The following is a 113,134-nucleotide window of genomic DNA, read 5'->3' on the forward strand; positions in this document are numbered from 1 at the left end:
GCGATCGCCCGCAACGTGGTGGTCGACGAGACGCGGCGGTTCGCCGTCCGCCCGTGGCAGGGCCAGCTCAGCGACACCGCCGGTGCCGACGTCCCGGCCGGCGGGGTGCTCGACGAGCAGCTCGTGGACGCCTGGGTGGTCGAGGAGGCGTTGCGCCGACTCGGCCCGGACCACCGGACCGCGATCGTGCAGACCCACCTGCGCGGCCGGCCGCACGGCGAGGTGGCTGCCGAGCTCGGCATCCCGGTGGGCACACTGCGCAGCCGGGTGTTCTACGGACTGAAGGCACTGCGGCTGGCGATGGAGGAGATGGGGGTGGAACCGTGAGCACGCACCGGGAACAGCGCGAGGCGCTCGGGGGGTACGCCCTCGGGCACGGGGACGACGCCGAACGGGCCGCCGTCCGGGCGCACCTGGACGGGTGCGCGGCCTGCCGCGCGGAGCTGGCCGCCCTCACCCCGCTGCGCGCCCGGCTCGCCGGGGTCGACCCCGATCGGCTCGACGACGCCCCCGCTCCCCCGCCCGGGCTCGGTGACGCCGTGCTGGCCCGGATCGCCGCCGAGCAGGCCACCGCGCCCGTCCCGCTGCACCGCCGTCGGTGGGCACCCGCCGTGGCCGCGGTCGGGATCGCCGCGGCCGGGGTGGTCGTGGGCTGGGTCGCCCGCCCGGTGCCCGACCCGCTGCCGCTGGAGGCCGTCGCGGTGCAGGTCGCCGATGCCGACGTCGAGGCCACCGCCGACGTCGTCCCGCACACCTGGGGCATGGAGGTCCAGCTGTCCGGTGAGGGCTTCACCGCCGGGGAGGTGTACCGGGTGCAGGTCACCGAGGTCGACGGAGACTCGGTGCCCGCCGGGGAGTTCCTCGGCATCGGCCCCGGCCAGCTGGACTGCAACCTCAACAGCTCGGTGCTGCGGGAGGACGCGACCGGGTTCGAGGTGCTCGACAGCACCGGCACCGTCGTCCTCGCGTCGGACTTCTGACCCGGCTGGGTGAACGCGGGTGCCCCCGCCCCCGTAGTCCCCGGTGACCGCCACCACCGAGCACCGGGAGTCCTGCCGTGACCCGCACCCGCACCGCCCTGCTCCGCACCTCCGTCGTCGTCGGTGCCGCCGGCGCCCTCGCGCTGACCGCCGTCGGCCCCGCCGCCGCCGAGACCGAGGTGCCCCGCCCGGCCTCCTTCACCAGCGCCTTCACCGCGATGGCCACCCCCGACATGGTGATCAACAACGACGGGGTGGCCACGCCCGGCGAGCCCGGCGCCTCCGGCACGTTCACGTACATGATCAACTCCGACACCGAGGTGATCTGCTACGACATCAGCCTCACCGGGGTGACCCCGCCCTACCAGTCGCCGGCCAAGACCGCGACGCACATCCACCAGGGCGACGCCGGCCAGGCCGGGCCGCCGCGGATCGCGTTCCCGAACCCCGAGGACGACGGCTCCGGCACCCTCACCAGCTCCGGCTGCCTGCAGGGCCCCTTCACCACGGGCGTGGTCGCGAACGGCGCGGACACCGGTGAGGGCTTCACCCTCGACCAGATCGAGGCCGACCCCTCGGCGTTCTTCACCGACACGCACACCGCGGCCTTCGCGGCCGGGGCGGTGCGCGGCCAGCTGACCGCCATCCCGGTCGGCGGGGTCGAGACCGGCGCCGGTGGCACTTCCGTCCTGGCCGACGACGGGTCCACGGGGACCGTCGTCGGCCTGGTCGGCGGCTCCGCGCTCCTCGCCGCCGGCGGGGCGCTCCTGCTCCGTCGCCGCACCGCCCAGCAGTGACCTCCCGCGGGCTCCGCGGCGCCGCGCTCGGACTCGGCGCCGCGCTGGTGCTGACCGGGTGCGCGGGCGCCGTGGAGCCCGCGGCGGCACCGCCCCCCGCGGCACCGGCGACGACACCGGCGACGCCGGCCCCCCCACCGCCCACGTCGTCCCTCGACCCGTCGCAGGTGCCCGAGCCCACCGCGCTGTCCATCCCGGCGCTGGGCGTCACCCGGGACCTGATCGACCTGGGCATCGCCGCCGACGGCACCGCCGAGGTGCCGGCCGACTTCGACGACGCCGGCTGGTTCACCCCCGGCGGTCGCCCCGGGGCGCGTGGTCCGACGGTGCTGATGGGCCACGTGGACTCCACCGCCGGGCCCGCGGTGTTCTACGAGCTGCGCGACCTGCAGCCCGGGGACACCGTCGAGCTCACCGTCGCCGACGGGACGGTCGCCGTCTACGCGGTCACCGGCACCGAGCAGGTCGCCAAGGACACCTTCCCGACCGAGGCGGTCTTCGGCGCGACCGCCCAGGACGTCGTCCGGCTGATCACCTGCACCGGCGACTTCGACGGCGGCGCCCGCAGCTACACCGACAACCTGGTGGTGACCGCCGAACGGGTGGGGTGATCGGCGGTACGGTCCGCGCAGCCGACCCCAGGAGGTCACCGTGCCCGCGTTCCTCGCCGAGCCACCCGACACCCCGGCCGCCCGCGCCCTCTACGCCGAGGACACCGCCGAGCACGGCCACGTGCTGGGTCTGAGCCGGGTGTGGGCGCACCGCCCCGAGCTGCAGACCGCGCTCTTCGACCTGCTCGGCCTCGCCGGAGCGGGCCTGACGCTGCGCCAGCGGGGGCTCCTGGTCACCGCGGCGGCCGCCGCCCGCGAGGACGGGTACTGCGCACTGGCCTGGGGCGACCGGCTGGCGACGGCCGCCGGGGAGGACGTCGCCGTCGCCGCGCTCACCGGCGACGACGGGCCCCTCACCCCGGGCGACCGGGCCCTGGTCCGGTTCGCAGCCCAGGCCGCCCGCGACCCCAACGGCACCACCCGGGACGACGTCGACGCGCTGCGGGCCGTCGGGTTCGACGACGCCACCGTGCTGTCGCTGACGGTCTTCCTCGGCCTGCGGATCGCGTTCGCCACGGTCAACGGGGCGCTCGGGGCGGCACCGGACACCGAGCTCGCCGCCTCCGTCCCACCCGCCGTCCGTGCGGCTGCCGCGTTCGGGCGGCCCGTCGGGAGCTGACCGGCGCGTGTGACAGGGTCACCGGTCGTGGTGAACGTCCTGTCGATCCAGTCCCACGTGGCCTACGGGCACGTCGGCAACTCCTCCGCGGTCTTCCCGCTGCAGCGTCTCGGGCACGAGGTGTGGCCCGTGCACACCGTCCAGTTCTCCAACCACACCGGTTACGGCGCCTGGACCGGCCGGGTCTTCGACGGCCAGGCCGTCGAGGAGGTCGTGGACGGCATCGACGCCCGCGGCGTGCTGGGCAGCTGCGACGCGGTGCTGTCGGGCTACCTGGGCTCGGCCGACATCGGGCACGCCGTCGTCGGCACCGTGGCCCGGGTGCGCGCGGCCAACCCGGCCGCCGTCTACTGCTGCGACCCGGTGATCGGTGACGTCGGCCGCGGGGTGTTCGTCCGGCCGGGCATCGCCGAGTTCATGCGCGACACCGCGGTGCCCGCCGCCGACGTGGTCACCCCCAACCACTACGAGCTGGACCTGCTCACCGGTCGGAGGACGACGACCCTGGACCAGGTGCGCGACGCCGTCGCCGCCCTGCAGGCCACCGGTCCGCGGGTCGTGCTGACCACCAGCCTGGACGTCGAGGACACCCCGGACGACGCGGTCGACCTGCTGGCCAGCGAGGGCGGCCGGCACTGGCGGGTGCGCACCCCGAAGCTGGACGTGTCGGTCAACGGCGCCGGCGACGCGATCGCCGCGCTGTTCCTGGCGCACTGGTTGTCCACCGGCTCGGCCGGCGAGGCGCTGGGCCGGGCCGCGGCCTCGGTGTTCGGCCTGCTGCGGACGACCGCCGAGGCGGGGAGCCGGGAGATCCTCCTGGTCGCCGCGCAGGAGGAGTTCGTCTCCCCCACCCGCACCTTCGCCGTCGACGAGGTCTGAGCGGGCCGGGTCTCAGCCCGCTGCGGCCGCGCAGACACCGCACGCGGCCGCGGTGGCCTGGAACGGCTCGCTGCCGGCGATCACGATCGCCCCGCACACGGCGACCTCGGGCTCACCGGACAACTCGTCGGTCGCCCGGTGCACCTCGACGGCGTGCACCAGCCCGGGGTGCGCACCCCGCAGCCGCGGCGGCCAGCAGGCGGGGCAGGCCGAGGCGACCAGCTCCGGTCGCAGGAAGGCCCTGGTGGCGGGGGCGGACGGGGGGCGGGTCAGTGCGGTGGTCACGCGTCGACCCTGCCCCGGGACGCCTCGCCACGGCGGGCGTCCTGACGGGTCCCTGACGGTGCTGCCGGCCGTCCTGACGGTGCCCTGACGGCCGTCAGTCCGGACTGCGCTGGAAGAGCCGGGACAGCACGATCTCGGTCTGCGTGCCGGTGACGTCGGGCAGCACCCGGATCCGCTGGATGACCTCCTCCAGGTGTCGGACGTCGCGGGCCTGCACGTGCACCACCGCGTCGGCGACGCCGGAGACGGTCCAGGCGCTGACCACCTCGGTGATCGCGGTGTAGTCCGCGGTCAGCCGGTCCGGGGACACCACCCCGGAGTAGGACACCTCCACGTAGGCCTCGGTCGACCAGCCCAGCGCGGCCGGGTCGACGATCGCGGCGAACCCGGAGATCGCCCCCGAGGCGACGAGCCGGTCCACGCGGCGCTTGGTGGCCGGGGCGCTCAACCCGACCTCGGCGCCGATCTCGGCGAAGGTCGCCCGGCCGTCCCGGCGGAGGAAGGCCACGATGCCGCGGTCGATGTCGTCGACGTCCACCGGCAGACCGTTGCACAGAAGGGCCCGCACACGCAACGGATCGCCACCAGGACGCAGGTGTCGCACATCGACTGCGCGAGGCGCAGCCGGGAGCATGGACGTCACCACCCGCACCACCCCAGGAGCCACCCGATGTCCGCACCCACGCTGCAGACCGCCCCCACAGCGACCACGCTGCGCACCGCGCGCACCCGGCACTACGCGATGTGCCCGCCCACCCACTTCGACGTCGTCTACGCGATCAACCCGTGGATGCACCCGGGCACCCCGGTGGACGTGGACCGGGCACTGTCCCAGTGGGCCGGACTGGTCGCGGTGTTCGAGTCCCTGGGGCACCGGGTCGACGTGCTCCCGCCGGCCCCGGGCCTGCCGGACATGGTGTTCGCGGCCAACGGGGCCACCGTGGTCGACGGCCGGGCGCTGGGTGCCTCGTTCGCGCACGCCGAGCGGCGGGCCGAGGCCGACCTGCACGCCGGGTTCCTGACCGGCCTGGGCATCGAGGTGCACCGCCCGCAGCACGTCAACGAGGGCGAGGGCGACTTCGCGGTCGCCGGGGACTGGCTGCTCGCCGGCACCGGCTTCCGCACCTCGACCGCCGCGCACGCCGAGGCCCAGGAGCTCTTCGGCCGGCCGGTGGTCACCCTGCACCTGGTCGACCCGCGCTTCTACCACCTGGACACCTGCCTGACCGTGCTCGACGACCTGCACGGCCAGGCCACGGTCGCCTGGTACCCGCCGGCGTTCTCCGCGGGCAGCCAGGCCGTCGTCCGCACGCTGTTCCCCGACGCGGTCGAGGCCACCGAGGCCGACGCGCTGGCCTTCGGGCTCAACGCGGTCTCCGACGGGCGCCACGTCGTGCTGCCCCAGCAGGCCCGCCAGCTCGCTGCCGACCTGGCCGCCCGCGGCTTCGAGCCGATCGGGGTGGACCTGTCCGAGCTGCTGGCCGCCGGGGGCAGCGTCAAGTGCTGCACCCAGGAGCTGCGGGCCCGCCGGTCGGGCTGAGACGCTGGGCTGCATGAGCGCACCGAGTGGCATCGACCCGACCGTCCCGCCGAGCGGCCCGGGCTGCGTGGAGTGCGAGGCCAGCGGCTCCTGGTGGTTCCACCTGCGCCGCTGCGCGCAGTGCGGGCACGTCGGCTGCTGCGACAGCTCGCTGGGCAAGCACACCACCGCGCACGCCGAGGAGACCGGGCACCCGGTCATGCAGAGCTACGAGCCCGGTGAGGACTGGTTCTTCGACTACCGCACCCAGGACTCCGTCGCCGGGCCCGAGCTCGCCGCACCGACCAGCCACCCCGCCGACCAGCCCACCCCCGGACCGGCCGGCCGGGTGCCCGCGGACTGGGTCCAGCAGCTCGGCGGCTGAGCTCAGTCGGGGACGACGTGCACCGCGGCCTCCTCCGCCGAGGCCCCGGCGCCGTCGATCCCCCCGTCCTGCGCGCTGCCGTCCTCCCCGGCCAGCAGGCGCCCGGCCCGCCGGTCGCCGACCTGGTCGTCGCGCAGCTCGCCGTCGGTGTCGGTGGAGTCGCCCAGCCCGTCGTCCCCGTCGTCCCCCGGGCCGTCGGGCAGCTCGCGGGCCAGGCGTCCGGCCAGCGGTTCCCCGGCCGACTCCTCCTCCCCCGTGGTGCCCCAGTCGGTGCTGGCCCAGGGCCGCTCCGCCGGGGACCAGCCCTCGTCGAGGACGTCGTCCACCCCGCCGTCCGGACCCGTCTCGTACAGGCTGTCGCCGGGTTCCAGGACCCCGGAGTCGTCGGCGGAGTCGGGACTGTCGGGTGAGTCGATGCGGTCCACCCCCCGATCCTGGACGGCGACCTCCCGGCCTGACCAGGGTCCTCAGTCGGGCAGTCGCTCGGCCAGCCGGCGCAGGTCGGCCGCGGTGGCGGGCTCCAGCGGCAGCTGGTCCAGCACGGCGAGCAGCTCCTCGCGCTCGAGCCCCTCGGCCAGCAGCGCGTCCAGCACCCGGATGGTGTCCGCCGGTGGCACCGGCGTGGGCAGCCCGGCGGCATCGAGGGCGGCGTCGGCCAGGAACAGCACCCCGGCCAGCGCGTCCGGAGCAGGAGCGGCCGGCGGCGGGACGGGCGCTGCCGCCCGGGTCAGCTGCTCGGCGGCGCGCACCAGCGACAGCGGCAGCCCCTCGGCCTCCACCAGCGCCAGCGACGTGCCGCCGATCGCGGCCAGCACCAGCAGCTCGGCCTCGGTGCGCAGCGGCGCCTCCCACTCCCCCGCCCGGACGACGGCCGGCACGTCGTCGGCGTCCTCCCCGACCTCGTCGGCCAGCTCGGCCCAGGCGGCGGGACGGGCCCGGCGCAGCCGCTCCCCGGCGCGCACGCAGGTGTCCAGCGCGAAGGGCTCCAGCACCTCGGCGTCGAAGCGGTCGGCGTAGAGCACGCCGTCCCCGTCGGTCATGTTCAGCGCGTCGGCGAAGCTGCCCGGCCGGGCGTCGCCCAGGTCGAGCCGACCGCCCTCCTCGTCGGCCAGCGGCTGGCCGTTCTCGGCGCGGATGCCGACCGTGGTGCCGGTGGCGACCAACCGGCCGCGGCGGCGCAGGTGGTGCGGGCGGTCGCTGGTGCCGACGGCCCAGGCGCAGGCCTCGGCGACCAGGTCCGCGGTCCGTTCGCGGAGCACCTCGCGGGTCAGCAGGGCCATCTCGTGGATCTCGAACACGGGGTCCACTGTCCCCGGCGAGCCCCCGCCTGTCAGCCGACGAGTGCCCGCCGGAGCTCGGCGGCGCCGGTCCGCACCTCCGCCAGCAGCGGCGGCAGGTCGGTCTCGGTCACCCGCCGGCAGGTCAGCCCCTCGATCCGTTCCCGGGAGTGCCCGGGCACGGTCAGCCGGGAGGTGAGCTCCAACGCACCACGGAGCAGTCCGCCGGCCGCCGAGGTGGGGTCGTCGAGCTCGAGCAGCGGGTCGGCCAGGGCGTCGGGGAACCCCCAGCGGTGCATGGCGACCGCGGTCAGCTCCAGGGTGTCCACGCCGTAGCGGGCCACCTCGGCGGGACGGCGGGCCGCCGGGGTCGTGCCACTGGCCCGCACCTCGGCGTACCCGACCGGGTCGTGGTGGCTCAGCAGTGCCACGCCCAGCTGGGCCAGCAGCCCGACGCACAGCGCGTCGGCCGGTCGTCGTCCCATCCGGGGCGCCAGCGCCGAGGCGGCCAGCGCCAGGTGGGTGCTGACGGTCCAGAAGTCCTCCGGCAGCTCGGCGGACTCCTCGGTGCCGGTGAGCGCGACGGTGGCCATCGACCGGACGACGGCGAAGCCCACGACGGTGATCCCGAACTGCAGCGAGGACACCCGCCCGCGCATCCCGTAGTAGGCGGAGTTGGCCAGCTTCAGCACCCGCCCGCTCAGCGCCGGGTCCGCCGACAGCAGCCGGGCCACCTCCTTGGCCCCGGTGTGGTCGGAGTCGGTGAGCGCGACGATCTGGGCTGCGATCGGCCGTTGCGCGGCCATCGTCTCGATGCTGGCCAGCACGTCGTCCACCGAGTGGCTCCCCACCGAGGTCAGCGGGGCCGGGCCCTCCTCCTCGTCGGTGGGCACCTCGTCGGTGACCATCTCGTCGGTGAGCACCTCCTCGCCGCTCACCGGGCACGCTCGGCGAACCAGGCGGTGGTGCTGTCGCCGTCCATGGGCCGGGCGATGCCGTAGCCCTGCAGGTGGGTGGCGCCCAGCTCGGTGAGCATGCGGGCCTGCTCCTCGGTCTCCACGCCCTCGGCGACGGAGTCCAGCCCGAGGCCGGCGGCCAGGGCGACGACGGCCCGGGTGATCTCGGGATGCCCCGCGGACAGCTCGGCGACGAAGGACCGGTCGATCTTCAGGCAGTCCACCGGCAGCTGGCGCAGGTGGCCCAGCGAGGAGTAGCCGGTGCCGAAGTCGTCGACGGCGATGGCCACGCCCAGCGCCCGCAGGTCGGCGAGCACGGAGGCCGCCCGCTCGGGGTGCCGCATCAGCGCGGACTCGGTGAGCTCGATGCAGATCCGCTCCGCCCCGACCTCGTGCCGGGCCAGGGTGGCGGCCACCAGCGGGGGCAGGTGCTCGTCGAGCTGGAGCGCCGAGACGTTGACGTGCACGTAGCGGGGCGCGGCGAGGCCAAGGGCGTCGTCCCACGCCGCAGTCTGCCGGCAGGCCTCGTCGAGGACCAGCAGGCCCAGGGCGTCGACCAGCCCGCTCTCCTCGGCAAGCGGCACGAACACCGCCGGGCCGATCGGGCCCCGGGTGGGGTGGTCCCAGCGCGCGAGGGCCTCCACGCCCACCGGGCGCAGCGACGCGGTCTGCACCACCGGCTGGTAGGCCAGCGTGATCGCCCGGGTGTCGACGGCGGTGCGCAGGTCGGCGACGAGCTGCAGCTTCTCCCGCGCCGCGGCCCGGGAGGCGTGGTCGAGCACCGACACCCGGCCCTTGCCCTCGGCCTTGGCCTGGTACATCGCGATGTCGCAGTCCCGGACCAGCTCGTCGGGCGTCAGGTGCGCCGGGGTCTGCACGGTCACGCCCACGCTGACCCGCACGCCGACGCTCACCCCGCCCAGCTGCACCGGGGCGGCCAGCGCCGTGGAGATGCGGCGGCCCAGGGACACCGCGTCGGCCTCCCCGACGTCCTCGCAGACCACCACGAACTCGTCGCCGCCGAAGCGCACCACCAGGTCGGTGGGCCGGACGACGGCGCGCAGCCGCCGGGCCACCTGCACCAGCAGCTGGTCCCCCGCGGGGTGGCCGAGGGAGTCGTTGACCACCTTGAAGTCGTCGACGTCGAGGAACAGGCAGGCCAGCCCGTCCCGGGTGCCGGGCACGAAGCGCTCGGCGACGTACTCGGCGAGCCGGGTGCGGTTGGGCAGTCCGGTCAGCGGGTCGTGGGTGGCCTGGTGGGCCAGCCGGGCCTCGAAGGCGAGCCGGTCGGTGACGTCCTCGATGGTGGCCACGAAACCGCTGCCCACGCCGGGGGTCTCCAGGTGGGAGAAGCGCAGCAGGCAGGACCGTTCCTCACCGGGGGTGCGGAGCAGCCGCGCCCGGACGTCGCCCGAGCCCCCGTCCAGCACCGCGGCCGCGGTGTCGACCAGGGCCTCGACGTCCTCGGGGTGCACGCTGGCCAGCCAGCCGGTGCCCAGCAGCTCCTCGGCCTGCCGGCCGGTGAGCCGGCAGAAGGCGTCGTTGACGTGCGCGAGCCGCATGCCGTGCTCGGAGAGCAGGGTGGGCACCGGCGACCGTTCGGTGAGGGTGGTGAAGCGCCGCTCGTGGGCGGCGGCGGAGTCGGCGAGGGCACGCTCGGCGTCGCTGCGGGCCGGCCAGGCGCTCAGCGTCCACACCCCGGCGTCCGAGGACGGCGTGCACAGCACGGTGACGTCGACCAGCTCGCCGGTGCGGGTGCGGGCCCGCAGGTCGGTGGTGACCGAGCGCTCCCGGCGGAACAGCGTGGCCAGACCACCGGGCGGGGGCTCGGGCAGCAGCCGGTCGACCGGCGTGCCGAGCAGGTCGCCGGTGGCGTGCCCGAGCAGCCGTTCCACCCCGGCGTTGCCCCAGCGGATCCGGGTGCCGGCGTCGTCCACCGTCACGACGAGCACGGCGACGTCGACCCGCACGGTGGCCGCGTGCACCACGGCGCGGCTGACCCGGGCGGTGTCCAGGGCGACCGCTGTCGGGACGTCCCGCCGGGACACGGGTGCCCCCGGGGCGGGGACGACGACGGACCGGGGCACGGTGACGGTCTCGACCGGGCGTGGCGGAGCTGGAGCCGGGAGGACGCCGACCTCCCCCGTCCGGGTGGGGTGGCCCCCGCACCGGTGCACTCCTAGCGTGGGGCATGCGCTCCTCGCCGAACCGTGTCCTGCTCGCCGGTGTGGCCGCCGGCGCGCTGTTGCTCACCGGCTGCACGTCGGGAGGGGGTGGGGGCACCGAACCCGCTGCGGCCGGCCGGGAGGCCGGCTCCCCGCTGGACTCCCTGGACCTGGACGCGCTCACCATCCCCGACCTGCAGGCGATGATGGACGACGGCGAGCTCACCGCCGTCCAGCTCACCCAGGCGTACCTGGACCGGATCGCCGAGCACGACGACGAGGTCGGGGCCGTGCTCACCCTGAACACGCAGGCGCTGGCCGACGCGCAGGCCAGCGACGACGCCCGGGCCGACGGCGGGGCGCGCAGCGAGCTCGAGGGCATCCCGGTGCTGCTCAAGGACAACGTGGACACCGCCGACCTGCCGACCACCGCGGGCTCGCGGCTGCTGGTGGACAGCGAGCCCGACGACGCCACCGTCACCACCCGGCTGCTGGAGGCCGGGGCGATCGTGATCGGCAAGGCCAACCTGTCCGAGTGGGCCAACTTCCGCGGCGACGGCAGCACCAGTGGCTGGTCCGGGGTGGGCGGACAGACCGCGAACCCGTACGTCCTCGACCGCAACCCGTGCGGCTCGTCCTCCGGCTCCGGCGCCGGGGTCGCCGCCTCGTTCGCCCAGGTGGCGATCGGCACCGAGACCGACGGCTCCATCGTCTGCCCGGCCGGGGCCAACGGCGTCGTGGGGCTCAAGCCGACGCTGGGCCAGGTCAGCCGCACCGGCATCGTGCCGATCAGCGCCGAGCAGGACACCGCCGGGCCGATGGCCCGGCACACCGTGGACGCCGCGATCCTGCTGTCGGTGGTCGCCGGCGCGGACGACGAGGACGCCGCCACCGGGCTCGCCCCCGACGACGTGGACACCGCGTTCACCGACCTGGACCTCGACGCGCTGCAGGGCGCCCGGATCGGGGTGTGGTCCCCGGCCGCGGACTCCGGCGTGGACGCCGCGACCCTGCAGGTGCTCACCGACACCGTGGCCACCCTGGAGGCCGCCGGCGCCACCACGGTGCCCGTCGAGCTGCCCTACACCGAGGAGTTCGGCGCGGGTGAGACCCCGGCGCTGCTGGCCGAGTTCGACCGCGACCTCACCGCCTACCTCGAGGCCACCGACGGCGACGTCCCCGACGACCTGGCCGGCCTGGTCGCGGAGAACGCCGACGACCCGGTGGAGCTGGCCTACTTCGGCCAGGAGCTCCTCGTCGAGGCGATCGACGCCCCGGACGCGACCGCCACCCGGGAGACCATCCGCGACCTCGCGCAGCGGTCGATCGACGAGACGCTCGCCCAGGGCGCTGGCGCCGAGGACGACCTGACCGCGGTCGTCGCGCTGACCAACACCCCGGCCTGGCTCACCCGCTACCTGTCCGTCGACGGCGTCGCCGACGACTTCCTCTACAGCTCCTCGGGCCCGGCCGCGGTGGCCGGCTACCCGTCGGTGTCCGTGCCCGCCGGGTTCGCCGGTCCGCAGGGCGCCCTCCCGGTCGGGGTCAGCTTCACCGGCACCGGCTGGGCCGACGCCGACCTGCTCGACGTCGCCGCCGACTTCGAGGACGCCGCCCAGGCCCGCCGGGCCCCGGGCTTCCTGCCGACGGTGGGTGCCTGATGGACCTGCAGCTGACCGGGAAGCGGGCGCTGGTCACCGGCGCCGGCCGGGGCATCGGCCGGGCGGTCGCGCTGCGGCTGGTCGAGGAGGGCGCGCAGGTCGCCCTGCTGGCCCGGGACCGCGCGGCGCTGGAGGCGGTCGCCGCCGAGATCGGTCCGGGCGCACTCGTCGTCCCGGCCGACACCACCGACGACGCCGCCGTGCGGGCCGCGGTGGACACGGTGGTGGGTGCCTGGAGCGGGGTGGACGTGCTGGTCAACGCCGCCGCCCGGCCGGCCAGCTCCGGGCCCACCCCGTCGCTGGCCGACCTCACCGACGACGCGCTGCGGGTGGAGGTGGAGACCAAGGTGCTGGGCTACCTGCGCTGCGCCCGTGCCGTCGCCCCGCACATGACCGCGCAGGGCTGGGGCCGGATCGTCAACGTGAGCGGGCTCAACGCCCGGCGCACCGGGTCGCTGGTGGGCACCGTGCGCAACGTGGCGGTGGCCGCGATGACCGCGAACCTGGCCGAGGAGCTGGGCCGGTCGGGGGTCAACGTCACGGTGGTGCACCCCGGGACGACGGTCACCGAACGCACCGCGGGCGTGGCGCAGGCCCGCGCCGAGGCCGACGGCACCACCGTCGAGCAGGCGCTCACCGCGATGGCCGCCGACACCCGGATCGGCCGGCTGGTCACCGCCGAGGAGGTCGCCGACGTCGTCGCCTTCCTCTGCTCCCCCCGCAGTGTCGCCGTCACCGGCGACGCGATCGCCGTCGGCGGCGGCGCCCGCGGCGTCGTCCACTACTGACGAGGAGCGCCTTTCTCGTCGGAGTGCGGACTCACCGGTCCACCGGGGTTACTGGCCAGTAGCAACATGTGGGATCGTCGGTCCCGACGCAACCGGCGGCACGGTCGCCGCCGGGGAAGAGAAGAGGGTCGTCCATGCAGTTGCACCTGTCGCCCGAGGACCAGGCGTTCCGGGACGAGATGCGCACGTTCTTCACCACCCAGTTCCCGAAGTCCATCCGGGACGACGTCGCCGCCCACCGCGACGTGTCCAAGGAGCAGTACGTCGAGGCCCAGCGCGTGCTCAACGCCGCCGGTCTCGCCGTCCCGCACTGGCCCGTCGAGTGGGGCGGCCGGGACTGGACCCCGCTGCAGCGCCACATCTGGCGCGAGGAGATGCAGCTGGCCGCCGTCCCCGAGCCGCTGGCGTTCAACGCCTCGATGATCGGCCCGGTCATCGCGGCGTTCGGCAACCAGGAGCAGAAGGAGCGCTTCCTGCCCAAGACCGCCAACCTCGACATCTGGTGGTGCCAGGGCTTCTCCGAGCCCGACGCCGGCTCCGACCTGGCCAGCCTGCGCACCACCGCCGTCCGCGACGGCGAGGACTGGGTGGTCAACGGCCAGAAGACCTGGACGACGCTGGGCCAGTACGCCGACTGGATCTTCTGCCTGTGCCGCACCGACCCGGGTGCGGAGAAGAAGCAGCGCGGCATCTCGCTGCTGGTCTTCCCGATGGACACCCCCGGGGTCACGCTGCGCCCGATCGAGCTGCTCGACGGCGGCTTCGAGGTCAACGAGGTCTTCTTCGAAGACGTCCGGGTGCCTGCGGAGAACCTGATCGGCGAGGAGAACCGCGGCTGGGACTACGCCAAGTTCCTGCTGGGCAACGAGCGCGTGGGCATCGCCCGGGTCGGGGCCACCAAGCGGATGATCGTCGACGCCAAGGCGCACGCCCGCTCGATCACCGTCAACGGCCGGCCGCTGCTGGAGGAGCCGACCATGGCCGCCCGCATCGCCGAGCTGGAGAACGACCTGCTCGCCCTGGAGCTCACCGCGCTGCGCGTGGTGGCCAACTCCACCGACGGCAAGCCGCACCCGGCGTCCTCGGTGCTCAAGCTGCGCGGCTCGGAGCTGCAGCAGGCGGCCACCGAGCTGGTGGTCGACATCGCCGGCCCGCTGTCGCTGGCGTCCTTCGCCGACGACGCGGACACCGACGTCCCCGAGTGGGCCCGGGTGGCCACCCCGGAGTACCTGAACTACCGGAAGGTCTCCATCTACGGGGGCAGCAACGAAGTGCAGCGCACCATCATCGCCGGCTCGATCCTGGGGTTGTGACCTGACGTGGACTTCACCTTCGACAACGAACAGAACGCCCTGCGCGAGGCCGTCGCCGGCCTGCTGATGCGGGCCTACGGCGGGGACCAGCGCCGCTCGGTCACCCGCGAGGAGCCCGGCTTCGACGAGAAGACCTGGGCCCAGCTCGCCGAGATGGGCGTGCTCGGCCTGCCCTTCGCCGAGGAGGACGGCGGCATGGGCGCCGGTCAGGCCGAGGTGGCGATCGTGGCCACCGAGATCGGCCGAGTGCTGGCGCCGGAGCCCTTCGTCGAGTCCGTCGTCCTCGCCGGTGGCCTCGTCGCTGCCGTCGGCACCGCGGAGCAGCGCACGGCCGTGCTCGGCCCGCTGGCCGAGGGCAGCAGCGTGCTGGCCGCGGCCCTCGCCGAGCCCACCGCACGCTGGACACCCTCGGCCGCCGGGGTCACCGCGACCGCCGACGGCGGCTCCTGGACCCTCACCGGGGTCAAGGAGCCCGTGCAGCACGGCGCCCGCGCCGACGTCCTGGTCGTCTCCGCGGCCGTGGACGGCGGCACCCGGCTGTTCCTGGTGCAGGGCGACGCCACCGGGCTGACCCGCACCGGGTACCGCACCCACGACGTGGGCCGGGCCGCCCGGGTGGTCTTCGACGGCACCCCCGCCGAGCTGCTCGGCGACTCCGACGCCGACCGCACCGCCGACGTCGAGCAGGCCCTGGCCCGGGCGACCGTGGCCTACGCCCACGAGGCGGTCGGGGCGATGGACACCGCGCTGACCACCACCGCGGAGTACCTGCGCACCCGCAAGCAGTTCGGGGTCTCGCTGAACAAGTTCCAGGCCCTGACGTTCCGCGCCGCGGACATGTACGTGACCCTGGAGCTGGTCCGCAGCACCGCGCTGTGGGCGACCATGGTGCTCGACGCCGAGGGCTCCACCGCCGACGACGTGGTGGCCGCCGCCGACCGGGCCCGGCTGCAGACCAGCCGCGCCGGCCGGCACATCGGCAAGGAGGCCATCCAGCTGCACGGCGGGATCGGCGTCACCGCCGAGTACAAGGTCGGGCACTACACCTCGCGGCTGACCGCCATCGACCACCTGCTGGGTGACGGCGACTGGGCCCGCGCCCGGCTGGCCGGCCGCGTCGGTTCCTACGACACGGTCGAGGCCGTGCCGTGACGCACTGAGCCGGACCCGACGGCCCCCGACGCAGCCCGCGTCGGGGGCCGTCGGCGTCTCAGGCGCAGGGACGGACGGCGTCGCGCTGCGCCCGGCGCTCGACCACCAGGCCGCGGAGGTCCTGCCGGCGGCGCAACGCGCGGGCCCGGTCGCTGCCGGTCCGCCGCCGGGCGTGCGGGTCGGCCTCCTCCAGCAGCTGCCGGGCAGCCAGCAGGACGGCCGACGGGCGGGTGACCGCCGCCGCCGGGGTGGTGACCACCAGCCGGTCGCCGCCACCGTCGGTCAGCGGCAGGGGGACCTGCGGGACGACCGGGAGTCCGACCTCGGGATCCAGCCCCGGTGAGGGTGGTGGGGTGGGGCGCATGGTGGACCGGCCTGACCGCAGCGGTCCGGCGCGACCGGGGAGCCGACACCCGGGGAGACCGAGACGACCCGACGGTACGCCCCGGGGGCGAGCGGTCAGCCGGCCTTGATGACCGAGACGTCGAACTCGATCTGGATGCGGTCGCTGACCAGCACCCCACCGGTCTCCAGAGCCGCGTTCCACACCAGGCCCCAGTCGCTGCGCTTGACCGCCAGCGCGCCCTCGAAGCCCACCCGGACGTTGCCGAAGGGGTCCTGGGCCGAACCGGTGAGGGTGAACTCCACCGACACCTCGCGGGTGCGCCCCTTGATCGTCAGGTCCCCGGTGACCTCGTACACGTCGGCCTCGAGCTGCTCGACGGCGGTGGAGACGAACGTGACCTCGGGGAACTGCTCGACGTCGAGGAAGTCCGCCGAGCGCAGGTGCGCGTCCCGGTCGGGCTGGCCGGTGTCCAGGCTGCCGGCGTCCATCCGCAGCTCGACCCGGCTCGCCTCGGGTCGCGCGGTGTCCAGGTGCGCGGTGCCCTCGAACTCGCCGAACGTGCCGCGCACGGTGGTGACCATCGCGTGCCGGGCCCGGAAGCCGATCCGGGTGTGCGCGGCGTCGACGGTGTAGTCGCCGGTGACGTCGGTCAGGGCGGTGGTGGCGTCGTCGAAGTCGGTCGCGGCGCCTTGGCTCGCGCGGTGCTTGGCCACGGTCGACCGTCCTCCCAGGAGATGTACAACGGCAGCAGTCTGACGGGTGACTCGCCGCCGTGACCAGGCGGGTAGTCCCACACACGGCGACGGACCCCCACCTGTGGTGGTGGGGGTCCGTCGAGGGGGTGGGGTCAGCTGCCGGCGTAGAGCTCCACGATCGCGGCGTTGAACGCCGGGATGTCGTCGGGGTTGCGGCTGGTCACCAGGTTCCCGTCCCGGGAGACCTCCTCGTCGACGACGGTGGCCCCGCCGCGGCGCAGGTCGCCCCGGATGCTGGGGAACGAGGTGAGCGTGCGGCCCTCGAGCACCCCGGCCTCCAGCAGCGTCCAGGGGGCGTGGCAGATGGCGGCCACGGGCTTGCCGGCGTCGAAGAAGGCCTTCACGAAGGCGAGGGCGTCCTCGTCCTGGCGCAGGGTGTCTGGGTTGACCACGCCGCCAGGGAGCAGCAGGCCGTCGTAGTCGGCGGCGGACACGTCGGCGACCAGGTGGTCGACGGGGTGCGTGCTCGCCGGGTGGATGTCGCCGTCCATGGAGGGGATGGCGCCGTCCTCGACGCCGTCCGGCACGGAGATCAGGTGGGTGGTGGCACCCGCGGCCTGCAGGGCGGCGCGGGGCTCCTCGAGCTCGACGCGCTCGACGCCCTGGGCGGCGAGCACGGCGATGGTCTTGCCGGTCAGTTCAGCCATGCCCCGGTCGTTCCCGGGCCGACCGGGGTCGGAAACGCGGAACGCTCAGTACCAGTTGTTGGCCTGCGAGTGCGCCCACGCCGAGCACGGGGAGCCGTAGACCCGGTCGATGTAGATGAGCCCGGCGTCGATCTGCCGGAACCCGTCGGAGGTCTTGGCGATACCGGTCAGCGCCCAGGTCGAGTTGAGGAACTGGGCGATGCCGTAGGCCGTCGACGACGGGTTCTGCGCGTTCGGGTTCCAGCCCGACTCCTTGCCCCACAGGTTCTCCAGGCAGGAGAACTGCGAGGCGTCCCCGCCGAGGGCGGCGAGCGCGTAGTCGTGGAAGTTGCTGGGGGTCTGCGCTGCGGCGGCCTCGGCCGCCGCGGCGGCCTCCGCAGCAGCCTGCGCCTGCGCAGCGGCCTGCGCCTCGGCCGCGGCCTGGGCGGCGGCAGCGGCTGCCTGGGCGTCCAGCTCGGCCTGGTCGGCCGCGGCCTGCGCCTGGGCGGCGGTGGCCTCGTCGGCCTCGCGCTGCGCCCGGCTGGACTCCAGCTCGCCGAGGTGGGTGCCGAGGTCGGCCGGGGACGCGTCGGCGGCGGTCAGCCCGAGCTGGTCGGCCACGCTCACCGCCTGCGAGGCGGCCGCGGAGGGCTCGGCCTGGGCGGTGCCCGGTCCGGTGCCCAGGGCCACGTTGACCAGCACGGCGCCGACGGCGACCGCGGCCAGGTACAGCGCGGGGCGCCGGGCCGGGGGACGGCGGTGCCGACCGGACGCGACGGCGGCGACGGTGTCGGCGGCCGACTCGGGAGCCGGGGTCTCCGTGGCGGGGGCAGCGGGCAGTGCGGTGTGACGAGCGCTCATGCGGGTGGGACGTGTCCGTTCTTCCGTCTGGCCGCCTACCGGGTCAGCTGACGGGTTCGGGCGGGAAGACGCCCTACTCCCCCGGCCCGCGTGCAGCCAGGGGTGATTCACCCCAGTGGTTCGGTGGGTCCCCGGTTCGCCTGGGTGGATCTGGGTGGTGCTGGCGACTCGGCGGCGTCCGGCGGGGTCTCCCCGGCTGGGGAGCGGTCATCCGCACGGACGGCGCCACGCTAAGCGGACATGTCGACTGCTGACAAGCAGGGGCGTCCGGTTTCACACATCTGGTACCGCTGTCGCCGACGTGGGGTCGTCGGCCGGTCGCTCAGGGCAGTCGCCACACCGTCGTCCGGCGGGCGACGTCCACACCGCTGTCGACGACGTCGTACCCGGCCACCTCGACCAGCCCGCTGGGCAGCTGGCTGCGGCCGGGATCGCCGACCAGCACCGTCGCGCCCCGCACCCAGGCGGTGAACAGCCAGGGCCGCACCCGGTCGGCCATCGTCAGGTCGTAGAAGACGTCCCCGGCCAGCACCACGTCGACCTCGGGCAGGTCGGCGTCCAGCACGTCGCCCACCGGCTCGAGCACGGTCACCCCGTTGGCCGCGGCGTTGAGGTCCATCACCGCGACGGCGTACGGGTCGACGTCGCTGGCCAGCACCCGGGTGGCACCGGCCAGGGCCGCCGCGATGCCCACGAGCCCGCTGCCGGCGCCGAGGTCCAGCACGGTGCGTCCGGCCACCAGCTCCGGGTGGTCGAGCACGTGCCGGGCCAGACCCTGCCCGCCGACCCAGGCGGCGGCCCAGAACGGCGACGCCTGCCCCGGGCCCACGCCCCCGGCGGCGGCCTCGTCCTCCATCGCCTGCCAGAGCACGGCGACGTCGTCGGCCAGGTGCAGGGCGACCTCGGGCACCAGCGGCGGCCGCTCCAGGCGGGTGTGCCGGGTGAAGAAGTCCGGGGCGACGGTCACGACCGACGTCCCACCCGGCTGCGCACCGCGGTGTAGAGCGGGGTGAGCACGACGCCGTCGGAGGCCAGCCGGTCCCGCAGCCGCCGCCGGTGCCGCCACACCCCGGCCAGGCCGATCGCCCAGAACAGGTACTGGACGCCGAACGCTGCCTTGAACGCCCCCAGGTCGTAGGCGGTCGACGCGCCCGGGGTCTGGGCGTCCAGCACGGCACCGACGGCGAGCACGGTCAGCAGCGAGGCCGCGAACCCGCCGATGTTGACCACCCCGCTGGCGCTGCCGAGGCGGTGCACCGGGTTCCAGGTGCGGGCGTAGTCGAAGCCGATCATCGAGCCCGGGCCGTTGGAGGCCAGCACGACGACGAGCACCACCAGCAGCCACAGCGGGGCACGACCGGGCCACAGCAGCACCACCGTCCAGGCGGTGATCGTGGCCCCGGCGATCCCGAAGACCAGCACCGAGCGGCGCAACGGCCACCGCCCGCAGAGCTTGCCCAGCAGCGGTCCCACGCCCATCCCGACCACGACGAGCAGGGTCAGCAGCCCGGCGGCGGTGCCGGTGGACAGGCCCTGCCCCAACACCAGGAACGGGTAGCCCCACAGCAGCGCGAAGACGGTGCCGGAGAACTGGGTGACCAGGTGGGTGTAGAGCCCGATCTGCGTGCCGGACTCCTTCCAGGCGCCGGCCACGTTGGCCCGGATCTCCGACCAGCCCGCGACCGGGGCCACCGGTGTGCCGGGCGGGGAGTCCTTCAGGAAGACCACCACGAGCACGGCCATCAGCACCCCGACCGCCCCGGCGCCCAGGAACGTCGTCGTCCACGAGGTGTGGTGCAGGGCCAGCACCAGCGGGTAGGCCGCCGCGATCTGGCCGACCTGGCCGAGGATGCCGGTGAGCTGGGTGACGACCGGGACGCTGGGCCCGGAGAACCAGAGCGTGACGACCCGCAGCACGCTGATGAAGGTCATCGCGTCCCCGGCGCCGACCAGCACCCGGGCGACGACGGCGGTGGGCACGTCGGTGGCCACGGCGAGCAGCACCTGACCGGCGGCCATGGTGAGCGCGCCGGTGGCGACCAGCGCCCTCGAGCCGAAGCGGTCCAGTGCGATGCCCACCGGCACCTGCAGGCCGGCGTAGACCACGAGCTGCAGGACGAGGAAGAGGCTGACCGCCGAGGCGCCGGCGGAGAACCGCTCCTGGGCGTCGACGGCGGTGACGCCGAGGGACCCGCGGTGGAAGACGGCCACCGCGTACGCGGCCAGGCCTACGACCCAGACGGTGTACGCGCGGCGGGAGTTCACGTGCAGGGTCTACACCCGTGCACCCCCCGGCACCCCGCGCCCGGCGTGTCCCGGCCGGGTCAGGGGCAGCTGCAGCCGGGGTTGGTCTGGTGGCCGGCGGCGACCTGCTCGGCGGTCGCGGCGCAGAACCGCCGGGAGATGCGGTCGTGCTGGGCCATCGGGTGCGGGCAGACCGGGCAGACCTCCTCGACGGCTGCGTCCCCCTCGCGGGAGGTCTTGGTCGAGGGCGCGTGCTGGGCGGCCTGGACGACGGGAGCGGTCTCGTCGGTGCTCGTGGCGGTGGTCTCGGTCAACGCGGACGACCTGACTGCGCCGACGTGCGGCGCGGTGGTGAGCTCTCCCCGACCTGGGGAACCACCCACGCTACGCGAGCCCGGGTGATCTCCGACTGCCTGCGTAAACGACGTTTCAGACGAGGCGCCCGCGGACAGTCCCCCGGCATGACCACTCCGAGCGACACCACCGAGACCCGCACCTTCGCCGACCTGGGCAAGGAGATGTGGTCCTACCTCACCGGCAAGGGCGCCGCCATCAACTACGAGTTCGTCGACATGACCGTCGAGGTGCCCCGCGAGATCGGCGCCGACGCCCCCCGGGCGACCTGGAAGCTCAACGGCACGCTGCGCATCACCACCGCCGAGGGCGTCTCCCAGGGATGACCGTCGGCCCGCTCGTCGTCCGGGCCGACCTCGCCCTCTCCGTCGACGGGCAGTCCGCCCGGCTGACCGGGGACGGCACCGACCTGACGCTGACGTCCTCGGACCCGGTGGGTCTGTGGCGCTCGGCGACGAGCGTGCCCTGGCCGGCCGGGGTCACCGTGAGCAGCGGTCCGCGGGCGGTCGGCGAGCTCGGTGACCTGCTCGCCGCCCACGGCCTGCACCTGGACGTCACCGGGCCGCAGGGCCGGGTCGCCGAACTCGGTCGCGGGGTGTCGTCCCCGGTGGGGCGCACCCTGACCGGTTCGGCGGGGGTCCGACTCGGGTCCCCCCGCGTGCTCGTCGGCACCCTGGCATCCGAGCCGTTCCCGTGGCGACCGGTCCTGGTCGCCGTGGCGGCCCTGCTGGTGGTCCGGGCGATCCGCCGCCGCTGACTCAGCCGGTCCGCTCGAGGTCCTCGTCCCACTCCCGGGCGGCGGTGACCAGCCCCTCGACGTCGACGTCGAGGGGCACGCCGCCGCCCAGCGGGGCTCCCGACACCGGGTCGGTCCACGCCGCTGCCCCGGCCAGGTGCACCCGCAGCAGGCGACGGTCGTCCCGGGCGGCGTCGAGCACGAACGACAGCGACGGCTCGTGGAAGACCAGCCCGTCCCCCAGCAGCGGTCCCGGCGCCTCGGCCACCGTGCGCAGCCAGGACCCGGTGCGCTGGGCGTCCCACGGGGTCAGGCACGGCTCGCGGAAGACCCAGTGCCGTCCCTCCGCGGTGTGCACCTCGCCGCGGACCAGCAGCCAGGTCTCCGACCAGTCGGGCCGGTCCAGCTCGACGGCGCGCAGCTCGAGGGTCTGCCGGCGGAGCACCCGCAGGTCCACCCAGGCGCCGTCCCAGCTGGTGAGCCTCATCGGCCGAGCAGCTCCGTCATCGCCGGGAGGTCGAAGAACTCGGCGGTGGCCCGGGCGCTGGGCCGGCCGTGGTCGGGGTCGGCACCCCCGTCGAGCAGCGCCTGGACGGTGCCGGCGGACTGCTTGAACACCGCGGCGGCCAGCGCCGTCTGGCCCCGGTCGTTGACCCGGGCGTGGTCGGCCCCGTGCGCCAGGAGCATCGCCACGGTGTCGGCCCGGCCCTGGTAGGCGGCCAGGACCAGCAGGGTGTCGCCCTTGGCGTTCGTCAGGTCGGCCGGGACCCCGGCATCGAGGTACTGCGCCAGCTCGTCGGTGGCGCCCTCCCGGGCCAGGTCGAACACCCGGCCGGCGAGCTCGATGACGTCGTCGTCCACCGGTGCGGGGTTCGGCTCGCTCACCCGGTCAGCCTAGGCAGGCCGCACCCAGTGCGCGGGCCGGACGACGTCGGACCCCAGCCGGGTGCCGGCGTCGCCCCGGGCCGCCTCCAGCTGCGCACCGGTGAGGAACAGCGTCCCGCGCAGGTCGGCCCCGGACAGGTCCGCCCCGCGGGTGTCGGCCCCGGTGACGTCGGCCAGGCGGAGGTCGGCCCCGCGCAGGTCCGCGCCCAGCAGCACCGCGCCACGCAACGAGGCCCCACGCAGGTCGGCACCGGCCAACGACGCCCCCGCCAGGTCCGCACCCCGCAGGTCCCGCGGTCGGCGCACCGACCGTCGGGCGTGCGTGCTCGCCCGCGTCAAAAGCGGGTTGACCGCGGCCCGCTCCGCGTCGACGGACAGCCCGCGCAGCTCCTCCGGCGTCCTGCGGGTGAGCGCGGCCACCCGCTCGTCGGCGTCGGCCACCTCGGCCCGCAGGTCCGCGGGCAGGTCGAGCGCCCGGGCCGCGGTGAGCAGCCAGCGCAGCTCGTGCAGCGCCCGGACGACGGGGAAGACCGTGGCGACCTGGCGCAGTTGCCCGGCGTCCCGGCGGTCCAGGCCCGGGAACAGCACCTGGGTGGTGTGCTGGCCGGCGCCGAAGCAGTCGTAGACCACGCAGCCGGGGAACCCCAGCGGACGCAGCCGGTCGTGCACCCCGCAGCGGTCGTCGGCGGCCAGGTTCGGGCACGGGGTCTCGGCGCGCTTGCTGATCGCGAAGTCCGCGCCCCGGGAGAAGGCCGGGACGACGCAGCACAGCGCGGCGCAGCGGGTGCAGTCCGCGCGGAGGTCCGTGCCCTGGTCCGTGCTCAGTGGGCGGCCACCCGGTCGGTGAGGGCCAGCAGGTGCTCCCACGCGTCGGCGCAGGCCGCGGCCCACTCGTCGTAGCCGCGGTCGAAGAACGAGTGCGGCGCGCCGTCGTAGACCACGGCGTCGACCTCGGCGCCGGCCGCGCGCATCCGGTCGGCCAGGGCCTGCTGGTCGGCGACCGGGGTGGCCTGGTCGTCGCCGGCGATGAGCATCACCGTGGGCTTGGCGGCCCGGTCGGCGGCGTCACCGACGCGGCCCGGCTGCCCGTAGAACCCCACGCACCCGGCCAGGTCCAGCGTGCCGCCGGACTGCCGCCAGGACTGGCTGCCGCCGAAGCAGAACCCGACGGTGACCACCGGCAGGTCCGGGCTGGTGCGGGAGCGCAGGTACGCGATGGCGGCTGCGGTGTCGGCGTCGACACCCTCCTCGGTGGTCTGCGGGACGTGGCTCTGCCAGTCGAAGTCGTCCTCCCGGGTGCCCTGGGCAGCGACTCCGGCCGTCCGGCCGAACCAGTCGATGGCGACCGCGGCCAGCCCGGCCTCGGCCAGCCGCTCGGCCAGCGCCACGTAGTAGGGGTGCAGGCCGCGGACGTCGGGCAGCACGACCACCCCCACCCGCGGGGTGGCCGCCGGGGCGGCGTAGGCGGCCGAGAGGTCGGTGCCGTCGGCGGCGGTGAGGGTCAGCGTGCCGCGCTCGGCGACGTCGCCGGTGCGGGGAGGGGACGGCGGACGGCTGTCGTGGTCGTGGCACATGGGTGCTGTCTACCCCGGTGCGTCCGGCCCCGCCCGGGTCAGGTGGCCGAGGAGTCGTCGGAGGACTCGGCGCGACCGCCCAGCGCGGCCGCGGCGACCTCGCGACGGGCGTCGGCCAGCCACCGGTGCTGCCGGTCGGCCTGCCGGATGAGGTCGTCGAGCAGGGCCCGGTCCAGCCGCGGGTCCTCGGCCGCCAGTCCGAGCAGGGTCTCGAAGCCGGCCCGCTTGAGCAGCACCGCGCCGCTGAGGAACTCGAACTCGACCACGGACGACAGCGGGGACCGCCGGAGGAACCGCCCGTTGGGCTTGAGCCGGGACAGCTTCTCGCCCACCCACACCGCGACCGGCTTGAACCGGCGGACCGGGAGCCCCAGCGCGCGCATCATGGCGGTCAGCCCGGTGCGCTCCTCCAGCAGCTCGCCCCGCAGCCGGTGCAGTCGCTGCTCGTACACCGTGCCCGCGTGCACGCCGATCATCCGCTCCACCAGCTCGATGCCCCCGGCCGCGGCGGCGAGGTGGTCGTTGCAGTAGACGCCGAGCAGTTCGACGTCGCGCACGGCTCCGCTGGACTGGGGCACAGGAGCTCCTCGGGGTGGCGGTACGGGATCAGACGGGACACATCATGTCGCGGCTCCGGCGCCACGGCTCCATCTCACCTGTGAGATACCGTCGCGGGCGATGACGCTCACCGAAGAAGCCACCGGTCAGTCCCTGCGCCAGATCGGCACCCTGGTCCGCGACGCCCGCCGCCACCACGGTCTCACCCAGAGCCAGCTCGGCGAGCGCCTGGGCACCAGCCAGAGTGCGATCGCCCGGATCGAGCAGGGCAACCAGAACCTCACCCTGGAGCTGCTCGGCCGCCTGTCGGCCGCCCTGGACAGCGAGCTGATCACCGTCGGCTCCCCCGCCACCACCGGCCCCACCCACCTGCGGGTCTCCGGCGGCCGCCCGCTGGCCGGCTCGGTCACCGTGAAGTCCAGCAAGAACGCCGCGGTCGCGCTGCTGTGCGCATCGCTGCTCAACCGGGGGACGACGACGCTGCGCAACGTCGCCCGGATCGTCGAGGTCGAGCGGATCCTGGACGTGCTGCGTTCCATCGGCGTCGTCGCCACCTGGGACGAGGCCGGCCGCGACCTGACCATCGTCGTCCCGGAGCAGCTGGACCTGGCCGCGATCGACGCCGACGCCGCCCGGCGGACCCGCAGCATCATCATGTTCCTGGGCCCGCTGATCCACCGGGAGCCCGACTTCCGGCTGCCCTACGCCGGTGGCTGCGACCTGGGCACCCGCACGATCGAGCCGCACATGATCGCGCTGCGGCACTTCGGCCTGGAGATCGAGGCGCACGCCGGGGAGTACCAGGCCACCGTCACCGAGCCCGAGGCCCGCGACCGCAGCATCGTGCTCACCGAGCGCGGGGACACCGTGACCGAGAACGCGCTGCTGGCCGCCGCCCGGCACGACGGCCGCACCACCATCCGCAACGCCAGCTCCAACTACATGGTCCAGGACCTCTGCCTGTACCTGGAGCTGCTCGGTGTGCAGATCGACGGCTTCGGCACCACGACCCTGGTGGTGCACGGGCGGCCGGTGCTCGACGCCGACGTCGACTACACCCCCAGCGAGGACCCGGTCGAGGCGATGAGCCTGCTCACCGCGGGCATCGTCACCGGCTCCGAGCTCACCGTCTGCCGCGCGCCGATCGAGTTCCTGGAGATCGAGCTGGCGATCCTCGAGGAGATGGGGCTGCGCTTCGACCTCTCCGCGGAGTACCCGGCCGAGAACGGCCGCACCCGGCTGGTGGACGTCACCATCCACCCCAGCGAGCTCAAGGCACCCATCGACAAGGTGCACCCGATGCCCTTCCCGGGGCTCAACATCGACAACCTGCCGTTCTTCGCCGTCATCGCGGCGACCGCGACCGGCGGGACGCTGATCCACGACTGGGTCTACGACAACCGGGCCATCCACCTCTCCGACCTCACCCGGCTCGGCGCCGACGTCCGGCTGATGGACCCGCACCGCGTCCTGGTCACCGGGCCCACCCGCTGGTCGGGGGCCGAGATCGTCTGCCCGCCCGCGCTGCGCCCGGCGGTCTGCATCCTGCTGGCCATGCTCGCGGCCAAGGGCGACTCGGTGCTGCGCAACGTCGACATCATCGCCCGCGGCTACGAGGGCCTCTACGAGCGGCTGGTGGAGATGGGCGCCCAGATCGAGGTCTTCCATTAAGGACCTCGTCTCCCCCCAGGACACGCTGCGCGCGCCCCGGGACCCTGAGACGAGGCCGTTCCAGCACGTCACCCCCTGAGCAGGACCGCCGTCCCGGCGCAGGCGACGGACCACAGGACGCTGGTCAGGGTGCCGATGATGAAGCGCTCGGCGGCGGCCGAGGCCTTCAGCTCGGCGAAGCGGCCCAAGCCCTTGACGGCCAGCACGACGGGGAGCCCCTCGGGCCAGCCGGCGAGCAGGGTGCCGGCCACGGCCACCCGCTCCAGCACGCCGATCCAGGCCCCGCCGCGGAGCACCTCGGGGTCGCCCACCCCGCCGGCGGCTGCGGCGCGGGTGGGGTCGGCGGCGGTGAGGACGGCGGCGGCCACCGGTCCCCCGCCCAGCCCGGCCGCCAGCACGGCGAGGACCGTGCCCGCCGCGACCACCGGGGCCTCGGCCGGACCGGCGGACCAGGCCAGGACGGCGGCGACCGCCAGCAGGCCCAGCAGTCCCGCCGCACCGGCCCAGGCGCGTCGTCCCCTCGCCGTCCGGGCCGGCGCGCGGGAGCGACCGCCGGGCTGCAGCACCAGCACCCCGCCCAGCAGGGCGGCCAGGCCGAGGAACACCAGGACGAGCAGCGTCACCGCCCCTCCCCCTCGGCGCGGGCCAGCAGGCGGGCCAGGGTCGGGTGCAGGTCCTGCTCGGCGTCCCACAGCCCGGCGGCCAGCCGTTGCCCGACCGCCTGCCGGCTGACCCCGAGCCGGAGCGCGGTCTCGGCCTGGGTGTGCCCGGCGGCGACCAGGTCGATGGCCTCCCAGGCCTGCGGGCTGCGGCGCTGCACCAGCACGGTGAGCGCTGTCGCCACGGCCTGGGCGTCGGCGGCGGCCTCGGTGTCCTGCCCGCGCACCGCGACCCGGGCAGGGCGCTGCTTGGCGGCGTCGATGGCCCGCCGGGCGCAGAGGAACGCCGTCCCGGTGGCCGCCCGGGTGGAGTCCGGCAGCGGCGTCTGCACCGGGCCGGCTCCGATCCCGACGCTCCAGTTGCCGTCGCGGACCAACCGGGCCAGCACGGCCACCACGACGGCGGCGTCGTCCAGCACCCCCTGGAACTCGTCCCCGGCGGTGCGCTCGAAGCCGAGCACCGCCGGGGTGCCGGCGAGGCTGTCGAGCACGTCGGGGACCCGGTCGGGTCCGGTGCGGCTGGACCGTTGGTCCACGGTCAACACGAAGGGCACCCCGCAAGCGTGACAGCTTGCTCAGCCCGGAGCAAGGACTGAGCCTTGGCGCGTCTCGGGCGGGTCAGTCGACGGCCAGCTCGGGCGGGAACCCACCGGTCGCGATCGGACCCCAGCGCACCGGGGTGACCCGGATGAGCGACTTGCCCTGGCGCACCATCGCCGCCCGGTACTCGTCCCAGTCGGGGTGCTCCCCCGAGATCGACCGGAAGTACTCCACCAGCGGCTCGACCGACTCGGGCAGGTCGAGCACCTCGGCGGTGCCGTCCACCTGCACCCACGGACCGTCCCAGTCGTCGGAGATCACCACGACGCTCACCCGCTCGTCGGCCCGGGCGTTCGCGCTCTTGGCCCGCTGCGGGTACGTCGAGACGACGATCCGGCCCTCGGTGTCGACCCCGCAGCTGACCGGGGAGATCTGCGGCTCCCCGTCGCTGCGTCGGCGGGTGGCGAGCAGGGCCTTGTGACGGGGGCGGAGGAAGGCGACGAGGCCCTCGCGGTCGACGCGGTCGGCGGTGGCGGTCTTCGGCATGCCGCGACGCTACGACGGCCCACCGACAGACACCGCACCGACAGTCGGCTGCCCCACACCGGGTGGGGTCCAGCGGGTGGACGGGCCTCTGGTGTGCTCCGATGTCGGCATGGCCGACGCGCAGCAGGACGACGACAGCGTCGACACCCCATCCGACAGCGGGGCCACGGCGGCCACCACGGTCGAACGCACGGGCTCCACGAAGATGCCCCCGGCGGACTTCCACGACGACTCCGGCGAGCCGCCCTCGGAGACCGGCGCCCCGGCCCCGGGCCCCGAGCGCAGCGCCCGGCTCAGCGCCGCCACCCGCGTCCTGGCCACCTTCTCCTGGCGCCTGCTGCTGATCACCGGCGCCGTGGTCGTCATCGGCTACGTCCTCGGCGTGCTGTGGTCCTCCGTGCTGCTGCCCGTCGTCCTCGGTCTGCTGTTCGCCACGGTGATGTGGCCGCTGGCCAAGGTGCTGCGCCGTGCCAAGTTCCCCCCGGCGCTGGCCGCCCTCACCTCCGTGCTGCTCTTCCTGGCCGCGTTCATCGGCATCATCGCCGCCATCGCGCCCCCGGTGGTCGCCCAGGTCAACGACCTGGCTGACGGCGTCAGCTCCGGCCTGCAGAGCGTGCAGGACTGGCTGACCGGGCCGCCGTTCAACCTGGGCACCGAGGAGATCGGCACCTACGTCGACCAGGCCATCAACAGCCTGCAGGCCAGCGCCGGCTCGGTCGCCGAGTACGCCCTGACCGGGGTCGGCGCCGTCGGCACCGGCCTGGTCAACCTGGTCCTGGCCCTGGTGCTGACCTTCTTCTTCCTCAAGGACGGCCCGCGCTTCCTGCCGTGGATGGCCGCCCAGACCGGCCCCAAGGCCGCCCCGCACGTCGCCGAGCTCTCCCACCAGAGCTGGCGCACACTGTCGGAGTTCATCCGGCAGCAGGCCCTGGTCGGGCTGATCGACGCCGCCGGCATCGGCCTGGGGCTGCTCGTCCTCGGCGTCCCGCTGGTGCTGCCGCTGGTGGTCATCACCTTCTTCGCCGCGTTCGTCCCGATCATCGGTGCCTTCGTGGCCGGCGGCTTCGCCGTCCTCATCGCCCTGGTCAGCGACGGCTTCGGCACCGCGCTGTGGGTGCTGGCGATCGTGGTCGTCGTGCAGCAGGTGGAGGGCAACGTCCTCCAGCCGATCCTGCAGGGCCGGGGCCTCAAGCTGCACGCCGGCGTCGTCATCCTCGCCGTGACCGCGGGCACCGGGCTTGCCGGCATCATCGGCGCGTTCCTCTCCGTCCCCGTGGCCGCGCTGATCGCGGTGCTCTACCGCTACGGCCGCGACCAGCTCGACGGCCGGCACCCCGAGCGCGACGAGCAGGGCAGGGTGCCCGAGCTCGTCGGCGACGAGAAGGGTGCCCGCCTCACCATGAGCAAGGACCCGGTCGAGGACCCCGCACCTCGCTGAGGCCGGTCAGTCCGCGCGGGGCCGGCGCACCCGCACCGGCCCGCGCGCGGTCGCCACGTCGACGACCACGCCCTTCTGGGTGACCTCCACCTCCCCGGCGGCGGCGAGCCGACCGGCGGCGGCGCGGGCCGCGGGCATGAGGTCGCGCCAGTCGTCGTCCCCGACGGCACGGGCGGCGTCCGAGGGGCAGATGGACGACGTCGCGGCGCGGGCGTCCAGCAGCTCCCCGATGACCCGCTCCAACCGCGTGTCGACGTCCTCTGCCATGCCCGACAGCGTCGACCTCCGGCGCGCCGCGCGCCAACGGAGGACGATGGCGTCTGGCCGGGAATGGAGCGGGCCCCCGTGGGGCTGCTCCTGGAGACAGGGCCACCCGGCCGCCGTCGACCCCAGGAGGGACCCACCGTGCCGCTGCACCCCGAGGACCTCGTCGAGGTGTTCCCCGAGGCCGACCGCCTCGTCGAGCGCACCGCTGCCGACGAGCTGGTGCTCGTGCACGACCTGGCCGGCGAGTACGACGCCGCGCACGCCAGCGCGCTCGCCGGGTCGCACCTGCTGGCCAGCCTCAGCCACGAGGTGGTCGCCCGCTTCGACGCCGACGCGCTGGTCGACTACCGCGGCCACCGGCCGCGGATCACCTTCTCCGGCGACCGCTACGAGAGCTTCGCCGCCCCGGAGATCACCCTCTACGCGGTCGAGGACGACGGCGGCACCCCCTTCCTGCTGCTCCACGGCACGGAGCCCGACTTCGCCTGGGAGCGGTTCACCCGCTCGGTGCTCGGTCTGGTGGAGCGGCTCGGGGTGACCCGGATGGTGATGCTGCAGGCGATCCCGATGCCGGTGCCGCACACCCGCCCGGTCACCGTCACCGCGCACGCCACGCGGCGCGAGCTGATCGAGAGCTACCCGGTCTACTGGGGCGAGATGCGCATCCCGGGCAGCGCCGGCGCCCTGCTGGAGCTGCGCGCGGGCGAGGCCGGGGTCGACGCCCTGGGCATCGCCGCCCACGTGCCGCACTACCTCTCGCAGGCCACCTTCCCGGCGGCGTCGCTGACCCTGCTGGAGCACCTGGAGACCCTCACCGGCCTGCACGTGCCCACCGAGACCCTCCGCGAGGCCGCCGAGGCCAACCGCACCGAGATCGACGCCCAGATCGGCCGCTCCACCGAGAACACCGCCGTCGTCGCGCAGCTGGAGACCCAGTACGACGACTTCACCGCCGCCCGCGAGGGCACCGGCCTCCTGAGCGCCTCCGGGGAGATGCCCAGCGGCGAGGAGCTCGGCGACCAGATCGAGGCCTTCCTGGCCGAGCAGGACCGCCGCACGGACTGACGGTGCGCCGGTTGCGCCCGAGGCGGCCAGAACACGCTTCCTCCTGGCCGCCTGGGGCTCAACCAGCGACTCCGCGCTCGTGCAGGCGGCGAGCCACGACGGCGGCGATCTCGCGGCGGCAGCCACCGGGGTCCTGCGTCATGCGCTCGTAGCTGTAGCGCAGCACCACCCAGCCGAGGACGGAGAGACCCGCGTCCCGCCGCATGTCCCGCTCGCGGTCCTGACGACTGCTGTGGAAGCGGTGCCCGTCCATCTCGACCACCACCCGCGCAGCCGGCCAGGCGGCGTCGAGGAACACCCGTCGGCCGTCCGGCAGCCTCACCCGGTGCTGGTGCACGCACCCGGGAAGCCCCGGGAGCTGCAGCACGTGCAGGAGACCGAACACCTCGAGCTCGCTCTGACACCCCCGCTCCACGAGGTCCAGCAGCGCCTCCAGGGCCCGGACGCCCGGATGCCGGCCGTGCACCGCGGAGGCGGTCCGTACCTCGTCGGTCGCCACGCGCCGCTCGCGGACCGCCGCGATGACCGCCTGCCGGACGGCGGCCACGTCCCGGACTGCGCGTGGGTTCCAGCCGGGTGCGTGTGCCCAGGCCCAGGCGTCGACCAGGCTCGTGGCCACGGCGGTGACCAGGAGGCCGTGCGCGGCGGCCAGACGGAGCCGGCCCGAGGTGCGGTGGACGACGACCCGGGAGGCGCCCCGGGGTGTCTGCTCGATGTTCACGAGGACGTGCAGCGGGGCCGTGTCCCTGGACAGCAGCCCGTGGGCGATCAGCGCCGAGCCGTGGCTGAGGGCGCCGCCGGTCCAGGTGAGTGCGGCGTGCGCCCGGACGTCCCACTCGGGGGCCCGCTGCGGCCGTACGACGACACCGGGGTGGACCTCCACCAGGTCTCCCGCGCCCAGCCACCGGCGCACGCTGCGCTCGCTGGTGAGCTCGGCGAGGTCCGTGCGGCCCAGGACGCCTCGCGGCAGGAGGAGGTCGAGGTCGTGCACTCGGGCAGCCTGCCGCAGTGGGGCCACCGGTGGAGGCGGGTGTCGCCACCCTGTGGACGGCCGCGCCCGGTTGCGCCCCAGACGGCCAGAATCCGCCGCGCTCTGGCCGCCTCAGGCGCAACCGCGGCGCGCGGGTCAGACGCGGGTGCGGGTGACCGCGAAGGCGAGCGCGCCCAGGGCGCCGACGACGGCGAAGAGGTAGAAGCCCCAGGGGAAGGCGATGCCGGCGGTGACCAGGCCGCCGGTGAGCAGCGGCCCGGAGATCGCCCCCACGCGGCCCACACCGGCCGACCAGCCCAGCGCGGTGGCCCGGACGTGCGGCGGGTGGTTCGACGAGGTGAACGCGTACACCAGCACCTGGGCGCTGAACACGAAGCAGCCGGTCAGGAAGACCATCGCGTAGATGCCCACCAGCGGCAGCCGGATCGACAGCAGCGCGAGGAACACCGCGCCGGCGGCGAACCAGGCGATCCCGGCCTTGCGGGCCCCGACCCGGTCGGCGACCTGTCCGGCGACGAGCAGGCCGACCACGGCGCCCACGTTGAGGGCCAGCAGGAACGCCAGGGCCGCGCCCAGGTCGTAGCCGGCCTCGCGCATAATCGTCGGCAGCCAGCTGTTGAGCCCGTAGACCAGCAGCAGGCCCATGAACGAGGTGACGCCGATGGCGATCGTCGTCCGCAGGTACGTGGGGCTGAAGAGCACCCGGATCGTCGTGGCCGCGGTCGTCGGCTCCGGCGCGGCGTCGGCGGGCTCCAGGGTGAGGCCGTAGGCGGTGGCGATCTGCTCGGCCTCGGCCCGGCGGCCGTGTGCGACCAGGTAGCCCGGGGACTCCGGCAGGTGCTTGAGCATGAGCGGGGACGAGCACCAGCGCGGGCAGGGAACCGATGACGAACATCCACCGCCAGCCCAGCGGCTCGATCACCACGATGGCCAGCGCGGCGGTGGCCACGGCGCCGACGTGGTAGCCGGTCATCACCGTGGTGGTGGCCCGGCCGGCACGCTTGCTGAACTCGTTGACCAGCGCGATGGCCGTGGGCAGGCAGCCGCCCAGCCCGATGCCGGCCAGGAACCGCAGGCCGCCGAACACCCACGCGTTCGGGGCCGCGGCGCAGGCCAGGGTCAGCAGGGAGAAGGCGACGACGGCGCCGATCAGCGCCTTGCGCCGGCCGATCACGTCGGTCAGCGCGCCGATGGTGAGTGCGCCGATCGTCATGCCGACCAGGCCGATGGTGACCACCGCGGTGGCGCCGGACCCGGACAGGGAGAACCCGTCGGGGGTGAGCAGCGTGGGGATCACGGTGCCCACGACGACCAGGTCGAACCCGTCGAGCAGGACCGCGACCCAGCACAGCGGGGCGACCCAGCCCGCGGCCCGGGCCGTGGCGGGAGGTGCGGTGGGGGCGGTGCGGGACACGGGGCCTCCAGGGGTGTCGGCGCTGACGGGGGGACCCTAGGCGAAGACGATGGTCTTGGCGCCGTCCACGATGACCCGGTCCTCGACGTGCCAGGTCACCGCCTGGGCGAGCACCTGGCGCTCCACGTACCGGCCGACCCGGCGCATGTCCTCGACGGTGGCGCGGTGGTCGATCCGGGCGACCTCCTGCTCGATGATCGGCCCGGCGTCGAGCTCGGCGGTGACGTAGTGCGCGGTGGCCCCGATGAGCTTCACCCCCCGGTCGGCGGCGGCCTGGTAGGGGTTGGCGCCCACGAAGGCCGGCAGGAAGCTGTGGTGGATGTTGATCAACCGCTCGGGGAACCGGCTGCAGAAGTCGGCCGAGACGATCTGCATGTAGCGGGCCAGCACCACGAGGTCGCAGTCCCCGACCAGCTCGAGCGCGCGGGCCTCGGCCTGCGCCTTGGTGTCCGGGGTGACCGGCACGTGGTGGAAGGGCACGCCGTGCGCGCGGGCCACCTGCTCGAGGTCGGGGTGGTTGGAGACGACGACGGCGATCTCGGCGGCCAGGTCACCGGCGCTCACCCGGTAGAGCAGCTCCTGCAGCACGTGGTCGGTCTTGGACACGAAGACCGCCAGCCGCGGCCGCTCGGTGGCCAGCACCAGCCGCCAGGTCAGCTGCCACTCCCCCGCCAGCGCGGCCAGCTGGGCCTCGAGCTCGGCCCGGCGGGTCGGCAGGTCGTCGAGCACGAACTCCAGCCGGAGGGTGAAGGTGCCGCCCGAGGGGTCGGAGCTGTGCTGCTGGCTGTCGGTGATGTTGGCGCCGGCGTCGGCCATCAGCCGGGACAGCACGGCGACGATCCCGGGGCGGTCGGGGCAGCGGACGACGAGGCGCCCGGTGTCGGTCAGGCGGTCGGCGGGGCGGGCAGCAGCGGGCACGGTCGGTGATCTTCCCAGAGCGTCAGGGCAGCTCGGCGGGCTCCCCGAGGTCGAACAGGTCCCCGAGCTCTGCCACCCGGTCCAGCACGGCGGCGGTGTCGAACACCAGCGGCCCGTCCAGCTCGTCCCAAGCGACCGGGGTGGACACCGTCGCCCCGGCCCGGGCACGCAGCGAGTAGGGCGCCACGGTGGTCTTGGCGGTGTTGTTCTGGCTCCAGTCGACCAGCACCTTGCCCGGCCGCAGCACCTTCTCCATCCGCCAGACCACCTCGGCCGGGGTCTCCCGGGAGAGGTCCTGGGCGAGGTCCTTGGCGTAGCGGGAGGGGTGCTCGGCGTCGGCGCAGCTGATCGGGGCGTAGACCTGCAGGCCCTTGCTGCCCGAGGTCTTCACCACCGGGTCCAGCCCGTCGGCCAGCAGCCGCTCGCGCAGCCGGCGGGCCACCGCGGCGCACTCCACCACGCCGGTGCCCGGCCCTGGGTCGAGGTCGAGCACCAGCAGGTCGGGCAGCTGCGGGACGCCGTCGTCGTCTACCCGCCACTGGGGCACGTGCAGCTCGAGTGCGGCCAGGTTCGCCGACCAGGCCAGGTCGGGGACGGCGGAGAGCAGCACCATGTCGAGCTCCTCGCGGTCCTTCTTCGTCGACCCCGGGGCGGGCACCGTCACGTGCTGCACCCAGGCGGGGGCGTTGCGGGCGTTGTTCTTCTCGAAGAACGACGCCCCGTCGACCCCGTTCGGCCAGCGGGTGAAGGTGCACGGCCGGCGGGCGACGTGCGGCAGCAGCACCGGGGCGATCCGCACGTAGTAGTCGATCACCTGGGCCTTGCTGAACCCCACCTCGGGGAACAACACCTTGTCCAGGTTGGAGACCTCCAGCTGGCGGCCCTCGATCTCCACCCGCACCCGGGTCACGGCTCGCGCTCCACGGCGCCGGGGTCGACGTCGTCGCGCAGCCCGCGCCAGGCCGGGTGCCGCAGCCGGCCCTCGCGGGTCCACTCGGTGAAGGCGACCTCCCCGACGAGCAGCGGCTCCACCCACTGCGCGTCCCGGGTGGCCGTGGCCGGCAGCACGCCGGTGAACGGCGACGACGCCCGTGCGGTGACGGCCCTGCCGAGGGAGTCCAGCGCCCGGTCGGTGAACCCGGTGCCGACGTGCCCGGCGAACACCAGGTCGCCGGCGTCGTCGTGCACGCCGACCAGCAGCGAGCCGATCCCGCCCTGCCGTCGTCCGGCGCCAGGACGCCAGCCGCCGACGACGACGGTCTGGTGGCGCACGTTCTTGACCTTGACCCACTCCGGCCCGCGCCCCCCGGGCCGGTAGGTCGACGCCGTCTTCTTGGCCACGACGCCCTCCAGCCCGTTGGCCAGGCTGGCCTGCTGGATGCTGGCACCGTCGCCGGGGAACCACGGGGTGGTCACCCAGCGCGCGTTGCCCAGGCCCAGTGCGTCCAGCCGCTCGCGGCGTTCGACGTAGGGCAGCCCGAGCAGCGACTCGCCGTCCCACGCCAGCAGGTCGAAGACGAAGAAGCTCACCGGCGCCGCGGCAGCCAGCCGGGCCACCTCGGGTCCGACCAGGTGCATCCGGCCCTGCAGGGCGCCGAAGTCGGGCCGGCCGTCGCGCAGTGCGACCACCTCGCCGTCCAGCACCGCCTCGTGTCCGACCAGGGCCTCGGGCAGCCGGGCCAGCTCCGGGTACCGCGGGGTGACGTCGGCGCCGCTGCGCGCCCGCAGCCGCAGCCCGTCGTCCCGCCACGTGGGCCAGCACGCGGACGCCGTCCCACTTGAACTCGAACGCCCAGCCGTCGGCGGTCGGCAGCTCGCCGGCAGTGGCGAGCATGGGCAGCGTCGTCTCCGGGACGACGTCGGGCGCCGTCACCGCACGCTCAGGCGCTCTTGGCCGCGGCCTTCGCGGCCGGTGCCTTCTTCGCGGCGGCCTTCTTGGCCGGGGCCTTCTTCGCGGGAGCGGCCTTCTTCTCCGCCGCCTTCTTCGCCGGAGCCGGCGCCTGCTCGGGCTCCTCAGCGGCCTCGGAGGACTCCGCCGGCTTCTTCCCCGCCCGCTCCACGCTGCGCCGCAGCGCGCTCATCAGGTCGACCACCGCGCCGCCGTCGTCGTCGGACTCGGTCTCCTCCGGGGCGACCACGTGACCGCCGGCCTGCTTGGCCTCCAGCAGCGCGGTCATCGCCTCCTTGTAGTCGTCGGTGAAGGCCGAGACGTCGAAGGTGCCGCTCATGGTGGAGATCAGGGACTCGGCCATGGCCAGCTCGGCGGGCTTGGCCTCGACGTCCTCGTCGAGGAACCCGAACTCCGGGGTCCGGATCTCGTCGGGCCAGCGCATGGTGTGCAGCACCAGCACCCCGTCGCGCACCCGCATGGCGGCCAGCGACTCGCGCTGCCGGATGGCGATCTTGGTGATCGCGACCTGGCCGGCCTTCTCCAGCGCGCTGCGCAGCAGCACGTAGGGGCGGGTCGCGGTGCCCTCGGGCTCCAGGTAGTACGTCTTCTCGAAGTGCACCGGGTCGATCTCGGCCTGGTCGACGAACTGCAGCACCTCGATCTCGTGCTTGCTGCCCAGCGGCAGCTCCTCGAGGTCCTCGTCGGTGAGCACCACGAGCTGGCCGTCGGGCAGCTCGTAGCCCTTGGCGATGTCGCGGTACTCGATCTCCTCGCCGTCGACCGAGCAGACCCGGCGGTACTTGACCCGGCCGCCGTCGGTCTTGTGCACCTGGTGGAACTTGACGTCGTGGTCCTCGGTCGCGGAGTACAGCTTGACCCCGATCGAGACCAGCCCGAAGGACACCGCGCCACGCCAGATCGACCGCATGGCCACTCCCGTCGAAGGTCCACCACGGCCCACCCTGGGCCAAGATCACAGGGTAGGGCCGCAGCAGGGGGCCCGGCAGCCCGGAACGCCCCGCCGGGTGTAGCGCACGCCCCGTCGGGGGTAGGTCGGACCGGACGCACCACAGACCCAGACGGAGGACACCCCATGACGCAGCCCGAGGGCCAGACCGCCCGCGACGTGTTCCCCGAGGACGACGGCATCCCCGAGATCGCCGACGACAGCCCCGAGGCCGCCGCGGCCGAGGACCCCCAGTTCGCCCCCAGCGTGGCCGGTGAGGAGGCCAACGCCAGCGTCGACTTCGGCACCACCGCGGCCGAGCAGGCCGAGGGCGAGGACCTCGACGGCCGGTTGGCCCGCGAGGTGCCCGACGTGGACGTCGACCCCGGCACCCGCCCGGCCGAGGACCCCAGCGCGCCGCTGGCCCAGCTGGACCAGGACGCCGACGCCGACCCGCTGGACAGCTCGGGCAGCGACGCAGTCGGGGACGACGTCCTCGCCAGCGGCACGGAGGCCATCGGCGGCCAGGGCCCCGAGGAAGGCGCGATGCACGTCGTCGAGGACTGACCCCTCCCGGGGCCGCCCCGGTGAGTTGTGCACGACCGCGCGGGGTCACTACTCTCCCGAGAGCGGTTGAGCAGCCAGCCGCCGTGTGGTGGTCCCGGCCTCGGCCGCGCCACGAACCGAACGAGTGACCTGCGTGCCGGGGCACCGGAGCCGGACCTGCCGTACGCGGTAAGTTGTCCGCGCTGACGTGTGCCCGTCGGGCATCGCTGCTGAGAGGAGCTGCAGTCCGTGACCTCATCTGACCTGCCCGCCGGGGGGCAGCGCGACGCGTCGGCTCCTGCCGACACCGCCGACGCTCCCTTCGACGACGTGATCACCCTGTCGACGTCCACGGACGCCGACGGGTCGGTCACGGTGACGGTCGTCGGCGAGGTGGACACCTTCACCGCTCCGGTGCTGCGCGCCTCGCTGGACACCCAGCTGGAGCAGCAGCCGAGCGAGCTCGTCATCGACCTGTGCGGTGTCCAGTTCCTGGGCTCCGCCGGGCTCGCCGTGCTGGTGGAGACCCAGAAGTCCGCGCGTTCCCGCGACGTGGGCCTCAAGCTGGTCGCCTCGACCCGGGCGGTCACCCGCCCGCTGGAGGTCACCGGCCTGATCGACCTGTTCACCATCGTGGACGGCAACGGCTCGAACTGAGACCCACCCCTCCTGCGGGAGGGCAGCACGTCCGGGCGCTCCACCTCAGGGTGGGGCGCCCGTCGTCGTCCCGGGCCCGCTCAGGCCAGGGACGCGACCGCGCCGACGCCGGCCAGGTCCAGCACGTGCCGGGCCACCGAGCCCGCCGGGGCCGCTACCGCGAGCTCCCAGCCCTCGGTGCGGGCCATCCGCGCGACCTGCAGCACGACCGTGACCGCGGCCGAGGAGAGCTCGGTGACCGCCCGCAGGTCCAGCCGGGCCGGCACGGCACCGCCCCGGCAGGCCTCCAGCAGCCGGATGCGCAGCTGGGGCGCCGCGGTGGGGTCCAGCACGCCCGTGCCGGTGACGACGGGCAGGTCGCCGGTGCGGTCCACCTCACCGACGGCGCCGTCGGTCTCGTCGTCGTCGAACGCGGGCTCGGGGACGTCGGGCACGCCGCAGAGCCGGGCCCGCAGCCGCACCGTCGTGCCGCCCTCGGCGCGGGTCTCCACCGCCACCTCGTCGGTCAGCTGCCGCATGATGAGCAGCCCGCGGCCGCGGTCACCGGGGTCGCGGTCGGGGGTCCGCCACCGGCCGGCGTCGGTCACCGTGACGGTCAGCCCGCCGTCGTCGTCGGCGTGGGCGGTGACCCAGAGCCGCCCGTCCACGCCGTCGGGGTAGGCGTGCTCGACGGCGTTCGCGCAGGCCTCGCCGACGGCCACCTGCACGGCGGCCCGCTCGGTCTCCCCCATGCCGGAGGCGGTCAGCCATCGCTCCAGCGAGCGACGGACGGCGGGCAGCGACGCCGGCCGGGCGTCGAGGGCCAGCGCGAGGTCCTGCTCCGGGTGCACCCGGAGCACCACCAGGGCGGCCACGTCGTCGCTCCCCCCGGCAGGGAGCAGCGACCCGGTGACCGTCTCGGCGAGCCGACCGTCGGCCACGGCGTCCCGGTCGGCGTTCGCGACCCGCCCGGCCGCGTCGAGCAGCGCTGCCCAGGCCTGGTCGGGCGTCCGGTCGTCCACGGTGAGAGCCCCGTCGGAGACCAGGACCAGCACCGCACCCTCCGCCAGGGTCGCGGTGTACACCGGGACGACCGCCTCGGGGACGCTGCCCAGCGGGGGCGGGCGCTGCCGGGCGCCCGGTGCGCGGACTCCCCCGCCGCCGCCAGCACGGGGGCCGGGGCGCCGGCGGCCGACCAGCGGACCTCACCGGTGGTGGTGTCCAGCAGGACGGTGCACAACGCCGAGCCGCGGACGTCGTCCATCCCCGCGGCCAACCGGTCCAGGGCCGCCAGCACGACGTCGGGCCGGGGGTCCCGGTGCACCTCGGCCAGCCAGGCCCCCCGCAGCCTGCTCATCGCCGCGGCCGCGCCGAGGCCGGCCCCGGTGCCGTCGCCCACGGCGAGGGCCAGCCGGCCCTCGCCCACCGCCACCGCGTCGTACCAGTCGCCCCCGGCGGCCCCCGCGCGCGACGCCGGCCGGTAGGCGCCGCTGACCCGGGCGCGGGCCAGCAGCGGGAGGGTGGCGGGCAACAGCACCTGCTGGGCCGCGGACTCCGCCGGCCCCGTCGTCGGGGCCGGTGCCGAGCCCTCGTCGACCACGACCAGCACGCCGGCCACCCGGCCGTCGTGCACGGTGTGCAGCGTCACCCGGCCCGGCGGGACGACCGGCGTCCCCCCGGCGAGTGCGGTGGCGACCAGCTCGGCCACCGGCCGGCCGTCGACCGTGGGCGGTGCGCCCAGCGCGGTGGCGGCGTGGTTGCTCCACGCGGGGGCCGGCCCGTCGGCGGTGAACCACCAGAGCGCCAGGCTCGCCGTGTCCAGCGCGGTCAGGAGCGGGGGCAACGGGGAGGTGTCGGCGCGGCCCGGGTCGCTGCTCACCGGCGCCATCCCACCCCAGCGACACCCACCCGGCAACCGCAGCGCAGCACCACCCTCCCGGGGTGGGCCGACCCGGCAGGACCGACCGGGCGGGGCGGCCGGGCACGGAGGGGCCGGGTGCGGGAGGATGTGGGACGGCCGCCCAGCAGGACGCGGCCGGCAACTCGACGCGAGGAGAACAGAGCGCATGGTCGACAGCACGGGCACCGCCCCCGCGGGTGAGCGGCGCACCGAACGCCTGGAGCTCCGGGTGCCGACCTCCCGGACCCAGCTCCCCGCCGTCCGCGCCATGACCGGCGACCTGGCCATGCGGATGGACTTCGACCTCGACGCCGTCGAGGACCTGCGGCTCGCCGTGGACGAGGCCAGCGCCACCCTCGCTGCGATCGCCAGCCCCGGCGCACCCCTCGTGGTCGTGTTCGAGGTCGGCGCGGCCGGTCTGGGCATCCACGCCTGGGTGCCCACCGCCTCCGGCACCGACGTCCCCCGCGACGGGTTCGGCTGGGCCGTGCTGCACACCCTGGTCGACTCCGTCGACGCCGGTCCCAGCACGCAGGCCGACGTGCCCGGTGGCGACGGCGGCGAGGGTGCCGTGGCGCTGATCGCCCTGGAGAAGAACCTGCCCGCCCCGCTCCGCCGCCCCGTCGGGGGCGCCGACGCCGACCTCTCGGTCGCTCGGTGACCGGGACGACGACGACCGACACCTCGACCGAGACCGCCGTGGCCAGCCCCGAGGACGCCGTGACCGGACCGGACAGCGACATCCCCCGCCAGGCCGACTCCCCCGAGGCGGCCACCACCCCGGACGCCGTCGAGGAACCCCCGGCGCCCGCCGAGGCCACTCCTGCGACGCCGGCGCCGCCGATGTCGGACAACCGGCGTCGGGCCGAGCGCACCGCGCCGCTCTTCGTCGAGCTCGCCGGCCTCGAGGCCGGCGACCCGCGACGGGACCGGCTGCGGACCATCCTGGTCGAGGAACACCTGCCCCTGGTCCGGCACTTCGCCCGTCGGTTCTCCAACCGGGGCGAGCCCTTCGACGACCTGCTGCAGGTCGGCACCCTGGGGCTTATCGCCGCGATCGACCGGTTCGACCCCACCCGCGGGGTGGAGTTCCTCTCCTTCGCCGTCCCCACCATCACCGGGGAGATCAAGCGGCACTTCCGCGACCAGGGCTGGTCGGTGCGGGTGCCGCGCCGGTTGCAGGAGCTGCACCTGGCGCTCAACGCCGCGGTCGGTGAGCTGGCCCAGAAGAACGGCCGGGCGCCGAACCCCTCCGAGCTCGCCGAGCACCTGGGCATCCCGCGCGCCGAGGTGCTCGAGGGCCTGGCGGTGGCCAACGCCTACCGCAGCAGCTCCCTGGACGAGCGGCTGTCCGGGGAGGAGGACTCCCCCACCCTGGCCGCCACCCTGGGCCAGGAGGACGCCGCGCTGGAGGGCGTGGAGTACCGGGAGTCGCTGCAGCCGCTGCTGGCCACCATCCCGGCCCGTGAGCGCCGCATCCTCATCCTGCGGTTCTTCGGCAACATGACGCAGTCGCAGATCGCCGCCGACATCGGCATCTCCCAGATGCACGTGTCCCGGCTGCTGTCCCAGACGCTGGCCAAGCTCCGCGAGGGCATGCTCAAGGATTGAGGACCCCCGTGCCCCCCGGTCCACGCTCCGCGCGGACCGGGACCCTGCACGGGGGCCGAGAGCCCCGGTTCCCCTCGTGGGGAGCCGGGGCTCTGTCGTCGCTGCTACTGCTGGCCGTAGCCCTGCGGCGGGCCCTGCTGCCAGTTCGGCGGGGGGCCCCTGCTGCTGCCGGCTGCGGTTGTCCTGCTCGGGGTAGGGCTGGCCGTACTCCGCGGCCGGGCCGCCCTGGCCGTAGGGCGGCGGCGGCGCGGGCCGGTCGTCGTCCTCGGGCCGGTTGCGGGGGTCCGCGGCGGCGCCGGACTCCTGGACGTCGGCCTTGAGCTCCGACAGCGAGGGCGCCTGCGGCACCTCGGGGTGCGGCACGGAGGGCTCGGAGTCCGCCAGGGTGCTCATCTCCACCTTCGCCTCGGGCTGGTCGGCCGCCCGCGGCACGCGCGACTCGAACCAGTCGGTGGTGTCGAGCTGCGCGCGTGGTTGCGCCGGCGCGGCGTCCTCGGCCGGGGCGTCGACGTCGAGCCAGGAGCGCTTGTTCTGCCCCTCGGGGGTGTTCCCGCGGCCGGCACCGCCGAGGTTGGCCAGCCCCTCCAGCGCCTGGGAGAACTCGCTGGGGACGATCCACATCTTGTTGGCGTCGCCCTTGGCGATCTGCGGGAGCGTCTGCAGGTACTGGTAGGCCAGCAGGCCCTGGTCGGGCTTCCCGTCGTGGATGGCCTGGAATACCGTCTCGATCGACTTGGCCTGACCCTGCGCCTGCAGGAACAACGCAGCACGCTCACCCTCGGCGCGCAGGATCCGGGACTGCCGCTCGGCCTCGGCCTCGAGGATCGCCGCCGTCTTGTGCCCCTCGGCCGCCAGGATCTGGCTGGCCTTCTGGCCCTCGGCGGTCATGACCGCCGACTGCCGCTGACCCTCGGCGGTCAGGATCGTGGCGCGCTTGTCGCGGTCGGCGCGCATCTGCTTCTCCATCGAGTCCTGGATGGACAGCGGCGGGTCGATCGCCTTGATCTCCACCCGGGCCACGCGCAGGCCCCACGGGCCGGTGGTGCCGTCGAGCACCGAGCGCAGCTGGGAGTTGATGCCGTCGCGGCCGGTGAGCGCGCCCTCGAGGTTCAGCCCACCGACGACGTTGCGCAGCGTCGTCGTGGTCAGCTGCTCCATGCCGGTGATGTAGTTGGCGATGCCGTACACGGCCAGCCGCGGGTCGGTGACCTGGAAGTACACGACGGTGTCGATGCCCACCTGCAGGTTGTCTGCGGTGATCACCGGCTGCGGCGGGAAGCTGATGACCTGCTCGCGCAGGTCGATGGTCGCCCGGATGCGGTCCACGAAGGGGACCAGCAGGGCGAGGCCGGGTGAGAGGGTGCGGCTGTAGCGGCCGAGGCGTTCGACCACCTTGGCCTGGGCCTGCGGGACGATCGTGACGCTCTTGGCGAGCACGACCACCACCAGCACGGCGATCACGAGCAGGACGATCAATGCAGCTGACACGGGCTGGGTGCTCCTGACGTCGAGGGACGATCACCCACGATCCTGCCCGCTCGCGTTCCGCCGGGCCACACTGCCCAGGTCAGCGGCCCCTCAGGCGCGGGAGACGTAGGCGATCGGGCCCTCGATCTGCACGATCCGCACGACCGCTCCGACCTCATAGCTCTCGCCGTCGAGCTGGGTGCGGGCCGACCACTCGTCGTGGCCCATCTTGACCTGCCCGGACTCGCCGTCCACCCGCTCGCTGACCTCCGCCGTGCGGCCCACGTAGACCTCGACGCCGTCGACCTGCTCGGCGGTGCGGGAGGTGAGGTGGCGCTTGGCCACCGGCCGGACGACGACCAGCAGCGCCAGGGACACCACGACGAACCCGGCGACCTGCAACGCCACGTTGTCAGTGGCCAGCGCGACGCCCATGCCACCGAGCGCGCCACCGGCCAGCATGATCAGCACGAGGTCGAGGCTGGCCATCTCACCGGCGGTGAGCAGCCCGGCCGCGATGAGCCAGAGCAACCAGGACATGGCCCGAGTCTGGCACGGACCGGCCGGTGGACGGTGGCGCGAGCGGACCCGCCGCGTCGTAACCTGGTTCCCCGTGCACGACTTCCCCGCCGGCCGGCTCGCCGTCTGGTCCACCGCCTGGCTGACCGGACGCACCTCCTACGACGAGGCCCTCGAGGCCGTCACCGGGGAGCAGTCCCACCGCGTCGTCGGGCTGCCCGACACCACCGGCGCCGTCCCGCTCGGCTGGGCCCTGACCGCGCTGCGCGGGCTCGGCGAGACCCGGTTGCGGCTCGTCCTCCCGGTGCCCGGTGACCTGCGCGGGATGCCGGCGGTGCCCGCGCTGACCGCGGCGGCTCTGGAGTCCGGGCAGGCCGCCGTCGGCACCCGGGTGGCGTTCGTGCCCGAGCCGGTCGCCACCGACGTGCTGAGCTGGACGGCGGTGGACCTCTCCGCCGCTCCCCCACCCGCCCCGCCGGTGGAGGGCACGCTGCGCGCGGTGTCCGGCGCCCTGGACCTGGCGGTCGGGGACTCCGCGCGCACGCTGGCCGGGCTCGACCTGGCCCGGTGGAACCCCGAAGTGCCCGCACTGCTGGCCGGGCTGGCCCGGACCACGCACGCCCCCGGCCTGCCCGACGACCACGACCAGCTGGCCGCCTCGGTGCTCGGCCGCGCGCAGCGGCTGGCCCGGGTGCTCGACCTGGCGCTGGCCGACGCCCCGGGCGCCGCGGTGAACCACGCGCAGGCCGCCCGCCGCGACGCCGCCCTCCGCCCCCTGGGACAGGCGGTGCGGGAGGCGACGGCCGCGGCCTACAACTGGGTGCCGCGCTAGGACTCAGCTGGACGGGCGCCTCGCCGGGCGCGCGACGTAGCAGCAGGACGCCGGGCAGTTGGTGCCCAGCCGGGGCTGCCCCCCGGCCTGCCGCTCGGTGACCAGCTGGCGCACCATCCCGACGTAGCCGGGGTGGGTGCCCGCGGTCCCGGCCCGGGCGAAGCCCAGCCCCAGCCGCTCGGCGGTCTCCTTCGCCTCGTTGTCCAGGTCCCAGATCACCTCGATGTGGTCGGAGACAAAGCCGACCGGGAACAGCACGACCGCCGTCGTCCCGTCGGCGGCGAGGGCCTCGAGGTGGTCGTTGACGTCGGGCTCCAGCCACGGCACCGACGGCGGGCCGCTGCGGGACTGCCAGACCAGGTCGAACTCCCGGCCCGGGACGACGGCGTCGACGACCAGGCGGGCCGAGGCCAGCAGCTCGCGCTGGTACTGCCCACCCTCGGGACCGGCGACCGCAGCCATCACGTCGGGGATGGAGTGCGCGGTCGCGACCAGTCGGGCGGTGTCACGGACGTCGGCGGGCAGGGACTCCAGCGCCGCCCGCAGCGCGTCGGCATTGGCCTGCACGAAGCCGGGGTGGTCGCCGTAGTGCGGCATCTTCTCCGCCGTGGGGGCGGCGTTGCGGTGCAGCGCGCGGGCCCGGGCGACGTCCTCGTGGTACTGCCGGCAGCCCGAGGCGCTGGCGAACGCCGAGGTCGGGAACACGTAGACGTGCTCGATGCCGTCGGCGGCCATCTGCGCCCAGGCGTCCTCGACGTAGGGGCCCCAGTTGCGGTTGCCCCAGTAGACCGGCAGCTCGATCCCGTTCGCGGCGAAGTCGGCCTCGATGGCCGCGATCAGCGCGCGGTTCTGCTCGTTGATCGGGCTGACCCCGCCGAAGTGCAGGTAGTGCTCCTGGACGTCGAGCAGGCGCTCGGGCGGGATGCCGCGGCCGCGGGTGACGTTCTCCAGGAACGGCATCACGTCGTCAGGACCCTCGGGACCACCGAAGGACAGCAGGAGCACCGCCTCCTTGCGGCCGGCCGGGGCGGGCGCGGACGACGGCTCGGCGCCGCCGTTGTTGCGGACGGCGAGCGAGGGGTCCTCGTCCGGGGACTGCCCGGGCGGGGTGATCGCGACGTCGAGGGCCTGGGGCATCAGACCCCGACCGCGTGGAAGCCACCGTCGACGTGCACGATCTCGCCGGTGGTCGCGGGGAACCAGTCGCTGAGCAGCGCCACGACGGACTTGCCGGCGGGCTCGGTGTCGGTGACCGACCAGCCCAGCGGCGCACGGCCCTCCCAGGCCTCCTCGAACTGCTTGCTGCCCGGGATCGACTTCATCGCCATGGTGCGCAGCGGCCCGGCGGCGACCAGGTTGACCCGGACGCCCTCGGGGCCCAGCTCACGGGCCAGGTAGCGGGAGGTGGACTCCAGAGCGGCCTTGGCCGCCCCCATCCAGCCGTAGACCGGCCACGCGACGGTGGCGTCGAAGGTCAGCCCGACCACCGAGGCGGTGTCGCCGAAGAGCGGGCGGCAGGCCTGGGTGAGCGAGGCCAGCGACCAGGTGGAGACCTGGAAGGCGGTGGCGGCGTGCTCCCACGCGACCTCGGTGAACCCGTCGCCCATGGCCTCCTGCGGCGCGAAGCCGATGGAGTGCACGACGCCGTCGAGCTGCGCGCCCTCGGGCAGCACGGCCTTCAGCCGGTCGGCCAGCGTGGCCAGGTGCTCGGTGTCGGTGACGTCCAGCTCGACCACGGCCGCCTCCTGCGGCAGCCGCTTGGCGATCCGCTGGCAGAGCGACAGCGCCCGGCCGAAGTTCGACAGGACGACGGTGGCGCCCTGCTCCTGGGCGATCCGCGCGACCGAGAAGGCGATCGACGCCTCGGTCAGCACGCCCGCCACGAGGATCGTCTTGCCCTCGAGAATGCCCATCAGTGCCCCATCCCCAGTCCTCCGTCCACCGGGACGACCGCCCCGGTGATGTAACCCGCCTGCTCGCTGGCCAGGAACCGCACCACGTGGGCGATCTCCTCGGCCTCGGCGTAGCGCCCCAGCGGGACCTGCCCCAGGATCTCCTGCTGCCGCTTCTCCGGCAGCTCCGCGGTCATGTCGGTGCGCACGAAGCCGGGCGCCACGACGTTCGCGGTGATGTTGCGGCCGCCCAGCTCGCGGCTGATCGACCGGGCCAGCCCGACCAGGCCGGACTTGCTGGCCGCGTAGTTGACCTGACCCGCCGAGCCGGTGAGCCCGACGACCGAGGACACGAACACCATCCGCCCGGTGCGGGCGCGGACCATCTTCGCCGCGGCCCGCTTGGCGACCCGGTAGGCCGCGGTCAGGTTGGCGTCGATGACGTCGGTGAAGGCGTCCTCTCCCATCCGCATGAGCAGCCCGTCGCGGGTGATCCCGGCATTGCTGACCAGCACCTCGACCGGGCCTTGGTGCTCCTCGACGGCGGTGAACGCGGCGTCGACGTCCGCGCTGGAGGTGACGTCGCACTGCACCCCGAACAGCCCCTCCGGAGCACCGCTGCCGCGGTGCGTGACCGCCACCGAGTCGCCCTGTTCGGCGAACGAGCGGGCGATCGCCAACCCGATCCCCCGGTTGCCACCGGTCACCAGCACCGACCTGCCCACGCCACCACTCCCACTGCTCAGCCCGTGTCCTACCGGGGTGAACCTAGTCGGGGGTGGCCGCCGGAGCCCCTCCGGGACCGGGCAGCCGGGCGAGGTCACGCACCGCGTACCGCCGGTGCTCGACGTGCTCGGCCGCCAACACCCGGAAGCAGGCCTGGACGGTGTGCGACTCCGTCCCCCACTCCGGGATCGGGGCGACGGTGCGGACGTCGTCCAGCCGGTCGTCGGTGAGCTCGGCCAGGGCGGCCCGGACGTCGGCGAGCCGACCGGCGTGCACCGCGACGACCTCCGCCCAGGACGGGGTGGCCGCAGGGTCCAGCCCGAGGTCCCGGACCGTCCGCGGTGAGGTGTCCCCCGTCGGCAGGCCCAGCGGGTGGACCGGTCGCGGCTCGTCGGCGAGCACGCGACCCAGCCACACGTCGACGGCGAAGACCAGGTGCCGGACGGTGTCGGTCAGCGACCACTCACCGTCCACCCGGGCGGTGCGGACAGCGTCCGGGAGCGCCTCGGCCGACGCCAGCGTCCCGGACCAGAGCCGCTCGACGGTCGTCCACATCGCCCGGTGGTCGTCCGCGGTCCGCACCGCCCGCAGCTGGCGCCGCTCGGGGTGCCGCGCGTCGAGGGTGTCGCGGACGAAGCCGCCGACCTCCACGTCGTCCACCACCACCGAGCCGAGGTCGCCGGCGAAGGAGTCCACCCGCAGCCCGTCGACCACGCAGCCGATGAGCCGGGCGCCGCGCAGGTCGGCCTCGACCACCACCGCGCCGCGCAGGTCCGTGCCCCGGGGGATGTCCACCGCCCCACCCTGGCCGACGGGCGGGGTGCGCACCAGACTGGGCCGATGAACGACGTCCGCGGCGTGGTCCGGCTCCTCAACACCTCAGACGGGGGCGTGCTGTGCCTGGCCGGCGTGGTGTCGGCCGAGGTCGTGGCGGACTTCCACGGCCGGCACGGCCGCGAACCGGTCCCGGTGGCGGCGATCGACGCCGGCTCGGTCACCGCCCTCTCGGCGGAGGGCCTGGACCTGGTGCTCGACCACCTGGACGCGGCGTCCCTGCGCGGCCGTGACCTCCCCGTCCGCCGCTCCCAGGTCGTCGCCCGCAGCCTCCGCCAGGACTGACGCCCACCCCGACGACAAACGCCTCTGTCGTCAGGACCGGTGACGACGAGGGCGCTCGTCCTCAGGTCGTGCGGCGGCCGGGCAGGGGCGTTGACCGGGACGCGGTGGTCTGCTCGGGTCGGCCCATGACACCGAACGCCGTCGCCGTGCTGATCTCCCACCGCACCCGACCCGGGGAGCGGGATGCCGTGCGGGCGATCTGGGAGGAGCGGATGGCCCCCGCTGTCGCGGACAACCCCGGTCACCTCGCCTACGTCTACTGCCTGGACGACGGCGACCCCGACCGCATCACCGCGTTCCAGGTCTACGCCGACGCCGAGGCCGCCGCCGGGTTCCTGCGCACCGAGGTGTACCTCGCCTACGAGCGCGACGTCGCCCCGCTGCTGCTGGGCCCTCCCGAAGTGCGCCGGCTCACCCCCACCTGGTCCGCGTTCCCCGGCTGAGCGCTCAGCCGGCGCGGCGGGCGCGGGAGGCGGCGGCGAGGTCGGCCAGGAGGGCCTCGGTGGTCGGCAGGTCGACGCAGGCGTCGGTGACCGACTGGCCGTAGACCAGGCCGGCGGGGGCGGTGCGGTCGAGGTCCTGGCGGCCGGCGACCAGGTTGCTCTCGATCATGACGCCGCGGATCGCGGTCTCCCCGCCGGCGACCTGCCCGGCCAGGTCGCGGACGACGTCGGCCTGGCGGCGGTGGTCCTTCTGGCTGTTGCCGTGCGAGGCGTCCACCACGAGCACCTCGGGCAGGCCGCGGGCGGCGAGCCGACGCCGGGTGTCCGCGACGTGGGTGGCTGAGTAGTTCGGGCCGTCCTTGTCGCCGCGCAGGATCACGTGCCCCGTGTCGTTGCCGGTGGTGGACAGCTGGGCGCTGACCCCGTGCCGGTCGACGCCGAGGAACTCGTGCGCGGCGCGGGCCGAGATCACCGCGGAGACGGCGACGTCGATGCTGCCCTCGGGCGAGTTCTTGAACCCGACCACGGAGGAGAACCCGGAGACGCGTTCGCGGGCGGTCTGGTCGGTGACGTTGCGGGCGCCCACGCCGGCGTAGGTGACCAGCCCGTCGACGTACTGCGGGGTCAGGGCGTTGAGCGGCTCGGCGGCGACCGGGACGCCGAGAGCGGTGATCTCGGCCATGAGCATCCGGGTGGCGACCAGGCCGACGCTGATCCGGCTGGAGCCGTCCAGGAACGGGTCGTAGGCGAAGCCCTTCCAGTCGACCTCCGTGCGCGGCTTCTCGGTGTAGGTGCGCATCAGGATCTCGAGGTCGCCACCGTGGCGCTCGCGCATCGCCACCAGGAACGCGGCGTACTCCAGCGCGGCGACCGGGTCGTGGATCGAGCAGGGCCCGGCGATGACAACGAGCCGGTCGTCCTCGCCCCGGACGACGGCGGCAGTGGCCTGTCGTCCGGCCCGGGTGGTGGCCGCCGAGGCCGCGGTCAGCGGGACGACGGCTGCGACCGCCGCCGGGGTGACGACGACGCTCGCGCCGGTGATCCGGGCGTCGACGAGGTCGCCGGGGTCGACCGCGGTGCCGTCGTCGACGCCCATGGCGGCCTGGACGGCGGGGAGCAGCTCGGCGTGGGCGGCGTCGATCTGCGCGTTCACCCGCGTCTGGACCTCCAGCAGGGCGTCGGCGATGCGGGTCGCCGTCGGCAGGAGCTGGTCAGCGTGGATGGGGTGCCTCCTGGAACGGGGTGTCGGTCAGCGCACAGCATCCCGTGCCCCGGTCGCGGGCAGCCGGGCGGCCAGCAGCTCGGCGAGGTGCTCGCCGCGGACGCCGCCGACCTGGTCGAGCTGGGTGCGGCAGCTGAAGCCGTCGGCCAGGAAGGTCGCACCCGGGGCGGCGGCGCGGACGGCGGGCAGCAGCGCGGTCTCGGCGACGGCGACGGACACCGCGTGGTGCCCGGCCTCGGCGCCGAAGTTGCCGGCCTGGCCGCAGCAGCCCCCCACCGCCGTGACGTCGGCCCCGGCGGCGGCGAGCAGTGCCCGGTCGGCCTCCCAGCCCAGGACGGCGTGCTGGTGGCAGTGCGGCTGGGCGACCCCGTGCACCCCGGTCAGGTCCGGCGGCGACCACCCGGGCCGGGTGGCCAGCAGCTCGGCCAGGGTGTGCGTGGCGGCGGCGACCCGGGCCGCGGCCTCGCCGGGCACCAGCTCCTCGGCGTCCCCGTGCAGGACCGCGGTGCACGAGGGCTCCAGCCCGACCACCGGCAGCCCGACGTCGAGGGCGGCCACGGTGCGGGCGAGCTGACTGCGGGCGGTGTCGAGCTGGCCGGTGGAGATCCAGGTCAGCCCGCAGCAGACCGGCTCGGTGACCCGGACGGCGAACCCGGCGTCCTCCAGCACGGCCACGGCGGCCTGCCCGACCGCGGGGGTGAAGTGGTCGGTGAAGGTGTCCACGAACAGCACGACCGGGTCGCCGCCCGTGCGCACCGGGCGGTCGGCGAACCAGGCGCGGAAGGTCTGCTCGGCGAACCGTGGCAGCGGCCGGGCGGGGTCGATGCCGCCGGCGGCCCGGGCCAGCGCGGCGACGGCCGTCGTCCCCAGCAGGGCGTTGACCAGCCGGGGCGCGCGGGCGACGAGCCGCGCGGTGACCGGCAGCCAGCCCAGCGACCAGTGCGACCGCGGCCGCCACCAGCGGCGGTACCGGGCGTGCAGCGCCTCGGACTTGTAGGTCGCCATGTCCACACCGGCCGGGCAGTCCGAGGCGCAGCCCTTGCAGGACAGGCAGAGGTCCAGCGACTCGAGCACCTCGGGGGCGGCGAGCCCGCCGACCAGGGTGCCGTTGGCGGCCTCCTGCAGCACCCGGGCGCGGCCGCGGGTGGAGTCCTTCTCGTCCCGGGTGGCCAGGAACGACGGGCACATCACGCCGCCGGTGGCCGTCGCGTCGGCCCGGCACTTGCCGACGCCCACGCACCGGTGCGCGGCCACCGACAGGTCGCCGCCGTCGTGCGGCAGGGTGAACACCCGCGACGGCAGCGCCCGGGCCGCGGGCACCCGGAGGGTGGCGTCCAGCGGTTCGGGGTCGGTGATCACCCCGGGGTTGAGCAGCCCGGTCGGGTCGAAGGCGTGCTTGACCGCAGCGAAGGCGGCGATCAGCTCGGGTGCGTACATCCGGGGCAGCAGCTCGCTGCGGGCCCGGCCGTCGCCGTGCTCGCCGGACACCGAGCCGCCGTACCCGGCGACCACGTCGGCCGCCGCGGTGACGAACTCCCGGTACACCCGGGGCCGGTCAGCGAACGGGAAGTCGATCCGGGCGTGCACGCAGCCGTCCCCGAAGTGCCCGTAGACCAGCGCGTCGAGCCCGTGGGCGTCCAGCAGGCCGCGGAAGTCCCGCAGGTAGGCGCCCAGGTGCTCGGGCGGGACGGCGGCGTCCTCCCAGCCGGGCCAGGCCGGGGCGCCGGCGGGGGTGCGCCCGCCCAGGCCTGCGCCGTCCTCCCGGATCCGCCACAGCCGGAGCGCGTCCGCGCCGGTCACGACGAGGGAGTCCAGCGCCCCGGCGTCGGCGGCGAGCCGGCGCGCGGCGTCCGCGGCGTCGGCAGGCGAGGTGCCCCCGACCTCGACGAACAGCCAGCCGTCCCCCCGCGGCAGGTCCGGGACGGCGTCCTGGCCCTTGCGGCCGCGGACGACCTCGACCAGCCGGGCGTCCAGGCCCTCGACCGCGCGCGGGGCGTGCGGCAGCAGGCCGGGGACGGCGTCCGCGGCCGCCGGCATGTCGGGGAAGCCCAGCACGACCAGGGCGGTGGCCGCCGGCACCCGCGCGAGGGAGACGGTCGCCCCCAGCAGGACGGCCAGGGTGCCCTCGCTGCCGGCCAGGAACCGGCCCACGTGCCGGCCCCGCTCGGGCAGCAGGTGCTCCAGCGAGTAGCCCGACACCTGCCGGTGGAAGCGCCCGGACCCGGTGCGGATCGCGGCCAGCGCCCCGTCGACCACCGGCCAGAGGTCGACCGGGCCGGCCGAGCCCGGTCCGGCGGTGAACCGGTCACCCGCGGCGGTGACGACGTCCAGGGCGACCACGGTGTCCGCGGCCCGCCCGGCGCTCATCGCGTGCGCCCCGCAGGCGTTGTTGCCGATCGTGCCGCCGAAGGTGGCCCGGGAGTGGGTCGAGGGGTCCGGCCCGTAGGCCAGCCCGTGCGGGGCACCGGCGCGGGTCACGTCGTCGAGCACCACGCCGGGCTGCACGGTTGCCGTGGCGGCCTCGGGGTCCAGGGCGAGGATGCGGGTCAGGTGCCGGGAGGTGTCCAGCACCAGGCCGGGGCCGATGGCGTTGCCGGCGATCGAGGTGCCCCCGCCGCGCATCGTCAGCGGCGCGCCCAGCTCGCGGCAGACCGCCAGCGCGGCGAGCACCTCGTCGGTGTGCCGGGGGTACGCGACCGCGGTGGGGACGACGCGGTGGTTGGAGGCGTCCGAGCTGTACTCGGCCCGCCGGCGCGTCCCGTCCTCCACCTCGGTCAGCCCCGCGGCCCGCAGGGCCTCGACGAGGCTCATGCCGGCAGCGCCGGGACCTCGACCCGACGACCGGTGGCCAGCGCCTGGAGTCCGGCCGCGCAGACCACCGCGGCGGCCAGTCCGTCCCGCGCACCGGGTCCGGCCACCCCGCGTCCGGCGGCGACGGCGTCCAGCCAGGCCCGCAGCTGCAGGTCGTACGCCGCAGCGAACCGGGTCCGGTAGTCCGCCGGCACCGCGGTCCCCCGGTGCCCGGGGGTCTGCCGGACCGGGCCGGTGGGCAGCCCGACCAGCACGCTGCCGTCCTCGGCGACCAGCTCGGTGCGCACCTCGTAGCCGACCCCGGTGCGCACGAAGCACTCGACGTCGACCAGCCGGCCGCCGCTGGTCTCCAGCAGCACCAGGAGCGGGTCGGACTCCCCCGCCGGGGCGTGCCGGGTGGCCCGCGGCCGGTGCACGGTGACCGCGGTGACCTCCTCGCCCAGCAGCCAGCGGACGGTGTCCACCTCGTGCACGACCGAGCCGGTGATCATCAGGTCGGTCGTGGCCCGCGGCGGGCTGCTCGCGTTGCGGTGCACGCAGTGCAGCAGCAGCGGCTCCCCCAGCTCCCGGTCGGCGATCGTCGTCCGCAGCGCGCGGAAGTCGGGGTCGAAGCGGCGCATGAACCCGACCTGCACCAGCGACCGGCCGGTGCGGGCGGCCACCGCGGCGTCGGCGGCGGCCACCTCCGCGGCGGCCTCGACCGTGTCGGCCAGCGGCTTCTCGCAGAGCACCGGCCGGTCGGCGGCCAGGCAGGCCAGCGCGTACCCGGCGTGGGTGTCGTCGGGGCCGGCCACGACGACGGCGTCGACGTCCTCGGCGGTGATCGCGGCGTACGGGTCGGCCTCGACCCGGCAGCCCGGGAGGGTGGCGGCCAGCGCCGCCGCACCCGACCCGCCGGCGACGACGGTGACCCGGGCCCCGGCGACGTGCCCGGCGAGCCGGGCCGCGTGGTGGGCCCCCATCACGCCGGCGCCGATGACGGCCACCCGCACCGGGCCCGGGAGCGGACGGGGGTCGGTCGTGGTCGGCACAGCAGCACGCTACGACCCCGCGCCCGGTGACGTGCCAGGCTCACACCCCGTGACCAGCGCCCCCCAGGAGCCCGCCCGCCCGCACACGATCGGGGTCGCCGTCGTCGGCGCCGGCTGGATGGGCCACCTGCACGCCCGGGCCCACCTCCGGCTGGCCCACCACTGGCCCGAGCTGCCGGTGCGCCCGCGGCTGGTCGTCGTGGCCGACCCGGTGGCCACTGCCCGGGAGGACGCCGTGGCCCGGTACGGGTTCGCCCGCTCCACCGCCGACTGGCGCGACGTGCTCACCGACCCCGAGGTCGACGTGGTGAGCGTGACCGCGCCCAACGCACTGCACCGGGAGATCGGCGTGGCGGTCGCCGAGGCGGGCAAGCACCTGTGGATCGAGAAGCCGGTCGGGCTGACCGTGGCCGACGCCCGGGCGGTGGCCGACGCCGTCGCCGCGGCCGGGGTCTGCGCCACGGTGGGGTTCAACTACCGGCAGGTGCCGGCGGTCGCGCGGGCCCGGCAGCTGATCGCCGACGGCGCGCTCGGCGCCGTCCGGCACACCCGGGTGCGGCTGCTCACCGACTACGCCGCCTCCCCCGCCGGCTCGCTGACCTGGCGGTTCCAGACCGCGCAGGGCGGCACCGGGGTGCTCGGCGACCTCGCGGTGCACGGGGTCGACCTGGTCCGCTTCCTGCTCGGGGAGGTCGGCGAGGTGGTCGCGGACACCGAGCGGTTCATCCGGCAGCGCCCGCTGGCCGCCGAGGGCGCCAGCCAGTTCGACACCGTGGTGGGCGGCCCGACCGGCGAGGTGGAGAACGACGACCACGTCTCCTTCCTGGCCCGCACCGTCGCCGGGTCGATGGTGTTCCTGGAGGCCAGCCGGGTCGCGGTCGGCAAGCAGAACGACTACGGGTTCGAGGTGCACGGCGACCGCGGGTTCCTGGCCTGGGACTTCCGCCGTCCCGCCGAGCTGGTGGTCTGCGCCGGCGAGGGGCACACCGACCGGTTCGCCACCACGACCACCTCGGTGCCCGGGGACGGCGTCTTCGCCCGCTTCCAGCCCGGCGCCGGGAACGGGCTGGGCTTCGACGACACCAAGGTCGCCGAGTGCGCGGCGTTCCTGACCGGTGTGCTGGCCGGGCGCAGCGGGGGCGCCACCCCGGCCGACGCGGTCGCCGCCGCCGAGGTCCTCGCCGCCGTCGGCACCTCCGTGGCCACCCGTGCGTGGAGCCCCGTCCGGGGGTGAGCAAGCCCACCGACCAGATCGGTCGGTGAGCCGACCAGATCGGTCGGCAGCGGTTACCGTCGTCCCCGTGACACGACCGTTCCGCCACCAGATCGACGCGGGCATCCTCGACCGCGCCGCGGCGATCTTCGCCCGCCGGGGGTTCGCCAAGACCTCCGTCCAGGACGTCGCGGACGCCGTGGGGCTGTCCAAGGCCGGCCTGCTGCACCACTTCCCCAGCAAGGAGCAGCTGCACGACGCCGTCCTCGCGCAGTCCGACGCACTCGGCGGGCGGCTGCTGGACGCCGTCGAGGGCCTGCCGCCCGGGCCCGACCGGGACCGGCGCGCCGTCGAGGTCGTGGTGGACATCGCCCTGGCCCACCCCGGCGTCGTCTCCCTCCTGCTCACCCCGATCACCGCCGACCCCGGCCAGCACGACCCCACCGACGCCGCCGCGGCCGCGATGCGTGCCTTCGGGGTCGACCCCGAGGCCGTCGCCGACACCGACCCGGAGCGGGTCGTCCGGGTGATCGGCGCGCTCGCCGGCCTGGCCGTCCTCGCCCTGGCCGCGGTCCAGGAGGACCTCACCACCGCATGGCGCCCGCTCATGGTCGCCACCGCGCTCGACACCCTCGGACACCGCTCCACCCGCACCCCCGCCCACCCCTCGATGGAGGCCTGACCCCATGGCTGCCCTGCTGTCCCGCCTCGGCGCGTTCTCCTACCGCCGCCGACTCCCCGTGGTCCTGACCTGGGTGCTGGTGCTGCTGCTCAGCGGCGTCGGCGCGGTCACCCTGGCCGGCACCACCACCAACTCCTTCTCCATCCCGGGTCAGGAGTCCACCCGGGCACTGGAGCGGATCGGCGAGGAGTTCGGCGGCACCGGTGACGGGGCCACCGCCCGCGTCGTCCTGCAGGCCCCGGACGGGCAGACGCTGACCACCCCGGAGAACGCCGCCGTGGTCACCGCGCTCGTCGCCGACCTGGCCGAGCAGCCCGGCGTGGTGTCGGCCAGCAACCCGCTGGACCCGGCCCAGCCCACGGTCAACGCCGAGCAGACCACCGCGTACAGCACGGTCACCTACGACGTCGGCCCCGGTGAGGTCACCGTCGAGGAGCAGGACGCCCTCGCCGCCGCCCTGGACACCGCCCGCGACGCCGGCCTGACCGCCGAGGTCGGCGGGGACGCCGCACAGCCCCCGTTCCACATCGGGGGCATCGCCGAGGTGCTCGGCGTCGTCGTCGCCCTCGTCGTCCTCGCCGTCACCTACGGCTCGCTGGTCACCGCGGGGATGAACCTGCTGACCGCCATCGTCGGGGTCGGCGTCGGCGTCCTGGGCATCACCATCGTCACCGGCTTCGTCGAGCTGTCCTCGACCACCACGATCCTGGCGGCGATGCTGGGCCTGGCGGTCGGGATCGACTACGCGCTGTTCATCGTCAGCCGGTACCGGCAGGAACTCGCCCGGGGCTCGAGCGTGGGGGATGCGATCGCCACCGCGGTCGGCACGGCCGGGTCCGCCGTGGTCACCGCCGGGCTCACCGTCGTCATCGCGCTGACCGGGCTGTCGATCGTCGGCATCCCGTTCCTGACCCAGATGGGCCTGGCCGCCGCGGCCACCATCCTGGTCGCGGTGCTGGTCGCGCTGACCCTGGTGCCCGCCGTCCTGGGTCTGCTCGGCCGCCGGGTGCTGCCGCGCAAGCACCGGGGCGCCGCCGAGGGTGCCGAGCTGGTGCCCGCCCGGGAGGGTCGCGCGCTGGCCGGCTGGATCGGCACCGTCACCAAGCACCGGGTGCTCTCGCTGCTGACCGCGGTCCTCGCCCTGGGCGTCGTCTCGATCCCGTTCTTCTCGATGCAGACCACGCTGGTGCAGACCCCGGCCGAGGGCACCTCCCAGGCCCGCGCCGACGCCCTGCTGTCCGACGGCTTCGGCGAGGGCCTGCTCGGCCCGATCACGGTGTTCTTCGACGGCGCCGGTGCCGCCGAGCAGGCCACCGCGCTGGCCCCGGCCATCACCGGGCTCACCGACGTCGCCACCGTCACCCCGGCGATCCCGAACGCCGACGACACCGCGGCGCTGCTCACCGTCATCCCGCAGTCCGGGCCCACCTCGGAGGCCACCGAGACCCTGGTGGCCGACCTGCGCGGGCTGCTCGCCGACACCGACGGGGTGGACGCCGCCGTCACCGGTGCCACCGCGGTGAGCGTGGACGTCGCCCAGAGCCTGGACGCCGCCCTGCCGGTCTACCTGGTGCTCGTCGTCGGGCTGGCCCTGGTGCTGCTGATCCTGGTGTTCCGCTCGATCCTGGTGCCGCTGATCGGCGTGCTGGGCTTCCTGCTCACCATCGGCGCCTCGCTCGGGGCCACCGTCGCGGTCTTCCAGTGGGGCTGGCTGTCCGGCCTGGTCAACCTGGACTCCACCGGTCCGCTGATCAGCCTGACCCCGATCCTGGTGATCGGGATCCTCTTCGGGCTGGCGATGGACTACCAGATCTTCCTGGTGTCGCGGATGCACGAGGCGCACACCCAGGGCGCCAAGGCCGTCGACGCGGTGCGGCTGGGCTTCACCCGCGCCGCCCCGGTGGTGGTCGCCGCCGCGCTGATCATGTTCTCGGTGTTCGCCGGGTTCGTGCCGGCCGGTGACGCGACGATCAAGTCGATCGCGTTCGCGCTGGCCGCCGGCATCCTCTTCGACGCCTTCGTCGTCCGGATGGTGCTGGTGCCCGCCGCGCTCGCCCTGCTGGGCGAGCGGGCCTGGTGGCTGCCGCGCTGGCTGGGCTGGCTGCCGCACCTGGACGTCGAGGGCAGCGCGCTGGAGACCTCGCGGCCGGCGGCCGCCGAGCACGGTCGGCACGAGGCGCCGGAGCCTGCCGGCCGGGCCTGACCGACAGCACGGACAGCAGGGCCCGGTGGTCGACCCGACCGCCGGGCCCTCCTGCTGCCAGGATCGGCCCGTGCCTGCACCGGTGGTCCTGGAAGTCGCGGTCAACGGCTCGACGCCGCCGTCGGTCAACCCGCACGTGCCCCGCACACCGCTCGAGGTCGGCCGGGACCTGCTGGCCTGCATCGAGCTCGGGGCGACGATCGGGCACCACCACACCGACGACACCATGTTCACCGAGACCGGGGTGCACGCCGTCGAGCCCTACGTCCAGGCCTGGACACCGGTGCTCGCAGCCCACCCCGACGTGCTGCTCTACCCCACGATGGCCGCCGGGGCCCGGGGCATCGCGGTCGAGGACCGATGGGGACACGTCGAGGAGCTCGCCCGTCGGCGGCTGGGCGGCATGACGCTGGTCGACCCGGGCTCGGTGGACCTCGGGCTGCTGTCGGACGGGACGTGCCCACCCGCGGCGGCCGCCGGGCCCTACCAGAACAGCACCGCCGACACCGAGCACATGTGCGCCCGGACGGCGGCGCTCGGGGCCGCCCCCAGCATCTCGGTCTTCGAGCCCGGCTTCCTGCGCACCGCGCTCACCCTGCAGCGGCACGGCCGACTGCCCGCCGGGGCGATCGTCAAGCTGTACTTCGGCGGCGAGCTGGAGTTCGGGCTGCCGCCCACGCCCACCGCACTGGAGGCCTACCTCGAGCTGCTGGAGCCCAGCGGGCTCCCGTGGTCGGTGGCCGTGCTCGGTGGGGACGTCGTCGCCTGCGGGCTGGCCGAGCACGCGGTGCGCCGGGGCGGCCACCTGCGGGTCGGGCTGGAGGACTTCGCCGGCCCCGGGACGCCGCCCAACGTCGAACTGGTGCGCGGCGCGGTCGAGCTGCTCGCCGACCTCGGCACCCGGCCCACCACCATCGCCGAGACGCGGGCGGTGCTGGGCCTGGCCCCGCACGCCCGGCCGCCGCGGGACTAGCGGGTCAGCAGCTCGCTGAGCGCCGCCGGCGCGTCGGCCGGACCCTGCATCGGCGCCCAGCGGGCGCCTACCCGGGCAGCCAGCTCGGCGGCCTGGTCGCAGTCGTCGGCCGGGGCCAGCACCACCAGCTCGTCCAGCCGGGCCGCCGCGGGCACCGGGTCGACGTCGTCGCTGGCCCGGCAGTCCGAGAGCAGCACGGTCACCCGCCGGGCCGCCCGCGACCGGCCCAGCTGCTCCCCCGCCGCGCTCAGCGCCGCCGACAAGGCCGTGACGCCGTCCCCGCGCAGCCGGAGCACCCGGTCGACTACGTCGGTGGGCGGGCTCGCCGAGCCGATGGTGCGCAGCTCGGTGACCCCGCGGGCGAAGGACAGCACCGCCCAGTCCCCCGGCGCGCGCCAGGCGCAGGCCGCAGCGGTGAGCGCAGCCGCGGCCAGCCGGGCGCCGCCCATCGAGCCCGAGGCGTCCACCAGCAGGCACACGGCGAGCTCCGGACGGGCCCAGGCGCGGGCGGTCAGCTCGTCCAGCGCCGGCGCCCGGCCCAGTGCCCGGGCGTCGGCGATCGCCGGCATCGAGGCGTCCAGGTCCAGGTCGCCCCCACGGTCGGCGGGCACCGCGCGCAGCTTGCCGATCCCCCGGTCGCGGGGCGGGCCCTGGCGGGCCCGGTCGAGCACGATCCGGCCGGCCAGCCGCCGGGCGGCCGCGCGCAGCGACTCGTCGGTGGCCCCGGCCATCTCGGCCAGCAGCGCCAGGGCGTCGTCGGGGTCGGCGGCCAGCGCGTCGTCGAAGGCGTCGGCGTCGAGCACCCCGACCTCCGGGGAGATCTCCGCGAACGAGGACCGCCGCGCCAGCTCGCTGCGCGGCGTCGTCCGGTCACCGGGCCGCGAGCGTGGCCGGGCCGGCCGGTCGGCGCCGGGTGCGGGGCCCGCCGGTGGCGGGCTCACGCTCCCCCCGGCGCACCACCGCCCTCGTCGTCGCTCGTGTCGTCGTCGGTGTCGGGAGTGGGCTCGGCGCCGAACTGGGCCTCGTACAGCTCCCGGACGACGGCCTCCGGCGAGCGGGTGCACGACTCGGTGAGCCGGATGCGGCCCGAGAGGGCGACCAGGGCGGCGTCCAGCCCGACGTGCCAGTCGGTCGTCGGCACACCGCGGCGGCCCGCCAGGGACACCGCCAACCGGGTGAGGTCGATGGCCCCACGCACCGAGGAGCCGACCCGGACGTCGGCGTGCTCGCGGGTGCCGCGCACCAGCGCGACCACCCGCGTGCGCCACTCCTCGTCCAGCGCCGGTGCCTTGAGGTCGACGATCGCGGCCTCGTCGTCGGCACCCTGGTAGCCCATGGTGATCCGGCAGACCCGGTCGTAGACCGCCGAGGAGATCCGCGCGGTGCCCACCGCGTCGAAGGGGTTCATGGCCGCGACCAGCCGGAACTCCCGGGCGGCGGCGACCCGACCCAGGCGCGGCACGTGCAGCTCGCCCTCGCTCATCACCGTGATGAGCACGTTGAGGGTCTCCTCGGGGATCCGGTTGACCTCCTCGACGTAGAGCAGCGCGCCCAGCCGCAGCGCCTCGACCAGCGGGCCGTCGACGAAGGTCTCGGGGCCGTAGCCGTGCTCCAGCACCTGGGCGGGGTCGAAGTGCCCGATCAGCCGGGCCGGGGTGAGCTCGGCGTTGCCCTCGACGAAGACGAACGCGCTGTGCGCCTCCTCGGCGACCGCCCGCAGCAGGGTCGTCTTGCCGGTGCCGGGCGGGCCCTCGAGCACCACGTGCGCCCCGGAGTCCAGGGCGGCCACGAGCAGCTCGACCTCGCGGGCCCGGCCGACGACCGGGGTGACCGGATCACCCGGCCCGGACGCGGTGGCGTCCGGGCCGGGGAGCGTGGAGAGCTGGCTCACGAGTGGTCGTGCACCAGCACACCGCGGACGTTCTTGCCGTTGAGCAGGTCCTCGTAGCCCTCGTTGACCTGCTCCAGCGTGTACGTGCGGGTGATGATCTCGTCGAGCTTGATGTCCCCGCTCTGGTAGAGCCCCAGGATCTTCGGGATGTCCACCGTGGGGTTGCAGTCGCCGAACAGCGAGCCCTTCACCGTCTTCTTGAACAGCGTCATGATCGACCCCGGCAGGTTGACGTTCTGGGTCGACAGCTTGTTCAGCCCGGTCAGGACGACGGTGCCGCCCTTGCCGGTGGCGTCGAACGCGCCGGTGACGATCTCCTCGGTGACCAGGCCGGCGGTGACGATGGTCTTGTCCGCGCCGTTGCCGTTGGTCATCTGGCGGGCGAGCTCACCGGCCTCCTCCGACGTCGCGACGGCGTGGGTGGCGCCGAGCTCCATGGCCTTCTCCCGCTTGTTCTCCAGCGGGTCGATGGCGATGAGGTTCTTGGCCCCGGCGTAGCGGGCGCCCTGCACGGCGTTGATCCCGATGCCGCCGATGCCCGAGACGATGACGGTCTCCCCGGGCTGCACGTCGGCGGCGTTGACCGCCGAGCCCCAGCCGGTGGGCACACCGCAGCCGACCAGGACGGCCTTGTCCAGCGGCAGGTCGTTCTCCACCTTGACCACGCTGTTCTGGTGGATGGTGGCGTACTGGCTGAACGTGCCGAGCATGCACATCGCGCCGTAGTCCTTGACCGGACCGGGGCCGGTGAACGGGAAGCGCTCGCCGGGCAGGTAGCCCTCCAGGATCGTCGCGCCCATGTCGCAGATGGCCTGCTGGCCGGTGGCACACCAGCGACAGACCCCGCAGTTGGGGATGAAGGAGCAGACCACGTGGTCGCCGACGGCCACCCGGGTCACGCCGGGGCCGACCTCCTCGATGATCCCGGCGCCCTCGTGGCCCAGGACCATCGGCAGCCGCGCCTCGAGGTCGCCGTGGGAGATGTGCACGTCGGAGTGGCAGAGCCCCGCGTGGGTGTAGCGGATGAGCACCTCACCGGCCTGCGGGCCGTCCAGGTCCAGCTCGACGATCTCGATGGGCTTGCCGGTCTCGTAGACCACCGCGGCCTTGGTCTTCACAGGGGAGCTCCTTCGCGCGTCGTTGCACAGGGTCCGGCCGGGGCCGGCTCACCCACCCTCGTCGGGTGCGCATGTGGCCACCACCCCCGAAAGTGAGTAACGCCACTCAGCGGACCCCCGTGGTGCTGCGGTCCCCCGGCGTCCCGGCCGCGGGCACGGTGGACCCCAGCGGGCGCACAGGGCGCCCACCGGTGGACGGAGCGGACCATGAGCGGCAGCAACCCGATGAAGAACAAGAACACCTCGGCCTTCTTCGCCCAGGCCGCGCTGGCGTTCGGGATCAGCACGGTGGGCCTGATGGTCGGCATCCTCTACCTGCCCATCGACGCCTGGGCCCGGGCCTTCCTGGCGATGACCGGGCTGTTCGTCGTCACCTCGGCCTTCACCCTGGCCAAGGTGATCCGCGACGCCCAGGAGGGCTCCACGGTGATGTCCCGCCTCGACGAGGCCCGCCTGGAGCGCCTGCTGGCCGAGCACGACCCGTACCGCCAGCCCCAGCTCTAACCCGCCGTCCCCCTCGGCGTTGATCAGCTCAGACGACCAATGTGCGTCCTCCTCCACCGACCCCGGTGGAGGAGGACGCACGTGTGTCGTCGGAGCTGATCGAAGCCGGGGTCAGGCCTTGGCGGCGGCGGTCTTCGCCAGGTGCAGCCAGGTGTCGACGACGGTGTCGGGGTTCAGCGACATCGAGCCGATGCCCTGCTCGAGTAGCCAGTCGGCGAGGTCGGGGTGGTCGCTGGGGCCCTGGCCGCAGATGCCGACGTACTTGTCGCGGGCCAGGCAGGCCGCGATCGCCATCTCCAGCACCTTGAGCACCGCCGGGTTGCGCTCGTCGAAGCTGACGGCGACCAGGGAGGAGTCGCGGTCCAGGCCGAGCACCAGCTGGGTCATGTCGTTGGAGCCGATGGAGAACCCGTCGACGTGGTCGAGGAAGGCGTCGGCGAGCAGCGCGTTGGAGGGCAGCTCGCACATCATCACCACCGAGAGGTCGTTCTCCCCGCGGCGCAGCCCGTGCGAGGCCAGCAGCTCGATGACGCCCTCGATCTCGGCCACGGTCCGCACGAACGGGATCATGATCTTGACGTTGGTCAGGCCCATCTCGTCGCGCACGTACCGCAGGGCCTCGCACTCCATCGCGAAGCACTCGGCGAAGTCCGCCGACAGGTACCGCGAGGCGCCGCGGTAGCCCAGCATCGGGTTCTCCTCGCGCGGCTCGTAGGCCTCCCCGCCGAGCAGGTTGGCGTACTCGTTGCTCTTGAAGTCGCTCATCCGCACGATCACCGGCTCCGGGGCGAACGCCGCGGCGATCATCGAGACGCCCTCGGCGACCCGCTGGACGAAGAAGTCCCGGGCCGAGGGGTAGGCGACGATCTTCTCCTCGATCTCGGCCTTGAGCGGCGCGTCGAGGGTGTCCAGCTCCAGCAGGGCCCTGGGGTGGATGCCGATCTGCCGGTTGATGATGAACTCCAGCCGGGCCAGCCCCACCCCCGAGTGCGGCAGCCGGGAGAACGCGAACGCCTGCTCCGGCGTCCCCACGTTCATCATGATCTTGGTGGGGATGTCGGGCATCTCGTCGAGCTTGGTCTCGGTGACGTCGAAGTCGACCAGGCCCTCGTAGACCAGCCCGGTGTCGCCCTCGGCGCAGGAGACGGTGACCTCCTGGCCGTCGGACAGCGCCCGGGTGGCGTTGCCGGTGCCGACGACGGCGGGGATGCCCAGCTCGCGGGCGATGATCGCGGCGTGGCAGGTGCGGCCACCCCGGTTGGTGACGATCGCCGAGGCGCGCTTCATGATCGGCTCCCAGTCGGGGTCGGTCATGTCGGCCACCAGCACGTCGCCGGCGGTGAACCCGTCCATCTGCTCGATGTCGGACAGCACCCGTACGGCGCCGGCGCCGATCTTCTGACCGATCGCCCGGCCCTCCACGACCGCCGTCCCGCTGCCGGTCATCCGGTAGCGCTCGGTGGTGGACCCCGTGCGGGACTGCACCGTCTCCGGGCGGGCCTGCAGGATCAGGATCTCCCCGGTGACGCCGTCCTTGCCCCACTCGATGTCCATCGGGCGGCCGTAGTGCTCCTCGATCTTCACCGCCTGGCGGGCGAGGGTGAGCACCTCGTCGTCGGTGAGCGACAGCAGTCGCCGGTCGGCGGGGGCGACCTCGACGAACTCCGTCGTCCGGCCCACCTCGGCGTGCTCGGTGTAGACCATCTTGGTCGCCTTGTCCCCGACCCCGCGCTTGAGGATCGCCGGGCGGCCGGCGGCCAGCGCGGGCTTGTAGACGTAGAACTCGTCGGGGTTCACCGCGCCCTGCACGACGCCCTCGCCCAGCCCGTAGGCCGAGGTGACGAACACCGCGTCCCGGAAGCCGGACTCGGTGTCCATGGTGAACAACACGCCCGAGGCACCGACGTCCGAGCGGACCATCCGCTGCACGCCGGCCGACAGCGACACGTCGGCGTGGGCGAAGCCGTGGTGCACGCGGTAGGCGATGGCCCGGTCGTTGTAGAGGGAGGCGTAGACCTCCCGGACGGCCTGGAGCACGGCGTCGATGCCGCGCACGTTGAGGAAGGTCTCCTGCTGGCCGGCGAAGGAGGCGTCGGGCAGGTCCTCGGCGGTCGCGCTGGAGCGGACGGCGAAGGAGGCCTCGGCGTCGTCGCCGACGAGCTCCTCGTAGGCGGTGCGGATGTCGGCCTCCAGGGCCGGCGGGAACGGCTGGTCGACCACGGCCTGCCGGATCTGCTTGCCCGCCGCCGACAGCGCCCGGACGTCGTCGGTGTCCAGCTCGCGGAGCTGGGCGTTGATCCGGTCGGCCAGCCCGGTGTCGCCCAGGAAGCGCTGGTAGGCCGCGGCGGTGGTGGCGAAGCCGTCGGGCACGCTCACCCCGGCGTCGGCCAGGTTGCTGATCATCTCCCCCAGGGAGGCGTTCTTGCCGCCGACGACCTCGAGGTCGGCCAGGCCCAGGTCGGCGAACCAGCGCACGTTGTCGGCGTCGTCGGGCACGGCCGGGACGGTCTCGCCGGTGGTGGTGTCGGTGCTCATGGGCTGGTGGTCCTTCCACGACGGGGGGCGGTCCCGGCGCGACGTCGCTGCCGGGCGAGGGTCTGGATGACGACGGCGGCGATCTCCTCGACCGAGGCCGCGGAGGTGTCGACGGTGGGCAGGTGGTGGGTGTCGTACATGTCCACGGCGCGGCGGAGCTCCCAGCGGCACTGGTCCTCGCTGGCGTACGTCGAGTCCGGACGACGTTCCTGCCGGACCCGGGACAACCGGGAGACCGTGGTGGTCAGCCCGAAGCAGCGCTCGGCGAGGTCCTTGACCGGGCGGGGCAGGTCGGTGGTCTCCAGGTCCTCGTCGACCAGCGGGTAGTTGGCCACGAAGAGCCCGTGCTGCAGGGCCAGGTACATGGCGGTGGGGGTCTTGCCGCAGCGTGAGGGCGCCAGCAGCACGACGTCGGCCCGCTCCAGTCCGCGCGAGCCCAGCCCGTCGTCGTGCTCGATGGCGAACTCGATGGCCGCCATCCGGTCGTTGTAGCGCCGGACGTCGCCCACCCCGTGCAGCCGGCGGGCCTCGCGCAGCCCGCGGGAGCCCAGCTGCTCCTCGACCCGGGCCATGTGGATGCCGAAGAAGTCGATGATCGGGGCCGTGGTGCGCAGCAGCTCCTCGCGCACCTCGTCGACCGCGGCGGTGGTGAACACCAGCGGCTTCACCGGGCCCTCCATCGCGGCGTCGAGCTGGGCGACGACGTCGCGGGCCTGCTCGACGGTGGAGATGAACGGGATGAGGGTGCGCTCGAAGTGCACGTCGGGGAACTGGATGAGCAGCGCGTTGCCCATCGTCTCGGCGCTGATCCCGGTGCTGTCGGACAGGAAGAACACCGGTACCGGTTCGTCGTCGGTCATCAGGTGTTCCTCCGGTGGTCACGCGACGCTGCACGACAGGGACTACTGGGGGTGAGCATCACACGGCTCAGAACGCGTCGCCGCTCCGCCAGGGCATCTCCTGCAGGAGGAAGCCGTTCCCGTCGGGGTCGGCGAACGAGGCCATCAGCACCCCGCCGCCGACGTCGGTGACGTCGGTGACGTCCACCCCGCGGCCGACCAGTTCGGCCCGGGCGGCGTGCGCGTCGGCGACGACGAGGTGCACGCCCCGCACCGGGGTGCCCTGGTAGAGGTCCAGGCCGGTGCCGAAGCCGATCGAGCACCCCGACCCCGGCGGGGTCACCTGCACGATCCGCACACCGCCGTCCATCGCGTGGTCGACGTCGACGTGCCACCCGAGGCCGTCCCGGTAGAACACCAGCGCCCGGTCGACGTCGGACACCGGGACCGGCACGAGCTCCAGCTTCACGTCCATCGCGTGATCATGGACCACGCGGGGGGCGCAGCGGCACCCGGCAGACTGCAGCGATGACCGCTCCCACCACCCTCCTGGACCAGCTGCGCGAGCAGGAGCACCGCCTGGTGTTCGACGGCTTCGACGAGTCGACCGCCTGGACGGTGGGCTCGACGCTGCGGGCCACGGCGCTGGGCCTGGAGCTGCCGGTGGCGATCTCCGTGCGCCGCAACGGCCAGCGCCTGTTCCACACCGCGCTGCCCGGCGCGTCGGCGGACAACGACGCCTGGCTGGAGCGCAAGTGCGCCGTCGTCGACCGGTTCGGGCACTCCTCGCTGCTGATCGGCGAGCAGTTCCGCCAGGGCGGGACCAGCTTCGAGGCCGGGTCCCGGCTGGACCCCGACCGGTTCGCCGCGCACGGCGGGGCGTTCCCCGTGCTGGTGCGCGGCACCGGGTGCGTGGGCACGATCGCGGTGTCCGGGCTGCCGCAGCGGGCCGACCACGACCTCGTCGTCCGGGTGCTGGCCGACCACCTGGGCGTCGACCTGACCTGAGCCGCTCGGCCGGGTGGCTGGGCCACCCGGCCGGCGGGACTCAGCGGACCGGGTCGGAGGCGGTGACGCCCAGGTCGGCGCCCCGGGTCTCCTTGATCATCGAGACGGCGGCGAAGCTGATCGCGGCCAGCACCATCATGTAGACGCCCACCGAGATGCCGGTGCCGGTCTCCTGCACCAGCAGCTCGCTGATCGCCGGGGCGAACGCACCGCCCAGGATCGCGCCCAGGGCGTAGCCGATCGAGACTCCGGAGTAGCGGACGGCGACCGGGAACATCTCGGCGTACATCGCCGACATGGGCCCGTAGGACAGCCCCAGCCCGACGGTGAGCACCAGCACCCCGATGCCGAAGAGCCAGATGTTCGCGGTGTCGACGAGCAGGAACATCGGGATCATCCAGACGAAGACCAGCGCGTAGCCGATCTGGAAGGTGCGCACCCGGCCGATCCGGTCGCTCAGCGAGCCGCCGTAGAGGGTGAACACCAGCCAGCCGACCGAGGCCACCACGATGCAGGTGAGCACCGGGCCGCGGGCCAGGCCCAGGGTCTGGGTGCCGTAGCCGATGAAGTAGGCGATCACCAGGTAGCCGGCGGCGTTGTTGGCGACGAAGACCAGCGCGGTGAGCACGACCTGCTTGGTGTTGTGCGCGAAGAGGTCGCGCAGCGGAGCCGAGGACTCCCGCTTGCGCTGCTGCATCTCCTGGAAGACCGGGCTCTCCTCGACCGAGCGGCGGATCACGTAGCCGACCCCGATGAGCACCACCGACAGCAGGAACGGCACCCGCCAGCCCCAGGCGAGGAACTGCTCGGGGGTGGTGAGGGTCGTCATGAGCAGCAGCACGCCGGTGGCCAGGATCAGCCCGAGCGGGACGCCGATGCCCGGGTAGGCGCCGAACAGCCCGCGGCGGCCGCGGGGAGCGTGCTCGACGGCCATCAGCGCGGCACCGCCCCACTCACCGCCGGCGGAGAAGCCCTGCAGCACCCGCAGCACGATCAGCAGCACGGGCGCGGCGATCCCGATGCTGGCGTAGGTGGGCAGCAGGCCGATCAGCGCGGTCGAGGCGCCCATCAGCAGCAGGGTGAACACCAGCATCTTCTTGCGGCCCAGCCGGTCCCCGTAGCGGCCGGCGACGATTGCGCCCAGCGGCCGGAACAGGAAGCTGATCCCGATGGTGGCCAGCGAGATGACGGTGGCCAGGCCCTCGTTGTCCTCGCTGACCGGGGCCAGGAACAGCGGGGCGAGGACGAGGGTCGCCGCCTGGGCGTAGATGAAGAAGTCGTACCACTCGATGGTGGTCCCGGCGAGCGTGCCGGCGAGGACCTTGCGCTCCTCGCGGGTGGTCTGGTGGCGGCCGGTGGGCCGGTCGGTCGTGGTGGTCATGCGGGACTCCGTCGTCCGTGGGTGTGGTGCGGGGCGTTCAGCGAGCGGGCTGGACCGTGCCGGTGACCTCCCCGAAGGAGATGCGGGTGCCGCCGGGGCCGGGGGCGGTCGCGGTGATGGTCACGGTGTCGCCGTCCTCGAGGAAGGAGCGGGTCGAGCCGTCGGCCAGCGTCAGCGGTTCGGCGCCGCCCCAGGAGAGCTCGATGAACGAGCCGCGCTGGTCGCGCTCGGGGCCCGAGACCGTGCCGGAGGCGAACAGGTCGCCGGTGCGCAGGCTGGCCCCGTTGACCGTGAGGTGGGCCAGCTGCTGGGCCGGGGTCCAGTACATCTGGGCGAACGGCGGGCGGCTGACCTCCTGACCGTTCAGCTCGACGACCAGCTCGAGGTCCAGGCCCCAGGGGTGCTCGGCGTCGTCCAGGTAGGGCAGCACCGGGGTCTCCCGGGGCGGCGCGGGCACCCGGGCGTCGGCGAGCGCGGCCAGCGGGACGACCCAGGGCGAGATGCTGGTCAGGAAGGACTTGCCGAGGAACGGGCCCAACGGCACGTACTCCCAGGCCTGCAGGTCGCGGCTGGACCAGTCGTTGACCAGGCAGACGCCGAACACGTGCTCGGCGAGGTCGCCCAGCGGCACCGGGGCGCCCAGGGCCGACGGGGTGCCGACGACGAAGCCGACCTCGGCCTCGATGTCCAGCCGCCTCGACGGCCCGAACGTGGGGACGTCGTCCGTGGGCGCCTTGCGCTGCCCCGAGGGCCGGACGACGGGCGTGCCCGACACGGCGACCGTCCCCGCCCGGCCGTGGTACCCGATCGGCAGGTGGGTCCAGTTGGGGGTCAGCGGCGGGGAGTCCGGCCGGAACATGGCGCCGATGTTCTCCGCGTGGTGCCGCGAGCTGTAGAAGTCGACGTAGTCGGCGACCTCGACCGGCAGGTGCAGGGTCAGCCCGGCCAGCGGCAGCAGGTGGTCGGTGCCCTGGGCCAGGAGCTCCTGCACCCGGGCCCGGACGTCGTCCCAGTGCGCGCGGCCCCGGGCCAGGAACGCGTTGAGGGACGCCGTGGCGAAGTCCGCGGCGTGCGGGAGGTCGAGCGCGCCCACGTCGAGGACCAGGTCGTCGACCCGGACGCCGACCCTCCGGGGCCCGTCCGGGGTCTCGGAGAAGACGCCGAAGGGCAGGGTGTGGGTGTCCCGGCTCATGCGGCGGGGCCCCGTCCCGACCAGGACCAGGCGTACTTCCCGTCGTCGGCGGCCCGGCCGGCCTCGCCCAGGCCCAGCGGCCGGAAGGTGTCGACCATGACCGCGAGCTCGTCGAAGGACTCGGCGCCCAGCGAGCCCTCGACGGCGCCGGGCTGCGGGCCGTGACTGTGCCCACCCGGGTGCAGCGACACCGAGCCCTTACCGATGCCGGAGCCCTTGCGGGCCTCGTAGTCGCCGTCGACGTAGAACATGACCTCGTCGCTGTCGACGTTGGAGTGGTAGTAGGGCACCGGGACGGCGAGCGGGTGGTAGTCGACCTTGCGCGGCACGAAGTTGCAGATCACGAAGTTCCCGGCCTCGAACACCTGGTGCACCGGCGGGGGCTGGTGCACCCGGCCGGTGATCGGCTCGAAGTCGCTGATGTTGAACGCGTAGGGGTAGAGGCAGCCGTCCCAGCCGACCACGTCGAAGGGGTGCTCGGGGGTGACGTGCACCGTGCCGGCCAGCCCGCCCGGGCCGTCGCCGCGGTGCTTGACGTACACCTCGACGTCGGTGCCCTCCTCGACCAGCACCTCGGTGGGACCGCGCAGGTCGCGCTCGCAGTAGGGCGCGTGCTCCAGCAGCTGCCCGTACTTCGACAGGTAGCGCTTCGGCGGGCCGATGTGGCTGTTCGCCTCGACGGCGTAGGTGCGCAGTTCGCCGTCGGGCACCCAGCGGTGGGTGGTCGCCCGCGGGATGACCACGTAGTCGCCCGGGCCGACCTCCAGCGCGCCGAACACGGTCTCCACCCGCGCCCTCCCCCGCTCGACGTAGACGCACTCGTCGCCCACGGCGTTGCGGTAGTAGGGGCTGGTCTGCGAGGACACCGCGTAGGAGATCCGCACGTCGGCGTTGCCCAGCACCAGCCGGCGGCCGAGCACCGGGTCGCGGCCGGCGTCGGTGAACAGGTCGTGCAGCTTGAGGTGCCGCGGCACCAGCGGGGTGTTGGCGACCAGCGACTGGTCGGGCAGCTCCCACGGCCGGGCGTCGACCAGCGAGCTGGGGATGCCCCGGTGGTAGAGCAGCGAGGAGTCCGACGAGAAGCCCTCCTCCCCCATCAGCTCCTCGCTGTACAGCCCGCCGTCGGGACGGCGGTGCTGGGTGTGCCGCTTGGGCGGGACGCTGCCCACCTGCCGGTAGAAGGCCATGTCAGATCGTCTCCAGGGTGCGGGCGGTGGCGCGGGCAGTGGCCCGGGCGAGGGCGGCGGGGACGGCGGCGACGTCGGTGAGCACCGCGGCGACGTGGGCGTCCGGGCGCAGCACCCACACCTCGTCGGGGCAGGCGCCGAGCGCCCCGGCGAGCAGACCGGTGGGGTCCAGGTCGTCGATCCGGTGCACCTGGGTGCCGTCGTCGGTGACGTCGACCGGTTCGACGTCCCGGCCCAGGAGCACGGTCACCCCCTCGCGGGCGAGCTGGCGCAGCCGGGTCAGGTCGGGGCGGTCGGCCACGGTGACCGGGCAGTCCGGGGCGAGGACGCCGGGCGCGGGCTCGGGTGCCTCCCCGCGGGGCGGCCGGCCGGCGAAGGGACGGCGGGGGTCCGGCGTGGTCAGCGGGGAGTCGACGTACCAGAACGGCTCGGCCAACCGGCCGGAGTCGACCTGGGCCCGGGCCGCGGGGTCGGTGGTGGCCCGCTCGAGGACGTCGACCCGGTGCGCGGCCTCCTCCGGGGTGGCCGGCACCAGGAAGCGCATGGTGGCGCCGGTGACGTCGAGGTTCTCCACCGCCGCGGCGTGCCGCTCGGCGGAGTAGCTGTCCAGCAACTCGTCGCCGGCCCAGCCGCGCCGCACCCAGGCCAGCTTCCAGGCGGCGTTCTCGGCGTCCAGCACCCCGGAGTTGAGCCCCCGGGCACCGAACGGCGAGACCAGGTGCGCGGCGTCGCCGGCGACCAGCACCCGGCCCACCCGCATCCGGTCGACCACCCGGGAGTGGAAGCGGTAGACCGACTTCCAGACCACCTCGTAGGGCCGGTCGCCGACCACCTGGCGGATCTTGGCGTCCAGCCCGCCGGAGGCCTCCTCGGCGGCCAGGTCGAAGTCCGGCGGCACCTGCCAGTCGATCCGGAAGGTGGAGTCCGGGCAGGGGTGGATGAGCACCTGGCGGCCGGGGTTCCACTCCGGGTCGAAGTAGAAGCGCCGTTCGGTGTCCCAGCCGGGCAGGTCGGTGCGGATGTCGCAGATCAGGAACTGGTCGCCGAAGGTGCGCCCGTCGAAGGTCAGCCCGAGCTCCCGGCGCAGCACGTCGGCCCGCGAGCCGGCACAGACCACCGCGTGGCTCCCCCGGTGCTCCCCGCCGTCCGCGCAGCGCAGGGTGACGCCGTCGTCGTCCTGGTCGACGCCCTCGACCGCACACCCCCAGCGCACCTCGATCAGCGGCTGCCCGGCGATCGCCTCGTCCAGCAGCTCCTCGGTGAGGCACTGGCTGACGTTGACGAAGGGCGGGAACGGGGACTGCCCGCGGTCGACGAAGTCGAAGCTGAACACCTCGTGGTCGCGGTGGAAGGTGCGCGCGGTGGTCCAGGTGACCCCGCGGCGGGCGACCTCGGCGCCGACACCGACGGACTCCCAGACGTCCAGCACGTCGCGCTGCTGGCAGATCGCCTTGGAGCCGACCAGGTCACGCGCCGGCCGGGCGTCCAGGACGACGACCGGCAGCCCCCAGCGGGCCAGCAGCAGGGCGGTGGTCTGGCCGACCGGACCAGCACCCACCACGAGGACGGGGGCGGTGCTCATGACTGCAGCTGGTCCCACACCTGGCGGTCCCGCTCCGCCGTCCAGATCACCGGGCGCTCGATGCCGGAGAACTCGTCCCAGAGGCGGGAGACGTCGAAGGGCAGGCAGTGCTCGAAGATCGGCCAGTGCCCGAACTTGGGGGCCAACGCGGCGTGGGTGGCGTCGAAGGCCTCCTTGAGGGTGCCGCCGGCCCGGTGCGCGGTGCCCACGGTGTCGTGCATCGTGGTGAGGAAGGCGCGGGTCTGCTCGACGGCGGCGTCGACCTCGTCGCGGCCGCGGGCGATGGCGCCGCGGCCACCGATCAGCTGCTGGGCGCCGAAGGCCTTGACCCGGTCCAGGGTGCCGGCCGCCCAGTCGAAGTGGAACGCGTCGCCGGTGTAGAGCGCGGCCTGGGACTCCACCAGGTCGCCGGCGAAGAGGATCTCGTGCTTGGGCAGCCAGGCCACGATGTCGCCCTCGGTGTGCCCGCGGCCCACGTGCTCGAGCACCAGCTCGCCGCGGTCCCCGCCGAGCTCGATCGTGAGCTCGTCGCGGAAGGTCATCGTGGGCCAGGTCAGGCCCGGGATGGACTCGGGCTCCTCGAACAGCCGCGGCATCCGGCCGAACTCGGACTCCCAGTCCTGCTGGCCGCGCTCACTGATGAGGCCCTTGGTCTGCTCGCTGCTGACGACCACCTCGGCGTCGAAGGCGCTCGCGCCCAGCACCCGGACGGCGTGGTAGTGGCTCAGCACCAGGTAGCGCACCGGCTTGTCGGTGTGCTCGCGCAGCCGGGACAGCCAGCGCCGGGCGGCGACCGGGGTGGCCAGCGCCTCGAAGCAGACGAGGAAGTCCTCCCCCTCGATGGCGCCCAGGTTGGGGTCGCCCTCGGCAGTGAGGGCGTAGACGCCGTCGGCGAGCACCTCGAGGGTCTGCTCCTTGACCCCGAGGTCCGCCGAGGACGCGAAGGACTTGCCTGCCATGCCGACTCCCTTGTCCGCAATGCGAGCAGCGTGCTCGCTCAACGGCTCAGAAGCTACCGGTCAGGTAAGCGGGGCCACAACCCCCGCCCCGGCTCGGCGGGTCAGGTCAGGAGGCGGAGAACGACACCGGCGTCGAGACGACGGGCCGGGCCTCCAGTGCCGCGGTGAGCAGCGCGACCAGGGCCTCGAGCTGGACGTCGACCGAGGAGCCGACCTCCTCGTCCGAGCCGTCCAGGGCGCGGGCGGCGAGCCCGGCCTTGCCGTCGATCAGCTCGGCGATCCGCGCGTCCAGGGTCTGCGCGGCGATGATCCGCCACGCCGTCACCGGCTCGGTCTGCCCGATCCGGTGGCTGCGGTCGATGGCCTGGGTCTGCTCGGCGTCGGTCCAGGACAGCTCGGCCAGCACGATGTTGGACGCGACCTGCAGGTTGATGCCCACCCCGGCGGCGGTCAGCGAGCAGACCGCGATCGTGACCTCGGGGTCGTTGACGAAGGCGTCGATCTGCTTCTGCCGGGTGGTCGAGGTCTGCTCGCCCCGGATGGAGGAGTACTTTAGCCCCAGCTCGGCGAACGTCTGCTCGGCGGCGTCCATCACCGCGACGTGCTTGGCGAAGAAGACGACCTTGCCGGCGCTGCGGGCCAGCTGGGCGGCGTAGTCGGCGGCCAGGCCGGCCTTGGCCTCACCGATCCGGCGCATCATGGAGAACACGTTCTCCCCGGACTCGCCGGTGCTGGTGTCCTTCTGCTCCCAGCCGGCCACCTTGCGCACCAGCTCGTGGTCGATGCCCTCGACCTCGGTGGCCCCGCCCCGGGCGGCCAGCGCCGACTCGTAGCGGTTGACCATCCGGCGGGCCAGCACCTTCTCCGCGGCCCGGATGGAGCGCCCGGCCGCGCCGTCGAGCTCGACGGGCAGGTCGGCGATCCGGCGGGCCGGGATGTCGGCGGCGACGTCGACCTTGCGGCGCCGGACGATGCCCAGGTCGATCACGCAGCGCCGCGCCTCGGGGTAGAAGCCCGGGTCGGCGGGGGTGAGCCCGATGTCGTCGAGTGCGTCCATCAGCTCACCGAGCGGCTTGGACTCGTCGATCCAGCCGAGGAACTGCCAGATGGCCCGGAAGTCCTCGATGTCGTTGATCAGCGGGGTGCCGGTGAGCGCCATGAGCAGAGGCTTGGGCCCCCGCGACTGGATCTTCGCGGACAGGCTCAGCACGTTCTGCGAGCGCTGGGAGGTCTTGTTCTTGATGAAGTGCGCCTCGTCGACGACCATCCCGCGGAACCCGAAGTCGGAGATCCAGCCGACGTGCCGGTCCAGCACCTCGTAGTTGACGATCACCACGTCGGCGAACCCGTCGATGGTCTCGCCGTCCCCGTGGATGACCGTGGTCGCCCGCTGGGGCACCCACTGCTGGGCCTCGCGGGCCCAGTTGGTCTTGACCACGTTGGGGACGACGACCAACAGCGGGTACGCGTTGGCGGCCTCGGCGGCCATCAGCGCCTGGGCGGTCTTGCCCAGGCCGGGCTCGTCGGCGAGCAGGTAGGTGCGGTGCCCGGCGGCGGCCGAGGCGACCAGCTGGACCTGGTGCGGCATGAGCTCCAGGCCCGCGGGCGGGCGGATCCAGGTGGCGTCGGGCAGCTCCATGACGGCCGGGCCACCGCCGCCGGCGCGCTCGAAGGAGCGCAGCAGCGGGCCGATGAGCTCCCAGCCGCCGAGCCGGCGGGGCGCGGTCTGGGCGGGCCGGACGGCGGAGAAGTCCGGCGCCAGGAACGGGTTGGCCAGCTGGCGGGAGACCACCGACTGGGGGACGACGCGGCGCTCGCTGCCGAGCGTGGGCGCGGCGGCGACCGGGGCCGCGACGGGGGCCTCCTCCTCCAGCGGCTCGATGCCACCGACCCGCAGCATGTCCCGGGCCAGCGCGCGGGCCGCGCCGGAGACGACGGCCTCGTCGGCGAGCAGGGCCAGCAGCGAGGGGTCGCGGACGGCGGTCTTGGCCAGGATCGTGCCGATGCCGTCGAGGCGCTTGAGCTGCTCGGCGCGGTGCGCGGCGCTGCCCTCGGTCTCGGCCTTCACCTTCGCGTGCTGCTCACGGACCAGCAGCGCGACGGCCTGGAACTTGGTGCGCACGGCCGGGGTGACCCGGCCCTTCTGCGCGGCTCCCTCGACGTCGCGCACGGCGCGGGCGAGCACCGCGATGACGTCCTCGGGGCCCCGGGTGCGTCGCTGCTCCTTCGTGGAGCCGCGGCCCCCGTGGGAACGCTGTCCTGCTCGAGCCACTCACTCCTCCTCAGGGGATTGCCCCGGCCCGGTGCTGCCGTGCGTCGAGACGCACCGCCCCGCGGCCGGACGACGGGCACCCGCGGCACACGCTGCGTCCGGCTCCCCCGACGTCTGGGGGCGACCACCACGACGGAACGGCCACCCGTGGGCGGAGCGGACCACCGACGATGCGCTGGGGCCCGGACTCCCGAGGTGCACGGGGAGGGGGGTCGTGGGACGAGCGGCGCCGGCCCGGGGCCTGACGTCGCCACCGATCCTACCGGGTGGACACCGCCGGCGGACCGGTGCGCCTCACTCGGTCCGGGTGGCCCGCCGCCGCACACGCCGCTCGAACCGGTCGCCCCGCCCGCCCAGCGGTCGGCCGAGGTACCGACCGAGCACGACCCCGGCGGCCAGCGCCAGCCCGACCGCGGCGGCCCCGATCAACTGGGCGGTGCCACCGGGCACGTCGCCCTCGACCACGACGGCGAACAACCCGCGGTAGATCGCCAGCCCGGGCAGCAGCGGGACGATGCCGCACACGGCGACCAGCAGGGCCGGCACGTGCATCCGGTCGCCCAGGGCCTCACCGCCCAGACCGACGACGACGGCGGCCACCCCGGCGGACACGGCCGGACCCGCGCCCAGGGCCGTCGCCCCGGCCGACGCCGACCAGGCCAGCGCCCCGGCGCCGGTGGCGATCGCGACGGCGTAGGGCCGGGCGTAGGACGCCGCCGCCCACGAGGCACCCATCACCGCAGCCGCCACCACGGTGACCACGAACGGGACGGTGACCGTCGCCGGGTCGACCACCCGCAGCGGCACCTGCCAGCGCTGGGCCACGTCGAGGACGCCGGCGATGCCCACGACGATCCCGGTGGTCAGGGTGAGCACCTCGAACGCCCGGGCCGCCGCCGTCACCGGGAACCCGCTGATCGCGTCCTCCGCCGCGCCCACCAGCGACAGGCCGGCCAGCAGCACGACGATGCCGGCCGCGACCACCAGCGACGCGCGGATCTGGACGTCGAAGACGACGAGCAGGACCGCCGTCCCGGTCGCGACCGCGGCACCGGCGGCCTGCTGGAAGAACACCGGCAGCCCGCGCCGGTTCAGCGCCCGGATGGTGCGCTCGACGACCGCGGTGGTGACCGCGGCGACCAGTGCGACGAGCCAGCCGCCGCCGAGCAGGAAGGCCACGCTGCCGGCCACCCCGGACCAGCCGAGGGCGTGGATCTGCCGCCGGAAGGGGTGCGGGGCGGCCAGCACGACGTCCAGCCGCCGGTGCGCGGTGTCCAGGTCGAGCAGCCCGGTGGTCACCTGGGCGGCCAGGTCGGTGATGCCCTGCAACCGGGTGTAGTCCAGCCCGCGCGGGCGGACGATCCGCATCAGCACCAGCGGCGGGACGTCGTCGGGGTCGTAGCCGATCGTCAGCGAGGTGAAGGTCATGTCGACCTGGCAGTCGGTGAGCCCGTAGGCCGCCGCCACCCGCAGCACCGTCGCGGTCACGTCGGCCGCCGAGGCGCCGACGGCCATCATCGACTCCCCCACCCGCAGCGCCAGGCTGAGCGCCGAGCGGGCGGTGGCGGGGTCGACCCCGCTGGGCTGGGCCCGCAGTGCCAGCGGCTCGGTGGGCGGGCCGGAGCCGGTCACGGCCCGCTTGGCCCGCTCGGACAACCGCTGCCGGGGATCGCGGTCGCTGGGTGGCACGGCGAGCACGCTACGGACCGGCGACGTCTCCCCGCCGCTCCCCACGCAGGCGGGCGCGGTCGTGTGCGGCCTCGAGCAGCCGAAGAAGGGTCGCCGTCGTCCGGGGGCCCGGGTCGACCACCGCGATCCACGACTGCGCCGCGTAGACGGGGTGCGGCAGCACCCGGTCCGCCTCGGCGTGGTCCGGGGCCTGCCCGGCCTCGGCCACCAGCTCGGTGAACGCTGCCGCCGGGACCTGGACGTTGACCCGGAACCGGCCCGGCCGGTCGAGCTGGGAGCTGGTGTCGTCCGGGTAGTCCTTCGTGACGATCGTGGCGTACGGCTGCCCGCGCTCGGGCACCGCGCCGTCCGGCGACCAGTAGAAGAAGTGGTCGCCCCAGGCGATCTCCGGGGCGTCACTGCCGGGCTGCGGCGCCAGCTCGACGACTCCGTCGAAGCCACGGATCGTCGCCAGCAGCTCCTCGATGCCCATGCCGGGCAGTCTGTCCTAGCCTCGCCGGCATGCGTGCTGTGCAGATCACCCGCTTCGACGGCCCCGAGGTCCTCGACGTCGTCGACCTCCCCGACCCCACCCCCGGCGCGGGCCAGACCCTGCACGAGGTGAGTGCCGCGGGGGTCAACTACGCCGACACCCACCACGCCTAAGCAAGCTCGCTGATCGGCGCTGTGCGCAGCCGAATATTCCGTTTGGGCAACGAGCCTTGGTTGCTACGAGCTGGAGGCGGGCCTGTCTCCCGAGCCAACTAGGCAGGGATATGGTACTCGCAAGGTGCGCCTGGCCACGCCGGCTCAGCCGTAACTCCTCGCGCAACGCACGCCAGAGGTAGCCAACCGGGGTGTGATCCGAGCCTGCCTGGCTCGCTGCGGTTGCTCCACCATCCATCCGCGAACGGGGCATAGCGACACCCGCTGTTCTGCGACGGCCGCAGCAAGACATGCTCCTACCGTGTGCTGGACTTTCGAGCGCTGGCGATTGGCCGCGGCACGTCAATAAGAACGGCAGCGACCTCTACACCGCTTGTAGACGAGACTCGACTGGCTGCTTCCTCCAGCGACCGCCGCACTGCGTCGCGGTCCCGCGTGGCAGCCTTCCTCCGTCGGTTGTCTGCATCGTCGTCCCACATCTCGACGGGGAACCAGGCACAGACGAAGATGCCTCGTGTGGTGTTCAGTGCGGGCAGGTAGTCGCCGACGAGCTGAGCCTCAAGGTCTGTGAGCAAACCGTCGTTCCAGGAGCCCTTCACCTCAAGCGGGCACCGCGGCAAGCGCTCCGTCGCCTCGCCGGAGCCTCCACCGCTGGCTAGCACGTCGACGGAAAGCCCGTGCCCCCTTTCAGTGGTCTGTCTCACGAGCACTTCCCGGTTCACCACAAGGCGATCCGCCAGTTCCAGCTCGATGTGGTCCTGAATGAAGGCAGAAACAGCGGATTCATACTTGGGGCGCCAAACGAGCTTGCTCGGGTCGCTGGCCGAACGGCTTTCATTCCATAGGAACTGACCGTGGGTCTGGAGTCGGATAGCGACCCGCTGAAGAACCGATAGGACGAGTCGATAGAGGTCGTCCTCGTCATGCACCACAGTCCGTCGCGCATCCGCAACCAATGCCATCAAGTCCGAAAGGGTCGGACCAAGCCAGGAGTCGTCACGCTGCCGTGTCTCAGCCTCGCGCAGCAGGCTGGCGATGCGCAGATCGCCGGGATACGCCGCGGCCACGTCAGCAAGAGCGTGCAACGCCGCAGGCGTGGAACGCTGCGCCAACTCGGCAAGCAGGCTGTCCTTGAAGTTGCGGATCGGGTGATCGGCGGTTTCGAATCCGTCTGCGAAGTCGTTCGTCTCGGTGCCCCACCTGGCGGCCACCCACCGCCAAAGACTGGCAATCTCGTTGTCGGAAGTGAGCTGCTGGGTTGGCGCCTCATCCCGGCGACGAGCTAACTCGTTCACTAGCGAGCGACCGAACTCTTCGTCCGACTCTAGGACAGGGAAAATTCCCGACCAGGTCACCGCCCCGGAGACGAGTAGCGCGATCGCCGCAGCAGTACGTACCTCAGCAACTGCTGCCCCTGGCGTCTCCGCCGTACCGAGCATCTCCTGGAGGATGCTGATCGTTGGCTGGTGGCGGCGCATGCACAGGAACTCTGCGATCTCCTTGAGGTCGCCGCTGATGATGGTCATCCTGTTGACGAGCTCGTTCCTGGCGCTTTGGTCCGCTGCCGCGCCCGACTCGGACGAGAGCGTCGTCAGCGCATGGCGGGCGGTGCTCACGGCTTCCGCCAGCGGTGACACCAGCGCCGAGAGCCGACCTCCGATTTCAGGTTGGTAGACGGTGGCCAGCGGCGCCAGGTGTGGAAGAGATCGGCCAGCCGCCGCTGCCTGCTCCACCCAGGACAAGTACGCCTCGGCAAAGGCAGCGGGCACGCGGGTCGCAGCCTCTTCGAGCAGCCGTCCCTTCACGGTCTCCGAGGCCTCATCGCCCGTCGCGGGGCACCGGATGATGGCCGGCGTCCAGCCCGCCCAGACCTCGTCCGGCAGTTCGTCGAACCATGCTTGTGCATCCGATCGCCGAGCGAACAACCCCAGCGCCGCGTATCCCTGCAGTGCCCCGTAGGTGATTGAGTCGGCCTCGGGCCAGTCGCCGCTGATCACACCGTCGGTAGCGAGATAGGCGCGAGCCGCGAGGGCGAGTTCGTCGGGCTCGGCGTCGAGGAGGTGCGCGCTAGGCCAAGCAGCGATGCTGTCGTCAATGGCTTCGAAGCGACCGGTCTGAGGGTCAGTTCTCAAGCTCAGACAGAGGTCGAAGAAGGCCGCTGCGTCCCCGCCCCGACAGCGGGCCCACGCCTCGGCGATGGCCTCGGCGTGGGCGTCGGCCCCCTCCCAGCTCGGCTCCCGATTCGTCCAGGCGTGGTCCTGGCGCATCCGCTCAGCGACGGGGCCAGCGATGTCGACGGGCTCGAACCAGTGCCCGATCGAGCCGGCGAAAAGGGCATTGCTGCGATGCCCCCAGGCGATCGCCTGCTGCGCCAGGTCGTCGGGATCGAACACAGCCCGAATCAGGGCGCGTGCGTGGTCCTGGTACGGCCCAGTCTCGAGGCTGAACAGCCACGCAAGATCGCTCCCCTTGATCAGTCCTGGACGTGACCGCTGCGACAGCTCGGACGCTGCCTGATCGGACAAATGCCAGCGCCAGGCCAGCTGCGACGACCAGACCGGATCCAGGTAACGAAGCGCCGGCAGGACGAGTCCACGTCGCAGCTCTCGGACGTCCTCCGCCTCCGCGCTGCCGCTCGTCTCCATGAATCGGGCCGGCAGGGTGCAGCTCTGGTGACGCCGCATAGCCTGGGCAAGTAACCACCCAGCTTCATCTAGGATTGTTGCGAGAAGCGAGCTCTTCAGGGCCCGGTTCACGAGTTCAACCAGCAGTCGCTCATCGCGGCGAGTGCCGCGCAGTAGCGGCGTAGCCGGTTCGAGATCATCTTCATCGACCCACGTGACGTCGCCAACAGTCCGGCCCAGGGTGGCGGCAGGTGCCGCAACGGCGCGAACCAAATCCACGAGTTCTTCGTCAGTCAGCTTTTCGACCAGCCTGCGAAGAAAAAACTGGTAGCTGCCGAAAAAGTTGGGGTTCTTCGGGGCCGTCAGCGCCAGAAGGAGATCCGTGACAGCCAACGCCTTGGGCCAGCACGTTCCGAGGGCGATGCCACGCAGTTCGTCCTCCGGATCATGGTCCGAGTGCTGCATGACCTCGTCGAGAACACCCCGGAGAGCGGCGACAGCACGATCGCTGTCGAGGTCCGCCAACCCGTGCGCAGCGCTGCCGCGCAGGTAGGAGTTCAAGTCGGCGCGGAGCACCAAGGCTTCGATTTCCGGCACTAGTTCCTGTGCATCGGACGAGCGAGCGATCTCGATGGCGGTGTTTGCCCGGCGCGACACCGGGTTGCCAAAGTGAGGCCCGGCGTCCTCGGCGAGAGGCGCTCGTAGAGCGGGCCGCAGCTGATCGGCCAGGCCAGGGTGGGCGAGCCGCCATCGCCGACGCGGGATCGCACGGTCAGGGTCACCGACGTCCAGCAAATAGGCCGCCAGTGCCTCGCGGACACGGGGATCGGAAATCAACGCGCTGTGTGCCACAAGGGCGCCGGGGTCGAGCTTGACCAGCCACTGATTCCTCTCGGGATCAAGCGCGACCAGCCAGGCGACCGTCTCGCGAAGCCGAGTCGGAACACTCGTGCGTCCTAGGCTGCTGGTGATGGTCAGCAACGCTCGCAGTTGGTGCTCCGGCACCCCATGCGCCGTCAGGAATCGCGCTGTTAGGTACGCAGCGAAGCTCGCGTGGCCAATCCCAAATCGGCTTGGCCCCCGCCCGGAGAAAAGGGCCGTCGCCAGCGTCCCCTCCACCAGTTCCGGTTCCACGGCGAACGGGCCGGCCGGAAGTAGCTCTGAACCTCCGGCCAGATCACCGGCCGCAAGGTCAGCGGCGCCTAGCTGCCCTTCGAGAACTACTCCGCTGCGACCGCAGAGCGTGAGCGCAGCGGCTATCCGAGAGGCAACCGCGAGGCGCTCAGCATCGCTCCCCGCCGGCCTGTGCTCGTCGGCCCGATCCCTGTCCGGCTCGCCAGCCAGGAGCAACAGACCGCGGTCGTAGAGGCTTCGCGCCCCTGTCGGCAGCCCACCCTGCGAGTACAGGCTTAGGAGGAGATCGAGTGTCAAGGGGAGCGTGGCCAGCGGACCGGCGCCCGCCCGGCGGACCGCTTCAACGAACGCTTCGCCATCGAAACCACGAGCGCTCGACAGCGCGATGATGTCCTCGTAGGACAACGGCAGCAGCTCAACGACATCGAAGGATCCCAAGGCAGCACGGAGCCCGTCGCTGAGGCTTGTCGACCAGTCCCCCGTACGGCAGCCGACGACCACACGGACCTCCGGGCGCTGGTTCACCGCCCTGATGACGTGCCGAAACAGCGCCTTCGGGGGGAGAGGGCATTCATCGACGCCGTCCAGCACCAGTGTGGGGCGCCCTGCAGCGGCCGATGCAGACACCGTTGGCTCCAGGAGCTCACGGAGCAGTCGCACGTCGGTGGCCTCGTCCAGGTGGACGAGGTTCACGCTCGGACCATCTCCGACGAGCCCCGCGATCGTCGTGCTCTTGCCAACCCCCGGCTCGCCGAGAACGGCGAGGGACTGCTCAGGATCCAGATCAGCGACGCTTCGCTTCCACGAAGAGGATGCCCACCAGGCGCTGTCTCTCCGAATCCCGTCATCGTCGATGCCGGGCTCTAGGTCGACCGAGGACTTCTCCTGGACGTCGACGACGAACCGTTGGACAGGCGACGTGAACAGCACGGCGGTCATCATCGCCCCAGGGGCTACGTTCCACCGCGCACGTCACCCGATGCGACACATTGACGCCGCGCGACGCGTGTCGTCCAGGTGCGGGTAGCTCGAGCGCGTCGGTGGCGTCGAAGTCGTGCGAGCTGCCTCCCTAGCGAACTACCACGGTCCTGACCTGAGCTGCGGAGGCGTCCGTCGAAGTCCTACTCCAGGGCGATCGCCTACTGCTCCTGCGCTTGGTGGTGCATCGCAGAATGCGGGTGATCCGTGTCGTGTGCGCGTCATGGGCATTGCATGGTGTCCTGAATGTAGCCAGCACGTCGAACCACTGGACGGGGTTGGTGGAGACCTACAGCCAGGACCGGCCCTAGCCTCAGGGACATGCGTGCTGTACAGATCACCCGCTTTGGCGGGCCCGAAGTCCTTGACGTCGTTGATCTGCCGGATCCGGATCCGGTTCCGGGGCTCGGTCAGCGGCTCTACGACGTGAGCTCCGCAGGAGTTAACTATGCCGACACCCACCAAGAGCAGGCGCTTCCCGTCACGGCCGCCGGATTCGGCAGCTAGCCACTGATCCCGAGTCGCACCGCCGTGTGCTGGCCGCCCGCCGGCAGGAGTCTGCCTCCCAAGCAAGCGCGGTGGCATGGCGAGCCTTGAATTAACGGATTTTGGCAACCGCTGCACGACCGAGGCAACAGCGGCTCAGGCCACAATGCCCCTGTGGCCAAGCGTGGAACCCATCGCGGCAAGGGCAAGGACGCCGGTCGCCGACCTCAGGTGGGAGCACGTTCGGTTCAGAGACCAGCCAACCCCGTGAGCGACTCGTCGACACGTCAGGCCGCGGATGCGCCAGCAGCTGCCCAGCTCGACGAGAAGTCCACCCTGGAGAAGCGTCGGCAGATGAGTCCCGCCGAGCTGTGGGCGAGCCTTCGACAAGGAGCGCGCAATGCAGCAGGCGTGACCTGGCAGATCAACGCTTGCGCGTACCTGCTCGTCGCATCACGCGCAGGACAACTGCCCTTCGTCGATCTGGTCCCCGAAGGGTACGAGGATGCGGACTGCGCCGCTGCCGGCGGATCCCGCACGTTCGCTCAAATGAAGGAACTTGACGCTGGCCAAGGCGAAATGGGCCCCGCAGCGCTGGCCGACGCTCTGGCGCACGCCGAGGCTAGCGCCCGTGGAGCGGAGATTGTTGTTCTCACGGATGGTTCGCTTGGGTCCAAGCTTTCATTCACCGGATGGACCTCGGTACTGGGTGACCAATCTGGCTCAGGGATTGAGCGAGTTTATGGAGGTCTGACCAAGAAAGGCCACGACGATGCGGCGGCACGAGGCATCTTGGCCCGCGCTCGTGTAGTGCACCTGCCCTACCGGGTGCGCCAGACAAGCGAATCTTTGTTGGCCGACGCTCTGGCCCTCCACCCCACTGTCGCCGGTCTGACAATTAGCCGACTCACGGAGGTGCTGGCGAAAGCGGCCGCCGACCAGCGCCGTACGACTAGCCGAACCGCGACTCGAGTGCGAGCGAGTGACCTCGACGCAATCATCGCCGAAGTCCAAGACACAGTCGATGTGTCCGGCCTCGACCAAGCCGTTGCCTCTGGCGTCTGTTCACCCGTCGCTTTCTTGGCAGCCGACGACGTTTCTGCGCGGACCTTCTACCTCGGCGTCGACGGGCGCCCAGGACAACGTAGCCGCGAACCTCGATGTCATTCGACCAGACGAGCTGCTGGCGTGTTCCGAGGGCTTGGGCGAAGAAGGGAACGTGCTGCTCGTCGGGCCCTCAGGCGCTGGCAAGTCGGTCCTACTCTGGCGTGCGGCACGCGACCTTATCCCTGCAGCACGGGTCTTGCGCGTGAAGCGCGTTCAAGACGAGGACGACGCACGAGCCCTCAGCCGGCATGTTCACCTGCTCCGTCCTAACGGCATCTCACCGGTCGTGGTGGTTGCTGACGACCTAGGGCGACCGCACATGACAGATTGGCCGCGCGCCGCACAGCTGCTCCGCGAAATTCCGTCAGCGCTGCTGCTTGGCGCTGCGCGTGCTGAGGATTTTTCACCGAATCTCCTGGTCGGAGCTACTCGCGTCATCGAACCGACTCTCGACCCACTCCTAGCGGATGCCTTGGCCGCGCGCCTGCGCGAACAGGACATTGCACTCCGAATGGAACCCGAGGAGGCATTCGACCGATCGGAAGGCCTGCTCATGGAGTACGTCGCGCTTCTCACCACAGGCCAGCGGCTACGACAGGTGCTGGCCACCCAAGTCATCGCCCTGCAAGATCCCAGCCGACGAACCCAGCGGGAAGCAGCGCGTCTTGTCACCACGGCGCACACCCTCGGGCTCACCTTGAGGGCGGATAGCCTGGGTTCGGTGCTGGCCGAAGGTCCTGGGATGGGTCAAGTGGCGGAGGTGGGGGACGCCCTCGGTGTGCTACGAGACGAACACATCGCGACCCGTGACGGTGATACGTGGCGCGGACTTCACGAACTTCGCTCCAAGACAATCAGCGAACTCCTCCACGAAAACCCGCCGCCGCGGGTCGGCAGCACGCTCGCTCGCGTCGCAGCCTTAATTGACCCCGCGTACGCCGGGTGGATGCTGCGGCGGGTCGCCGAGAGCCATGCTGATTGCGTCGCAGAAGTAGTCACCGACCTCGCGAAGTCTCTCGAGACCGCTGGGGCAAGCGCAGGTGAACTAGCAGCATTCTTGGAAGGCGCTGAGCGCGCAGATAATGCCCTTTACGTTAGTGCCACCCTACCAATTCTCGAAAGACAGCGACCGCCGCATTTGCCTATCGACCAACTCGCATTCTTGATCTATCCGCAACGCAACCAAGGACTAGGCTTCGACGAGATTGGCGTGACACAGTTCGACCAGGCGGTCCGTCGCATCAAGCACCTGGCCGAGCAGTTGCCGCTGAGGCACGACTACGCCAACACGCTCCGAGCCGCATGCTCTGCGCTCGAGATCGAGAGTTTCCGCAACATCGTTGATAACGCCGAGCCACTCGATGTCGTCCGCGTTCTCGAAGCGGGTCACCCGCATCTGCACGTCCCTGCCGACCTCGTCCGAGCCCTAATTGCGCGTTCATCAGCGCCTAGCGACCCCTGGACAGCGACGGCATGGTCCCGCTTGATCGCCGCCTGCGCCGCGCATCTCTCACCATCCGAGACCATGGAGATCCTCGGTTCCCCGAGCGCTCGGGTTCGAACGATATGCGCGGCAGACCCCTCGATACTCGACGCAACGGTCGACGAGGCCGCTGCATCCGTCAGTGTCACCCGACTGCTCCCGAGCAATCTTGAGGAGGAACGCCCGCTGCTACTGCCGTGGGATATCCCCAAGGCCGACACCCACGACGCCCTGAACGAGTCCACCGTCGCGTGCATCGCACGGCTGAAGGACGCTTGCCCCGAGCTGCAGCGCTTCGAGATCGCTACGGTCACTGCGTCAGGAGACCCGTATCGGCTCAGAGACATTGAGCCGGGCCACAAGAACATGCTGCGGGCTCGCTTCCCCGAACGGGCGTCGGTGCGCCAAGCGGTCGGCTATCAGGCCGCTCTTCGCCGCGCCACCTCATCCGACACCTGGACCGAGGTGGTGGGCATCCAAGTCGCTGCCGCGGCCGATTTAGCAACGGCAGCCAGAGAGCTACCTCTGAGATTCAAGCCGCACGACCACGCACGGCGCAGGATTGCGTGGCGCGCCCGCATCGACGACGTTCGCGACCGTCTGGGCGCCTTACGCCCGTCCCCGATTCCGCCAAGGTCGGAGGTCGCCACGGCACAGGCTCTCGACGACAGCGCAGACCGCAGCCAGGACGAGACGACGAGCGTTCTGCGTGCCGTCCTCAATGCACTGGACAGTTCCTGTCCTGCTGACAACAGGAAGACCCCGACCGTTCTAGGCAGCGCCATCGCATTACGTGAAGCCGCGGACAAAATCGACCACGCGCGCGTGGCCAGTCAGACCCGTATACAAGGCTGGGGAGCTGTTTTTCCCGACGACCTTAGTGACGCCTTGCGACGCAGCGCGGACCTAGCAGCTGCTCTTCACCGTCGGCCGGCCCTAGCAAGGCTCGTGCGCGCCCAAAACCCACTCGAGTCAGCTGTCGAAATTTGGACGACGATCAGAGACGAGGAGCAGGCACAGGCAGGAGAAGTACTGAGTGGGCTTCTAGCGCCCGTGCCACAAGTCACGCATGAACTTGTCGAGGACCCCGCCCCGGCATCGTGGGGGCTGGACTCACGAAGCTGGGTCGTCATGACGCCACCACACGCGCTTGATGAGACTCTGGCGTTACTAGAGACGCTGGATGACTCCGCGCGCGAACAAGTCGGACCGCATCTGGTGGTGCTGTGTGTCGCCGACGACGCCCCCCCGACCGCGGCCGCGATCGATCCCGCTTCCCCGTCGGGCGAGAGCCAGCGGGTCTCTCTGGGATTCGGCTTCCAACTTGGCTCCCGGCCTTCAGCCAGTCCTTTGCCCCTCCCACCGGAGATGGTGCGCGGGTGGTCTCATGCTGCTGGCGTCCCACTTCTGGAGCCCGCTGCCTCGCCGGCGGAAATTGCCCTACAACTCGTCGGGCGTTCTCACGAGGCGGCGCGGCGAAGAATGCGCCGCCTTCCAGACCCCGCCGCCGCGAACAGAGGAACGCCCCCGGAGACCTGGGCAGGCGCACGCGGTCCGGGGCCAAGTCGGCCTCGGGTCTATGGATCGGCTCAGTCTGATGCCGCCATCTCCCTACTGAAGCGACATGTGGCCAGCGAGGAGCAGGGGGCGGCCTCCGCCTACCTGTCCGAGGTGGTGCTCAGGCCGGTCACAGGAGCCGCCATCGATCCGCCAGCCCAAGAACTGCTCGGCGCGCTAGCCGTACTCCACCTTGATGGGTTGGCCGACGCAGGCCCCGAGGGCGGCGGCGCTGAGGCTCCTGACAGGGCCACCGAGAACACCAGCCGGGGGCGAAAAGACTCAGGAACCGGGAGCGTCTGATGGACGCACGCTCGGAGCTCATTAGTGTGATGGGCCCGGACGGCCCGCGTCGGGCGAGCGAAGCGGATCTGCGGAGAAGTACAACCGGGTGGCGCCTGACGGAAGCCACCCCTACAGGTATCGCCGAGATGCTCAAGACGTCTCGAGATTTATATTGCTCTGCAGTCACGTACTACGACTTCTTCGTCGTTGGCGTCGTTTGGTCATTGATGGCAGTCGAAGGCGCCTTGCGCGAACGCTACGCCGCGGACGATAAGGTCCGTCTCTTTCAACTTATCAAGCGGGCTCAGACGGAAGGCCTGATGGAAGAGGCCTGGATCGAGCGACTTGAGGCCGCCAGAAAGCTTCGGAACGGGTTTGTGCACGCGCGACAGACGGGCGCATGGTCTCCCGGTATGGCCAGCGGAGCCATTGCGGCGAGCCATGAACTCGTGGCACGGTTGCTTCCTGACGAGGACCCTCCCTGCTCCTGACCGCCCGCGCTGGTAACAAGCGGGGTTAGTGCCAGCGGCGAGGCTCGCTACCCGGCGCCGGCAAACGTGTGTACGACTGACTAGGAGAAACTGGGGGCTGGGCCGCCACTCAAAGGAGACCGCACGACTGATCTCGTTGTCGCCGCGGCTGACCCGGCCGCAGGCCCTTAGCCTCACCCGTATGCGAGCCGTACAGATCACCCGCTTCGGCGGCCCAGAAGTTCTCGACATCGTCGACCTGCCCGATCCCGTCGCAGGACCGGGTCAGCAGCTCTACGAAGTGAGTGCCGCAGGAGTTAACTTTGCCGACACCCACCAGGTGGAGAACTCCTACCTCGCGGCCCAGACGCTGCCGCTCGTCCCCGGCGCGGAGTTCGTCGGCACCCCGGTGGGCGGCGGTCAGCGGGTCGTCGGGCTGCTGGACGGCGGCGGCTACGCCGAGCGCGTCGCCGCGGTCGACCGGCTGTCCTGGGCGGTCCCGGACGGTGTGACCGACGAGCAGGCCCTCGCCGTCGTCCTGCAGGGCACCACCGCGTGGCACCTGCTGCGCACCTCGGCCCACCTGGCCGCGGGCGAGACCGTCGTCGTCGTCGCCGGCGCCGGCGGGGTCGGCTCGCTCGCGGTGCAGCTGGCCAAGCGGTGGGGCGCCGGGCGGGTCATCGCCACCGCGTCGAGCGCGGAGAAGCGCGAACTCACCCAGACCCTGGGCGCCGACGCGACCGTCGACCCGGCGCTGGCCGAGGGCGACCCGAAGACCTTCACCGCGGCCCTCCGGGAGGCCAACGGCGGCAAGCCGGTCGACGTCGTCCTGGAGATGACCGGCGGGCCGGTGTTCGACGGCGCGTTGTCCGCGCTGGCCCCGTTCGGCCGGCTGGTCGCCTACGGCATGGCGGCCCGCACGCCCCCGTCGCCGGTGCAGGCCCCTGCGCTCATGCAGAAGTCCCGCGCCGTCATCGGGTTCTGGCTGGCGCACTGCATGGCGGCTCCGGAGATGCTCGACGTCGCCATGGGCGAGCTGCTGCCGATGGTCGCCGCCGGGGAGCTGCAGCCGATCAGCGGCGGCCGGTACCCGCTGACCGCCGTCCGCGAGGCGCACCAGGACATCCTGTCCCGGCGCACCACCGGCAAGCTGAGCCTCGACCCCAGCCGCTGACCCCAGCCGCTAGAGCGGGTCGAGCAGGCGCTGCAGGAACTGCTGGGTGCGCTGCTCGCGCGGCTCGACGAGCACCTGCGACGGCGGCCCCTGTTCGACCACGACGCCGCCGTCCAGGAAGAGCACCTGGTCGGCCACCTGCCGGGCGAACCGCATCTCGTGGGTGACCACGACCATCGTCCAGCCCTCGGCGGCCAGCGACTGCATCACCCGCAGCACCTCACCGACCAGCTCGGGGTCCAGTGCGCTGGTCGGCTCGTCGAAGAGCACCACCCGCGGCTTGGTGGCCAGGGCACGGGCGATGCCCACCCGCTGCTGCTGGCCACCGGACAGCTGCACCGGGTAGGCGTCCGCCTTGTCCGCCAGCCCCACCCGGGCCAGCAGCTCGCAGGCCTCGGTGCGCGCCTCGTCGCGGGGCCGGTGCTGGGCGAGCACCGGGCCGGACGTCACGTTCTCCAGCACGGTGAGGTGCGGGAACAGGTTGTGCGCCTGGAAGACCATCCCGCTCTGGTCGCGCAGCCGGGACACCGCCTTGGTGCCGGGCCGGTCGGCCCAGTCCAGCGCGACGTCGCCGACCCGGACCGTGCCGGACTCCGGTGTCTCCAGCCCGTTCAGGCTGCGCAGCACCGTGGTCTTGCCCGACCCGGACGGGCCGATCAGGCAGGTCACCGACCCGGAGGGGACGACGACGTCGACGCCCCGCAGCACCTGGTTGTCCCCGAAGGACTTGACCAGCCCGCGGGCCTCGAGCAGCGGCGCGCTCACGCGGCCACGTACCGGGACAGCCGGGTCTCCAGCCGGGTCTGACCGAAGGACAGCACGAGGCACACCACCCAGTAGTAGACGGCCGCCAGGCCGTAGAGCGTGAAGAACTCGAAGCTCGGCGCCGCGATCTCCTGGGCCGTGCGCAGCAGCTCGGTGACCGTGATCGCCGAGACCAGCGACGTGTCCTTGACCAGCGAGATGAGCGTGTTGCTCAACGAGGGGACGGCGATGCGGGAGGCCTGGGGCAGCACCACGCGGCGCAGGGTGGTCGTCCGACCCATCCCCACCGTCATGGCCGCCTCCCACTGCCCGCGCGGCACGGCGAGGATCGCCCCGCGCACCGCCTCGGAGGCGTAGCCGCCCACGTTCAGGGTCAGCGCGATGATCGCGCTGGGCCACGGGTCGATCGTCAGCCCGAGCGACGGCAGCCCGAAGAACACGATGAACAGCTGCAGGAGCAGCGGCGTCCCCCGGATCACCGAGACGTAGGCCCGGGCCACCCCCGACACCAGCCGGCGGCCCGAGAGCCGCATCAGCGCCAGCAGCACCGCCAGGGCCAGCCCCAGCACGAAGCTGACGACGGTCAGCGGGATCGTCCCGCGGATCAGGCCCTCGGCCAGCGGCCAGAGGCTGCTGCGGACCAGCTCCCAGTCGATCCCGTTCACTGCCCCGCCGCCCGGTGCATCACTGGCCGCTGACGTCCTCGCCGAAGTACCGCTCGGAGATCTCGGCCAGCGTGCCGTCGGCGCGGAGCGACTCCAGCGCGTCGTCGACGCGGGACTGCAGGTCGGTCTCGTCCTGCCGGAAGACCAGGGCCTGCTCGCTGGGCTCGTCGATCTCGGCGGCGATCTTCACGTCCTCGTCACCGGTGGTCGCCTGGTACTCCAGGAAGGCCAGGCTGTCGTTGATCGTGACGTCCACGCGCTCCTGCTTGAGCAGCGTGATCGCCTGGGTGAAGCCCTCGACGGCCTCGATCTGGGCCCCGGCGGCGGTGGCGGTCTCGTAGAAGGAGCTGGTGAGCGACTGGGCGCTCGTCTTCCCCGCGACGTCGGCCAGCGAGGTCACGCTGTCGTCGTCGGCCCGGGTGATGACCACACCGGTCGACACGGTGTAGGGCGTGGAGAAGAGGTAGGACTCCTCGCGCTCGGGGTTGATCGACACCTGGTTGGCGATGACGTCGTACCGGTCGGCCTCGAGGCCGGCGAAGATCGAGTCGAACGTGGTCTCGCTGAACTCGACCTCCATGCCGAGCTCCTCGCCCACCGCGCGGGCCACCTCGACGTCGTAGCCGGTGAGCTCGTCGGTGTCCGGGTCGTGGAAGGAGAAGGGCGCGTACGTGCCCTCGGTGGCCACCCGCAGCACGTCGGCGTCGCCGCCTGAGCCTGCGTCGTCGGAGCCCCCGCTGCAGGCGGACAGCACCAGTGCGGAGGCCAGGGCGACGGTCAGGGACAAACGGGTGCGCACGATGAGCTCCGGGGGTTCGGGCGGGACGGGTGGGGCGGACGCCCCCAGCCCACAACCGGTCCGGGCCCGGGGCATTCCGCCGGGTGGCGGGTCGCACACGGCGGCTACAGCAGGCGGTTGGTCCAGAGCAGGGAGAGGACGACGCCGAGGAAGGCGAAGAGGACGCCCCCGCGCACGAACCAGGGGCTGATGTCCTGGGGCTCGCTGACGTAGCCGATCTGGCTGCCCAGGTCGGCGTAGACCTGCTCGAGCTCCTCGGCGCTGGCTGCCTCGGAGTAGGAGCCGCCGGTCTGGTCGGCGATGGACTCCAGGGTGGCCCGGTCGACCGGGACCGGGACGGTCTCCCCCTCCAGGTCCAGGGTGCCGAAGTCGGTGCCGAACGCGATCGTCGAGACCGGGATCTGGGCGCCGATCGCGGCCTCCACGGCCTGGGTGTCGGGGCGGCCGACGGTGTTGTAGCCGTCGGACAGCAGGATCACCCGGGCCGGGGCGGCCTCCTCACCGGTGTCCTCCAGCGAGGACTGGTAGTTCTGGATCGCGGTGAGCGAGGTGAACACCGCCTCACCGATCGCGGTGGACTCGGCCAGCTCCAGGTTGTCGATCGCCGTCCGCACCGAGGCCCGGTCGGTCGTCGGGGTGACCAGCGTGGTGGCCGAGCCCGCGAAGGACACCAGCCCCAGGTTGATCCGCTCCGGGAGGATGTCCACGAACTGCTTGGCCGCGGTCTGCATCGCGGCGAACCGGTCGGGCTCGATGTCGGTGGCCTGCATGGACAGCGACACGTCGACGGCCATGATCACCGTGGCCCGCTCCCGGGGCACCCGCACCTCGGTGGAGGGCTGGGCCAGCGAGAGCACCAGCGCGCCGAGGGCGACCACGACCAGGCCGAAGGAGAGGTGCCGCCGCCAGCCGGGCCGCTTGGGCACCAGCGAACCGAGCATCGCCACGTTGGTGAACCGGGCGGCGTACGTCTTCCGGCGCAGCTGCATCACCACGTAGAACGCGGCGAGCGCCAGCACGGCGAGCAGGCCCAACAGCCACAGCGGGGACTGGAACGTCATCGGGAGGCCCCTCCGGCGCCGGCGCGGCGGCGGTCGGCGACGAACCGCACCACGTCGGTCACCCAGTCTCGGTCGGTGCGCAGTTGCAGGTGCCCGGCACCGCAGCGGCGCAGGGTGGCGGCGATCTGGCGGCGCTGGGCGGCGGCGCCCTCGGCGAACTTCCGGCGCACCTCGGCGTTGCCGGTGGGCACCTCGAGGGTCTGCCCGGTCTCCGGGTCGACGACCGTCAGGAGCCCGACGTCGGCCAGCTCCAGCTCACGCGGGTCGAGCACCTCCACGGCCAGCAGCTCGTGCCGGCTGGACAGCCCGCGCAGCGGCCGCTCCCAGTCGGCGTCTCCGAGGAAGTCCGAGACCACGCACACCAGCCCCCGCCGGCGGGGCGGACGGCGCAGCGTCTCCAGCGCCGCGGCCAGGTCGCCGCGGCGTCCCCCGGCGGCCCGCGGCGTGGCCACGACCTGACGGAGCAGCCGGTCGGCGGCCAGCCGGCCGGGCAGCGCCGGGTACCTGTCCACCCGTTCGCCGGTGGTGACCACGGCGCCCAGCCGGTTGCCGTCGCGCACGGTGAGGTGGCTGACCGCGGCCAGCCCGGCGATCGCCAGGTCCCGCTTCTCGCAGTCCGCCGTCCCGAAGTCCAGGGAGGCCGACAGGTCCAGCACCACCCACGTCTCCAGCTCCCGGTCGGCGATGGTCTCCCGCACGTAGGGGGTCTGGGTGCGGGCGGTCACGAACCAGTCCATCCGCCGGACGTCGTCCCCGGGGTGGTAGCTGCGCGAGTCACCGGCCTCGGTGCCCGAGCCGGGCACCAGACCCAGGTGGTCGCCCTGCAGCAGGCCGTCCAGCCGCCGCCGGACGGTGAGCTCCAGGCGGCGCAGCAGCACGTCGGCGTTGCCGCCGTCCCCGAAGTGGGTGGGCGGCGGCACCGCCGTGGGCTCGGCGTCGAGACGGCGGCGCGGGCTCACGCCGACTGCGGTCCGGCGCCGAAGCCCTGCTGGGGGGACGGCTGCGGCGGGGTCGCGGGACGCGGCTGACCCTGCGGACCGCCCCACGGCTGCGGACCCTGCGGGCCGCCGCTGCCCGGCACGGCCGGACCGCCGGGGGTGCCGGGACCGAAGCCGCCGGAGCGCTGCCGCGGGGTCACCTGAGGCAGCGGAACGCTCTGCACGATGCGCTTGACCACGTGGTCGGCGGGCACGCCGTCGGCCAGCGCGTCGTAGGAGAGCACCAGGCGGTGCCGGAGCACGTCGGCGGTGATGTCCAGGACGTCCTGGGGCAGCACGTAGTCCCGGCCGCGGAGCAGCGCGATCGCCCGGCTGGCCCCGATCAGGCCCAGCGTGGCGCGCGGGCTGGCGCCGTAGGTGACCCAGTTCGCGACGTCGGCCATGCCGTGCTCGCGCGGCGACCGGGTCGCCACCACCAGCCGGACGACGTAGTCGACCAGTGCGTGGTGCACGAAGACGCCCGAGGCGGTCCGCTGCAGCCGACGGAGGTCATCGGGGCCGAGCACGGTCTCCGCGTGCGGCGGGTTCGCGCCCATCCGGTAGACGATCTCGCGCTCCTCCTCGGGCGTGGGGTAGTCCACCAGCACCTTCATCAGGAAGCGGTCCCGCTGGGCCTCGGGCAGCTGGTAGACGCCCTCGCTCTCGATCGGGTTCTGCGTGGCCAGCACCAGGAAGGGGTCGGGCAGCGGGTGGGTGACACCGCCGATGGACACCTGGCGCTCGGCCATGACCTCCAGCAGCGCCGACTGCACCTTGGCGGGGGCGCGGTTGATCTCGTCGGTGAGCACGAAGTTGGCGAACACCGGGCCGAGCTCGGTGTCGAAGGCGTCCTGGCCGGCCTTGTAGATGCGGGTGCCGATGATGTCGGCGGGCACCAGGTCGGGGGTGAACTGCAGGCGGGCGAACGAGCCGCCGACCGCGGTCGCCAGGGTCTCCACGGCCAGGGTCTTCGCGACGCCGGGGACGCCCTCGAGCAGCACGTGGCCCCGGGCCAGCAGGCCGACGAGCATCCGCTCGACCAGCCGGTCCTGCCCGACGATGACCCGCTTGACCTCGAACACCACCCGCTCGAGCAACGCCGCGTCGGTGGCCGGCGGGGTGTGCTGCTGCGGGGACTGCTCGGGCGGGCTGCTGGCAGCGCTGGTCACGGGGCTCCCTGGTGCGTGTGCGGTCTGGTCCGTACGGGGCCGACGCGCCCCCGCCTCCCCAGTGTCCCCCACCTGCCTGTGTCCACCCACTGCTCGGCCGGGTGAGCGGCGGGTGAGAGGCGCCCGGCGACTCGCCGTCCCCAGACGTGGAGCACCGGGTGTCCCACCCGCCCCACTGCTGCTACCGTTCGGCCTGCGTCGGGCAGCTCCCCCCGTGGCTGCCCGACGCCCCAACGCACAGCAGGCCCGCACCGGACTCCGGTGCGGGCCTGTTCTGCGTCTGCGCTCAGGCCGACGGGCGGGCTGCTCCCGCGTAGTCGTAGTTCCAGATCGTCGACACCTTGACGACGTCGCCGCTCTGCGGGGCCTGGACCACCTTGTTGTTCCCGATGTAGATGGCCACGTGGTAGATCCGGGACGCCGAGCCGTTGGTGCCCCAGAAGACGAGGTCGCCGGGCTGCAGGTTGGCCCGGGAGACCTTGGGCAGGGCGTTGTACTGGCTCTGGCTGTTGCGCGGGATGGAGATGCCGGCCTGGGCGTAGGCGTACTGGGTCAGCCCGGAGCAGTCGAAGCCGTAGACGCCGGTGTCGGGGCTGATCCCGTAGCCCGGGCCGCGGCTGCCGCCGCCACCCCAGGAGTAGGGCGTGCCCAGGTAGCGCATGGCGGCGTTGATCGCGGTGGTCGACGCGGAGGCGTTGGCCGGACCGGCGACCGGGGCCGGGGCCGGGGTGACCGGGCGGGACGGGGCCGGCGCGGGCGCCGGGGCCGCCGTGGTCGGGCGGGACGAGGACGGCGCGGAGGCGGCCGGGGTGGACGGCCGGTTCGCCGCGGCGGCGGCCGCTGCGGCCTGCTGCTGGGCCTGGGTCTGCGCGGCGGCCTCGGCGGCGGCGTCCGCGGCCTGCTGCTGGGCGTAGGCCTCGGCGGCCTCGCGGGCGCCCTCGAGACCGAGGAGGACCTGCTGGGCGGCCTGCAGCTGGGCGTCGAGGGTGACCTGCTGCTGGGCGAGGGCGGCGGCCTGGGCCCGGGCGGAGGTCTCCGCGGCCTGCGCTGCGGCGAGGGAGTCCGCGGCCTCGGCCTGCAGGGCGTCGGCGTCGGCGAGCGCCGTCTGGGCGGCGGCGTCGGCGGCGGTGGCCTGCTGCTGCAGGACGGTGACCTCGTCGAGGACGTCGGAGTGGTCGGCACCGGCGGCCTCGAGCAGGGCGGCCCGCTCGATCAGCTCCCCCGGGGACGAGGCGTCGAGCAGGGAGGCGGCACCGGAGAAGGTGCTGCCCTCCATGTAGGAGGTGCGGGCGAAGTCCGAGAGCTGCACCTGGGCGACGCCGAGGTCGGCGGTGGCCTGGGTGGCGGCCGCGGCGGCGGTGTCGGCCGCGGCGCGGGCGGTCTCGTACTCCTCCTGCTTCTGCTGGTAGGAGTCCAGCGCGATGGCCGACTCCTGCTGCGCGGTGGCTACACCGGACTGCGCGGACGCCAGCTGGGCGGAGATCGCCCCCACCTCGGCGGCGGCGGCGTCCTGGGCGGTCTGGGCCTGGGCGATCTCTCCGTCGCTGGGGTTCACGGGAGCGGCCGAGGCCGTCCCCGGCGCGATCCCGACGGCGACCGCCGCGGCGATGAGCACCCCACCGAACCGCACCGACCACCGCTGACCACGCTCGCCCCGGAGGGTTCCCCGCACCTTCGTCTGCACGCCTGACGACCTCTTCCACCACTCACGACCACGGTCGGCCGCTCTCCGGGGAGCGGCCTCACGTGTCCCGTCGACGGGCGGTGGTGGGGTCTTGAGAGGGTGCCGGGGGCGTCTCCCCCGTCGGGGGGAGACGCCCGGTGTCAGTTGACCTGCCGCTCGCTGCTCTCCCAGAAGGCCTGGCGCAGCTTGAACTTCTGGATCTTGCCGGTGGCGGTGCGCGGGATGGCGTCGCGGAACTCGACCCGCTTGGGCAGCTTGTAGCCGGCCAGCCGGGTGCGGCAGTGCGCGATCAGGTCGGCCTCGGAGACCGTCTCGCCCTCGGTGAGCACGACGAGCGCGGTCACCATCTCCCCCCACTTCTCGTCGGGGACGCCGATGACGGCGACCTCGGCGACGGCGGGGTGGCTGAAGACGGCGTCCTCCACCTCGATGGAGGACACGTTCTCCCCGCCGGTGATGATCACGTCCTTCTTGCGGTCGGAGATCGTGAGGTAGCCGGCCTCGTCGATCGTGCCGCCGTCACCGGTGTGGAACCAGCCCCCGTCCAGGGCCTCGGCGCTGGCGTCGGGGTTCTCCCAGTACCCGGCGAGCACGGTGTTGGACTGCGCCAGCACCTCACCGGACTCGCTGGTGCGCATCCGGGTGCCCAGCGACGGCACCCCGGCCCGGGACAGTGCCCTGGCCCGCTCGATCGGCTCGAGGTCGTCGTACTCGGCCCGCGGGCGGTTGACCGTCAGCAACGGCGCGGTCTCGGTGAGGCCGTAGATCTGGTTGAACTCCCAGCCCAGCTCCTCCTCGACCCGGGCGATCGTGCGGGACGGCGGCGGGGCGCCGGCGACGACGATGCGCACCTGGTCGCGGCCGGGCACCTCGCCCTCCCACTCGGCGGCGGCGTCCAGCACGGCGTTCCAGACCGCCGGGGCACCGGCCATCATCGTGATCCCGTGCTGCTCGACCCGGCGCAGGATCTCGGCACCGTCGATCTTGCGGATGGGCACCTGGCGGGCGCCCACCCCGGCCATGGAGTAGGGCAGGCCCCAGCCGTTGCAGTGGAACATCGGCAGCGTGTGCAGGTAGACGTCGCGGTCGCTGACCTGCATGTGCATGCCGAACAGCACCGCGTTGGTCCAGATGTTGCGGTGGGTCATCTGCACGCCCTTGGGCCGTGCCGTCGTCCCCGAGGTGTAGTTGATCGTGGCGGTGGCGTCCTCGTCGGGCTCGGCCCACGGCCGGGCCTCGGCGTCGAAGCGCAGCAGGCCCTGCTCGTACTCCTCGCCGGTGAGCAGCCGGTGCTCGGCGGTGACGCCCTTCAGCGTGGGCTCCACCTCGGGGTCGACGATGAGCACGCGGGCCCCGGAGTGCTCGACGATGTAGGAGACCTCCTCCGCCGAGAGCCGGAAGTTCACCGGCACCAGCACCCGGCCGTGGCTGGGCACGCCGTAGAGCAGCTCCAGCACGCGGGCGGAGTTGTGGCTGACCACCGCCACCCGCTCGCCCTCCCCGATGCCCAGCGCGTCGAGCCCGGCCGACACCGCCCGCGCCCGGCGGGCGACCTCGCGGTAGGTCAGCTCGCCGAGGGACTCCGCGGGCTGGGTGGGCTCGTCGACGATGCCCACCCGGTCGCCGTAGACGAGCTCGGCCCGGTCGAGGAAGTCACGGGTGGTCAGGGGCACGCGCATGCCGGCTCCGGTGGGTCGTGGGCCGACCGGGGGTCAGCCGCGGGACGTGGTCGACGTCACGCTAACGCCTGCCCCCGACACCCGGCCCCGCGCGCGTCCGGCCGCCCGACCCAGCACCGGGACGACGAGGGTCACCCCGAGGAACACCGCCCCCGCGTACAGCGCCCCCAGCACGGTGTCCACCACGTAGTGCTCCCCCGACCACACCAGGGCCACCGGCATCGCGACCGCGTAGGCCACCAGCAGCACCCGCTGCCAGCGACGACGGACCAGGGTGAGCCCGACCAGGCAGACCAGCACGGCGAAGGCGGTGTGCAGCGACGGGACGGCGGCGACCGGGTTCACCGAGCCCTGCCCGGCGTGCAGCAGCGCCCCGGCCCGGGGCAGCCCCAGCTCGGCCCAACCGTCCCCGCTGTGCCGGTGCACCTCGCCGATCACGCCCTGCCGGGCCGCCAGCCACGGCGGGGCCGCGGGGTAGAGCACGTAGGTGACCAGCCCGGCCAGGGAGAGCCCGACGACCATGGCGGCGAACCGTCGCCAGCGGGCCCGGTCGCGCAGCCACAGCCCGGCCAGCAGCAGCGGGGTGACCACGAAGTGGCTGCTGTAGACCAGCGTCACCACCACCGCCAGCCAGCCCGGGACGGCGACGTTGGCCTGCAGCCAGACCGTGGGCACCACCCCGAAGACGGCGGCGTCGACCGCGGCGGGCTCGGCGACGTGCACCGGGGCGCCCAGGGTGTCGGCCAGCCCGCGGCTGGCGTCGTAGACCAGCAGCACCGCGCCCAGCGGCACCCAGTCCACGAGCAGCTGCACCGCGGCCCGCCGGCCGCGGCCGGGGCACCGGCAGGCCAGCCCGGTCAGCACCCAGAGCAGCACGCTGAGCCGGTCGGTGGGCAGCCCCAGCACCAGGCACACGGCGGTCAGGGCGAGCAGGTGCAGCGTCGACAGCGCCGTCCGCAGCCGGCGTCCCCGCGCGGGCCGGTCGGCCGCGACGAGCACCGCCGGGGTCGGCACCACCGTCGTCGTCACCGCGCGGACGCTAGGCGACCACCCGCAGGTCGTGGGGGGTTTCCCGCGCGGACACGTCCCGCGGGCCCCAGCAGTCCCGGTGAGCGCCGTCACCTCGGGAAGGAAGGGTTGCCTTCCTCCGCACGCTCGAGCGGGAGCTGGGATGATCGGGGGTGCTAGAAGCGCAACGGACCAGCGAGGGTGAGGCGCACGCAGTGGCAGCCAGCAAGGACAGCTTCGGAGCACGGTCGACACTCAGCGTCGACGGCACCGACTACGACATCTTCCGGCTCGACGCGGTGGAGGGCGCTGACAAGCTGCCCTACAGCCTCAAGATCCTCCTGGAGAACCTCCTCCGCACCGAGGACGGCGCGGACATCACCGCCGACCACGTGCGGGCGATCGCGAACTGGGACCCGTCGGCCGAGCCCGACCAGGAGATCCAGTTCACCCCGGCCCGCGTGGTCATGCAGGACTTCACCGGTGTCCCCTGCATCGTCGACCTGGCCACCATGCGCGAGGCGATGGCCGACCTCGGCGGCGACCCGACGAAGATCAACCCGCTGGCCCCGGCCGAGCTCGTGATCGACCACTCGGTCATCTCCGACGTGTTCGGGACCCCGGAGTCCTTCGAGCGCAACGTCGAGATCGAGTACCAGCGCAACGGCGAGCGCTACCAGTTCCTCCGCTGGGGCCAGGGCGCGTTCGACGACTTCAAGGTCGTCCCCCCGGGCACCGGCATCGTGCACCAGGTCAACATCGAGCACCTGGCCCGCGTCGTGTTCGCCCGCCCCGAGGGCGACCGCACGCTGGCCTACCCCGACACCTGCGTCGGCACCGACAGCCACACCACGATGGTCAACGGCATCGGCGTGCTGGGCTGGGGCGTCGGCGGCATCGAGGCCGAGGCGGCCATGCTCGGCCAGCCCGTCTCCATGCTGATCCCCCGCGTCGTGGGCTTCAAGCTCACCGGCCAGCTGCCGGACGGCACCACCGCCACCGACCTGGTGCTCACCATCACCGAGATGCTGCGCAAGCACGGCGTGGTCGGGAAGTTCGTGGAGTTCTACGGCGCGGGGGTCTCCGCGGTGCCGCTGGCCAACCGCGCGACCATCGGCAACATGAGCCCGGAGTTCGGCTCCACGGCCGCCATCTTCCCCATCGACGGGGAGACCATCCGCTACCTCGAGCTCACCGGTCGCCCGGCCGAGCAGGTCGCCCTGGTGGAGGCCTACGCCAAGGAGCAGGGCCTCTGGCACGACGACGCCCGCGAGCCGGCGTTCTCCGAGTACCTGGAGCTCGACCTCGGCACGATCGTGCCCTCCATCGCCGGCCCGAAGCGCCCCCAGGACCGGGTGCAGCTGACCGACGCCAAGGCGGCCTTCCGCGAGGTGCTGCCCACCTACGCCGGCTCGGCCGACACCAGCGTGGAGGACGCCCCCACCGCCGCCTCGGTCTCCGACGAGGGCGTGGAGGAGACCTTCCCGGCCTCGGACCCGGTCTCGGCCAGCAACGGCAACGCCGGTGCCGAGCCGCACACCGTCGTCCCCGACCGGGTACCGGACCGCGCCTCCAACCCGGTCGCGATCACGATGGAGGACGGGACGGAGACCTTCGTGGACCACGGCCACGTCACCATCGCCTCGATCACCTCCTGCACCAACACCTCGAACCCCTCGGTGATGATCGGCGCGGCCCTGCTGGCCAAGAACGCCGTCGAGCGCGGCCTGAGCGCCAAGCCGTGGGTCAAGACCACGCTGGCGCCGGGGTCCAAGGTCGTCATGGACTACTACGAGAAGGCCCAGCTCACCCCCTACCTGGAGAAGCTCGGCTTCTACCTGGTCGGCTACGGCTGCGTCACCTGCATCGGCAACTCCGGTCCGCTGCCCGAGGCCGTCAGCAAGGCGGTCAACGACAACGACCTCGCCGTGGTCTCGGTGCTCTCGGGCAACCGCAACTTCGAGGGCCGGATCAACCCCGACGTCAAGATGAACTACCTGGCCTCCCCGCCGCTGGTCATCGCCTACGCGATCGCCGGCTCCATGGACGTCGACCTGAACAACGACCCGCTGGGCCAGGACCCCGAGGGCAACGACGTCTTCCTGCGCGACATCTGGCCGTCCCCGCTGGACGTCCAGCGGACGATCGACGAGTCGATCACCAAGGAGATGTTCATCGAGGACTACGCCGACGTGTTCGCCGGCGACGCCCAGTGGAAGGCCCTGCCCACCCCCGAGGGCAAGACCTTCGAGTGGGACAGCCAGAGCACCTACGTGCGCAAGCCCCCGTACTTCGACGGCATGGAGGCCGAGCCCTCCCCGGTCGTGGACATCAGCGGCGCCCGCACCCTGGCGGTGCTGGGCGACTCGGTGACCACCGACCACATCTCCCCGGCCGGCTCCATCAAGGCCGACTCCCCGGCCGGCAAGTACCTCTCCGAGCACGGCATCGAGCGTCGGGACTTCAACTCCTACGGCTCGCGCCGCGGGAACCACGAGGTCATGATCCGCGGCACCTTCGCCAACATCCGGCTGCGCAACCAGCTGGTGCCCGGCACCGAGGGCGGGGTCACCAAGGACCACCTGACCGGCGAGACGACGACGATCTACGACGCCTCCCGCTCCTACGCCGACGCCGGCATCCCGCTGGTCGTGCTGGCCGGCAAGGAGTACGGCTCCGGTTCCTCCCGCGACTGGGCCGCCAAGGGCACCGCGCTCCTGGGCGTCCGCGTCGTCATCGCCGAGAGCTACGAGCGCATCCACCGCTCCAACCTCATCGGCATGGGCGTGCTGCCGCTGCAGTACCCCCAGGGCCAGGACCGCGAGTCCCTGGGCCTGACCGGCGACGAGGAGTTCACGGTCACCGGGATCTCGGCCATGAACGACGGCCCGACCCCGAAGACCGTGACCGTGCAGGCCGGCGACGTGACCTTCGAGGCCACCGTCCGGATCGACACCCCCGGCGAAGCGAACTACTACCGCAACGGCGGGATCATGCAGTACGTGCTGCGCTCCCTCCGCGGGTCTGCCTCGGTCTGACCGGTGGACCTGGGTCTGGGCGGTCGCGGCTACCTGCTCACCGGCGCGAGCCGTGGGCTGGGGTACGCGACCGCCCGGGCCCTGGTCGACGACGGGGCGCGGGTGCTGGTCAGCTCGCGCTCCGCGGAGTCCGTGGAAGCCGCCGTCGCCTCCCTCGGGGGTGCGCCGGCGGCGTTCGGGCTGTCCGCCGACCTGGCCGCGCCAGCAGCGGCCGGGGACCTGGTGCGGACGGCGACGGAGCAGCTCGTGCGCGTCGACGGCGCCCTGGTCTCGGTCGGCGGCCCGAAGCCGGGCACCGTCCTGGACACCGACGAGGCCGACTGGCGCGACGCCGTCGACTCGGTGCTGCTGGGCACGATCCGGCTGGTCAAGGCCCTCGTGCCGGTGCTGGGCGAGGGCGCCGCGATCGGCCTGGTGCTCTCCACCTCGGTCCGCCAGCCGATCGGCCACCTGGCCATCTCCAACGGGCTGCGCCCGGGCCTGGCGATGACCGCCAAGGCGCTCGCCGACGAGCTGGGGCCCCGCGGCATCCGGGTGTTCGGGCTGCTCCCGGGCACCATCGCCACCGACCGGATCACCGACATCGAGGCCGCCTCCGGCGACCCTGCGGCCATGCGGGCCCGCACCGAGTCCGGCATCCCACTGCGCCGGGTCGGGCGGCCCGAGGAGTTCGGCAAGGTCGCCGCCTTCGCCCTGTCCCCGGCCGCCAGCTACCTCACCGGCGTCATGATCCCGGTCGACGGCGGCCTCACGAGGGCGCTGTGAGCGCCCCCGGCTCCCCCGACCCCGTGCTGGTCGCCTGCGCGCACGGCACCCGCAACCCCACCGGGCGCCGGCTGATCGCCGAGCTGGCGCTGGCCGCCCGCGACCTGCGCCCCGGGCTGCAGACCACCGCGGCCTTCGTCGACGTGCAGCCGCCGACCGTGGGCGACGTCGTCGCCGGGCTGGCCGCCGAGGACACCCCCGCCGTCGTCGTCCCGGTGCTGCTGTCCGGCGGCTTCCACGTGCACGTCGACATCGCCGGTGCCGTCGACGCGCACCCCGGCACGCTGTCGGCCCGCGCGCTGGGCCCGGACCTGCGCCTGGTCGACGTGCTGCTCACCCGGCTCCGCGACGCCGGCGCCGACCCCGAGGACCCCACCACCGCCGTCGTCGTCGCCGCGGCCGGGTCCAGCGACCCCCGCGCGACCGCCGACGTCGAGGACACCGCCGACTTGCTGCAGCGCTCCTGGGCCGGGCCGGTGACCACCGGCTACGGCTCGGCGGCGCAGCCCACGGTGCCCGACGCGATCGCCACCGCCCGGGCCGCTGGCGCCGAGCGCGTCGTGGTCGCGGCCTACCTGCTGGCGCCCGGGTTCTTCCACGACAAGCTGGCCGGTGCCGGCGCCGACCTGGTCACCGCTCCCCTGCTGCCCGACGAGCGGATCGCCGCCGTGCTGCTCGACCGCTACGACGCCGCGGTGGAGACCGCGCGCCGCACCGCAGCGGTGCGCGCCCCCAACCGGGTCGAGACCCTGGACTTCTGGCCCAGTCCGGACGACGTCGACGCCTGACCCGGCTCAGGCCCCGGTGGCCACCGGGCGGACCGGGTCGGCCGACCACTCCGACCAGGAGCCCGGCCACAGCGCCGCCTCCACGCCGGCGACGGCCAGCGCGGCCACCTCGTGGGCTGCGGTCACCCCGGAGCCGCAGTAGACCCCCACCCGGGTGTCCGCGGTGACGCCCAGCGCGGCGAACCGGTCGGCGAGGTCGTCCCGGAACCGGCCGTCGGCCAGGTTGTCGGTGGTCGGCGCACTCACCGCCCCGGGCACGTGACCGGCGCGCGGGTCGACCGGCTCCACCTCTCCGCGGTACCGCTCCCCCGCCCGGGCGTCCAGCAGCACACCGCCGGCGCCGGGGAGGGCCGCGGCCTCGTCCGCGGTGAGCACCGGCATGCCGCCGGGGGTGAGGACCACGTCGCCCGGGGCGGGGACGACGTCGCCGTCCTCCACCGGCCCGGTCCACCCTGCGAGTCCGCCGTCCAGGATGCGCACGTCGGCCACCCCGCCCCAGCGCAGCAGCCACCAGGCGCGGGCGGCCGAGGTGCCCGGGCCGGCGTCGTAGACCACGACCCGGTCGCCGGTGGAGACCCCCCAGCGGCGGGCCGCGGCCTGCAGGTCCTCGACGGCGGGCAGCGGGTGACGGCCGGCGGCCGAGGGCGGCGCCGCGAGCTCGGTGTCCAGGTCGACGTACACCGCGCCCGGGAGGTGCCCGGTCAGGTACTGCTGGTGTCCGTCGGTGCGGCCCAGCGCCCAGCGGACGTCGAGCAGCACGGCACCGGCGACGTCGTCCGGTCCGGCGAGCACCGGGGTCACCGGGCGGCCTCGAGCTCCGCGGTGAGCGCGGCCACCGCGGCAGGCCGACCGTGGTAGCGGGCCGGGGTGGCGGTGAGGACGGAGATCTTCCAGCGGCGCCCGTCCTTGACCACGACCGCGGTGTGCACGGCGTGCAGCGCGGGGTCCAGCCGGTCGGAGCCGACGTCCACCATGCCGGCAACCGCGTGCACGACCGCGACGTCCTCGGCCACGGTGCGCACCGAGCGGACGACGCCGACGTAGGCCGGGGTCTGGTGGTCGGCGAACAGCCGCCGCATGTCCGCGGCGATCTGCAGCCGGCCGTGGGCGGCACTGCCGTCGAACCCGATGACGTCGCCGTCGTCGGTGAGCACGGCGGAGATGCGGGCGCCGCTGCGGGCGTTCCACCCGGCCAGGTACTCGGCGTAGACCGACCGGATCTCGGCGTCGTCGGGATGGGTGGTGCTCATGGGGAGGCTCCCGGCGGTGGTGCGGGTGGGACGGCTGTGACGTTAGTGCTCAGCTCGGGACGACGACGGGCGACACGGTCTTCTCACCCGAGGAGAACTGGGTGCGGTACAGGTCGGCGTACCGGTGGCCCAGCGCGAGCAGCTCCTCGTGAGTGCCCTGTTCGACGATGCGGCCGGCGTCGACGACGAGGATCAGGTCGGCGGCGCGGATGGTGGACAGCCGGTGCGCGATGACCAGCGAGGTGCGGCCGGCCAGCGCGGCGTCCAGCGCCTTCTGCACCGCGGCCTCGCTCTCGCTGTCCAGGTGCGCGGTGGCCTCGTCGAGGATGACCACGCCGGGGCCCTTGAGCAGCACCCGCGCGATCGCCAGCCGCTGCTTCTCCCCACCCGACATCCGGTAGCCGCGGTCACCGACCACGGTCTCCAGGCCGTCGGGCAGCGAGGCGATGAGAGCGGCGATCCGGGCTCCGGTGAGCGCCGTCCAGAGCTGCTCCTCGGTCGCCTCGGGGCGGGCGTAGAGCAGGTTCGCCCGGATGGTGTCGTGGAAGAGGTGGGCGTCCTGGCTGACCACGCCGATCGAGTCGCGCAACGAGTCCGCGGTCGCCTGCCGGACGTCCAGGCCGCCGACCCGCACGGTGCCCCCGGTGGCGTCGTAGAGCCGCGGCACGAGGTTGGCGATGGTGGACTTGCCGGCCCCCGAGTGCCCCACGAGCGCGACCAGCTGGCCGGGCTCGGCCCGGAAGCTGACCTCGTGCAGCACGGTGGCCTCCTCGCCGTGCTCGGGCAGCGAGAGGTCCTCCAGGGAGGCCAGCGAGACCTCGGACGCCGTCGGGTAGTGGAAGGACACGCGGTCGAACTCCACCGACCGGTCCGTCGTGGGCACCGGCCGGGCGTCGGGGGCGTCGCGGATCATCGGCTCGAGGTCGAGCACCTCGAAGACCCGGTCGAAGCTGACCATCGCGCTCATCACGTCGACCCGGACGTTGGACAGCGCGGTCAGCGGCCCGTAGAGCCGGGACAGCAGCAGCGCGAGGGAGACCACGGCGCCCGGGGACAGCGAGCCGTCGAAGGCCAGCGATCCACCCAGGCCGTAGACCAGCGCGGTGGCCAGCGCGGCGACGAGGGTGAGCGCGGTGAAGAAGGTGCGCCCGTACATGGCCGACAGCACGCCGATGTCGCGCACCCGCGCGGCCCGGGAGCTGAAGGAGGCGACCTCGGCCTCGGGGCGACCGAACAGCTTGACCAGCAGCGCACCGGAGACGTTGAACCGCTCGGTCATCGTGGCGTTCATCGAGGCGTTGAGGCCGTAGGACTCCCGGGTGATCTCCTGCAGCTTGGCGCCGATGCGCTTGGCCGGGAGCACGAACAGCGGGACCATCACGATCGACAGCAGGGTGATCTGCCAGGACAGCGTGAACATGACGCCGGCGGTGAGCACCAGGCCGATCACGTTGGACACCACGCCGCTCAGCGTCGAGGTGAACGCCTGCTGGGCCCCGATCACGTCGTTGTTGAGCCGGCTGACCAGCGCGCCGGTCTGGGTGCGGGTGAAGAACGCGACCGGCATCCGCTGCACGTGGGCGAACACCCGGGCGCGCAGGTCGTAGATGACGCCCTCTCCGATCCGGGAGGAGTACCAGCGCTGGGCCAGGGAGCTGCCGGCGTCCAGCACCGCGAGACCGGCGATGAACAGCGCGATCCGGACGATGTCGCCGGCCGTGCCGTCCAGCCGGGCGATCCGGTTGACGATGTCGCCGGCCAGCAGCGGGGTGACCACGCCGATCACGGCGGAGACGACGACCAGGCTCAGGAACCAGGTCAGGTCGCGTCGGTAGGGACCGGCGATGCCGAGGATCCGCTTGACGGTGCCCTTCGGGATCTCCCGGCCGGCCTTCGGCTGGCGCTGGAAGGACCGCATCGCGGCCATCGAGGTCATCGGTGAGCTCATGGGGTGACCCCTCTCGTCCCCGCGCTCAACCCCGTGACCGCGGTGCCTGTTCCACCAGCGCGTGCAGCCTGCGCACCTGCGCGGCACGTTCGGCGGCGTCCTGGGCGTCGGTGTCCGTGGCCGCCGCCGCGCGCACGAGGGCGGCGGTCTCCCGGCTGGCCCGCACGTCGGGGCCCACGATCCCGGCGACCAGGGTGGCGACGGCGTCCTCGAGCTCCTCGGTGGGGACGACGACGGTCGCCAACCCGCTCGCCAGCGCCTCGGCCGCACCGACCTTGCGGCCGGTCAGGCACATCTCCAGCGCCCGGGAGTACCCGACCGCCTGCACCAGCGTGGAGGTGCCGGTGAGGTCGGGCACCAGCCCGAGCCGGGCCTCGGGCAGCGAGAAGGTGGCCTCGGTGCCGCAGACCCGGAGGTCGCAGGCCAGCGCCAGCTGCGCACCGGCGCCGATGGCGTGGCCCTGGACGACGGCGACGCTGACGATCCCCGGGGTGCGCAGCCACCGGAACCCGTCCTGGTACCCGCGGATCCGCTCCCGGGCGCCGTCGTCACCGAGGGCGAGCAGGGCACCCAACCCGCCGGGCAGGTCGGGATCGGTGGCGAAGAGCGAGCGGTCCAGCCCCGCGGAGAAGGCCCGGCCGGCCCCGCGGACCAGCACCACCCGGACCTCGTCGGGCAGGGTCGCGCCGATCTCGGCCAGGGCGTGCCAGGTCTCCGGCGTCTGGGCGTTGAGCTGCTCGGCCCGGTCCAGGGTGACGGTGAGGACCGGGCCGTCGAGCGAGGTGGTGACCCAGCCGCGGGCCGGGTCGCCGGTCACGAGCCGGCGCTGGAGCGGTTGGCCCCGCCGCGGCTGCGCAGGGTCGCACCGGACTCCGACAGCAGCCGGTGCACGAAGCCGTAGGAGCGGCCGGTGGAGGCCGCCAGCAGCCGGATGCTCTCCCCGCCGTCGTAGCGCTTGCGCAGCTCGTCGGCGAGGGTGCTGCGGTCCCCACCGGTGATCCGCTTGCCCTTCGCGAGGTCTGCGGTGCCCTCGGCAGGTGCGTTCGAGTCGGCCATGACTCCCCTCCGTGCCAGCGGGGGTCCGGCAACGCCGGAGCCGTCCGCTGGTCGCCCGGACCGCCGTCCTGATGACGTCGGCCTCTCGGACCGATGATCACCCAGTGCCGACGGTGCGGCCACTCAGCTCACGCGAGTTCGACGAGCTCCGCGAAGTCGGCCGACCAGGTGTCCTCGGTGCCGTCGGGCAGCAGGATGACCTTGTCCGGGTCCAGCGCGGTCACCGCGCCCTCGTCGTGGGTGACCAGCACGATGGCGCCCTGGTAGGTGCGCAGCGCCTCGAGCACCTGCTCGCGGCTGGCCGGGTCCAGGTTGTTGGTGGGCTCGTCGAGCAGCAGCACGTTGGCCGCCGAGCAGACCAGGGCGGCCATCGCCAGCCGGGTCTTCTCCCCACCGGACAGCGTGCCGGCCCGCTGGTCGACGGCGTCCCCGGAGAAGAGGAACGCACCCAGGATGCGACGCAGCTCGGTGGCGGTCTGGTCCGGTGCCGCGGACTGCATGATCTCCAGCAGCGAGCGGTCCATGTCCAGCGTCTCGTGCTCCTGGGCGTAGTAGCCCAGCCGCAGCCCGTGCCCGGCCTTGACCTCACCGGTGTCGGGCACCTCGGTGCCGGCCAGCATGCGCAGCAGGGTGGTCTTGCCGGCGCCGTTGAGACCCAGGACGACGACGCGGGTGCCGCGGTCGATGGCCAGGTCCACGCCGGTGAAGATCTCCAGCGAGCCGTAGGACTTGGACAGGCGCTCGGCGGTCAGCGGGGTCTTGCCGCAGGGGGCGGGGGTCGGGAAGCGCAGCTTGGCGACCCGGTCCTGCACCCGCACCTGCTCCAGGCCCGCGGCCAGGCGCTGGGCGCGCTTGTCCATCGACTGGGCGGCCTTGGCCTTGGTGGCCTTGGCACGCATCTTGTCCGCCTGGGCGGTGAGCGCACCGATCTTCTTCTCGGCGTTGGCCCGCTCGGAGCGGCGCCGGCGCTCGTCGGTCTCCCGGGCGTCCAGGTAGCGCTTCCAGCCCAGGTTGTAGACGTCGACGGTGGCCCGGTTGGCGTCCAGGTGCCAGACCTTGTTGACCACGGCGGCGAGCAGCTCGACGTCGTGGCTGATCACGATGAGCCCGCTGCGGTGGGTGGCCAGGAAGCCCTTGAGCCAGGCGATGGAGTCGGCGTCGAGGTGGTTCGTCGGCTCGTCGAGCAGCAGCGTCTCGGCGTCGGAGAACAGGATCCGGGCCAGCTCGACGCGGCGCCGCTGACCACCGGACAGCGTGGACAGCGGCTGCTCCAGCACCCGGTCGGGCAGGCCCAGGTTGGTGCAGATGCGCGCGGCGTCGGACTCGGCGGCATACCCGCCCATGGCGGCGAACTGGTCCTCGAGCCGGCCGTAGCGGCGGACGGCGCGGTCGCGCTCGGTGTCGTCGGCGGGCTCGGCCATGGCGACCTGGGCCTTGGTCAGCTGCGCCTTGAGCTCGTCGAGACCGCGGCCGGACAGCACCCGGTCACTCGCGCTGATCGACAGGTCACCGCTCAGGGTGTCCTGCGGGAGGTAGCCCAGCTCGCCGACCTGGTCGACCTTGCCGGCGTGCGGCACCCGCTCACCGGCCAGCGTGGTGAGGGTGGTGGTCTTGCCGGCGCCGTTGCGCCCGACCAGACCGATCCGGTCACCGGGCTGGACGCGCAGGTCCGCCTCGCTGATGAGGATGCGGCTCCCCGCGCGGAGCTCCAGGCCGGTGGTCGTGATCACTGAGCCCAGGGTAACCGCGTCGGGGCCGGGTTCCGAGGGGTTGCGACGGTGACGTCGGCGGCACCTGGCGCGCAGCTCGGGGCCGCGCCGGGCGGTCCACGCCCCTACCGTGGGCGGGTCGGCGCCTCCTCGCGCCGCCCGGTCGAGGTGGAGGTGCTGGTGCAGGCTCCCCCGCGCGCCTACCCCCCGCCACCGCCACCCCCGTACCCGCCGCCGACCCCGCCGGCCGCGTCGCCGTCTCGGCTGCCCGGCGTCAGCGCCCAGCAGGTCGTGCTGGGCACCGCCGTCGTCACCGTGCTGGGCTTCGTCCTCGCTGCCGCCCAGGTCGGTGCGTGGGTGGGCCTCGCGGTCGCCGCGCTGTTCGCCGTGGCCGGCGGCGCCTGCGCGTTCCTGGTGGCCCGCAGCGGGGCCGCGACGACCGCGGAGGCCCTGGCCGTCACCTCGGTGCTCACCACCGCCGCGGGGATCGGGCTGTGGGCGCGTGGCGAGCCGACCCCGGCGCCGCTCGTGGCCGCCCTCGCCGCCACCGCCGCCCTGCTGTGGACCGCGCTGCAGGTGGCCCCGGACCGGCTGCGCACCTGGCCGGTCGCCGCCCTGGTCGCCGGTCAGGTGGCCGTCCTGGCCTGGCTGGCCACCGACCCGCGCCCGTGGGACACCCCGGTCGGCGGCGCGGTGCTGGCTGTCGTCCTCCTCGCCGTGGCCGGGGTCGGGCTGGCCGTCGCCTGGACCGCGGACGGCGCGGGCCACGGGCTCCTCTCCCGGGTCGGGCTGCTCACCGCCGTGCCGTGGTGGGTGACCGGTGTCGTCGTCGCCCAGCAGGCGGCGTGGGGCGGTGCCGTCCCCGCCGCCGGGGCGACGGTGCTGGCCGGGGCCGGGCTGCTGGTCACCGCGGCCGACCGGGTGCCCGCCCTGCCCACCGGCGACCGGGACGTCGTCCCGGTGCTGGCCGGGGTGACCGCCGGCCTCGGGGTCGCCGGCGCGGCCCACGCGACGGGCGCGGACGCGGTGTCGCTGTCCGGGGTGGCCGGGCTGCTGCTCGCCGCCCTGGTGGCGGTGGCGGCCGCCCGCGGGAAGGACTGGGTGCCCCGGGACGCCGGGCTCGCCGCGGCCGTGGTGCTGACCGTGCTCGCGGTGCTGCAGGACGTCGCCGCGGGCCGGTGGGGCTGGGTCGCCCTGCTCCTGGTCTTCACCGCGCTCGCGTCGGGCTGCTGTCGGCCCGCCGGTCGGAGAGCCGTCCGGAGACCATCCCGCTGACCGTCGGCTCGGTGGCTGCGGCGCTGCTGCTGGCCCTGACCGATGCGCCGGAGACCGGGATCGGGGCGGTGCTGGTGCTGGTGGCCGTGACCGCCGTGGTCCAGGCCGTCGTCCTGGCCCGGCGCCCCGCCCGGTCGGTGGCGGAGCCGGCCCTGGACGCGCAGGGGCATCCCGACCTCCGTGCCGCCTTCTCCCCGGCGGAGGGCGGCAGCCGCGCCACCGTGGCGGCGGACGGCCCCGGCGACGCCGACCGCCGGGCCTCGGCACCGACCGCGACCAGCGGCGCGGTGACCGGGGTCGTCGGGGTGCTGGTGGCCGCCGGGGGTGACCCGGCGTGGGTCACCCCCGTGCTGCTGGCCGTGCTGGGCGCATCACTGCTGGGCTACGCCGCGGCGACGCACCGTCCGGCGCACCTGGGCGCCGGGCTGCTCGTGCTGGCCGCGTGGTCGGCCACCGGTCAGCTGGGCTGGACCGGGCTGGAGCGGTGGACGGTCCCGCTGGCCCTGGGGCTGCTGCTGGCCCGGGGCCGGGAGCTGCAGGACGGGCCGTCGTGGCCGACCTGGGGGCCGGCGGTCGCGGTCGGCCTGCTGCCCTCGCTCGCCCTGGTGCTCCTCGACCCCGCCGAACCACGGCACCCGGTGCTGCTGGTCGCCGGGGTGGCCGTCGCGCTGCTCGGCGTCGCCGGGCGGCTGCGTGCACCCTTCCAGCTGGGCACGCTGACCGTGGCCGGGGCGGCCGTCGCCTGGGCCGTCGACGCCGTGCCCGGACCCGGGCTGCTGGCGTTGCTGCTGGCCGGGTTGCTGTTGTTCTGGCTCGCCTGGGGCGCCGACCGCGAGGCCGGCAGCACGCTGCGCGAACGGGTCGCGGCCTTCCGCTGAGTCAGCTGCCGAACAGCGACTCGGCGCAGACCGGGCGGTACCCCGCCAGCAGGAACGACCGCAGCGACGCGGTGTTCGCCGGCGCCACCTGGGCCCACAGCGGACCGGTCACGAGCGCCGGGGCGGCGGCGGCCAGGGCGGTGCCCAGCCCCCGGCCGCGGGCGTCCGGGTCGACCTCGATCGAGACCTCCCAGCGTCCGGCCAGGCCCCGTCCGAGGGTCAGCACCCCGGCGCCGTCCGCCGTGCCCAGCACCTGCACGGCGGTGCGGTGTCGGTGCGCCCGCTGCACCCGCGGGTGGTCGCCTGCTTCCAGCGGCTGTAACGGGATGCCCGGGGCCCGCGCGGGCGGCGCGACGAGGACGGCGTCCACCACACCCGGCTCGACCCCGGTCTCGTCGGCCAACGCCGACAGGAACCGCGCGGAGAGCGGGGCGGCGATGGGATCCGGCGACCGTGCGATCCAGTCCGTCACCCAGGCCGGGTCGACGTCGGCGCCGACCACGGCCCAGGCGGTGCCGCCCACGACGACGGCCCGCGCCCCGAGGGGCGTGGGCCGTGTCGTGACGCTGCCGTCAGCCGGCGGGTGCTCCCCCGCTGCCAGCGCGTCGAACAGGTCGTCCAGTGCTAGACCCGGAACCCGAGGGCGCGGAGCTGCTCCCGACCGTCGTCGGTGATCTTGTCCGGGCCCCACGGCGGCATCCAGACCCAGTTGATCCGGATGTCATCGACCAGGCCGGGGCCGGGGCCGCCGGTGAGGGCCTGGCGGGCCTGGTCCTCGATGACGTCGGTCAGCGGGCAGGCCGCCGAGGTCAGCGTCATGTCGATGACGGCGACGTTGGCGTCGTCCACCTCGATGCCGTAGACGAGGCCCAGGTCGACGACGTTGACCCCGAGCTCGGGGTCGACGACGTCACGCATGGCCTCCTCGAGCTCCTCGAGGTCGGGCTTGATCAGCGGGGCCGCGGGGGCAGCGGTCTCGACGGTGGTCTCGGTGGTCTCGCTCATGCGGACTCCTCCGTGGTCGGGGTGGGGTCGGACGGCGTCCAGGCACGGGCGCTGGCGTCCTTCAGGGCCATCCAGCTCATCAGCGCGCACTTGACCCGCGCCGGGTACTTCGACACCCCGGCGAACGCGACGGCGTCCTCCAGGCTGTCCTCGAGCTCGTCGGCCACGGACGTGTCGCCCTTGGCCTGCATCAACCGGACGAAGTCCTCACCGGTGGCCAGGGCCTCGGTCACGCTCTTGCCGACGACCAGGTCGTACATCGCCGACACCGAGGCCTGGCTGATCGAGCAGCCCTGCCCCTCGTAGGAGACGTCGGTCAGGGTGTCGCCCTCGACCTTGACCCGCAGGGTCACCTCGTCGCCGCACGTGGGGTTGACGTGGTGCACCTCGGCGTCGAACGGGTCACGCAGACCGCGGCCGTGGGGGTTCCGGTAGTGGTCCAGGATGATCTCCTGGTACATGTCCTGCAGCTTCATCAGGCCTCCTCCACCGCGTCAACACCGAAGAACCGCTGGGCATGCCGGACGGCCTCGACCAGGGCGTCGACGTCGTCGTACCCGGTGTGCACGTAGAACGTGGCGCGGGTGGTGGCCGGTACGCCCATCCGGCGGACGACGGGCCACGCGCAGTGGTGCCCGACCCGGACGGCGACGCCCTGGTCGTCGAGCACCTGGCCGACGTCGTGCGGGTGGATGCCGTCGACGGTGAAGCTGATCGCTCCCCCGCGGGCCACGGTGTCGGCCGGGCCGATCACCCGGACGCCCGGGATCGCCTGCAGCTGCGCCAGGGCGTACTCGGTGAGCGCCTCCTCGTGGGCCAGGACGGTGTCCATGCCCAGCGCGGTGAGGTAGTCGCACGCCGCGGCCAGCCCGACGACCTGCGCGGTCATCGGCACACCGGCCTCGAAGCGCTGCGGCGGCGGGGCGAAGGTGCTGCCCTCCATCCGGACGACCTCGATCATCGAGCCCCCGGTGAGGAACGGCGGCAACGCCGCCAGCACCTCGGCGCGGCCCCAGA

Annotated in this window: 108 protein-coding genes and 6 pseudogenes (2 of these 114 only partly in view); 40 read left to right on the plus strand and 74 right to left on the minus strand. The window is 73.6% G+C overall.

Annotated elements, in window-relative coordinates; translation table 11 throughout:
- The 3 genes from F1C76_00275 to F1C76_00285 form a co-directional block, all read left to right on the plus strand.
- A protein-coding gene (locus tag F1C76_00275) for a sigma-70 family RNA polymerase sigma factor (GenBank protein ID QNG38888.1) crosses the window boundary here: on the plus strand, positions 1-327 show its 3' portion. The gene continues 219 nt to the left of window position 1, outside the view; only the last 327 of its 546 coding nucleotides appear in the window; its start codon lies beyond the left edge, outside the window; the stop codon is at positions 325-327.
- Positions 324-980 (plus strand): anti-sigma factor, encoded by a 657-nt coding sequence (locus F1C76_00280; protein QNG35260.1) that lies wholly within the window; start codon positions 324-326, stop codon positions 978-980. Before F1C76_00275 ends, F1C76_00280 begins: the two co-directional genes overlap by 4 nt.
- Before the next feature lie 143 nt (positions 981-1,123).
- On the plus strand, positions 1,124-1,777 hold the full coding sequence (locus tag F1C76_00285; protein QNG38889.1) for a CHRD domain-containing protein: 654 nt from the start codon (positions 1,124-1,126) through the stop codon (positions 1,775-1,777).
- A 71-nt stretch (positions 1,778-1,848) separates the two neighbouring features.
- Here F1C76_00285 and F1C76_00290 read toward each other — a convergent pair.
- Positions 1,849-1,944 (minus strand): annotated as a pseudogene (locus F1C76_00290) (PE family protein).
- Between the two features lie 33 nt (positions 1,945-1,977).
- Between F1C76_00290 and F1C76_00295 the strand changes: the two are divergent.
- The 3 genes from F1C76_00295 to pdxY are packed head-to-tail and all read left to right on the plus strand — an operon-like array spanning position 1,978 to position 3,886.
- The gene (locus tag F1C76_00295) at positions 1,978-2,388 is read left to right on the plus strand and encodes a class F sortase (GenBank protein ID QNG38890.1); all 411 of its coding nucleotides are present in this window, start codon (positions 1,978-1,980) and stop codon (positions 2,386-2,388) included.
- Between the two features lie 40 nt (positions 2,389-2,428).
- Positions 2,429-3,007, plus strand: a complete 579-nt coding sequence (locus tag F1C76_00300; GenBank protein QNG35261.1) for a hypothetical protein — start codon at positions 2,429-2,431, stop codon at positions 3,005-3,007.
- Between the two features lie 30 nt (positions 3,008-3,037).
- Positions 3,038-3,886, plus strand: a complete 849-nt coding sequence (gene pdxY / locus F1C76_00305) for a pyridoxal kinase PdxY (GenBank protein QNG38891.1) — start codon at positions 3,038-3,040, stop codon at positions 3,884-3,886.
- Between the two features lie 12 nt (positions 3,887-3,898).
- Here the strand turns inward: pdxY and F1C76_00310 are convergent, their stop codons facing one another.
- Positions 3,899-4,171 carry a hypothetical protein gene (locus F1C76_00310; protein ID QNG35262.1) on the minus strand — a complete coding sequence of 91 codons (273 nt, stop codon included), beginning with the start codon at positions 4,169-4,171 and terminating at the stop codon, positions 3,899-3,901.
- A 94-nt stretch (positions 4,172-4,265) separates the two neighbouring features.
- The gene (locus tag F1C76_00315; GenBank protein ID QNG38892.1) at positions 4,266-4,805 is read right to left on the minus strand and encodes an Lrp/AsnC family transcriptional regulator; all 540 of its coding nucleotides are present in this window, start codon (positions 4,803-4,805) and stop codon (positions 4,266-4,268) included.
- Positions 4,806-4,913: 108 nt separating this feature from the next.
- Here F1C76_00315 and F1C76_00320 point away from each other — a divergent pair, with 108 nt between their 5' ends.
- Positions 4,914-5,711 (plus strand): amidinotransferase, encoded by a 798-nt coding sequence (locus F1C76_00320; GenBank protein ID QNG38893.1) that lies wholly within the window; start codon positions 4,914-4,916, stop codon positions 5,709-5,711.
- Between the two features lie 13 nt (positions 5,712-5,724).
- Complete coding sequence (locus F1C76_00325) at positions 5,725-6,075, plus strand: UBP-type zinc finger domain-containing protein (protein QNG35263.1); 351 nt, start codon at positions 5,725-5,727, stop codon at positions 6,073-6,075.
- Between the two features lie 2 nt (positions 6,076-6,077).
- On the opposite strand, the gene F1C76_00330 is transcribed toward F1C76_00325, so the two are convergent.
- From F1C76_00330 to F1C76_00345, 4 genes are read right to left on the minus strand one after another with little or no spacing between them, the layout of a single operon-like run.
- Complete coding sequence (locus tag F1C76_00330) at positions 6,078-6,500, minus strand: hypothetical protein (protein ID QNG35264.1); 423 nt, start codon at positions 6,498-6,500, stop codon at positions 6,078-6,080.
- Between the two features lie 42 nt (positions 6,501-6,542).
- Positions 6,543-7,373 (minus strand): hypothetical protein, encoded by an 831-nt coding sequence (locus F1C76_00335; protein ID QNG35265.1) that lies wholly within the window; start codon positions 7,371-7,373, stop codon positions 6,543-6,545.
- A 32-nt stretch (positions 7,374-7,405) separates the two neighbouring features.
- The gene (locus F1C76_00340; protein ID QNG38894.1) at positions 7,406-8,260 is read right to left on the minus strand and encodes an HDOD domain-containing protein; all 855 of its coding nucleotides are present in this window, start codon (positions 8,258-8,260) and stop codon (positions 7,406-7,408) included.
- 26 nt (positions 8,261-8,286) lie between these two features.
- Positions 8,287-10,485 (minus strand): EAL domain-containing protein, encoded by a 2,199-nt coding sequence (locus tag F1C76_00345; protein ID QNG35266.1) that lies wholly within the window; start codon positions 10,483-10,485, stop codon positions 8,287-8,289.
- A gap of 14 nt (positions 10,486-10,499) precedes the next feature.
- Between F1C76_00345 and F1C76_00350 the strand changes: the two genes are divergently transcribed.
- From F1C76_00350 to F1C76_00365, 4 genes are all read left to right on the plus strand, one after another.
- Positions 10,500-12,134: an amidase gene (locus F1C76_00350; GenBank protein QNG35267.1), complete on the plus strand. Its 1,635-nt coding sequence runs from the start codon at positions 10,500-10,502 to the stop codon at positions 12,132-12,134.
- Positions 12,134-12,922: an SDR family oxidoreductase gene (locus F1C76_00355; GenBank protein ID QNG35268.1), complete on the plus strand. Its 789-nt coding sequence runs from the start codon at positions 12,134-12,136 to the stop codon at positions 12,920-12,922. The genes F1C76_00350 and F1C76_00355 overlap by 1 nt, the downstream gene beginning before the upstream one ends.
- A gap of 134 nt (positions 12,923-13,056) precedes the next feature.
- Complete coding sequence (locus F1C76_00360; GenBank protein ID QNG35269.1) at positions 13,057-14,235, plus strand: acyl-CoA dehydrogenase; 1,179 nt, start codon at positions 13,057-13,059, stop codon at positions 14,233-14,235.
- 6 nt (positions 14,236-14,241) lie between these two features.
- Positions 14,242-15,387, plus strand: coding sequence for an acyl-CoA dehydrogenase (locus tag F1C76_00365; GenBank protein ID QNG35270.1), 1,146 nt, complete (start codon positions 14,242-14,244; stop codon positions 15,385-15,387).
- Between the two features lie 58 nt (positions 15,388-15,445).
- On the opposite strand, the gene F1C76_00370 is transcribed toward F1C76_00365, so the two are convergent.
- The 7 genes from F1C76_00370 to F1C76_00400 form a co-directional block, all read right to left on the minus strand.
- Positions 15,446-15,751 carry a hypothetical protein gene (locus tag F1C76_00370; GenBank protein QNG35271.1) on the minus strand — a complete coding sequence of 102 codons (306 nt, stop codon included), beginning with the start codon at positions 15,749-15,751 and terminating at the stop codon, positions 15,446-15,448.
- Between the two features lie 95 nt (positions 15,752-15,846).
- A complete protein-coding gene (locus tag F1C76_00375; protein QNG35272.1) occupies positions 15,847-16,446 on the minus strand; it encodes a YceI family protein in 600 nt (199 codons plus the stop codon).
- 134 nt (positions 16,447-16,580) lie between these two features.
- The gene (locus F1C76_00380; protein ID QNG35273.1) at positions 16,581-17,135 is read right to left on the minus strand and encodes a type 1 glutamine amidotransferase; all 555 of its coding nucleotides are present in this window, start codon (positions 17,133-17,135) and stop codon (positions 16,581-16,583) included.
- A 45-nt stretch (positions 17,136-17,180) separates the two neighbouring features.
- Positions 17,181-17,804, minus strand: coding sequence for a lytic transglycosylase domain-containing protein (locus F1C76_00385; GenBank protein QNG38895.1), 624 nt, complete (start codon positions 17,802-17,804; stop codon positions 17,181-17,183).
- A 493-nt stretch (positions 17,805-18,297) separates the two neighbouring features.
- Positions 18,298-18,831 carry a methyltransferase gene (locus F1C76_00390; protein ID QNG38896.1) on the minus strand — a complete coding sequence of 178 codons (534 nt, stop codon included), beginning with the start codon at positions 18,829-18,831 and terminating at the stop codon, positions 18,298-18,300.
- Between the two features lie 107 nt (positions 18,832-18,938).
- Positions 18,939-20,240: an MFS transporter gene (locus F1C76_00395; GenBank protein ID QNG35274.1), complete on the minus strand. Its 1,302-nt coding sequence runs from the start codon at positions 20,238-20,240 to the stop codon at positions 18,939-18,941.
- A gap of 59 nt (positions 20,241-20,299) precedes the next feature.
- Positions 20,300-20,533 (minus strand): hypothetical protein, encoded by a 234-nt coding sequence (locus F1C76_00400; GenBank protein QNG35275.1) that lies wholly within the window; start codon positions 20,531-20,533, stop codon positions 20,300-20,302.
- A gap of 147 nt (positions 20,534-20,680) precedes the next feature.
- On the opposite strand from F1C76_00400, the gene F1C76_00405 reads away from it, so the two are divergent.
- Both F1C76_00405 and F1C76_00410 read left to right on the plus strand, forming a co-directional pair.
- The gene (locus F1C76_00405; protein QNG35276.1) at positions 20,681-20,899 is read left to right on the plus strand and encodes a hypothetical protein; all 219 of its coding nucleotides are present in this window, start codon (positions 20,681-20,683) and stop codon (positions 20,897-20,899) included.
- Positions 20,896-21,330 (plus strand): hypothetical protein, encoded by a 435-nt coding sequence (locus tag F1C76_00410; GenBank protein QNG35277.1) that lies wholly within the window; start codon positions 20,896-20,898, stop codon positions 21,328-21,330. Before F1C76_00405 ends, F1C76_00410 begins: the two co-directional genes overlap by 4 nt.
- A gap of 1 nt (position 21,331) precedes the next feature.
- Here the strand turns inward: F1C76_00410 and F1C76_00415 are convergent, their stop codons facing one another.
- The 5 genes from F1C76_00415 to F1C76_00435 are packed head-to-tail and all read right to left on the minus strand — an operon-like array spanning position 21,332 to position 24,346.
- Positions 21,332-21,796: a hypothetical protein gene (locus F1C76_00415; protein ID QNG35278.1), complete on the minus strand. Its 465-nt coding sequence runs from the start codon at positions 21,794-21,796 to the stop codon at positions 21,332-21,334.
- On the minus strand, positions 21,793-22,170 hold the full coding sequence (locus F1C76_00420) for an ankyrin repeat domain-containing protein (GenBank protein ID QNG38897.1): 378 nt from the start codon (positions 22,168-22,170) through the stop codon (positions 21,793-21,795). The genes F1C76_00415 and F1C76_00420 overlap by 4 nt, the downstream gene beginning before the upstream one ends.
- Positions 22,171-22,203: 33 nt before the next feature.
- On the minus strand, positions 22,204-23,019 hold the full coding sequence (locus F1C76_00425) for a pentapeptide repeat-containing protein (GenBank protein QNG38898.1): 816 nt from the start codon (positions 23,017-23,019) through the stop codon (positions 22,204-22,206).
- Positions 23,016-23,768 carry a dienelactone hydrolase family protein gene (locus F1C76_00430; GenBank protein ID QNG35279.1) on the minus strand — a complete coding sequence of 251 codons (753 nt, stop codon included), beginning with the start codon at positions 23,766-23,768 and terminating at the stop codon, positions 23,016-23,018. The genes F1C76_00425 and F1C76_00430 overlap by 4 nt, the downstream gene beginning before the upstream one ends.
- A 38-nt stretch (positions 23,769-23,806) precedes the next feature.
- Entirely contained in the window at positions 23,807-24,346 is a 540-nt protein-coding gene (locus F1C76_00435) for a hypothetical protein (protein ID QNG35280.1), read from the minus strand.
- 100 nt (positions 24,347-24,446) lie between these two features.
- Here F1C76_00435 and F1C76_00440 point away from each other — a divergent pair, with 100 nt between their 5' ends.
- Entirely contained in the window at positions 24,447-25,997 is a 1,551-nt protein-coding gene (locus F1C76_00440) for a UDP-N-acetylglucosamine 1-carboxyvinyltransferase (protein ID QNG35281.1), read from the plus strand.
- Between the two features lie 68 nt (positions 25,998-26,065).
- Here the strand turns inward: F1C76_00440 and F1C76_00445 are convergent, their stop codons facing one another.
- From F1C76_00445 to F1C76_00455, 3 genes are all read right to left on the minus strand, one after another.
- Complete coding sequence (locus F1C76_00445) at positions 26,066-26,620, minus strand: hypothetical protein (GenBank protein ID QNG35282.1); 555 nt, start codon at positions 26,618-26,620, stop codon at positions 26,066-26,068.
- Entirely contained in the window at positions 26,617-27,210 is a 594-nt protein-coding gene (locus tag F1C76_00450) for a hypothetical protein (protein ID QNG35283.1), read from the minus strand. Before F1C76_00450 ends, F1C76_00445 begins: the two co-directional genes overlap by 4 nt.
- A 64-nt stretch (positions 27,211-27,274) precedes the next feature.
- Complete coding sequence (locus F1C76_00455; protein ID QNG35284.1) at positions 27,275-27,742, minus strand: PPOX class F420-dependent oxidoreductase; 468 nt, start codon at positions 27,740-27,742, stop codon at positions 27,275-27,277.
- A gap of 205 nt (positions 27,743-27,947) precedes the next feature.
- On the opposite strand from F1C76_00455, the gene F1C76_00460 reads away from it, so the two are divergent.
- Positions 27,948-29,180: an AI-2E family transporter gene (locus tag F1C76_00460; protein ID QNG38899.1), complete on the plus strand. Its 1,233-nt coding sequence runs from the start codon at positions 27,948-27,950 to the stop codon at positions 29,178-29,180.
- 6 nt (positions 29,181-29,186) lie between these two features.
- On the opposite strand, the gene F1C76_00465 is transcribed toward F1C76_00460, so the two are convergent.
- Positions 29,187-29,447: a DUF3253 domain-containing protein gene (locus tag F1C76_00465; protein QNG35285.1), complete on the minus strand. Its 261-nt coding sequence runs from the start codon at positions 29,445-29,447 to the stop codon at positions 29,187-29,189.
- 63 nt (positions 29,448-29,510) lie between these two features.
- Between F1C76_00465 and F1C76_00470 the strand changes: the two genes are divergently transcribed.
- Positions 29,511-30,512 carry a PAC2 family protein gene (locus F1C76_00470; protein QNG35286.1) on the plus strand — a complete coding sequence of 334 codons (1,002 nt, stop codon included), beginning with the start codon at positions 29,511-29,513 and terminating at the stop codon, positions 30,510-30,512.
- A 58-nt stretch (positions 30,513-30,570) separates the two neighbouring features.
- Here the strand turns inward: F1C76_00470 and F1C76_00475 are convergent, their stop codons facing one another.
- The 6 genes and pseudogenes from F1C76_00475 to F1C76_00500 all read right to left on the minus strand — a co-directional run bounded on the left by F1C76_00475 (position 30,571) and on the right by F1C76_00500 (position 36,654).
- On the minus strand, positions 30,571-31,503 hold the full coding sequence (locus F1C76_00475; protein ID QNG35287.1) for a DUF559 domain-containing protein: 933 nt from the start codon (positions 31,501-31,503) through the stop codon (positions 30,571-30,573).
- A 135-nt stretch (positions 31,504-31,638) separates the two neighbouring features.
- Positions 31,639-32,917, minus strand: a pseudogene (locus F1C76_00480) (aromatic acid/H+ symport family MFS transporter).
- Between the two features lie 36 nt (positions 32,918-32,953).
- Positions 32,954-33,835 carry a formyltetrahydrofolate deformylase gene (gene purU / locus F1C76_00485; protein QNG35288.1) on the minus strand — a complete coding sequence of 294 codons (882 nt, stop codon included), beginning with the start codon at positions 33,833-33,835 and terminating at the stop codon, positions 32,954-32,956.
- 22 nt (positions 33,836-33,857) lie between these two features.
- Entirely contained in the window at positions 33,858-34,730 is an 873-nt protein-coding gene (locus tag F1C76_00490; protein QNG38900.1) for an ATP-dependent DNA ligase, read from the minus strand.
- A gap of 11 nt (positions 34,731-34,741) precedes the next feature.
- Positions 34,742-35,669 (minus strand): annotated as a pseudogene (locus F1C76_00495) (hypothetical protein).
- A 46-nt stretch (positions 35,670-35,715) separates the two neighbouring features.
- Positions 35,716-36,654 carry a Ku protein gene (locus F1C76_00500; GenBank protein ID QNG35289.1) on the minus strand — a complete coding sequence of 313 codons (939 nt, stop codon included), beginning with the start codon at positions 36,652-36,654 and terminating at the stop codon, positions 35,716-35,718.
- 165 nt (positions 36,655-36,819) lie between these two features.
- Here F1C76_00500 and F1C76_00505 point away from each other — a divergent pair, with 165 nt between their 5' ends.
- Both F1C76_00505 and F1C76_00510 read left to right on the plus strand, forming a co-directional pair.
- Complete coding sequence (locus F1C76_00505) at positions 36,820-37,239, plus strand: hypothetical protein (protein ID QNG35290.1); 420 nt, start codon at positions 36,820-36,822, stop codon at positions 37,237-37,239.
- Between the two features lie 228 nt (positions 37,240-37,467).
- The gene (locus tag F1C76_00510) at positions 37,468-37,875 is read left to right on the plus strand and encodes an STAS domain-containing protein (GenBank protein ID QNG35291.1); all 408 of its coding nucleotides are present in this window, start codon (positions 37,468-37,470) and stop codon (positions 37,873-37,875) included.
- A gap of 80 nt (positions 37,876-37,955) precedes the next feature.
- On the opposite strand, the gene F1C76_00515 is transcribed toward F1C76_00510, so the two are convergent.
- Positions 37,956-38,939 (minus strand): STAS domain-containing protein, encoded by a 984-nt coding sequence (locus F1C76_00515; protein ID QNG35292.1) that lies wholly within the window; start codon positions 38,937-38,939, stop codon positions 37,956-37,958.
- 62 nt (positions 38,940-39,001) lie between these two features.
- Positions 39,002-39,595: pseudogene (locus tag F1C76_00520) on the minus strand (SpoIIE family protein phosphatase).
- Between the two features lie 325 nt (positions 39,596-39,920).
- Here F1C76_00520 and F1C76_00525 point away from each other — a divergent pair.
- The gene (locus F1C76_00525; protein QNG35293.1) at positions 39,921-40,415 is read left to right on the plus strand and encodes an ATP-binding protein; all 495 of its coding nucleotides are present in this window, start codon (positions 39,921-39,923) and stop codon (positions 40,413-40,415) included.
- Between the two features lie 173 nt (positions 40,416-40,588).
- A pseudogene (locus F1C76_00530) lies at positions 40,589-41,365 on the plus strand (RNA polymerase sigma factor SigF).
- Between the two features lie 294 nt (positions 41,366-41,659).
- Here F1C76_00530 and F1C76_00535 read toward each other — a convergent pair.
- Both F1C76_00535 and F1C76_00540 read right to left on the minus strand, forming a co-directional pair.
- A pseudogene (locus tag F1C76_00535) lies at positions 41,660-42,853 on the minus strand (SPFH/Band 7/PHB domain protein).
- 90 nt (positions 42,854-42,943) lie between these two features.
- Positions 42,944-43,372 (minus strand): NfeD family protein, encoded by a 429-nt coding sequence (locus tag F1C76_00540; GenBank protein QNG35294.1) that lies wholly within the window; start codon positions 43,370-43,372, stop codon positions 42,944-42,946.
- Positions 43,373-43,445: 73 nt separating this feature from the next.
- Here F1C76_00540 and F1C76_00545 point away from each other — a divergent pair, with 73 nt between their 5' ends.
- Positions 43,446-44,183 carry a hypothetical protein gene (locus F1C76_00545; GenBank protein ID QNG35295.1) on the plus strand — a complete coding sequence of 246 codons (738 nt, stop codon included), beginning with the start codon at positions 43,446-43,448 and terminating at the stop codon, positions 44,181-44,183.
- A 3-nt stretch (positions 44,184-44,186) separates the two neighbouring features.
- Here the strand turns inward: F1C76_00545 and F1C76_00550 are convergent, their stop codons facing one another.
- Genes F1C76_00550 through F1C76_00565 form a run of 4 tightly spaced genes read right to left on the minus strand, consistent with a single transcriptional unit; the run spans position 44,187 to position 47,596 of the window.
- Positions 44,187-45,320, minus strand: a complete 1,134-nt coding sequence (locus F1C76_00550; GenBank protein QNG35296.1) for a ferrochelatase — start codon at positions 45,318-45,320, stop codon at positions 44,187-44,189.
- The gene (fabI, locus tag F1C76_00555) at positions 45,320-46,096 is read right to left on the minus strand and encodes an enoyl-ACP reductase FabI (protein QNG35297.1); all 777 of its coding nucleotides are present in this window, start codon (positions 46,094-46,096) and stop codon (positions 45,320-45,322) included. Before fabI ends, F1C76_00550 begins: the two co-directional genes overlap by 1 nt.
- Positions 46,096-46,800: an SDR family oxidoreductase gene (locus F1C76_00560; protein QNG35298.1), complete on the minus strand. Its 705-nt coding sequence runs from the start codon at positions 46,798-46,800 to the stop codon at positions 46,096-46,098. The genes fabI and F1C76_00560 overlap by 1 nt, the downstream gene beginning before the upstream one ends.
- A 43-nt stretch (positions 46,801-46,843) precedes the next feature.
- A complete protein-coding gene (locus F1C76_00565; GenBank protein QNG35299.1) occupies positions 46,844-47,596 on the minus strand; it encodes a DinB family protein in 753 nt (250 codons plus the stop codon).
- Positions 47,597-47,641: 45 nt separating this feature from the next.
- On the opposite strand from F1C76_00565, the gene F1C76_00570 reads away from it, so the two are divergent.
- Both F1C76_00570 and F1C76_00575 read left to right on the plus strand, forming a co-directional pair.
- Positions 47,642-47,920 (plus strand): hypothetical protein, encoded by a 279-nt coding sequence (locus tag F1C76_00570; GenBank protein QNG35300.1) that lies wholly within the window; start codon positions 47,642-47,644, stop codon positions 47,918-47,920.
- A 125-nt stretch (positions 47,921-48,045) separates the two neighbouring features.
- Entirely contained in the window at positions 48,046-48,363 is a 318-nt protein-coding gene (locus F1C76_00575) for an antibiotic biosynthesis monooxygenase (protein QNG35301.1), read from the plus strand.
- Positions 48,364-48,367: 4 nt separating this feature from the next.
- On the opposite strand, the gene F1C76_00580 is transcribed toward F1C76_00575, so the two are convergent.
- From F1C76_00580 to F1C76_00590, 3 genes are read right to left on the minus strand one after another with little or no spacing between them, the layout of a single operon-like run.
- Entirely contained in the window at positions 48,368-49,585 is a 1,218-nt protein-coding gene (locus F1C76_00580; GenBank protein QNG35302.1) for a 3-deoxy-7-phosphoheptulonate synthase, read from the minus strand.
- 27 nt (positions 49,586-49,612) lie between these two features.
- The gene (locus tag F1C76_00585; protein QNG35303.1) at positions 49,613-52,396 is read right to left on the minus strand and encodes an FAD-binding oxidoreductase; all 2,784 of its coding nucleotides are present in this window, start codon (positions 52,394-52,396) and stop codon (positions 49,613-49,615) included.
- Positions 52,393-53,388, minus strand: a complete 996-nt coding sequence (locus F1C76_00590; GenBank protein QNG38901.1) for an inositol 2-dehydrogenase — start codon at positions 53,386-53,388, stop codon at positions 52,393-52,395. Before F1C76_00590 ends, F1C76_00585 begins: the two co-directional genes overlap by 4 nt.
- Here F1C76_00590 and F1C76_00595 point away from each other — a divergent pair.
- The 4 genes from F1C76_00595 to F1C76_00610 all read left to right on the plus strand — a co-directional run bounded on the left by F1C76_00595 (position 53,372) and on the right by F1C76_00610 (position 58,498).
- On the plus strand, positions 53,372-54,661 hold the full coding sequence (locus F1C76_00595; protein ID QNG35304.1) for a Gfo/Idh/MocA family oxidoreductase: 1,290 nt from the start codon (positions 53,372-53,374) through the stop codon (positions 54,659-54,661). The two genes, F1C76_00590 and F1C76_00595, sit on opposite strands and share 17 nt — an antisense overlap.
- Before the next feature lie 67 nt (positions 54,662-54,728).
- Positions 54,729-55,322: a helix-turn-helix transcriptional regulator gene (locus F1C76_00600; protein QNG35305.1), complete on the plus strand. Its 594-nt coding sequence runs from the start codon at positions 54,729-54,731 to the stop codon at positions 55,320-55,322.
- A 4-nt stretch (positions 55,323-55,326) separates the two neighbouring features.
- Positions 55,327-57,525, plus strand: coding sequence for an MMPL family transporter (locus F1C76_00605; GenBank protein ID QNG35306.1), 2,199 nt, complete (start codon positions 55,327-55,329; stop codon positions 57,523-57,525).
- 82 nt (positions 57,526-57,607) lie between these two features.
- Positions 57,608-58,498, plus strand: coding sequence for a 3-keto-5-aminohexanoate cleavage protein (locus F1C76_00610; protein QNG38902.1), 891 nt, complete (start codon positions 57,608-57,610; stop codon positions 58,496-58,498).
- Here the strand turns inward: F1C76_00610 and F1C76_00615 are convergent.
- The 3 genes from F1C76_00615 to F1C76_00625 form a co-directional block, all read right to left on the minus strand.
- A complete protein-coding gene (locus F1C76_00615) occupies positions 58,495-59,229 on the minus strand; it encodes a VWA domain-containing protein (GenBank protein ID QNG38903.1) in 735 nt (244 codons plus the stop codon). The genes F1C76_00610 and F1C76_00615 overlap by 4 nt on opposite strands.
- Positions 59,230-59,435: 206 nt before the next feature.
- The gene (locus F1C76_00620; GenBank protein QNG35307.1) at positions 59,436-60,389 is read right to left on the minus strand and encodes a MoxR family ATPase; all 954 of its coding nucleotides are present in this window, start codon (positions 60,387-60,389) and stop codon (positions 59,436-59,438) included.
- The gene (locus tag F1C76_00625; GenBank protein ID QNG35308.1) at positions 60,386-61,507 is read right to left on the minus strand and encodes an NDMA-dependent alcohol dehydrogenase; all 1,122 of its coding nucleotides are present in this window, start codon (positions 61,505-61,507) and stop codon (positions 60,386-60,388) included. Before F1C76_00625 ends, F1C76_00620 begins: the two co-directional genes overlap by 4 nt.
- A gap of 207 nt (positions 61,508-61,714) precedes the next feature.
- On the opposite strand from F1C76_00625, the gene F1C76_00630 reads away from it, so the two are divergent.
- The gene (locus F1C76_00630; protein ID QNG35309.1) at positions 61,715-62,011 is read left to right on the plus strand and encodes a hypothetical protein; all 297 of its coding nucleotides are present in this window, start codon (positions 61,715-61,717) and stop codon (positions 62,009-62,011) included.
- 111 nt (positions 62,012-62,122) lie between these two features.
- On the opposite strand, the gene ppsA is transcribed toward F1C76_00630, so the two are convergent.
- The 3 genes from ppsA to F1C76_00645 form a co-directional block, all read right to left on the minus strand.
- The gene (gene ppsA, locus F1C76_00635; GenBank protein QNG35310.1) at positions 62,123-64,546 is read right to left on the minus strand and encodes a phosphoenolpyruvate synthase; all 2,424 of its coding nucleotides are present in this window, start codon (positions 64,544-64,546) and stop codon (positions 62,123-62,125) included.
- Positions 64,543-65,406, minus strand: coding sequence for a kinase/pyrophosphorylase (locus tag F1C76_00640; protein QNG35311.1), 864 nt, complete (start codon positions 65,404-65,406; stop codon positions 64,543-64,545). Before F1C76_00640 ends, ppsA begins: the two co-directional genes overlap by 4 nt.
- Positions 65,407-65,473: 67 nt before the next feature.
- Entirely contained in the window at positions 65,474-65,860 is a 387-nt protein-coding gene (locus tag F1C76_00645) for a glyoxalase (GenBank protein ID QNG35312.1), read from the minus strand.
- 53 nt (positions 65,861-65,913) lie between these two features.
- On the opposite strand from F1C76_00645, the gene F1C76_00650 reads away from it, so the two are divergent.
- The gene (locus F1C76_00650; GenBank protein QNG35313.1) at positions 65,914-66,393 is read left to right on the plus strand and encodes a heme-degrading domain-containing protein; all 480 of its coding nucleotides are present in this window, start codon (positions 65,914-65,916) and stop codon (positions 66,391-66,393) included.
- 40 nt (positions 66,394-66,433) lie between these two features.
- Here the strand turns inward: F1C76_00650 and F1C76_00655 are convergent, their stop codons facing one another.
- The 8 genes from F1C76_00655 to F1C76_00690 form a co-directional block, all read right to left on the minus strand.
- Positions 66,434-67,774, minus strand: a complete 1,341-nt coding sequence (locus F1C76_00655) for an MHS family MFS transporter (GenBank protein ID QNG35314.1) — start codon at positions 67,772-67,774, stop codon at positions 66,434-66,436.
- A 37-nt stretch (positions 67,775-67,811) separates the two neighbouring features.
- Positions 67,812-68,966, minus strand: coding sequence for a fumarylacetoacetase (gene fahA, locus F1C76_00660; GenBank protein ID QNG35315.1), 1,155 nt, complete (start codon positions 68,964-68,966; stop codon positions 67,812-67,814).
- Positions 68,963-70,153, minus strand: a complete 1,191-nt coding sequence (locus F1C76_00665) for a homogentisate 1,2-dioxygenase (protein QNG35316.1) — start codon at positions 70,151-70,153, stop codon at positions 68,963-68,965. Before F1C76_00665 ends, fahA begins: the two co-directional genes overlap by 4 nt.
- A gap of 1 nt (position 70,154) precedes the next feature.
- Positions 70,155-71,735, minus strand: a complete 1,581-nt coding sequence (locus F1C76_00670) for a pentachlorophenol monooxygenase (GenBank protein ID QNG35317.1) — start codon at positions 71,733-71,735, stop codon at positions 70,155-70,157.
- Complete coding sequence (locus F1C76_00675; protein ID QNG35318.1) at positions 71,732-72,694, minus strand: MBL fold metallo-hydrolase; 963 nt, start codon at positions 72,692-72,694, stop codon at positions 71,732-71,734. Before F1C76_00675 ends, F1C76_00670 begins: the two co-directional genes overlap by 4 nt.
- A gap of 106 nt (positions 72,695-72,800) precedes the next feature.
- Entirely contained in the window at positions 72,801-74,966 is a 2,166-nt protein-coding gene (locus tag F1C76_00680; GenBank protein QNG35319.1) for a DEAD/DEAH box helicase, read from the minus strand.
- A 294-nt stretch (positions 74,967-75,260) separates the two neighbouring features.
- Positions 75,261-76,655: a threonine/serine exporter family protein gene (locus F1C76_00685; protein ID QNG35320.1), complete on the minus strand. Its 1,395-nt coding sequence runs from the start codon at positions 76,653-76,655 to the stop codon at positions 75,261-75,263.
- A 10-nt stretch (positions 76,656-76,665) separates the two neighbouring features.
- On the minus strand, positions 76,666-77,121 hold the full coding sequence (locus F1C76_00690; GenBank protein QNG38904.1) for a hypothetical protein: 456 nt from the start codon (positions 77,119-77,121) through the stop codon (positions 76,666-76,668).
- Between the two features lie 35 nt (positions 77,122-77,156).
- Here F1C76_00690 and F1C76_00695 point away from each other — a divergent pair, with 35 nt between their 5' ends.
- Entirely contained in the window at positions 77,157-77,300 is a 144-nt protein-coding gene (locus F1C76_00695) for a Zn-dependent oxidoreductase (protein ID QNG35321.1), read from the plus strand.
- Positions 77,301-77,596: 296 nt separating this feature from the next.
- Here the strand turns inward: F1C76_00695 and F1C76_00700 are convergent, their stop codons facing one another.
- On the minus strand, positions 77,597-82,000 hold the full coding sequence (locus F1C76_00700) for a hypothetical protein (GenBank protein QNG35322.1): 4,404 nt from the start codon (positions 81,998-82,000) through the stop codon (positions 77,597-77,599).
- Between the two features lie 357 nt (positions 82,001-82,357).
- Between F1C76_00700 and F1C76_00705 the strand changes: the two genes are divergently transcribed.
- From F1C76_00705 to F1C76_00720, 4 genes are all read left to right on the plus strand, one after another.
- Positions 82,358-82,543, plus strand: a complete 186-nt coding sequence (locus F1C76_00705) for a Zn-dependent oxidoreductase (protein ID QNG35323.1) — start codon at positions 82,358-82,360, stop codon at positions 82,541-82,543.
- Between the two features lie 1,198 nt (positions 82,544-83,741).
- Complete coding sequence (locus F1C76_00710) at positions 83,742-86,972, plus strand: hypothetical protein (protein QNG35324.1); 3,231 nt, start codon at positions 83,742-83,744, stop codon at positions 86,970-86,972.
- Positions 86,972-87,445 (plus strand): hypothetical protein, encoded by a 474-nt coding sequence (locus tag F1C76_00715; protein ID QNG35325.1) that lies wholly within the window; start codon positions 86,972-86,974, stop codon positions 87,443-87,445. Before F1C76_00710 ends, F1C76_00715 begins: the two co-directional genes overlap by 1 nt.
- Positions 87,446-87,626: 181 nt before the next feature.
- Complete coding sequence (locus F1C76_00720) at positions 87,627-88,598, plus strand: zinc-binding dehydrogenase (protein ID QNG35326.1); 972 nt, start codon at positions 87,627-87,629, stop codon at positions 88,596-88,598.
- 9 nt (positions 88,599-88,607) lie between these two features.
- Here F1C76_00720 and F1C76_00725 read toward each other — a convergent pair whose 3' ends face one another.
- The 9 genes from F1C76_00725 to F1C76_00765 all read right to left on the minus strand — a co-directional run bounded on the left by F1C76_00725 (position 88,608) and on the right by F1C76_00765 (position 98,426).
- Positions 88,608-89,363 (minus strand): amino acid ABC transporter ATP-binding protein, encoded by a 756-nt coding sequence (locus tag F1C76_00725; GenBank protein QNG35327.1) that lies wholly within the window; start codon positions 89,361-89,363, stop codon positions 88,608-88,610.
- Complete coding sequence (locus F1C76_00730; protein ID QNG35328.1) at positions 89,360-90,028, minus strand: amino acid ABC transporter permease; 669 nt, start codon at positions 90,026-90,028, stop codon at positions 89,360-89,362. The genes F1C76_00725 and F1C76_00730 overlap by 4 nt, the downstream gene beginning before the upstream one ends.
- 19 nt (positions 90,029-90,047) lie before the next feature.
- On the minus strand, positions 90,048-90,902 hold the full coding sequence (locus F1C76_00735; GenBank protein QNG38905.1) for an amino acid ABC transporter substrate-binding protein: 855 nt from the start codon (positions 90,900-90,902) through the stop codon (positions 90,048-90,050).
- A 29-nt stretch (positions 90,903-90,931) separates the two neighbouring features.
- Positions 90,932-91,888 carry a VWA domain-containing protein gene (locus F1C76_00740; protein ID QNG35329.1) on the minus strand — a complete coding sequence of 319 codons (957 nt, stop codon included), beginning with the start codon at positions 91,886-91,888 and terminating at the stop codon, positions 90,932-90,934.
- Complete coding sequence (locus F1C76_00745; GenBank protein ID QNG35330.1) at positions 91,885-92,934, minus strand: DUF58 domain-containing protein; 1,050 nt, start codon at positions 92,932-92,934, stop codon at positions 91,885-91,887. The genes F1C76_00740 and F1C76_00745 overlap by 4 nt, the downstream gene beginning before the upstream one ends.
- A complete protein-coding gene (locus F1C76_00750; GenBank protein ID QNG35331.1) occupies positions 92,844-94,034 on the minus strand; it encodes a MoxR family ATPase in 1,191 nt (396 codons plus the stop codon). The genes F1C76_00745 and F1C76_00750 overlap by 91 nt, the downstream gene beginning before the upstream one ends.
- A gap of 286 nt (positions 94,035-94,320) precedes the next feature.
- On the minus strand, positions 94,321-95,619 hold the full coding sequence (locus F1C76_00755) for an NlpC/P60 family protein (GenBank protein ID QNG38906.1): 1,299 nt from the start codon (positions 95,617-95,619) through the stop codon (positions 94,321-94,323).
- Positions 95,620-95,858: 239 nt separating this feature from the next.
- Positions 95,859-97,397, minus strand: coding sequence for a long-chain-fatty-acid--CoA ligase (locus F1C76_00760; protein QNG35332.1), 1,539 nt, complete (start codon positions 97,395-97,397; stop codon positions 95,859-95,861).
- A gap of 33 nt (positions 97,398-97,430) precedes the next feature.
- Positions 97,431-98,426, minus strand: coding sequence for an inositol phosphorylceramide synthase (locus F1C76_00765; GenBank protein ID QNG35333.1), 996 nt, complete (start codon positions 98,424-98,426; stop codon positions 97,431-97,433).
- A 194-nt stretch (positions 98,427-98,620) separates the two neighbouring features.
- On the opposite strand from F1C76_00765, the gene F1C76_00770 reads away from it, so the two are divergent.
- The 3 genes from F1C76_00770 to F1C76_00780 are packed head-to-tail and all read left to right on the plus strand — an operon-like array spanning position 98,621 to position 102,996.
- The gene (locus F1C76_00770; protein ID QNG35334.1) at positions 98,621-101,443 is read left to right on the plus strand and encodes an aconitate hydratase; all 2,823 of its coding nucleotides are present in this window, start codon (positions 98,621-98,623) and stop codon (positions 101,441-101,443) included.
- 3 nt (positions 101,444-101,446) lie between these two features.
- Complete coding sequence (locus F1C76_00775; protein ID QNG35335.1) at positions 101,447-102,208, plus strand: SDR family oxidoreductase; 762 nt, start codon at positions 101,447-101,449, stop codon at positions 102,206-102,208.
- A 23-nt stretch (positions 102,209-102,231) separates the two neighbouring features.
- On the plus strand, positions 102,232-102,996 hold the full coding sequence (locus tag F1C76_00780; protein ID QNG38907.1) for a sirohydrochlorin chelatase: 765 nt from the start codon (positions 102,232-102,234) through the stop codon (positions 102,994-102,996).
- A gap of 6 nt (positions 102,997-103,002) precedes the next feature.
- Here the strand turns inward: F1C76_00780 and F1C76_00785 are convergent, their stop codons facing one another.
- From F1C76_00785 to F1C76_00810, 6 genes are all read right to left on the minus strand, one after another.
- Complete coding sequence (locus F1C76_00785) at positions 103,003-103,890, minus strand: sulfurtransferase (protein ID QNG38908.1); 888 nt, start codon at positions 103,888-103,890, stop codon at positions 103,003-103,005.
- Positions 103,794-104,246 carry an SgcJ/EcaC family oxidoreductase gene (locus tag F1C76_00790; GenBank protein QNG35336.1) on the minus strand — a complete coding sequence of 151 codons (453 nt, stop codon included), beginning with the start codon at positions 104,244-104,246 and terminating at the stop codon, positions 103,794-103,796. The genes F1C76_00785 and F1C76_00790 overlap by 97 nt, the downstream gene beginning before the upstream one ends.
- A 49-nt stretch (positions 104,247-104,295) precedes the next feature.
- On the minus strand, positions 104,296-106,194 hold the full coding sequence (locus F1C76_00795) for an ABC transporter ATP-binding protein (protein QNG35337.1): 1,899 nt from the start codon (positions 106,192-106,194) through the stop codon (positions 104,296-104,298).
- A gap of 25 nt (positions 106,195-106,219) precedes the next feature.
- Positions 106,220-107,011 (minus strand): enoyl-CoA hydratase/isomerase family protein, encoded by a 792-nt coding sequence (locus F1C76_00800; protein QNG35338.1) that lies wholly within the window; start codon positions 107,009-107,011, stop codon positions 106,220-106,222.
- Positions 107,008-107,250, minus strand: coding sequence for a transcriptional regulator (locus F1C76_00805; protein ID QNG35339.1), 243 nt, complete (start codon positions 107,248-107,250; stop codon positions 107,008-107,010). The genes F1C76_00800 and F1C76_00805 overlap by 4 nt, the downstream gene beginning before the upstream one ends.
- Before the next feature lie 128 nt (positions 107,251-107,378).
- Positions 107,379-108,980, minus strand: a complete 1,602-nt coding sequence (locus F1C76_00810; GenBank protein QNG35340.1) for an ABC-F family ATP-binding cassette domain-containing protein — start codon at positions 108,978-108,980, stop codon at positions 107,379-107,381.
- 159 nt (positions 108,981-109,139) lie between these two features.
- On the opposite strand from F1C76_00810, the gene F1C76_00815 reads away from it, so the two are divergent.
- Together F1C76_00815 and F1C76_00820 are read left to right on the plus strand one after the other, a co-directional pair.
- A complete protein-coding gene (locus F1C76_00815; protein QNG35341.1) occupies positions 109,140-110,234 on the plus strand; it encodes a hypothetical protein in 1,095 nt (364 codons plus the stop codon).
- Between the two features lie 11 nt (positions 110,235-110,245).
- Positions 110,246-111,112, plus strand: a complete 867-nt coding sequence (locus tag F1C76_00820; protein QNG35342.1) for a hypothetical protein — start codon at positions 110,246-110,248, stop codon at positions 111,110-111,112.
- 1 nt (position 111,113) lies between these two features.
- Here F1C76_00820 and F1C76_00825 read toward each other — a convergent pair whose 3' ends face one another.
- The 4 genes in view from F1C76_00825 to F1C76_00840 are tightly spaced (at most 47 nt apart) and all read right to left on the minus strand, a layout consistent with a single transcriptional unit that may run on beyond the window.
- On the minus strand, positions 111,114-111,734 hold the full coding sequence (locus tag F1C76_00825; GenBank protein QNG38909.1) for a GNAT family N-acetyltransferase: 621 nt from the start codon (positions 111,732-111,734) through the stop codon (positions 111,114-111,116).
- Positions 111,735-111,736: 2 nt separating this feature from the next.
- Positions 111,737-112,066: a metal-sulfur cluster assembly factor gene (locus tag F1C76_00830; protein ID QNG38910.1), complete on the minus strand. Its 330-nt coding sequence runs from the start codon at positions 112,064-112,066 to the stop codon at positions 111,737-111,739.
- A 47-nt stretch (positions 112,067-112,113) separates the two neighbouring features.
- Positions 112,114-112,593 (minus strand): SUF system NifU family Fe-S cluster assembly protein, encoded by a 480-nt coding sequence (locus F1C76_00835; protein ID QNG35343.1) that lies wholly within the window; start codon positions 112,591-112,593, stop codon positions 112,114-112,116.
- Positions 112,593-113,134: the end of a cysteine desulfurase gene (locus tag F1C76_00840; GenBank protein ID QNG35344.1), read on the minus strand. Its footprint extends 781 nt past the window's final position; 542 of the gene's 1,323 nt are visible here — the last part of the coding sequence; the start codon falls outside the window, past its right edge — the gene reads right to left on this strand; it ends in the stop codon at positions 112,593-112,595. Before F1C76_00840 ends, F1C76_00835 begins: the two co-directional genes overlap by 1 nt.

Source organism: Geodermatophilaceae bacterium NBWT11, assembly GCA_014218215.1.
GTDB lineage: Bacteria > Actinomycetota > Actinomycetes > Mycobacteriales > Geodermatophilaceae > Klenkia.

What these genes read in the sequence shown, in the direction of transcription:
- fabI (QNG35297.1), bottom strand. Translation starts at nt 46,096, where the DNA reads ATGGGCATTCTCGAGGGCAAGACGATCCTCGTGGCGGGCGTGCTGACC.
- F1C76_00340 (QNG38894.1), bottom strand. Translation starts at nt 8,260, where the DNA reads ATGGTCACCGACGAGGTGCCCACCGACGAGGAGGAGGGCCCGGCCCCG.
- F1C76_00390 (QNG38896.1), bottom strand. Translation starts at nt 18,831, where the DNA reads ATGGAGGACGAGGCCGCCGCCGGGGGCGTGGGCCCGGGGCAGGCGTCG.
- F1C76_00605 (QNG35306.1), top strand. Translation starts at nt 55,327, where the DNA reads ATGGCTGCCCTGCTGTCCCGCCTCGGCGCGTTCTCCTACCGCCGCCGA.
- F1C76_00645 (QNG35312.1), bottom strand. Translation starts at nt 65,860, where the DNA reads ATGGACGTGAAGCTGGAGCTCGTGCCGGTCCCGGTGTCCGACGTCGAC.
- F1C76_00380 (QNG35273.1), bottom strand. Translation starts at nt 17,135, where the DNA reads ATGGCTGAACTGACCGGCAAGACCATCGCCGTGCTCGCCGCCCAGGGC.
- F1C76_00715 (QNG35325.1), top strand. Translation starts at nt 86,972, where the DNA reads ATGGACGCACGCTCGGAGCTCATTAGTGTGATGGGCCCGGACGGCCCG.
- F1C76_00720 (QNG35326.1), top strand. Translation starts at nt 87,627, where the DNA reads ATGCGAGCCGTACAGATCACCCGCTTCGGCGGCCCAGAAGTTCTCGAC.
- F1C76_00585 (QNG35303.1), bottom strand. Translation starts at nt 52,396, where the DNA reads ATGAGCCTCGTCGAGGCCCTGCGGGCCGCGGGGCTGACCGAGGTGGAG.
- F1C76_00460 (QNG38899.1), top strand. Translation starts at nt 27,948, where the DNA reads ATGCCCCCGGCGGACTTCCACGACGACTCCGGCGAGCCGCCCTCGGAG.
- F1C76_00575 (QNG35301.1), top strand. Translation starts at nt 48,046, where the DNA reads ATGACACCGAACGCCGTCGCCGTGCTGATCTCCCACCGCACCCGACCC.
- fahA (QNG35315.1), bottom strand. Translation starts at nt 68,966, where the DNA reads ATGAGCCGGGACACCCACACCCTGCCCTTCGGCGTCTTCTCCGAGACC.
- F1C76_00465 (QNG35285.1), bottom strand. Translation starts at nt 29,447, where the DNA reads ATGGCAGAGGACGTCGACACGCGGTTGGAGCGGGTCATCGGGGAGCTG.
- F1C76_00595 (QNG35304.1), top strand. Translation starts at nt 53,372, where the DNA reads ATGACGGCCACCCGCACCGGGCCCGGGAGCGGACGGGGGTCGGTCGTG.
- F1C76_00525 (QNG35293.1), top strand. Translation starts at nt 39,921, where the DNA reads ATGGTCGACAGCACGGGCACCGCCCCCGCGGGTGAGCGGCGCACCGAA.
- F1C76_00705 (QNG35323.1), top strand. Translation starts at nt 82,358, where the DNA reads ATGCGTGCTGTACAGATCACCCGCTTTGGCGGGCCCGAAGTCCTTGAC.
- F1C76_00350 (QNG35267.1), top strand. Translation starts at nt 10,500, where the DNA reads ATGCGCTCCTCGCCGAACCGTGTCCTGCTCGCCGGTGTGGCCGCCGGC.
- F1C76_00700 (QNG35322.1), bottom strand. Translation starts at nt 82,000, where the DNA reads ATGATGACCGCCGTGCTGTTCACGTCGCCTGTCCAACGGTTCGTCGTC.
- F1C76_00505 (QNG35290.1), top strand. Translation starts at nt 36,820, where the DNA reads ATGACGCAGCCCGAGGGCCAGACCGCCCGCGACGTGTTCCCCGAGGAC.
- F1C76_00805 (QNG35339.1), bottom strand. Translation starts at nt 107,250, where the DNA reads ATGGCCGACTCGAACGCACCTGCCGAGGGCACCGCAGACCTCGCGAAG.
- F1C76_00640 (QNG35311.1), bottom strand. Translation starts at nt 65,406, where the DNA reads ATGACCGACGACGAACCGGTACCGGTGTTCTTCCTGTCCGACAGCACC.
- F1C76_00410 (QNG35277.1), top strand. Translation starts at nt 20,896, where the DNA reads ATGACCGTCGGCCCGCTCGTCGTCCGGGCCGACCTCGCCCTCTCCGTC.
- F1C76_00740 (QNG35329.1), bottom strand. Translation starts at nt 91,888, where the DNA reads ATGACGTTCCAGTCCCCGCTGTGGCTGTTGGGCCTGCTCGCCGTGCTG.
- F1C76_00430 (QNG35279.1), bottom strand. Translation starts at nt 23,768, where the DNA reads ATGTGCCACGACCACGACAGCCGTCCGCCGTCCCCTCCCCGCACCGGC.
- F1C76_00500 (QNG35289.1), bottom strand. Translation starts at nt 36,654, where the DNA reads ATGCGGTCGATCTGGCGTGGCGCGGTGTCCTTCGGGCTGGTCTCGATC.
- F1C76_00540 (QNG35294.1), bottom strand. Translation starts at nt 43,372, where the DNA reads ATGTCCTGGTTGCTCTGGCTCATCGCGGCCGGGCTGCTCACCGCCGGT.
- F1C76_00320 (QNG38893.1), top strand. Translation starts at nt 4,914, where the DNA reads ATGTGCCCGCCCACCCACTTCGACGTCGTCTACGCGATCAACCCGTGG.
- F1C76_00650 (QNG35313.1), top strand. Translation starts at nt 65,914, where the DNA reads ATGACCGCTCCCACCACCCTCCTGGACCAGCTGCGCGAGCAGGAGCAC.
- F1C76_00470 (QNG35286.1), top strand. Translation starts at nt 29,511, where the DNA reads ATGGAGCGGGCCCCCGTGGGGCTGCTCCTGGAGACAGGGCCACCCGGC.
- F1C76_00415 (QNG35278.1), bottom strand. Translation starts at nt 21,796, where the DNA reads ATGAGGCTCACCAGCTGGGACGGCGCCTGGGTGGACCTGCGGGTGCTC.
- ppsA (QNG35310.1), bottom strand. Translation starts at nt 64,546, where the DNA reads ATGAGCACCGACACCACCACCGGCGAGACCGTCCCGGCCGTGCCCGAC.
- F1C76_00675 (QNG35318.1), bottom strand. Translation starts at nt 72,694, where the DNA reads ATGGCAGGCAAGTCCTTCGCGTCCTCGGCGGACCTCGGGGTCAAGGAG.
- F1C76_00670 (QNG35317.1), bottom strand. Translation starts at nt 71,735, where the DNA reads ATGAGCACCGCCCCCGTCCTCGTGGTGGGTGCTGGTCCGGTCGGCCAG.
- F1C76_00735 (QNG38905.1), bottom strand. Translation starts at nt 90,902, where the DNA reads ATGCCCCGGGCCCGGACCGGTTGTGGGCTGGGGGCGTCCGCCCCACCC.
- F1C76_00630 (QNG35309.1), top strand. Translation starts at nt 61,715, where the DNA reads ATGAGCGGCAGCAACCCGATGAAGAACAAGAACACCTCGGCCTTCTTC.
- F1C76_00325 (QNG35263.1), top strand. Translation starts at nt 5,725, where the DNA reads ATGAGCGCACCGAGTGGCATCGACCCGACCGTCCCGCCGAGCGGCCCG.
- F1C76_00615 (QNG38903.1), bottom strand. Translation starts at nt 59,229, where the DNA reads ATGGCCGGGGCCACCGACGAGTCGCTGCGCGCGGCCGCCCGGCGGCTG.
- F1C76_00760 (QNG35332.1), bottom strand. Translation starts at nt 97,397, where the DNA reads ATGCGCGTGCCCCTGACCACCCGTGACTTCCTCGACCGGGCCGAGCTC.
- F1C76_00455 (QNG35284.1), bottom strand. Translation starts at nt 27,742, where the DNA reads ATGCCGAAGACCGCCACCGCCGACCGCGTCGACCGCGAGGGCCTCGTC.
- F1C76_00360 (QNG35269.1), top strand. Translation starts at nt 13,057, where the DNA reads ATGCAGTTGCACCTGTCGCCCGAGGACCAGGCGTTCCGGGACGAGATG.
- F1C76_00695 (QNG35321.1), top strand. Translation starts at nt 77,157, where the DNA reads ATGCGTGCTGTGCAGATCACCCGCTTCGACGGCCCCGAGGTCCTCGAC.
- F1C76_00405 (QNG35276.1), top strand. Translation starts at nt 20,681, where the DNA reads ATGACCACTCCGAGCGACACCACCGAGACCCGCACCTTCGCCGACCTG.
- F1C76_00550 (QNG35296.1), bottom strand. Translation starts at nt 45,320, where the DNA reads ATGCCCCAGGCCCTCGACGTCGCGATCACCCCGCCCGGGCAGTCCCCG.
- F1C76_00370 (QNG35271.1), bottom strand. Translation starts at nt 15,751, where the DNA reads ATGCGCCCCACCCCACCACCCTCACCGGGGCTGGATCCCGAGGTCGGA.
- F1C76_00665 (QNG35316.1), bottom strand. Translation starts at nt 70,153, where the DNA reads ATGGCCTTCTACCGGCAGGTGGGCAGCGTCCCGCCCAAGCGGCACACC.
- F1C76_00795 (QNG35337.1), bottom strand. Translation starts at nt 106,194, where the DNA reads ATGAGCTCACCGATGACCTCGATGGCCGCGATGCGGTCCTTCCAGCGC.
- F1C76_00355 (QNG35268.1), top strand. Translation starts at nt 12,134, where the DNA reads ATGGACCTGCAGCTGACCGGGAAGCGGGCGCTGGTCACCGGCGCCGGC.
- F1C76_00790 (QNG35336.1), bottom strand. Translation starts at nt 104,246, where the DNA reads ATGAGCACCACCCATCCCGACGACGCCGAGATCCGGTCGGTCTACGCC.
- F1C76_00655 (QNG35314.1), bottom strand. Translation starts at nt 67,774, where the DNA reads ATGACCACCACGACCGACCGGCCCACCGGCCGCCACCAGACCACCCGC.
- F1C76_00570 (QNG35300.1), top strand. Translation starts at nt 47,642, where the DNA reads ATGAACGACGTCCGCGGCGTGGTCCGGCTCCTCAACACCTCAGACGGG.
- F1C76_00315 (QNG38892.1), bottom strand. Translation starts at nt 4,805, where the DNA reads ATGCTCCCGGCTGCGCCTCGCGCAGTCGATGTGCGACACCTGCGTCCT.
- F1C76_00835 (QNG35343.1), bottom strand. Translation starts at nt 112,593, where the DNA reads ATGAAGCTGCAGGACATGTACCAGGAGATCATCCTGGACCACTACCGG.
- F1C76_00440 (QNG35281.1), top strand. Translation starts at nt 24,447, where the DNA reads ATGACGCTCACCGAAGAAGCCACCGGTCAGTCCCTGCGCCAGATCGGC.